This is a genomic window from Streptomyces sp. NBC_00503 (assembly GCF_036346895.1).
Lineage (GTDB): Bacteria > Actinomycetota > Actinomycetes > Streptomycetales > Streptomycetaceae > Streptomyces.
The window spans coordinates 1,422,817-1,537,843 of sequence record NZ_CP107855.1 but is presented as its reverse complement, the minus strand read 5'-3'; the positions used below and the strand labels follow the sequence as shown (position 1 = coordinate 1,537,843).

The following is a 115,027-nucleotide window of genomic DNA, read 5'->3' as shown; positions in this document are numbered from 1 at the left end:
GCGCGGGACGGTTGGACAGGGAGATACGACAAGGTGGCAGCACCGAAGAAGGGCCGGCGGCCCACGGGGGCTCAGGGGAGGCCGGGGCGTTCCCTGGCCATCATCCTGATCGCGATGGTGGCGCTCACCGCGGGGATGTTCCTCACGAAGCAGACGACGCCGCGACTCGGCATCGACCTCGCCGGCGGTACGAGCATCACGCTCAAGGCCAAGAGCGAGCCCGGCAAGCCGGACGCGATCAACGAGACCAACATGAACACGGCGGTCGGCATCATCGAGCGCCGTGTCAACGGTCTCGGCGTGTCGGAGGCCGAGGTTCAGACTCAGGGCACCGACCACATCATCGTGAACATCCCCAAGGGGACGAACGAGCAGCAGGCGCGCGAGCAGGTCGGTACCACCGCCCAGCTGTACTTCCGCCCTGTCCTGGCGATGGCGGACGGTGCCCCGATCACCCCCGAGGCCAACGCGAGCGGCTCCCCGAGCCCCTCCGCCAGCGGTTCCGGCTCTCCGTCCGCAGGTGCGCCCACCCCGTCGTCCAGCGCCACTTCCCAGGGCCGTGCGCTCAGTGAGGCCCTCAAGGCCCCGAACGCCCCCTCGCCCTCGCCCTCGGCGAGCGCTTCGAAGAAGGCAGACGACAAGGCCACCACCCCGCCGGCTTCCCCCTCGGCGAGCACGCCGCCGAGCGCCGACCAGGCCGCCGCCGCGGACCTGCAGGCGAAGTTCGCCGCGCTGGACTGCAGCAACGAGACGCAGCGCGCCGCGGTCGGCAAGAACGTCAAGCCCGAGGACCCGACGCTCGCCTGTGGCAAGCGCGGCAACGCCTGGGGCAAGTGGGTACTCGGCCCGGCGCAGGTCAACGGCCAGGACGTGAAGGACGCCAAGGGCGTCATCGACCCGCAGCGCGGCATGTGGATCGTCACGATGCAGTTCACCGACAAGGGCGCCGACAAGTTCGCCAAGATCACCGGTGAGCTGGCCGCCAAGCAGTCCCCGCAGAACCAGTTCGCGATCGTGCTCGACGGCGAGGTCATCTCCGACCCGTCCGTCAGCCAGGCGCTGACCGGCGGCAACGCCGAGATCTCCGGCGGCTTCACCCAGCAGTCGGCGATGGACCTGGGCAACATGCTCTCGTACGGCGCCCTGCCGCTGTCCTTCCAGGAGGACAGCGTCACCACCGTCACCGCCGCGCTCGGTGGCGAGCAGCTGAAGGCCGGCCTCATCGCCGGTGCCATCGGCCTCGCGCTCGTCGTGATCTACCTGCTGGCGTACTACCGGGGCCTGGCGTTCATCGCCATCATCAGCCTCCTGGTCTCCGGCATCCTGACCTACACGATCATGGCGCTGCTCGGAAAGGGCATCGGCTTCGCGCTGAACCTGCCCGCCGTCTGCGGTGCGATCGTCGCGATCGGTATCACCGCGGACTCGTTCATCGTGTACTTCGAACGCATCCGGGACGAGATCCGCGAGGGCCGCACCCTGCGTCCGGCCGTCGAGCGCGCCTGGCCGCGGGCCCGGCGCACCATCCTGGTCTCCGACTTCGTGTCGTTCCTGGCCGCCGCGGTGCTGTTCATCGTGACCGTCGGCAAGGTGCAGGGCTTCGCCTTCACCCTGGGTCTGACGACCCTGCTCGACGTGGTCGTGGTGTTCCTCTTCACCAAGCCCGTCATGACGCTGCTGGCCCGCACGAAGTTCTTCTCCAGCGGCCACCCGTGGTCCGGACTGGACCCGAAGCGACTGGGCGCGAAGCCGCCGCTGCGACGTTCGCGTCGTACGGGCTCCGGCGCGCCCACCGCGAACCTCGAAGCTCCCGTCGACGCAAAGGAGGCGTGAGAGATGTCGAAGCTCGGAGATCTCGGCGCCAAGCTGTACCGAGGTGAGGTCGGCTACGACTTCGTCGGCAAGCGCTTCGTCTGGTACGGCGTTTCCATCCTGATCACGATCACGGCGATCGTGGCCCTGGCCGTCTCTGGCCTCAACATGGGCATCGAGTTCAAGGGCGGGGCCGTCTTCACGACCCCGAAGACCTCGCTCTCGGAGGCCCAGACCCGCACCGCCGCGCAGAAGGCCTCCGGCCACGAGGCGACCGTCCAGAAGCTCGGCACCGGCGGCATGCGCATCCAGATCTCTGAACTGGACACCGCCGCCGCCGCCGACGTGAAGACCAAGCTGGCGACCGACCTCAAGGTCGAAGCCGGTCAGATCAACGCGGACCTGGTCGGCCCGTCCTGGGGCGAGCAGATCGCCAACAAGGCCTGGACCGGCCTCGGCATCTTCATGGTCCTCGTGGTGATCTACCTCGCCATCGCCTTCGAGTGGCGGATGGCGGTCGCGGCGCTCATCGCGCTGATCCACGACCTCACGATCACGGTCGGCGTGTACGCGCTGGTCGGCTTCGAGGTCACCCCGGGTACGGTCATCGGTCTGCTGACCATCCTCGGTTACTCCCTCTACGACACCGTCGTCGTCTTCGACGGTCTCAAGGAGGGCTCGAAGGACATCACCAAGCAGACCCGCTGGACGTACAGCGAGGTTGCCAACCGCAGCATCAACGGCACCCTGGTCCGCTCGATCAACACCACCGTCGTGGCGCTGCTCCCCGTCGGGGCGCTGCTCTTCATCGGCGGCGGCATCCTCGACGCCGGCATGCTCAACGACATCTCGCTGTCGCTGTTCGTCGGCCTCGCGGCCGGTGCCTACTCGTCGATCTTCATCGCGACCCCGCTGGTCGTGGACCTGAAGGAGCGCGAGCCGGCGATGAAGGCCCTGACCAAGCGGGTGCTCGCCAAGCGGGCGGCCGCGGCGGCCAAGGGCGAATCGGTCGAGGACGACTCCGAGACCGATGAGGCGCCGCAGGTCGTGGCGCAGGGCCGGTCCGGACGGCGCCGGTGACCGCGGAAATCTCCACCGAGGTACGGGACCTGCTGCTCAGCCGGATCACGGACGTGGCGGACTACCCGAAGCCGGGGGTGATGTTCAAGGACATCACCCCGCTGCTGGCCGACCCGAAGGCGTTCGCCGCCCTGACGGACGCGCTGGTGGAACTGGCCGCGAAGTACGGGGCGACGAAGATCGTCGGACTGGAGGCGCGGGGGTTCATCCTGGCGGCTCCGGTCGCCGTGCAGGCCGGCATCGGCTTCGTCCCGGTGCGCAAGGCCGGAAAGCTGCCCGGGGCGACGCTCCTGCAGTCCTACGACCTGGAGTACGGCTCGGCGGAGATCGAGATCCACGCCGAGGCGCTGTGCGCCGAGGACCGGGTCATGGTCATCGACGACGTGCTCGCCACCGGTGGCACCGCCGCCGCTTCGCTGGAGCTGATCCGGCGGGCCGGGGCGGAGGTCGCCGGGGTGGCGGTCCTGATGGAGCTGTCGTTCCTGCCGGGCCGTGAGCGGCTGCTCGCGGCGCTGGGCGATGCTCCGCTCGACGCGCTGATCGTGGTCTGACGACGCTGTCTGCGAAGCGGGCGTGCACCGGGAATCCCGGTGCACGCCCGCTTCGGCGTGTGCGGGCCGCTGCGGTCGCGGTGGACTCGGGGAACGGCGGGACGCAACCCTCGCTACGATGGGTTGTCCGGACCGGAACACGGGCACCGGATCCTCCCCCACACTCCGTGCGGGGGGACCCCCTGAGGAGCGCTCTTGCCAGACGAGGTCCAGCCAATCTCCGCCGCGCAGCCCGACCCGTCGGCCGAGCCGGCCGCCGCGGGCTCCGCCACGCCCCCGCCGGCCGCCCCGGCCCCCGCGCCGCCGGTCAAGCCCGTGCCCGCGAAGTCGGCCGGGTCCTCCAACCGGGTGCGCGCACGGCTGGCCCGCCTCGGCGTCCAGCGTTCCAACCCGTACAACCCGGTCCTGGAACCGCTGCTCCGCATAGTCCGCAGCAACGACCCGAAGATCGAGACGGCCACGCTGCGCCAGATCGAGCAGGCCTACCAGGTCGCCGAGCGCTGGCACCGGGGTCAGAAGCGCAAGAGCGGCGACCCGTACATCACGCACCCGCTCGCGGTGACGACCATCCTGGCCGAGCTGGGCATGGACCCGGCCACGCTGATGGCCGGGCTGCTGCACGACACCGTCGAGGACACCGAGTACGGGCTGGAGGACCTGCGGCGCGAGTTCGGCGACGCGGTGGCCCTGCTCGTCGACGGGGTCACCAAGCTCGACCGGGTCAAGTTCGGCGAGGCCGCGCAGGCCGAGACCGTGCGCAAGATGGTCGTCGCCATGGCCAAGGACCCGCGCGTCCTGGTCATCAAGCTCGCGGACCGCCTGCACAACATGCGGACCATGCGCTACCTCAAGCGGGAGAAGCAGGAGAAGAAGGCCCGCGAGACCCTCGAGATCTATGCCCCGCTGGCACACCGCCTGGGCATGAACACGATCAAGTGGGAGCTGGAGGACCTCGCCTTCGCGATCCTCTACCCCAAGATGTACGACGAGATCGTGCGGCTGGTGGCCGAAAGGGCACCCAAGCGGGACGAGTACCTCACCGTCGTCACCGACGAGGTGATGGCCGACCTGCGGGCCGCCCGAATCAAGGCCACCGTCACCGGACGCCCCAAGCACTACTACAGCGTCTACCAGAAGATGATCGTGCGGGGCCGCGACTTCGCCGAGATCTACGACCTGGTCGGCATCCGCGTCCTCGTGGACACGGTGCGGGACTGCTACGCCGCCCTCGGTACGGTGCACGCGCGATGGAATCCGGTCCCCGGCCGGTTCAAGGACTACATCGCGATGCCCAAGTTCAACATGTACCAGTCGCTGCACACCACGGTCATCGGCCCCAGCGGCAAGCCGGTCGAGCTCCAGATCCGCACCTTCGACATGCACCGCCGCGCCGAGTACGGCATCGCCGCGCACTGGAAGTACAAGCAGCAGACCGTCGCGGGTACGTCCAAGGTACGGACCGACGTGCCCCAGGCCGCCAAGGGCAGCGCGGGCCACGACACGGTCAACGACATGGCCTGGCTGCGCCAGCTGCTGGACTGGCAGAAGGAGACCGAGGACCCGAGCGAGTTCCTCGACTCGCTGCGCTTCGACCTCTCGCGCAACGAGGTCTTCGTCTTCACGCCCAAGGGCGACGTCATCGCGCTGCCGGCCGGCGCCACCTCCGTGGACTTCGCGTACGCCGTCCACACCGAGGTGGGCCACCGCACCATAGGAGCGCGGGTCAACGGGCGGCTCGTGCCGCTCGAATCGACCCTGGACAACGGCGACCTGGTCGAGGTCTTCACCTCCAAGGCCGAGGGCGCCGGCCCGTCGCGCGACTGGCTGGGCTTCGTCAAGTCCCCCAGGGCCCGCAACAAGATCCGCGCCTGGTTCTCCAAGGAGCGGCGCGACGAGGCGATCGAGCACGGCAAGGACGCCATCGCGCGGGCCATGCGCAAGCAGAACCTGCCGATCCAGCGCATCCTGACCGGCGACTCGCTGGTCACCCTCGCGCACGAGATGCGCTACCCCGACATCTCCTCGCTCTACGCGGCGATCGGCGAGGGCCACGTGGCCGCGCAGGGCGTCGTACAGAAGCTGGTGCAGGCCCTCGGCGGCGAGGACGCGGCCAACGAGGACATCGAGGAGAGCATCGCCCCGGTCCAGGGGCGCAGCAAGCGGCGGAAGAACGCGGACCCCGGCGTGGTCGTCAAGGGCGTCGACGACGTGTGGGTCAAGCTGGCCCGCTGCTGCACGCCGGTGCCCGGCGACCCGATCGTCGGGTTCGTCACCCGGGGCAGTGGCGTATCGGTCCACCGCAAGGACTGCGTCAACGTCGACTCCCTGTCCCAGCAGCCCGAGCGGATGCTGGAGGTCGAGTGGGCCCCCACCCAGTCCTCCGTCTTCCTGGTCGCCATCCAGGTCGAGGCGCTGGACCGGTCCCGGCTGCTGTCGGACGTCACCCGGGTCCTGTCGGACCAGCACGTGAACATCCTCTCGGCGGCCGTCCAGACCTCCCGCGACCGGGTGGCCACCTCCCGGTTCACCTTCGAGATGGGCGACCCGAAGCACCTGGGACACGTCCTGAAGGCCGTTCGGGGTGTGGAGGGCGTCTACGACGTCTACCGTGTGACATCGGCAAGAAGGCCCTGACCGGGCATCCGGCCGAGCCGACCGGCAGACCGGTCGGCCGGGTCGCCCGGCACCGATGCCACCCGGGGGAGACCAGTGGCAGCAGGCAACGACGTGTTCCCCGCGAAGCTCGCCCAGCGCTACCAGCCGCTCCGGGTGCTGGGCCGCGGCGGGATGGGCGTGGTGTTCGAGGCTGAGGACACCACGCTGCGCCGCCGGGTCGCGGTGAAGGTCCTGTCGGCCTCCGCCAAGAACCTGTCGCGCGAGATGCAGCGCCGGTTCGTCTCCGAGGCCATCGCACTGGCACGCATCAGCCACCCGGGGGTCGTGGGCATCTACGACTCCGGGGTGGACTCCGGCAGCGGTACGCCGTACCTGGTGATGGAGATGCTCGACGGGGCCGACCTCTTCGTCCTCGGGGCGGGCGTCCCCTTCGCCGTCCCGGCGGCCTGCTGGATCGCCGTCGAAATGCTCGGGGCCCTGGAAGCGGCCCATACGAGCGGGGTCCTGCACCGCGATGTGAAGCCGGGCAACGTCCGCGTCACCCCGGACGGCAAAGTGGTGCTCTACGATTTCGGCCTCGCCCTGGTCGCCGAGGAGCGGCGGATCACCGCGACCGGCTCCGACATCATCGGCACGGCCCAGTACATGGCCCCGGAGCGGGTCCGCAGGCTTCCCTCGTCGGGTGCCACCGACCTGTACGGCGTGGGGGTCTGCCTGCACTTCATGCTGACCGGGAGACCGCCGTTCGGCGAGGAGACCGTGGACGTCGGGGCGCTGGTGCTCAAAGCCGCCGAGGGCGTCTCCCGGATTCGCGAGAAGGGGCTCGGCCTCCCCGATGAGCTCGCGGCGGCCGTGGACGCGCTCTGCGCCCCGGACTACCGGGAGCGGCCGGACAGTGCGGCGTCCGCCGCCGCCCTGCTGCGGCCCTGGGCGGGCGGAGGCGGGAGCCAGGTCCTCCAGCGGGTCACCGGCTACCTGGCGCGGCCCGTGCCGCGCGCCCAGCGCCGCCGGCCCCCGGCGGCGCACATTTTCGCCGAAGCCGAGCGGACGTCCTTCAGGGGCCCCGTGGCCGACCCGAACCCGGCGGCCTTACCCGGACCGTCCCCCGTGCCGCGCGGCGACGAGCACCGGGTGGAACCGGAGTACGACTGGTGGCACGGCGACGAGGGGCGCGGCCGCGGCGACGAGGGGCACAGGGACGAGGGGCACAGGGACGAGGGGCGCGGCCACGACGACGGCCGGGGCGTCGCGCGCGCGGCGGCGCCCGCCCCCGCCCCCGCCCCCTTCCCGTATCCCCAGAGCCCCGCCCCCTTCCCGTATCCCCAGATCCCCGCCACGCCCCCCGCCGTACCCCCCGGCGCACCCACCGTCGAGTCGACCGTCGTGCCGGCCCCCGCGTCCTCCGTCGCGCCCACCGTCGAAGCGGTCGTGGCCGTCGTTGCGGAGGCACCGAACCCGCTCGCGCTGAGCGAGATCACCCGCCGCCTCGTCCACGGCCGGATGACCGAGCACGCCGCAGTGCAGCGCCAGCGCGAGGCCGTCGGGCTCGTGATGCGCGGAAAGCCCCAGGAGGCCTCCCAACTCCTGGACGGTGTCCTGCAGTTCTGCCAGGAAACGCTGGGTCCGGGCCACCCGACCATCCTCGCCTGCCAGTTCTGGCAGGCTGTGTGCCTGGCCCGGACGGGCCAGTCCGCACGGGCGCTGCAACTGTTCGCCCGGGTACGCGAACACCAGGGACAGGGGAGGACCGGAGCAGGATGACCGACTTCGCATTACGGGTGGACCCGAGCGGCGCGTGGGAGGACCCGGAGGCCGAACTGCGCTCGCTCCAGCGGTGGCTGGCCGCGGACGAGAGCCTGGGCCGCGGATTGTCCGTACGCCTGGGGAGCGCCCCTGGCGGGGACTCCGCCACCGCCGGGGAACCGGTCCCGGGGACGCTCATGGGCTCCGGGTTCGACCTGCTCCAACTGGCCGTCGGCAGCAGCCTGTCCGGCGCCTCCCTGGTCTTCTCCGTGCTCCAGTGGCAGGTCTCGCGCCGGACGCCACCCACCCTCGTCCTGAGCAGGGACGGGTACGAGATCCGGCTCACCGGGGACGCCGCCGCCGACCCGGAGGCGGTGCGCCGGATCGTCGCCGCGCTGGACCCCGTGCAACCCGCAGCCCCGTCCCGGGGTGACGGGGGCAGCCGGGGATGACGGGGCTGCCCGACCCGGCGGCCTCCCGGGCCGTCCTCATCGGCACCGCCGGATACCGGTACCTGGCCGGACTGCCGACCGTCGAGGCCAATGTCAGGGACCTCGCGGCCGAGCTGTGCGACGCCACGGTCTGGGGGCTGCCCGAGCCGCACTGCACGAGCGTCCTGGACCCGGAGCACCCCGCCGACCTCCTCGACGCCGTGCACCGGGCGGGGGACGAGGCCACCGACACCCTCCTCGTCTACTTCGCCGGCCACGGCATGCGCGACACCGAAACCGACGACCTCTACCTCGCGCTCCACGGCTCCCAGCAGAACGTCGGCTACACGGCCGTCGGCTACCAGCACCTGCGCTCCGCCCTGCGCGACTCGCAAGCCCAGCGCAAGGTGGTCCTGCTCGACTGCTGCTTCAGCGGCCGGGCGGCCCGCATGCTCGCGGGCGAGGAGGACGCCCTCGCCGAACAGGCCGCCGTCGAAGGCGCCTACGTCCTGACGGCCTCCCCGCGCGACCGGGCGGCCCTGGCCCCCGACGGAGAGCGGCACACCGCCTTCACCGGGGAACTGCTGAGGATCCTGCGCGACGGCATCCCGGACGGACCCGAGCTGATCGACCTGGACACCCTCTGCCGCACGATGGAAGCCCGGCTGCGCAGCAAGAACCGGCCGCTCCCGCAGCGTGCCACGGAGGGCGGGGTGGGCCGGCTGAAACTCGTACGCAACCGCGCGCTCGGCCTCCGGGACGTCGACGTCCTGGAGGCGGACGTCCGCGCGGCCATGGCGGGCGCGGGCATCGTCCTGGCCCGCTCGCTGCGGGCGGCCGGGCGCAGCGGGGACGCCCTGCCGATCCTGCGCCTCACCCTCCAGGAACGTGCCCCCGGCGGGGAGGGCGACCTGCTCGCCGTCCAGCTGGAACTGTCGGAGGTGCTGTCCGAGACCGGCCGGACCCGCGAGGCGATCGAGGTGCTGGAGCAGGCGTTCGCGCAGGTCCACCGCTTCTACGGGCCCGAGGCCGTACAGGTGTGCCGGCGGCTCGCCGCGCTGCTCCAGGAGTCCGGCAACCACATAGAGGCCTGCGCGGTACTGGAACACGCGCTGGACCTGCTCCAGGACGGCAGCCGCGCCCTGGCCTGACCCCGCCGGACGACGTGAAGGGCCCCGGTACTGAAACCAGTACCGGGGCCCTTCACGTGTGCGGGGTGGCCGGAATCAGCCGCCGAACTCCTCGAGACCCTTCAGCGCCTGGTCCAGCAGGGCCTGGCGGCCCTCCAGTTCCCGGGCCAGCTTGTCGGCCTTGGAGTTGTTGCCCTGCGCGCGGGCCGCGTCGATCTGACCGCGGAGCTTGTCGACCGCCGCCTGGAGCTGACCCGTCAGGCCGGCCGCACGGGCCCGCGCCTCCGGGTTCGTACGGCGCCACTCGCCTTCCTCGGTCTCCTGGATGGCCCGCTCGACGGCGTGCATCCGGCCCTCGACCTTGGGACGCGCGTCCCGCGGTACGTGGCCGATGGCCTCCCAGCGCTCGTTCAGCGAGCGGAACGCGGCACGGGCCGCCTTCAGGTCGGTGATCGGGACGAGCTTCTCGGCCTCGTCGGCCAGCTCCTCCTTGAGCTTCAGGTTCTCGACCTGCTCGGCGTCGCGCTCGGCGAAGACCTCGCTGCGCGCCGCGAAGAACACGTCCTGGGCGCCGCGGAAACGGTTCCACAGGTCGTCCTCGGACTCGCGCTGCGCGCGCCCCGCGGCCTTCCAGCTCTCCATCAGCTCGCGGTAGCGGGCCGCGGTCGGACCCCAGTCGGCCGACTTCGAGAGCGCCTCGGCCTCGGCGACCAGCTTCTCCTTGACCTTGCGGGCGTCCTCGCGCTGCGCGTCGAGCGAGGCGAAGTGCGCCTTGCGGCGCTTGGAGAAGGCGGAGCGGGCGTGCGAGAAGCGGTGCCACAGCTCGTCGTCCGACTTGCGGTCGAGGCGGGGGAGACCCTTCCAGATGTCCACCAGCGCCCGGAGCCGCTCGCCCGCGCTGCGCCACTGGTCGCTCTGCGCCAGCTGCTCGGCCTCGGCGACCAGCGCGTCCTTGGCCGTACGGGCCTCGTCCGTCTGCTTGGCCTTCTGGACCTTCCGCTCCTCGCGCCGCGAGTCCACGGTCGACACCAGCTTGTCCAGCCGGCCGCGCAGCGCTTCGAGGTCGCCCACGGCGTGGTGCTCGTCCACCTGCGTGCGCAGGTGCTCGATGGCTGTCTGGGCGTCCTTGGAGGACAGATCGGTGGTCCGCACTCGTCGTTCGAGGAGGCCGATCTCGACCACCAGGCCCTCGTACTTGCGCTCGAAGTAGGCCAAGGCCTCCTCCGGGGTGCCCGCCTGCCACGATCCGACGACCTTCTCGCCATCGGCAGTACGCACGTACACGGTGCCGGTCTCGTCGACTCGGCCCCACGGGTCGCTGCTCACAGCGCCTCCTCCACCTGATGCCTTGCGAGGGGTTCACCCCCTGGGCATCGTCCACAGTTTCCTGGGGCGGGCCGCGCCCGCCCTGCACAACGCCAACATAGGCGACCGCCGGGCCGGCTGTCCGCATCCAGCACGACGGAATATCGGCGTGCGGGTGCGGTGCCGGCCGGGCCCGGTCCGCCCGGTCCCCGTCAGTTCTGGGTGACCGTGCCCTTCTCGATGGTCACGGGGGTCTTGGGCGCGCCGTCCGCGCCGCCGTCGGCCGTACCGGCCTTGGCCACCTCTTCGAGCACCTTCAGACCGGCCGCGTCGATCTTGCCGAAGGGGGTGTACGAGGGGGCCAGCGGGCTGTCCTTGTAGACCAGGAAGAACTGGCTGCCGCCCGAGCCGGGCTGACCGGTGTTGGCCATCGCCACGGTGCCGGCCGGGTAGACCACCTGGCCCTGGTCGTTGGCCTTGCCCAGCGAGTCGAGGTTCTCGTCCGCGATGGTGTAGCCGGGGCCGCCCATGCCGGTGCCCTGGGGGTCGCCGCACTGCAGGACGAAGATGCCGTTCGTCGTCAGGCGGTGGCACTTGGTGTTGTCGAAGAAGTTCTTGTCGGCGAGCGACTTGAACGAGTTGACCGTCTGCGGGGTCTTCGCCGCGTCCATCTCGAACTTGACGTCGCCCGCGCTCGTCTTCAGGTCGAAGGTGTACTTCGCCTTGGCGTCGATCGCCATCGCCGGCGAGGGGGACTGCTTCGGAGTCGGCGAGGCCGACGGGTTCGCGGCCGGATCGGCCGCCTCGTTCTTCTTGTCCTTGTCGAAGACGCCGCCGACCACGAGGCCGACCAGCGTGGCTACGACCACGGCCACCGCCGCCCCGACCACGGCCAGGCGCTGGCGCGTCTTGCGCCGCGCGTCGGCACGCCGCTTCTGCTGGCGTTCGTACTTCTCCCTGGCGAGCTGGCGCCGCCGCTGATCGCTCGTGACCACGGGGTCGTCTCCTTGTGCGTATCTGGTACCACTGTCCGGGCTGGGTTAGGCCGTACCGTATATGGGTTCGCTGTGTAATGAGCGGCGCCGGTAGGCTCTGAGCAGCGACCTTCCGACCTTCGGCGGCCGCCGAAGCTCCCGCCGGACGACGATTTGAGGGACGAACGTGCTGATTGCCGGGTTCCCCGCCGGGGCCTGGGGGACCAACTGTTACGTGGTCGCCCCCGCCGCCGGTGAGGAGTGCGTCATCATCGACCCCGGCCACCAGGCCACCCGGGGCGTCGAGGAGACGCTGAAGAAGCATCGGCTCAAGCCCGTCGCGGTCGTCCTGACCCACGGCCACATCGATCATGTGGCCTCCGTGGTCCCGGTGTGCGGAGCACACGACGTACCGGCCTGGATCCACCCCGCGGACCGCTTCATGATGAGCGACCCGGAGAAGGCCCTGGGCCGCTCCCTGGGAGCGCAGCTCATGGGCGAGCTCACGGTGGGGGAGCCCTCCGAGGTCAAGGAGCTCACCGACGGCGCGAAGCTCGCCCTGGCGGGCATGGAGCTCACCGTGTCGCACGCCCCCGGCCATACACCGGGGTCGGTGACCTTCGGGACGCCCGAGGCCGCGGACATCCCTCCGCTGCTGTTCTCGGGCGACCTGCTCTTCGCCGGCTCCATCGGACGCACCGACTTCCCCGGCGGCAGCCACGCCGACATGCTCGAGTCGCTGGCCCGCGTGTGCCTGCCGCTCGACGACTCGACCGTGGTGCTGCCCGGACACAACGAGCACACGACCATTGGCCGTGAGCGCGCCACCAACCCGTACCTGCGGCAGGTGGCCGCCGGCCTGGGAGACGGTTTCACGTCTCCACGACGAGGAATGTGACGAGAGTTTCGTGGCTACTTTTCAGGCCCCCAAGGGCACGTACGACCTGATCCCGCCGGTCTCCGTGAAGTACCTGGCGGTACGCGAGGCCATCTCGGCCCCGCTGCGCAACTCCGGCTACGGCTACATCGAGACCCCCGGCTTCGAGGACGTGGGTCTCTTCGCCCGCGGTGTCGGCGAGTCCACCGACATCGTCTCCAAGGAGATGTACGCCTTCGAGACCAAGGGCGGTGACCAGCTGGCCCTGCGTCCCGAGGGCACGGCCTCCGTACTGCGCGCGGCGCTGGAGGCGAGCCTGCACAAGAAGGGAAACCTGCCGGTCAAGCTCTGGTACTCGGGCTCGTACTACCGTTACGAGAAGCCGCAGAAGGGGCGCTACCGCCACTTCTCGCAGGTCGGCGCCGAGGCGATCGGAGCCGAGGACCCGGCGCTGGACGCCGAGCTGATCATCCTGGCCGACCAGGCGTACCGCTCGCTTGGCCTGCGCAACTTCCGGATCCTGCTGAACTCGCTGGGCGACAAGGAGTGCCGCCCGGTGTACCGGGAAGCGCTCCAGGCCTTCCTGAGCGGACTGGACCTCGACGAGGAGACCGTCCGCCGGGCCGAGATCAACCCGCTCCGCGTCCTCGACGACAAGCGGACCGACGTACAGAAGCAGCTGGTCGGTGCCCCGATGCTGCGCGACTACCTCTGCGACGCCTGCAAGGCCTACCACGAGGAGGTCCGGGCGCTGGTGACGGCGGCCGGGGTCGTCTTCGAGGACGACGAGAAGCTGGTGCGCGGCCTGGACTACTACACGCGGACCACCTTCGAGTTCGTCCACGACGGTCTGGGCTCGCAGTCCGCGGTCGGCGGCGGCGGCCGCTACGACGGCCTGTCCGAGATGATCGGCGGACCGGCACTGCCTTCGGTCGGCTGGGCGCTCGGCGTGGACCGTACGGTGCTGGCGCTCGAAGCCGAGGGCATCGAGCTGGACATCCCGGCCGCGACCTCCGTCTTCGCGGTGGCGCTGGGCGGGGCGAAGCCGGTGCTGTTCGGTCTGGTGACCGAGCTCCGGCGGGCCGGTGTGGCGGCGGACATGTCCTACGGGGGCAAGGGCCTCAAGGGTGCGATGAAGGACGCGAACCGCAGCGGGGCGCGGTTCGCGGTGGTCGCGGGTGACCGCGACCTCGAAGAGGGCGTGGTCCAGCTGAAGGACATGGAGTCCGGGGAGCAGAGCCCGGTCGCCGTGGCCGATCTCGTGGACACGGTCCGCGCGAAGCTGGCCTGACGGTCGCTGCCGCCGGTGGGGGCGGGTGCGGGGGAGCCGCTGCGCGGAGCTCTCCCCGCCCCGCCCCTTCGCCGTTTCCCGGGGCTCCGCCCCGGACCCCGCGCCTCAAACGCCGGCGGGGCTGGAATTGCTACAGCAGGCCGTGCCGCATGGCCGTCGTCACCGCCGCCGTGCGGTCCGTGACCTCCAGCTTCGCGAAGACCCGCAGCAGGTGGGTCTTCACCGTGGACTCCGCTACGAACAGCTGCCGCCCGATCTCCGCGTTCGTCGCGCCCCCGGCGACCAGCCGTAGCACCGACACCTCGCGCTCCGACAGCCGCGGCAGCGACGGGCGGGTGCGCAGGCGGTCCACCAGGCGGCCGGCCACCGAGGGGGCCAGGACCGTTTCGCCGCGCACCGCAGCCCGCACCGCGTCCGCCAGTTCCGCCCGGGCCATGTCCTTCAGCAAGTAGCCCGCGGCCCCCGCCTCCACCGCCCGCAGGATGTCCCGGTCGTCCTCGTACGTGGTCAGGACCACCACTCGTACCGCCAGCCCGGCCGCGGTGATCCTCGCGATGGACTCGACGCCGTCGCCGCCCGGCATCCGCAGGTCCATCAGGATCAGGTCCAGGCCGGGGAGCAGCCGCGCGGCCAGGGCCTCCGCCTGGGGGCCGTTCGAGGCCTCCCCGACGACCTCCAGGTCCGGCTCCGCGCTGAGCATGCCGCGCAGGCCCTCCCGTACCACCGGGTGGTCGTCGGCCAGCAGGATGCGGATCATGTCGTACGGCTCCTCAGCGGATCGGGAGTGTCACGGTGACGGTGGTGCCGGCGTGCACCGCGCTGATGATCGAGGCCGTGCCGCCCGCCTCCGCGGCGCGGGCGCGCAGTCCGCGAAGGCCGTAGCCCGTGGCGGGGGCCGTCGGGTCGAAGCCGCGTCCGGTGTCCTCGACCGTGACGGTCAGTTCGGCGTCACCGTAGGCCAGGGAGAGCGAGCAGCGGGCCCCGGGACCGGCGTGCTTCGCGGCGTTGGCCAGGGATTCCTGGCAGGACCGCAGGGCCACCACCTCCAGCGCCGCCGCCAGCGGCCGGACCTCCCCGGTCACCGAGACGGCCGCGGGCGGGTCCTGCCGGGCCGCGAGGCGGCGTACGGCGTCCGGCAGGGAGCCCGCGTCCAGGTCGGCGGGGGCGCCGCCCGAGACCAGGGAGCGGGCCTCGGCCAGGTTCTGCCGGGCGGTGGCGGCCATCAGCTCCAGGTGCCGGCGGGCCTGTTCCGGGTCCGTTTCCAGCTCCGACTGCACGGCCTGGACCAGCATCAGCAGACTCGTGAAGCCCTGGGCGAGGGTGTCGTGGATCTCGCGGGACATGCGTTCCCTTTCGGCATGGGCGCCCTGGGCGGCGGACAGCCGGGCCACCTCCTCCCGGCTGGCGTCGAGTTCGGCGATCAGTGAGGCCCGCTCCTGGCTCTGCTGGATGATCCGGGTGATCCAGGCGCCGATGAAGGCGGAGAAGACGAAGGTGACGGACGAGCCGAGGGCGCTGACGAACACGTCGTGGCCGGGGGGCCGCCACAGCAGCGCCCAGCCGGCCACCGGCGCCAGGGCGACCAGGGCCACGGCGGCCACCGCCCGGCGCAGCGGCAGCAGCATGAAGCAGGGCGGAACGAGTGCGAAGGTGGCCAGCCGGGCCTCGCCGACGAGGACGGAGGCCGGGAGGAACAGCGCCAGGTTCCCTGCCAGGTAGCGCAGCGACTCCCGGAGCCGGGCGTCGGGCTCCAGCAGGAGCAGCGGGCGCCCGACCCACACGTACCAGGGGGCGAGCGGCACGAGGAGGGCGGCGGAGAGCATCCGGTAGCCGGCCGCCGGGAACCCGGCCCCCAGCACGAAGGTCATGGTGGCGACCCACACCACCCCGAAGTAGAGGTCCCACGGCCCGAACGCGCGGTCCCAGACGTGGGCCTCGCGCGCTCCGGCCGCCCCCGTGAAACCGCTCAGCCGTCGCGGTTGCTCTTCCATTTGAAGGTCAGCAGGCACAGGACCAATCCTCCGACGACCCAGGCCCCGAGGACCAGGGCGACCTTTCCGTACTCCCAGCTGCCCGCCTGTTCCAGCACGGCCGCGGACTCCGGCAGGAACACCCCGCGCAGACCCTGGCACATCCACTTCAGCGGGAACAGCGCACCGATGTTCAGCAGCCAGTCGGGGATCTGGCCGATCGGGATGTAGACGCCGGAGATGAACTGGAGGACGAGGAAGGGCAGGACGACCACCGAGCTCGCGCTCTTGCCGGACTTGGGCAGGCTGCTGATCGCGATGCCGAGCAGCGCGCAGCCGGCCAGGCCGAGGACGAAGATCCAGGCGAAGGTGAGCCATTTCGTGGCGGAGGACGGCAGGTCCAGGCCGAAGAGCGTGGCGCCGACGAGCAGCAGGATCACGGTCTCGGCGAGTCCGGTGACCAGCACCATCCAGACCTTGCCGAGGAAGTACGCGGCCGGCGGCATCGGGGTGCCGCGCAGCCGGCGCAGCACCTTCTCGTCGCGTTCGACGGCGATGGAGATGCCGAGCGACTGGAAGCTGGTGGACATGATGCCGGCGGCGACCATGCCCGCCGCGTAGAGCTGGGAGGCGGTGATCCCGGTGCCCTCCACGGTGCCGCTGAAGATCGAGGCGAAGAGGGTGAGGAAGACGATGGGGAAGGCGAAGGTGAAGATCACCGAGTCGCGCTGGCGGGCGAACTGCTTGATCTCCAGGGCCCCGCGGCTCAGGCCCAGGGCCCACGCGCCGGGCAGGGCCGCGGCGGCCTCGGTGACATCGGTGACGTCGGTGCTCATCGGGCTTCCTCCTGCTGCCGCTCGGTCGCGGGTACGAGCTGTCCGGTGAGGCGCAGGTACACGTCCTCCAGGGTGGGACGGCCGATCTTCAGACCCGGGATCTCGCCGTCGAAGCGGGTCATGAGCTCGGCGACGGTACGGGTGGGGGTCTCGGTGGAGACGCTGCGCGGGGTGCCGTCGGCCTCGGTCCACTCGACGGTGGCCCCGGTGCCGAAGCGGGAGCGCAGCCCGGCCGGGTCGCCCTCGGCGACGACCTTGCCGTTGGCGATGACGGCGAGACGGTCGGCGAGGGCCTCGGCCTCCTCCAGGTAGTGCGTGGTGAGCACGATGGTGGTGCCCTCGGCGGAGAGCAGCCGGATCAGGTCCCAGAACTGCCGCCGTGCCGCCGGGTCGAAGCCGGTGGTCGGCTCGTCGAGGAGCAGCAGCTCGGGGTTGCCGATGACGCCGAGCGCCACGTCGAGCCGGCGCCGCTGGCCGCCCGAGAGCGCCTTCACCCGCTCCTCGCGCTTGTGCTCCAGGCCGACCAGGGCGATGACCCCGGCAGGGTCGCGCGGGGCCGGGTAGTAGCGGGCGAAGTGCTCGACCGTCTCCCGTACCGTCAGTTCGGCGGGCGCCGACTCGTCCTGCCAGACGATTCCGACGCGCGAGCGCCAGGCCCGCCCCGCCACGGCCGGGTCCGCGCCGAGCACGCTGACCTCGCCGCCGTCCCGCCGACGGTGGCCCTGGAGTATCTCCACCGTGGTGCTCTTGCCGGCGCCGTTGGGCCCCAGGAGTCCGAAGACCTCGCCCTGCCGGATCGTCAGATCAAGTCCGTCCACCGCGGTGACCTCGCCGTACTGTTTGCGAAGCCCCCGCACCTGCACCGCGTTTCGTGTCATGTCTCAAATGGTGTGGCGGAACACGCCAGACCGGTCCCCCCGTGCGTACTTCCTTATGTCCACCGAACGGTGGACAGCGGACCGGTACGGCACAATGGCCGGTGCTTGTGGACCTTGACGATGTGGAGCGGGCGGTATGACGACACGAGGTAAGGACGCGGACGCCGCTCCGCGGACGGCCGTCGGCGGCAGCCGGGCCCTGGCCCTGCTGCTGGTGATCACCGGAGCCGCGGGCCTGCTCGCCGCCTGGGTCATCACGATCGACAAGTTCAAGCTGCTGGAGGACCCGAACTTCACGCCGGGCTGCAGCCTCAACCCGATCGTGTCCTGCGGCAACATCATGAAGAGCGACCAGGCGTCCGTCTTCGGGTTCCCGAACCCGATGCTGGGGCTGGTCGCCTACGGCATGGTCGTCTGCGTGGGCATGAGCCTGCTCGCCCGCGCCCGCTTCCCTCGCTGGTACTGGCTGACCCTGAACGCCGGAATGCTCTTCGGCGTCGGCTTCTGCACCTGGCTGATGTACCAGTCGCTGTACAACATCAACTCGCTGTGCCTGTGGTGCTGCCTGGCCTGGGTCGCCACCATCGTCATGTTCTGGTACGTCACCTCGCACAACGTCCGCAACCGCATGCTGGGGGCCCCCGGCTGGCTGCGCGCCTTCTTCGACGAGTTCACGTGGGTGCTGCCCGTCCTGCACATCGGGATCATCGGAATGCTGATCCTGACCCGCTGGTGGGACTTCTGGACCTCCTGAGCGGGGGCGGCCCTGTCAGCGGGCTCGCATAGGCTTCCGGTGTGGAACCAGATCTCTTCACCGCAGCCGCCGAGGACCGCCAGGCGAAGGACCCCTCCAGTTCTCCGCTCGCCGTCCGGATGCGCCCGCGCACCCTGGACGAGGTCGTCGGCCAGCAGCACCTGCTCAAGCCCGGCTCCCCGCTGCGGCGGCTCGTCGGCGAGGGGGACGGGGGTCCGGCCGGGGCTTCCTCGGTGATCCTGTGGGGTCCGCCGGGGATCGGGAAGACCACCCTCGCCTACGTGGTGAGCCAGGCGACCAAGAAGCGGTTCGTGGAGCTGTCCGCGATCACGGCGGGCGTCAAGGAGGTCCGGGCGGTCATCGAGGGCGCCAAGCGGGCGGCCGGCGGATACGGCAAGGACACCGTCCTCTTCCTCGACGAGATCCACCGCTTCAGCAAGGCGCAGCAGGACTCGCTGCTGCCGGCCGTGGAGAACCGCTGGGTCACGCTGATCGCGGCGACCACGGAGAACCCGTACTTCTCGATCATCTCCCCGCTGCTGTCGCGCTCCCTGCTGCTCACGCTGGAACCGCTGACGGACGACGACCTGCGCGCGCTGATGCACCGGGCGCTGACGGAGGAGCGGGGCCTGGGCGGCGCGGTGACGCTGCCCGAGGACGCCGAGGCGCACCTGCTGCGGATCGCCGGCGGCGACGCGCGGCGCGCGCTGACGGCGCTGGAGGCGGGCGCGGGCTCGGCGATCGCCAAGGGCGAGCCAGAGATCACCCTCCAGACGATGGAGGAGGCCGTCGACCGGGCGGCGGTCAGGTACGACCGGGACGGCGACCAGCACTACGACGTGGCGAGCGCGCTGATCAAGTCGATCCGGGGCTCGGACGTGGACGCGGCGCTGCACTATCTGGCACGGATGATCGAGGCGGGGGAGGACCCGCGGTTCATCGCGCGCCGGCTGATGATCTCGGCGAGCGAGGACATCGGGCTCGCGGATCCCACGGCCCTGCCCCTCGCGGTGGCGGCGGCCCAGGCGGTGGCGATGATCGGCTTCCCGGAGGCCTCGCTGACCCTGTCGCACGTGACGATCGCGCTGGCACTGGCCCCGAAGTCGAACACGGCGACGACGGCGATCGGCGCCGCGCTGGCGGACGTGAAGGCCGGGCTGGCCGGGACCGTGCCCGCGCACCTGAGGGACGGGCACTACAAGGGGGCGGCGAAGCTGGGCCACGCGGTGGGGTACGTGTACCCGCACGACGTGCCCGGCGCGATCGCGGCGCAGCAGTACGCGCCGGACGAGATCCACGGCAAGCGGTACTACGAGCCGACCCGGTACGGGGCCGAAGCCCGCTACGCGGACGTGGTGGAAAAGGTCCGCGAGCGGCTGCGGGGCGGCGGGTCCTGACCGGCTCCGCGCAGCGGCGTCGTGTCGGCCTCGCGGGGCGAGGCGGCCCGGCCTAGGCTCCGGGCATGGGACGCCGGGCTTCGCTCATCGCCATGACGGCAGTACTGCTGCTCAGCGGGTGCCACCACGGGGACGCCGAGACGGCTCACGCCAGCGCCGCGGCGCTCCTCGCGGAGGCACCGCTCGCCAGTGCCGGGTTCCCCCCGACCGCGGCCACCGCCAGGACGCAGCTGGCGAAGCTCACCGTCGAGTGGGGCAAGAACTGGGAGACGTACAAGCGGGAGAACTTCGGCAGGTACTGGTCCGACGAGACGGACGCCGTCGGCGGGCGCAACGGGTGCGACACCCGGGACGACGTACTGCGAAGGGACCTCAGCGAGCTGCGGGAGGGCGACCGGAACCCCTGTGTGGTCGTGTCCGGGACGCTGCACGACCCGTACACGGGCAAGGAGCTCCCCTATTACTACCGGCGCGCCTCGCAGATCCAGACCGACCACGTCGTCGCCCTCGGTGCCGCCTGGCGCGCGGGTGCGTACGCCTGGACCCCGGAGCGCAGGCTGGCGTACGCCAACGACCTCGACGTGCTGCTCGCCGTGGACAAGCAGACCAACTACGAGAAGAGCAGCAAGACCGCCGACAAGTGGAAGCCGCCGGTCAAGAGCTACTGGTGCGAGTACGCGCGGCGCTACACGGGGATCAAGGCGAAGTACGGGCTGTCGGTGACCCCGCCGGAGAAGGAAGCGCTGCGGGAGATGCTGGGCACCTGTCCGGAGTAGGGACCGCTAGGCGAAGAGGGTGCGCATCGCCCGGCGCAGTCCGCAGACGTCGCCGACCGGCTCGGGGAAGTCGAAGCGGGCGTCGAAGGCGGTGGTCCCGCGGGTGAAGCGCACCCGCAGTCCGAGGCGGTCCAGTGCGAGGGGGACCGCCTTGAGGTCCGCTTCCTCGCCCCGCGCGCCGAGCAGCGCGCACAGCTCGCCCATCCGGTCGCCGTGCGAGGCGGCCAGGTGCTGGAGGATCTCCGCCTCGTGGGCCGTCATGGGGTCCGGCTCGGCCGCGGCCAGCAGCTCGGGGTCCACGTGCTCGGCGCCCCACAGGTCGTCCACCGAGATCTCGCCGACCTCCAGGCGCAGCAGCATCCACGCGGGCCGGCCGCCGTCGTGAAATGAACCAGTGGACGGGTCGAGCGAATCGGACATTCCGAGGAGTTCCCCGACCGGGTGACGCTCGGCCATCAGCGCCGCGCAGGCCGCCCGGTCGGCGGCGTCGCGCACCGGGGTGAGCCACCCGGCGAGCCACGCGCGGCCTCGGATACGATGGGGCACGGACACCGGCGCCACATCCGTGATCTCGATCACGGCGGTGAGGTCGTCGTCCTGGGCGTGAGCGGCTGCCCTGGCAGCCGCGGATTCCCCTGATACCAGGAGAATCACGTCCCCGTCCGGGGTGACGGTCCTTGCGGCCGGCACCCCTGTTCCGAGCTCTCCTTGGTCCAAAGCACCTGGGAGCGTGAGGGATACTGAGGCGTTGGACTCTACGAGGGTTCGTACGCGTTCGGCTCCGGTGAGCTGCCGAACGCCTTCCCTGGGACGCGGCTGACCCTGCCAATCGTCGTCGAAAGCAGATCCTGTTTCGTTTGGATCTGAACTTCGATGCGCACTGGGCAGGGGGATCCCATGTGGTCGAGACATTACGTCCTCCTCGCTAAGGTAAGCCTCACCTAACTTACATGGAGGTAGGTTCCACGTGAACCAGAAGCGACCCAAGGTCAAGAAGTCGCGTGCCCTCGGCATTGCGCTGACCCCGAAGGCCGTCAAGTACTTCGAGGCCCGCCCCTACCCGCCGGGCGAGCACGGCCGTGGCCGCAAGCAGAACTCGGACTACAAGGTTCGTCTGCTGGAGAAGCAGCGTCTGCGCGCTCAGTACGACATCTCTGAGCGTCAGATGGCCCGCGCGTACGACCGCGCCAAGAAGGCCGAAGGCAAGACGGGCGAGGCGCTGGTCGTCGAGCTCGAGCGTCGCCTCGACGCCCTGGTCCTGCGTTCGGGCATCGCCCGCACCATCTACCAGAGCCGTCAGATGGTCGTTCACGGCCACATCGAGGTCAACGGCGACAAGGTCGACAAGCCGTCGTTCCGCGTCCGTCCGGACGACGTCATCACGGTGCGCGAGCGCAGCCGCGAGAAGGTTCCGTTCCAGGTTGCCCGTGAGGGTGGCTACGCAGGCGAGGGCGAGACCCCCCGTTACCTGCAGGTCAACCTGAAGGCCCTGGCCTTCCGCCTGGACCGCGACCCGAACCGCAAGGAAATCCCGGTCATCTGCGACGAGCAGCTCGTCGTCGAGTACTACGCCCGCTGATCTCGTACCAGCGGACGTAGCCTCACAGGCTGGTCAGCCCGCCGGTTCCCCCTTGGGGGAGCCGGCGGGTTTCCTGCTTCTCGGGAACCCCGTCGCAGCCCCGTCCGTCGTACGGGGCCTCGGCAGCGGGGCCGCGCTCCTCGGCGCGGGCGCCGGCTCCGGCTCCGGCCCCCGCAGGGCCCGCTCCACCAGCGCGTCCACCGACAGGGTCCCCCCGTGCCGGGCGCAGGACGCGTACCGCTCCGTGCCCAGCAGCTCGCCCGCCCGCTCCTGGCACATCAGGCGCGGGGCGTTGAAGTACCCCGAGCCGAAGAGCTGCATCCCCACCCCGTCCCACATCGGCTCGGCCGCGCCCTGGAGCACGGCCGCCTCCGCCGGATGCCCCTCGGCGACCGTGACCAGTGCCAGCAGCTCCACCGCCAGCACCAGCCCGACCAGGTCCCGGAAGGTGTGGTTGATCGCCACGCACTCGCTCAGCAGCCGCCGTGCCCCGGCCGGGTCGCCCGAGTCCAGGGCCGCGTAGGCCAGGACGTACAGGGCGTAGGCCTTCGTCCAGCGCTCCCCGCGCTCCTCGCAGATGTCCCGGACCTCCTCGCACAGCGCGAGCGCGCCCGCCGGCTCCCCCTGGAAGGCCAGCGTCATCGCCAGCTCCACCTGGCACATCAGTACGTTGCTGTTCAGCTCCCCGGCCTCCCGGTAGCGCTCCAGCGCCCCGCCCAGCAGCTCCCGGGCCCGGGCCATGTCGTCCGAGATCAGCGCCAGGCAGCCCAGCCGGTGCACCGCGTACGCCGCCGCCACCGGGTTCCCGCTCTGCGCGGCCCCGTCCCGGCACTCGTACAGGGCGCTCATCGAGGCCACCGCGTCGCCCTGCAGCGCCGCCACGTACCCGAGCACCCACAGGGCCTTCAGCCGCGAGCTCTCGTACTCCCGGTCCCGGTCCGGGTCCGCAGGGCCTGCCGGGCCCAGCCCGAGCTCCAGGCTCAGGTCCAGCCCGAGGTCCAGACCCGAGAGGTCGAGGCCGTGCCCGGGGCCGCCCTCCAGGGTCCGGTCCAGCCAGTGGCGGCCCTCGGCGAGCCGGCCGCAGCCCGCCCAGTAGAACCAGAGGGTGCCCGCCAGGTACTGGCCGAGGTGGATCTCCTCCGGCTCGTCCAGGCAGCACTCCAGGGCGAGCCGCAGGTTCGCCAGCTCCGCCTCCACCAGCGCGGCCACTTCCTGCTGGCGCGGGCTGAACCAGTCCAGCTCGCACCAGGTCGCCAGACCCATGTACCAGTCCCGGTGCCTGCGCCGCAGCCGGGTGGCGTCGCCCAGCGACTCCAGCCAGCCCGCCCCGTAGATCCGTACGGTCTCCAGCATCCGGTAGCGCACCCCGGCCGCCGTCTCCTCCCGGACCAGCAGGGACTGCCCCAGCAGCTCCCCGACCAGGTCCAGCACCGAATCCACCGGCAGGTCCGGGCCCGCGCACACGTACTCGGCGGCGTCCAGGTCGAACTGCCCGGCGAAGACCGACAGCCGGGCCCACAGCAGCCGCTCCCCGGCCGTGCACAGCTCGTGGCTCCAGCCGATCGCCGTCCGCAGCGCCCGGTGGCGGGGCAGCGCCCCGCGCCCGCCGCCCGTCAGCAGGCCGAAGCGGTCCTCCAGCCGGGACAGCACCTGGGCGGGGGACAGCGTGCGCAGCCGGCCCGCCGCCAGTTCCAGGGCCAGGGGCAGGCCGTCGAGGCGGACGCACAGCTCGGCCAGCACCGCCCGGTCGGCCTCCGTCGGGGCGAAGCCGGGGTCGGCCGCCACGGCCCGCTCGGTCAGCAGGGCCAGCGCCTCGTCGGGGGCCAGCGGGGCCAGCGGCCAGGACAGCTCCCCGTCGAGGGTCAGCGGGCGCCGGCCGGCCGCCAGCACCCGCAGGCCGGGGGAGCGGCGCAGCAGTTCCCGTACCAGGGCCGCGGTCTCGTCGACCAGCTGCTCGAAGCCGTCCAGGACCAGCAGCAGCCGCCGCTCGGCCAGGTGTTCGGCGAGCACGGTGCGCAGCGGCCGGGTGGTGTGGTCGGTCAGGCCCAGCGACTCCGCGATGGTCAGCTCCAGCAGCGCGGGATCCCGTACGCAGGCCAGCTCGGCCAGCCACACGCCGTCGCAGTAGCGTTCCTGCGCCGGGTCGGCCGGATGGGCGGGGTCCGCCGGATCGGCCTGCCCCGCCTGCGCCGCCGCCCTGGCCGCGGCCAGCACCAGCCGGGTCTTGCCGACACCGCCCGCGCCGGTCACCGTGACCAGCCGCGAGGAATCCAGCAGTCGCCCCAGCTCGGAGAGTTCGACACCCCGCCCGACAAAGCCGCTCAGGTCCGAGGGAAGATTGCCCGGCGTCCTGTGTCCAAGGGGTCTGTGTCGCATGGGACACGGAGGGTACTCGTCCGCATGCTCTGGGTACAAGGCGGGGCCGGGCCGCCGGGCCGCGTCCGGGAATTGCGGTACTGCGGCGGATCTCCGGCGCGATAGGGTCGGAGGACGACTTTTTCGCTTAGTGATCAATGTGTAGAGAGCGGTGTGACGTGTCCGGTGGAGAGGTGGCCGGGATCCTCGTGGCCGTCTTCTGGGCCATTCTGGTCTCCTTCCTCGCCGTGGTGCTGGTGAGGCTGGCCCAGGTGCTCAAGGCGACCACGAAGCTCGTGGCCGACGTGACCGACGAGGCCGTCCCGCTGCTCGCGGACGCCTCCACCACCGTCCGCTCCGCCCGCACCCAGCTGGACCGGGTCGACGCCATCGCGAGCGACGTCCAGGAAGTCACCTCCAACGCCTCCGCGCTGTCCTCCACCGTCGCGTCCACCTTCGGCGGCCCGCTCGTGAAGGTCGCGGCCTTCGGCTACGGCGTCCGCAAGGCGCTGGGCAAGGGCGGCGCGGCCGGAGCCGGCTCCGAGGACGTGCCGCGCAGGACCGCGCGACGTACCGTGATCGTTGGCCGTACGGTGCCGTCGCCCCGGCGCCGGAAGCAGAAGGGCTGAGACCTCCGATGTTCCGCCGAGCCTTCTGGTTCACCGCCGGCGCAGCCGCCGGCGTGTGGGCCACCACCAAGGTCAACCGGCAGCTCAAGAAGCTGACCCCGGAGAGCCTCGCCGCGCAGGCCGCCGACAAGGCGGTCGAAGCGGGGCACCGCCTCAAGGACTTCGCCCTCGACGTCAAGGCGGGAATGTCGCAGCGCGAGGACGAGCTGAACGACGCACTGGGACTCCACCAGGATCCCGACCGGCCCGACAACGTCACCGCCCTTCCCGGGCCGCGGCGGCTGCGGGCCATCGAGCACGGCCAGACCAATACGTTTACGTACAACCGGAATGAGGACCACTGATGGAGTCGGCTGAAATTCGCCGCCGCTGGCTGAGCTTCTTCGAGGAGCGCGGTCACACCGTTGTCCCTTCGGCGTCGCTCATCGCGGACGACCCGACTCTGCTGCTGGTCAACGCGGGCATGGTCCCCTTCAAGCCGTACTTCCTGGGTGAGGTCAAGCCGCCCGGGTCGACGCTCACCAGCGTGCAGAAGTGCGTCCGTACGCCGGACATCGAAGAGGTCGGCAAGACCACCCGCCACGGCACGTTCTTCCAGATGTGCGGCAACTTCTCCTTCGGCGAGTACTTCAAGGAAGGCGCCATCAAGTACGCCTGGGAGCTGCTCACCAGCTCCGTGGCGGACGGTGGCTACGGCCTGGAGCCCGAGAAGCTCTGGATCACGGTCTACCTCGACGACGACGAGGCCGAGACCATCTGGCGCGACGTCGTGGGCGTGCCCTCCGAGCGCATCCAGCGCCTGGGCAAGAAGGACAACTTCTGGTCCATGGGCGTCCCGGGTCCCTGCGGCCCCTGCTCCGAGATCAACTACGACCGCGGCCCGGAGTTCGGCGTCGAGGGCGGCCCCGCCGTCAACGACGAGCGCTACGTGGAGATCTGGAACCTGGTCTTCATGCAGTACGAGCGCGGCGCCGGCGACGGGAAGGAAGACTTCCCGATCCTCGGCGACCTGCCGTCGAAGAACATCGACACCGGTCTCGGCCTCGAGCGCCTCGCCATGATCCTGCAGGGCGTACAGAACATGTACGAGACCGACACCCTGCGCGTGGTCATGGAGAAGGCCACCGAGCTGACCGGCGTGCAGTACGGCGCCGCCCAGGGCACGGACGTCTCGATGCGCGTGGTCGCCGACCACATCCGCACCTCCGTCATGCTCATCGGCGACGGGGTCACCCCCGGCAACGAGGGCCGCGGCTACGTGCTGCGCCGCATCATGCGCCGCGCGATCCGCAACATGCGTCTCATGGGCGCCACCGGCCCCGTGGTCCAGGAACTCGTCGACGTCGTGATCAACACGATGGGGCAGCAGTACCCGGAGCTCGTGACCGACCGCAAGCGCATCGAGACCGTCGCGCTCGCCGAAGAGGCCGCCTTCGTGAAGGCCCTGCGCGGCGGCACGAACATCCTCGACACCGCCATCACCGAGACCAAGGCCACCGGTGGCTCGGTCCTGGCCGGCGACAAGGCGTTCCTGCTCCACGACACCTGGGGCTTCCCGATCGACCTGACCCTGGAGATGGCCGCCGAACAGGGCCTCTCCGTGGACCAGGACGGCTTCCGCCGCCTGATGCAGGAGCAGAAGGACAAGGCCAAGGCCGACGCCAAGGCCAAGAAGACCGGTCACGCGGACATGTCCGCCTACCGGGAGATCGCCGACGGCTCCGGCGCCACCGAGTTCACCGGCTACGCCACCAACCAGGGCGAGTCCACCATCGTCGGCCTCCTGGTCAACGGCGTCTCCTCGCCCGCCGCCTCCGAGGGCGACGAGGTCGAGGTCGTCCTCGACCGCACCCCCTTCTACGCCGAGGGCGGCGGCCAGCTCGCCGACCAGGGCCGCATCAAGCTCGACTCCGGCGCGATCATCGAGATCCGCGACGTCCAGCAGCCGGTCCCCGGCGTCTCCGTGCACAAGGGCTCCGTCCAGGTCGGAGAGGTGACCGTGGGCGCTTCCGCCTACGCCGCCATCGACGTGAACCGCCGCCGGGCCATCGCCCGCGCCCACTCGGCCACGCACCTCACCCACCAGGCGCTGCGCGACGCGCTCGGCCCCACGGCCGCCCAGGCCGGCTCCGAGAACTCGCCCGGCCGCTTCCGCTTCGACTTCGGCTCCCCGAACGCCGTCCCCGGCTCGGTCCTCACCGACGTGGAGCAGAAGATCAACGACGTGCTCTCCCGCGAGCTCGACGTCACCGCCGAGATCCTGAGCATCGACGAGGCGAAGAAGCAGGGCGCCATCGCCGAATTCGGCGAGAAGTACGGCGAGCGCGTGCGCGTCGTCACCATCGGCGACTTCTCCAAGGAGCTGTGCGGCGGCACCCACGTGGCGAACACCAGCCAGCTCGGCCTGGTGAAGCTGCTCGGCGAGTCCTCCATCGGCTCCGGCGTGCGCCGCGTCGAAGCCCTCGTCGGCGTGGACGCGTACAACTTCCTCGCCAAGGAGCACACGGTCGTCGCCCAGCTCCAGGAGCTGGTCAAGGGCCGTCCGGAGGAGCTGCCGGAGAAGATCGCCTCCATGCTCGGCAAGCTGAAGGACGCCGAGAAGGAGATCGAGAAGTTCCGCGCGGAGAAGGTCCTCCAGGCCGCCGCCGGCCTCGCCGCCGGCGCCCAGGACGTCCGCGGCGTGGCCGTGGTCACCGGCCAGGTGCCGGACGGCACCGGCGCCGACGACCTGCGCAAGCTGGTCCTCGACGTCCGCGGCCGCATCCAGGGCGACCGCCCGGCCGTCGTGGCCCTGTTCACCACCGCCAACGACCGTCCGCTGACCGTCATCGCCACCAACGAGGCGGCCCGCGAGCGCGGCCTCAAGGCCGGCGACCTGGTCCGCACGGCCGCCAAGACCCTCGGTGGTGGCGGCGGCGGCAAGCCCGACGTGGCCCAGGGCGGCGGCCAGAACCCGGCCGCCATCGGCGACGCCATCGCGGCCGTCGAGCGACTGGTGGGGGAGACCGCCTGATGACGCTGCGCCGCGGCCGCCGACTGGCCATCGATGTCGGGGACGCCCGGATCGGGGTCGCCTCGTGCGACCCTGACGGGGTGTTGGCCACACCGGTGGAAACCGTCCCGGGCCGGGACATTCCCTTCGCCCACCGGCGGCTGCGGCAGCTCGTCGAGGAGTACGACCCCATCGAGGTGGTGGTCGGCCTGCCCCGCTCGCTCAGCGGGCGGGAGGGGCCGGCGGCCGCCAAGTGCCGGGCCTTCGCCATGGAACTCGCCAAGGGCATCAAGCCCGTGACGGTGCGCCTGGTCGACGAGCGGATGACCACTGTCACCGCGGCCGCGGGCCTGCGGGCCTCGGGGCGCAATGCGAAGAAGGGCCGCTCGGTCATCGACCAGGCGGCCGCGGTGGTGATCCTCCAGAACGCTCTGGAGACCGAACGGGTATCAGGTAATCCGCCCGGTGAGTGCGTCGAAGTGGTTGTCTGATCGCGATACGGTAACGTTCCGCGCGAAGTGGCGGCATTCGAACAGCCGTCGCCCACCAGCAGAGGCGGAACAGGGTGCCGCGGCGGAAAGCGCCGCGGCCAACGCCCCGCGGCGCGCTAGGGGATCGATGACTGAGTATGGCGGGGGCCCCAACCCCCAACCGTGGCACCCCGATGATCCCCTTTACGGGGACCAGGGGTGGACCGGGCATGCGGCCCAGCAGGGCCAGCCGCCCTACGTCGACGACCAGCAGCAGCAGCCCCAGCACCCCCACTACGTGCAGCAGCAGCCGCAGCACCCCCAGTACGTGCAGCAGCAGCACCCGGGCCAGTACCAGCAGGCTCCGTACCAGCAGGCTCCGTACCCACAGGCCCAGCAGGCTCCGCAGCACCAACAACCCCAGCAGCACCAGCAGCAGCCCCAGTACGTCCAGCAGGTTCCGCACCCGCAGCAGCACGCGCCCCAGCAGCACCAGGAGACGTACGGGGGCCAGATCTGGGACACCGGCCAGGCCCAGTACGTGGGCGTGGCCCAGGCCGCCGACCCGTACGCGGGGGCGGACCCGTACGCCCAGCAGCAGGCGGGCGGTTACCCCGGCGAGACCCCCGACCTCTACGGCACCCCCGACGCCTACCCGCCGCCGCGCCCCCCGGGCCGCCGGCACCTGGAGCCCGAGGCCCAGTGGCAGGACGAGGACGTCAAGACCGACGAGGCCGACGAGGCCGATGACTCCTTCCTCGGCGGCGGCGGACGCGACGGGGACGACGACGGGGACGACGGCAACTCCGGCGGCGGCCGCCGCTCGGGCCGTTCCGGCGGCAAGCCGAAGAAGCGCAGCGGCATGGCCTGCCTCATCGCGGCCGTGGTCATCGTGGGCGTGCTCGGCGGTGGCGGCTACTACGGCTACACCTACCTCAAGGGCAAGTTCGGCGCGGCCGAGGACTTCGCGGGCTCCGGCACGGACGAGACCGTGGACGTGGAGATCCCCAAGGGTGCCGGCCTGGGCCAGATGGGCCGGATCCTCAAGGACAAGGGCGTGGTCGCGAGCGCCCAGGCCTTCGTGAACGCGGCCAACGCCGACCCCAAGGGCAAGTCGATCCAGCCGGGCATCTATCCGCTCAAGAAGAAGATGTCGGCGGCTTCCGTGGTCGCGTTGATGACGGACCCGACCAAGCTCCGGGTGATCACCGTCACCGAGGGCATGCGCAACGCGACGGTCTACAAGGCGATCGACGAGAAGCTCAACAAGCCCGCGGGCACCACCGAAGGCATCGCCAAGAGCGAGGTCAAGAACCTCGGCCTGCCTGCCTGGGCGAACAACGACCCGAAGATCATGGACCCGCTCGAGGGCTTCCTGTACCCGATGCGGTACGACCTGACCAACGCCAGCACCCCCGAGTCCCTCCTCAAGCAGATGGTCAAGAACGCGACCGACAAGTACACGGAGCTCGGGGTCGAGGGCAAGGCCAAGAGCCTGGGCCTGCAGAACCCGCTCCAGGTCATCACGGTCGCCAGCCTCGTCAACGCCGAGGGCAAGAACCACGACGACTTCCGGAAGATGTCGGAGGTGGTCTACAACCGCCTCAAGAAGACCAACGACGTCACCAACCAGAAGATCGAGTTCGACTCGACGTACAACTACATCAAGAACCAGAGCGAGATCAACTTCAATCTCAAGGAAGCCCAGGCCTTCGACCACCCGTACAACACGCACCACGTCAAGGGACTGCCCCCGGGCCCCATCGGGAACCCGAGTGCGGACGCGGTGAGCGCTACGCTCGACCCGGACCACGGCGGCTGGATGTTCTTCGTGTCGGTCGACGGCAACAAGACGACCTTCACCAAAACCTACGAGGAACACCTCAAGCTCGTCGCCGAGTTCCAGGAACGGCAGAAGCAGAAGAACGGCGGGTAGCAGGACATGTCACGGATACGGGCCGCGGTGCTGGGTTCTCCCATCGAGCACTCCCTCTCACCGGTGCTGCACCGCGCCGCGTACCGGGAGCTCGGCCTCGACGACTGGTCGTACGACCGCTTCGAAGTCGACGAGGCCGCGCTCCCGGAGTTCATCGCGGGACTCGGCCCCGAGTGGGCCGGGCTGTCGCTGACCATGCCGCTCAAGCGGGCGGTCATCCCGCTGCTCGACGGCATCAGCGACACCGCCGCCTCCGTCGAGGCGGTCAACACGGTCGTCTTCACCGAGGACGGCCGCCGGGTCGGCGACAACACCGACATCCCCGGGCTGCTGTCCGCCCTGCGCGAGCAGGGCGTGGAGAAGGTGGAGTCGGCGGCCGTCCTCGGCGCGGGCGCCACCGCCTCCTCGGCGCTGGCCGCGCTCGCGCGGATCTGCACCGGCGAGGTCACCGCGTACGTACGCTCCGCGGCCCGGGCCGCGGAGATGCGGGAGTGGGGCGAGCGGCTCGGCGTGGACGTGCGGACGGCCGACTGGGCGGACGCCGCGCAGGCGCTGAGCGCGCCGCTGGTCATCGCGACCACCCCGGCCGGCTCCACGGACGCCCTGGCCGCCGCCGTGCCCGCCCGGCCCGGCACGCTCTTCGACGTCCTCTACGACCCCTGGCCGACCGCCCTCGCGGCGGCCTGGTCCGGTCACGGGGGCAAGCTCCTCGGCGGCCTGGACCTGCTGGTCCACCAGGCCGTGCTCCAGGTCGAGCAGATGACGGGACGCCCCGACGTCCCGCTGGAGGCCCTGAGGGCCGCCGGAGAGCGGGCGCTCGCCGCGCGTTAGGCTCCTTACCTGCCACAACGGGGTTGAGGGGGGTACGTGGACGGGATCGTCACGGGTCAGGTGCTGGCGTCGAAGTGGGACGCCGTGTACGGGGTGGGGGTCTTCCTTCGCGTCCTGTTCGGCACGCTGCCCGCCTGGGCGAAGTGGATCATCTCCGGGCTGCTCGGCGCCACGGCCCTCTGGGAGGGCTGCCGGTGGTGGTACCGGCGCCGGGAAGCCGTCCGATAGCTGGACCGAGGGGGGTTTCGCGGCCCGGACATGGGAGGATCAAGGGTGAAGGCGGGTCCGGGCCGCGCACCCGATCGCGCCATCGCTGGATCAGGCGCGAGCATGAGGAGCATCGTTGAGCAGGTTGCGTTGGCTGACGGCCGGAGAATCGCACGGCCCGGCGCTGGTGGCGACGCTGGAGGGTCTTCCCGCCGGCGTCCCGGTCACCACAGAGCTGGTGGCCGAACACCTGGCCCGGCGTCGGCTCGGCTACGGCCGAGGCGCCCGGATGAAGTTCGAGCAGGACGAGATCACCTTCCTCGGCGGTGTTCGCCACGGGCTCTCGCAGGGTTCGCCGGTCGCCGTCATGATCGGCAACACCGAGTGGCCCAAGTGGGAGACCGTCATGTCGGCCGACCCGGTCGACCCCTCGCTGCTCAAGGAGACCGGCCGCAACGCGGCGCTGACCCGTCCCCGCCCCGGCCACGCCGACCTGGCGGGCATGCAGAAGTACGGCTTCTCCGAGGCCCGGCCGATCCTGGAGCGCGCCAGCGCCCGTGAGACCGCCGCCCGTGTGGCCCTCGGTGCCATCGCGCGCTCCTTCATCAAGGAGGTCGCTGGCATCGAGATCGTCTCCCACGTGGTGGAGCTGGCCTCCGCCAAGGCCCCGTACGGGGTCTACCCGACCCCCGCCGACGTCGAGAAGCTCGACGCCGACCCGGTGCGCTGCCTCGATGCCGACGCGTCGAAGCAGATGGTCGCGGAGATCGACCAGGCCCACAAGGACGGCGACACCCTCGGCGGTGTCGTCGAGGTCCTCGCCTACGGCGTGCCCGTCGGCCTCGGCTCGCACGTGCACTGGGACCGCCGCCTCGACGCGCGCCTCGCGGCCGCGCTCATGGGCATCCAGGCCATCAAGGGCGTCGAGGTCGGCGACGGCTTCGACCTGGCCCGCGTGCCCGGCTCGCAGGCGCACGACGAGATCGTCTCCACCCCCGAGGGCCTGAGGCGCACCACGGGCCGCTCCGGCGGTACCGAGGGCGGTCTGACCACCGGTGAGCTGCTGCGCGTCCGCGCCGCCATGAAGCCGATCGCCACCGTGCCCAAGGCCCTGGCGACCGTGGACGTGGCCACCGGCGAGGCCACCGTCGCGCACCACCAGCGCTCCGACGTCTGTGCCGTGCCCGCCGCGGGCATCGTCGCCGAGGCCATGGTCGCCCTGGTGCTGGCCGACGCCGTCGTGGAGAAGTTCGGTGGCGACTCCGTCCCCGAGACCCGCCGCAACGTCCAGTCGTACCTCGACAACCTCCAGATCCGGTGACGGGCACCCCCGCAACCCCCGCGACCGGACCCCTGGTCGTTCTCGTCGGGCCCATGGGGTCCGGCAAGTCCACGGTGGGCGAACTGCTCGCGGAGCGGCTCGGAGTCTCCTACCGGGACACCGACGCCGACATCGTGGCGGCGCAGGGCCGGGAGATCTCCGACATCTTCATCGACGAGGGCGAGCCGCACTTCCGTGAACTGGAGCGGGAGGCGGTCTCCGCCGCCCTCGCCGGGCACGACGGAGTGCTCGCCCTCGGCGGCGGCGCCATCCTCGACGACACGACGAGGGAGCTGCTGGCCGGCCGGCCCGTGGCCTATCTCTCGCTCGAGGTCGAGGAAGCCGTCCGGCGCGTGGGCCTCGGAGCCGCGCGCCCGCTCCTCGCCGTCAACCCGCGCCGCAAGTGGCGCGAGCTGATGGAGGCCCGGAGCCCCCTGTACACCGAAGTCGCGCGCGTCGTGGTGGCCACCGACGACCGCACCCCCGAAGAGGTCGCCGACGCGGTCCTCGACGCTCTGGAGTTGAAGAACGCATGACAGACCAGGTGACGCGGATCCAGGTCGGCGCCAGCGCCGGGCACGACGCGTACGAGGTACTGGTCGGCAGCCAGCTGCTCGGCGAGCTGGGCTCCCTGATCGGTACCAAGGCCCAGCGGGTCGCCGTCATCCACCCGGAGGCCCTCGCGGCCACCGGTGAGGCGCTGCGCGACGACCTCGCCGCACAGGGCTACGAGGCCGTCGCCATCCAGGTTCCCAACGCCGAAGAGGCCAAGACGGTCGAGGTGGCGGCGTACTGCTGGAAGGCCCTCGGGCAGTCCGGCTTCACGCGCACCGACGTCATCGTCGGGGTCGGCGGGGGATCCACGACCGACCTCGCGGGCTTCGTCGCGGCCTCCTGGCTGCGCGGCGTGCGCTGGATCGCCGTACCGACCACCATCCTGGCCATGGTGGACGCGGCCGTCGGCGGCAAGACCGGCATCAACACGGCCGAGGGCAAGAACCTCGTCGGCGTCTTCCACCCGCCGGTCGGCGTGCTCTGCGACCTGGCGGCACTGGAATCGCTGCCGGTCAACGACTACGTCAGCGGTCTCGCCGAGGTCATCAAGGCCGGATTCATCTCCGACCCGGTGATCCTCGACCTGATCGAGTCGGACCCCGAGGGCGCGCGCACGCCCGCCGGCCCGCACACGGCCGAGCTGATCTGCCGCTCCGTCCAGGTCAAGGCGGACGTGGTCTCCGCCGACCTCAAGGAGACCGGGCTGCGGGAGATCCTGAACTACGGGCACACCCTCGCGCACGCCATCGAGAAGAACGAGCGCTACAAGTGGCGCCACGGCGCGGCCGTTTCGGTCGGCATGGTCTTCGCGTCCGAGCTGGGCCGGCTCGCCGGCCGCCTCGACGACGTGACGGCCGACCGGCACCGGGCGATCCTCGCCTCGGTGGGGCTGCCGCTGACCTACCGGGGCGACCAGTGGCCCAAGCTGCTGGAGACCATGAAGCTCGACAAGAAGTCCCGCGGCGACCTGCTGCGCTTCATCGTCCTGGACGGGCTGGCCAAGCCGACCGTTCTGGAGGGCCCGGACCCGGCCGTCCTGATGGCCGCGTTCGGCGAAGTGGCGGCCTGATCCGCCCGACGGCGTGACCGCGTGACCTTCCGGGCCTCCCGGGTCATATAACGTTCTCGCATCAGTCAGGGCGGAACGGGACGGAGTGGCAGCGGATGCAGCACGGAGTGGGGGGCGGGGGCTGGGAGCCGCCGGGGGGTCAGCACCCGGCGGCGCCGTCGCGGCCGCCGGTACCCCCGGGACCGGGCTGGCCCGTGCCGCCCGTGCCCGTGGCACCGGCGCGGATGCCGATGCCCGTGCAGGGGGTGCCGGAGGGGTCCACCGGGCACATTCCGCTCCCGCCCGCCGTCCCGGGCACGGGCGGCGCCACCCTCGCGGTCCTGCTCATCGGCCCCGCGGGCGCCGGCAAGACCACGGTGGCCCGCCACTGGGCGGGCACCCGGCCGGTCCCCACCGCGCACATCAGCCTGGACGACGTACGGGAATGGGTGTGCTCGGGGTTCGCGGACCCGCAGGCCGGCTGGAACGACCACTCCGAGGCCCAGTACCGCCTGGCCCGCCGCACCTGCGGGTTCGCGGCCCGCAACTTCCTGGCCAACGGCATCTCGTGCATCCTCGACGACGCCGTCTTCCCGGACCGCCCGGTGGTGGGCCTCGGCGGCTGGAAGCGCCACGTGGGGCCCGCGCTGCTGCCGGTGGTGCTGCTGCCCGGCCTGGAGATAGTCCTGGAGCGCAACGCCGCCCGCTCCGGAAACCGGCGGCTCTCGGACGAGGAAGTCGCCCGCATCCACGGGCGCATGGCGGGCTGGTACGGCTCCGGGCTGCCCATCATCGACAACTCCCACCTGGACATCGAGGGCACCGCCCGCGCCCTGGACGAGACCCTGGCCCGCGCCATCTCGGCTCCGGCCTACTGAGCCGGATCCCGGCTCCGCACCGGGCCCGCCCCCGTACGGTCGCGCTCACCAGGCCGGATGCGCGTGGCGCTCGTAGGCTCGGAAACATGTCAGACGTGTACGCGGCCCGCCGGGGCCTGCTTCGCGACCGCTGTGCGGCCGCCGGGAACGCCGCCGCACTCATCACGCGTCCGGCGAACGTGCGCTACCTCTCCGGGGCGTCACCGCTGGGCGCCGTCCTGCTGCTCGGACCGGGCGGCGAGGACATGCTGTTCTGCGCCGGAGCGCCGACCGGTGAGGCGGACGAAGGAAGACTGGACGAGAACCTGCCGGTCTCCGTGCTGGCGGGTCCGGGCGCGGATCCCGCCGTCGCCGCCGCCGACCTGGCCGCCTCCGGGCGGGCCGAATCCCTGGCCGTGGAGGAGCACCACCTCACGGTCGGCCGGCACCGCGCCCTGGGCTCCGTGGCGCCGGGGCTGCGCCTGTCCGATCTGGGGACCGCCGTTGAACAGCAGCGCCTCGTCAAGGACGAGGAGGAGATCGCCTGTCTGCGGATCGCCGCCGAGATCGCCGACCAGGCCCTCGGTGAACTGCTGGAATCGATCCTGGTGGGCCGCACCGAGCGGCACCTCGCCCTGGAGCTGGAGCGCCGCCTCGTGGACCACGGGGCCGACGGTCCGGCCTTCCCGACCTCCGTCGGCACCGGCCCGCACTCCGGCCGCTCCCGCCACCGCCCCTCCGACCGCCGGGTGGAGGAGGGGGACTTCCTTTCGGTCTGCCTGGGCGCCAACTACCGGGGCTACCGCTGCGAGATCGGCCGTACCTTCGTGATCGGCACCACCCCCGCGGACTGGCAGATCGAGCTGTACGACCTGGTCTTCGCCGCGCAGCGGGCCGGGCGGGAGGCGCTGAGGCCGGGGGCCGCGTACCGAGATGTGGATCACGCGGCCCGCTCCGTACTCGACTCCGCAGGTCATGGCGAGGCCCTCGCGGCGTGGATGGGACACGGAGTCGGCCTCGAAATCGACGAGGACCCGCAGCTTGCACCTACGGCCATGGGTAAACTGGACGCTTGCGTGCCGGTCACCGTCGAACCGGGGGTTCACCTCCCCGGCCGGGGAGGTGTCCGGATCGATGACACGCTCGTCGTGCGCCCCGAGGCGGACGGCGGTCCCGAGCTACTCACCATTACGACCAAGGAGCTGCTCGCGCTCTAGTCCGCCCCGGCGGACTGTGCGCGCACCCGTGGTCTTCCAGTGCAGGAGATTCCCAAACCGTGGCTTCCACGAACGACCTCAAGAACGGCATGGTGCTCAAGCTCGACGGTGGCCAGCTCTGGTCCGTCGTCGAGTTCCAGCACGTCAAGCCCGGCAAGGGCCCGGCCTTCGTGCGCACCAAGCTCAAGCACGTGCTCTCCGGCAAGGTCGTCGACAAGACGTTCAACGCCGGCACGAAGGTCGAGACGGCCACCATCGACCGCCGTGACATGCAGTTCTCGTACATGGACGGCGAGTACTTCGTCTTCATGGACATGAACACCTTCGACCAGCTGATGGTCGACCGCAAGGTCGTCGGCGACGCCGCCAACTTCCTGATCGAGGGCTTCACCGCCTCCGTTGCCCAGAACGAGGGCGCGGTGCTCTACGTCGAGCTGCCGACCTCCGTCGAGCTGGTCATCGAGCACACCGACCCGGGTGTCCAGGGCGACCGCTCCACCGGTGGTACCAAGCCCGCGAAGCTGGAAACCGGTTACGAGATGCAGGTCCCGCTCTTCGTCAACACCGGCGAAAAGGTCAAGGTCGACACCCGCAACGGCGACTACCTCGGCCGGGTGAACAGCTAACCGTGGCTGCCCGGAGCAACGCGCGCAAGCGCGCTTTCCAGATCCTGTTCGAGGCCGACCAGCGCGGGGTCTCCGTGCGCGAGGTCCTCGCGGACTGGATCCGCCACTCGCGGTCGGACACCGACCGCCAGCCCGCGGTGAACGAGTTCACCATGGAACTCGTCGAGGGGTACGCCGACAAGGTGAACCGCATCGACGATCTGATCGCCACCTACGCCGTGGACTGGGACCTCGACCGCATGCCGGTCGTGGACCGGAACATCGTGCGTCTCGGTGCCTACGAGCTGATCTGGGTGGATGGCACCCCGGACGCCGTGGCCATCGACGAGGCCGTCCAGCTGGCCAAGGAGTTCTCCACGGACGAGTCGCCCTCGTTCGTGAACGGGCTCCTCGGCCGCTTCAAGGACCTCAAGCCGAACCTGCGCCGCAGCGAGAGCTGATACGCGCGCCGGACAGGCGACAACGGCAGGGCCCGCAGCGCACGCGCGCTGCGGGCCCTGCCGTTTCTCCGGTCGGCGGTACGAAAAAACCGACGGTACGAAAAAACCGGCGGGTGCCGGGGGCCTCTCGGCTCCCCGGCACCCGCCGGTAACGTTTCTGCTGGGCCTGGGCCCGGTACTACTGGCGGACTAGATGTCCTCGTGCGCCACCGCGCGACGCGCGTCCGCGTCCAGCACGCCCCAGCTGATCAGCTGTTCGGTCAGGACCGAGGGGGACTGGTCGTAGATGACGGCGAGGGTGCGCAGGTCGTCCTGGCGGATCGAGAGCACCTTGCCGTTGTAGTCGCCGCGCTGGCTCTGGATGGTCGCCGCGTAACGCTGCAGCGGGCCGGCCTTCTCTGCGGGTACGTGGGCCAGGCGCTCCAGGTCGAGGCGCAGCTTCGGCGGCGGCTCGGCCGCTCCGCCGGGGGTCGTGCCCGGCAGCAGCTCCTGCACCGGCACCCCGTAGAAGTCCGCCAGCTCGGCAAGGCGCTGGACGGTCACGGCGCGGTCCCCGCGCTCGTAAGAACCGACCACCACGGCCTTCCACCGGCCCTGGGACTTCTCCTCGACACCATGGAGGGAAAGGCCCTGCTGGGTGCGGATGGCGCGGAGCTTGGCCCCGAGCTGTTTGGCGTATTCGCTGGACATAACGCTCCCGGACGCTGTGACAAGAGTGCGGCTCCGCCGCGCGGCTGGTAACTCACTGTGAGGTTACGCAGCGTTACTTGGATGCGTCAAGCCGAATGGTCACCAACGCCCACTTAAGAGGGGTCCTGGGCTGCCCCGATGCGAGATCGCGGGAATCCCCCTGGTACCTTGGGAGGCGTACATCAGACGTCCTTTAAGGTCCGTCCCGTGAGGCGGAGAAGGAGGTCCTTTTCATGGACACCCAGCACGATCCCGCATTCGATTCCGATGTCATGCGTCCCGTTCTCGACGCGCAGGACATCGCACGGGTCCTGACCCGTATCGCCCACGAGATCGTCGAACGCGCCAAGGGCGCCGACGACGTGGTGCTGCTCGGCATTCCCACCCGCGGTGTGTACCTGGCCCGCCGGCTGGCGGCCAAGCTCGAAGAGATCACCGGTGCCAAGATCCCGGTCGGTTCCCTCGACATCACCATGTACCGCGACGACCTGCGGATGAAGCCGGCCCGTGCGATCGGCCGGACCGAGATCCCCGGCGACGACATCGACGGCCGCCTGGTCGTCCTCGTCGACGACGTCCTCTTCTCCGGACGCACCATCCGCGCCGCCCTCGACGCCCTCGGCGACCTCGGCCGCCCCCGCGCAGTGCAGCTCGCGGTCCTCGTCGACCGCGGCCACCGCGAGCTGCCGATCCGCGCCGACTACGTCGGCAAGAACCTCCCCACGTCGCTGCGGGAGAACGTGTCGGTCCAGCTCCAGGAGGAGGACGGCCGGGACGCCGTACTGCTCGGCCAGCGGACCGCCCGGACATCGGGCGGGCAGTAGCCCCTACGAGCGCCGGACCCCTGGGGTCCGCGCCCGGGCCCGCCCTGCCCGCACCCCGGCCTGCCAGCCGGACCCGTCTGCCCTCCCCACAGCTCTGATCACACCGACGTACGGAGTACCCGGATGAAGCGCCACCTCATCTCGGCCGCCGACCTCACCCGCGACGACGCCGTCCTCATCCTCGACACCGCCGAGGAGATGGCCCGCGTCGCGGACCGGCCGATAAAGAAACTGCCCACCCTGCGCGGCCGCACCATCTGCAACCTCTTCTTCGAGGACTCGACCCGCACCCGGATCTCCTTCGAAGCCGCCGAGAAGCGCCTGTCCGCCGACGTCATCAACTTCGCGGCCAAGGGCTCCAGCGTCTCCAAGGGCGAGTCCCTCAAGGACACCGCCCAGACCCTGGAGGCCATGGGCGTCGACGCCGTGGTCATCCGGCACCACGCCTCCGGCGCCCCCTACCGGCTCGCGACCTCCGGCTGGATCGACGCCCCCGTCATCAACGCCGGTGACGGCACCCACGAGCACCCCACCCAGGCCCTGCTCGACGCCTTCACCATGCGCCGCAGGCTCGTCGGCAAGGACGCCGGGCTCGGCAAGGACCTCAACGGCCGCCGGATCACCATCGTCGGCGACATCCTGCACAGCCGCGTGGCCCGCTCCAACGTCCACCTGCTGCACACCCTCGGCGCCGAGGTCACCCTGGTCGCCCCGCCCACCCTCGTGCCCGTCGGCGTCGAGGCCTGGCCGTGCGAGATCTCGTACAGCCTGGACGCTGTACTGCCGAAGTCCGACGCCGTCATGATGCTGCGGGTGCAGCGCGAGCGGATGAACGCGGCCTTCTTCCCGACCGAGCGCGAGTACTCCCGCCGCTACGGCCTGGACGGCGCCCGGATGGCGCGGATGCCCGAGCACGCCGTCGTCATGCACCCCGGCCCGATGGTCCGCGGCATGGAGATCACCGCCGAGGTGGCCGACTCCGACCGGTGCACGGTCGTCGAGCAGGTCGCCAACGGGGTCTCGATCCGCATGGCCGTCCTGTACCTGCTGCTCGGAGGCTCCGAGCCCGCCGTCTCCACCAGCACCCCCGCCGCCGCCCGTACCGAGGAGAAGAAGTAACCATGAGCAAGATCCTTATTCGTGGCGCGAAGGTGCTCGGCGGCGAGGCGCAGGACGTCCTGATCGACGGCGAGACCATCGCCGAGGTGGGTCAGAACCTCTCCTCGGACGGCGCCACCGTCATCGAGGCCGAGGGCAAGATCCTCCTCCCGGGCCTCGTCGACCTCCACACCCACCTGCGCGAGCCCGGCCGCGAGGACTCCGAGACCGTCCTCACCGGCACCCGCGCCGCCGCCTCCGGCGGCTACACCGCCGTCTTCGCGATGGCCAACACCTTCCCCGTCGCCGACACCGCCGGCGTCGTCGAGCAGGTGTGGCGCCTGGGCAAGGAATCCGGCTACTGCGACGTGCAGCCCATCGGCGCCGTCACCGTCGGCCTGGAGGGCAAGCAGCTCTCCGAGCTGGGCGCCATGCACGAGTCCGCCGCCCGCGTCACCGTCTTCTCCGACGACGGCAAGTGCGTGGACGACGCCGTGATCATGCGCCGCGCCCTGGAGTACGTGAAGGCCTTCGGCGGAGTCGTCGCTCAGCACGCCCAGGAGCCCCGCCTCACCGAGGGCGCCCAGATGAACGAGGGCGTCGTCTCCGCCGAGCTGGGCCTGGGCGGCTGGCCCGCCGTCGCCGAGGAGTCGATCATCGCCCGCGACGTGCTCCTCGCCGAGCACGTCGGTTCCCGGGTGCACATCTGCCACCTCTCCACCGCCGGCTCCGTCGAGATCGTCCGCTGGGCCAAGTCCCGCGGCATCGACGTCACCGCCGAGGTCACCCCGCACCACCTGCTCCTCACCGACGAGCTCGTGCGCTCGTACAACCCCGTCTACAAGGTCAACCCGCCGCTGCGCACCGAGCGCGACGTGCTGGCCCTGCGCGAGGCGCTCGCCGACGGCACGATCGACATCGTCGCCACCGACCACGCCCCGCACCCGCACGAGGACAAGGACTGCGAGTGGGCCGCCGCCGCCATGGGCATGGTGGGCCTGGAGACCGCGCTCGCCGTCGTCCAGCAGACGATGGTGGAGACCGGACTGCTCGACTGGGCGGGCGTCGCCGAGCGGATGTCCTTCGCCCCGGCCCGCATCGGCGGCCTCCCGAATCACGGACGCCCCGTCTCGGCAGGTGAACCCGCGAACCTGACCTTGGTCGATACCTCGTACCGTGGTGTCGTGGACCCCGCACACTTCGCCTCCCGCAGCCGCAACACGCCTTACGAGGGCCGTGAGCTGCCGGGTCGCGTCACTCACACCTTCCTGCGGGGCCGGGCAACGGTCGTGGACGGGACGCTGGCGTGACACCTGCAGTAATCCAACTGGCCGCCGAGGCAGCCGAACGGCAGTCGGCGGAGGTGACGGACTGGGGCGCCCGCATCGCGTGGGTGCTCGGTCTGCTCGTCTTCATCGCGTTCGTGTACTGGCTGATGCGGCAGGGCTGGAAATGGCGCGGCACCCTGCAGAGCGATCTGCCGGAGCTGCCCGCCGCCCCCGGCGGTCTCCCCGAGCACCGGCTGGCCCTGACCGGCCGGTACCACGGGTCCACCACCGCCGGGCAGTGGCTCGACCGGATCGTCGCCCACGGTCTGGGCATCCGCAGCCGGGTCGAGCTCACGCTCACCGACGCGGGGCTCGACGTGGTCCGTCCGGGTGCCACCGACTTCTTCGTACCGGCCGCGCAACTGCGCGGCGCCCGCCTCGACAAGGGAATCGCGGGCAAGGTACTCACCGAGGGCGGTCTCCTCGTCGTCACATGGGCGCACGGCGACAGGCTGATCGACTCCGGATTCCGCTCCGACCGCGCGGCGGAACACGCCGCCTGGGTCGAGGCGGTCAACGCGATGAACATGACGGAACACCCACTCACAACGACGGAAGGCGCCGAACGATGACGACCTCCACCAGGGGAGCAGCCAAAGCTCCCGCCGTACTCGTCCTGGAGGACGGCCGCATCTTCCGCGGCCGCGCCTACGGCGCTGTGGGGGAGACCTTCGGCGAGGCCGTGTTCTCCACCGGCATGACCGGCTACCAGGAGACCCTCACCGACCCGTCGTACCACCGGCAGGTCGTCGTGATGACCGCCCCGCACGTGGGCAACACCGGCGTCAACGACGAGGACCCCGAGTCCTCCCGCATCTGGGTCGCCGGATACGTCGTACGCGACCCCGCGCGGGTCCCCTCCAACTGGCGCTCGCGGCGCTCGCTGGACGAGGAGCTCGTCAAGCAGGGCGTCGTCGGGATCTCCGGCATCGACACCCGGGCGCTCACCCGCCACCTTCGCGAGCGCGGCGCCATGCGCGTCGGCATCTTCTCCGGCGAGACGGTGGCCGACGACGCGACGCTGCTGGCCCGCGTCCTGGAAGCCCCGCAGATGAAGGGCGCGAACCTCTCCGCCGAGGTCGCCACCAAGGAGACGTACGTCGTCCCCGCCATCGGTGAGAAGAAGTTCACCGTGGCCGCCGTGGACCTCGGCATCAAGGGCATGACCCCGCACCGGATGGCCGAGCGCGGCATCGAGGTCCACGTCCTGCCCGCCACCGCCACCGCCGAGGACGTGTACGCGGTCAACCCGGACGGCGTGTTCTTCTCCAACGGCCCGGGCGACCCGGCCACCGCCGACCACGCGGTCTCCGTCATGCAGGACGTCCTCGCCCGCAAGACCCCGCTCTTCGGCATCTGCTTCGGCAACCAGATCCTGGGCCGCGCGCTCGGCTTCGGCACCTACAAGCTGAAGTACGGCCACCGCGGCATCAACCAGCCGGTGCAGGACCGCACCACCGGCAAGGTCGAGATCACCGCGCACAACCACGGCTTCGCCGTGGACGCGCCCCTCGACAAGGTCTCGGACACCGCCTACGGGCGCGCCGAGGTCTCCCACGTCTGCCTGAACGACAACGTCGTGGAAGGCCTCCAGCTGCTCGACCAGCCGGCCTTCTCCGTCCAGTACCACCCCGAGGCGGCTGCCGGCCCGCACGACGCCGCGTACCTCTTCGACCGCTTCGTAAATCTGATGGAGGCCGAGCGTGCCTAAGCGCACCGATATCCAGTCCGTCCTGGTCATCGGCTCCGGCCCGATCGTCATCGGACAGGCCGCCGAGTTCGACTACTCCGGCACCCAGGCCTGCCGGATCCTCAAGGCCGAGGGCCTGCGGGTCATCCTGGTGAACTCCAACCCCGCCACGATCATGACCGACCCGGAGATCGCCGACGCCACGTACGTCGAGCCGATCACCCCCGAGTTCGTCGAGAAGATCATCGCGAAGGAGCGCCCCGACGCGCTGCTCCCGACCCTCGGCGGCCAGACCGCGCTCAACACCGCCATCTCCATGCACGAGCAGGGTGTGCTGGAGAAGTACGGCGTCGAGCTGATCGGCGCCAACGTCGAGGCCATCAACAAGGGCGAGGACCGCGAGCTCTTCAAGGGCGTGGTCGAGGCCGTCAAGGCGAAGATCGGCTACGGCGAGTCCGCCCGCTCCGTCATCTGCCACACGATGGACGACATCATGAAGGGCGTCGACACCCTCGGCGGCTACCCCGTCGTCGTGCGCCCCTCCTTCACCATGGGCGGCGCCGGATCCGGCTTCGCCCACGACGAGGAAGAGCTGCGCCGCATCGCCGGCCAGGGCCTCATGCTCTCCCCGACCACCGAGGTGCTCCTGGAGGAGTCCATCCTCGGCTGGAAGGAGTACGAGCTGGAGCTGATGCGCGACACCAAGGACAACGTCGTCGTCGTCTGCTCCATCGAGAACTTCGACCCGATGGGCGTCCACACCGGCGACTCCATCACCGTCGCCCCGGCGATGACGCTCACCGACCGCGAGTACCAGCGGCTGCGCGACATCGGCATCGCGATCATCCGCGAGGTCGGCGTCGACACCGGCGGCTGCAACATCCAGTTCGCGATCGACCCGACCGACGGCCGGATCATCGTCATCGAGATGAACCCGCGCGTCTCGCGCTCCTCGGCGCTCGCCTCGAAGGCCACCGGCTTCCCGATCGCCAAGATCGCCGCCAAGCTGGCCATCGGCTACACGCTCGACGAGGTCCCCAACGACATCACCGAGAAGACGCCGGCCTCCTTCGAGCCGTCCCTCGACTACGTCGTCGTCAAGGCCCCGCGCTTCGCGTTCGAGAAGTTCCCGCTCGCCGACGCCACCCTCACCACCACCATGAAGTCGGTGGGCGAGGCCATGGCCATCGGCCGCAACTTCACCGAAGCCCTCCAGAAGGCCCTGCGCTCCCTGGAGAAGAAGGGCTCGCAGTTCACCTTCGTCGGCCCCGCCGGCGACAAGGACGAGCTGCTCGCCACCGCGGTCCGCCCGACCGACGGCCGCATCAACACCGTCATGCAGGCCATCCGCGCCGGCGCCACCCAGGAAGAGGTCTTCGAGTCCACGAAGATCGACCCCTGGTTCGTCGACCAGCTCTTCCTCATCAAGGAGATCGCGGACGAGCTGGCCGCCGCGGACAAGCTCCACCCCGAGCTGCTCGCCGAGGCCAAGCGCCACGGCTTCTCCGACGCCCAGATCGCCGAGATCCGCGGCCTGCGCGAGGACGTCGTCCGCGAGGTCCGCCACGCGCTCGGCGTGCGCCCGGTGTACAAGACGGTCGACACCTGCGCCGCCGAGTTCGCCGCGAAGACCCCGTACTTCTACTCCTCGTACGACGAGGAGTCCGAGGTCGCGCCCCGCGAGAAGCCCGCGGTGATCATCCTGGGCTCCGGCCCGAACCGCATCGGCCAGGGCATCGAGTTCGACTACTCCTGCGTCCACGCCTCCTTCGCGCTCAGCGACGCCGGCTACGAGACCGTGATGGTCAACTGCAACCCGGAGACCGTCTCCACGGACTACGACACCTCCGACCGCCTGTACTTCGAGCCGCTGACGCTCGAAGACGTGCTGGAGATCGTCCACGCCGAGTCCCTCGCCGGCCCCATCGCCGGTGTCATCGTCCAGCTCGGCGGCCAGACCCCCCTGGGTCTCGCGCAGGCCCTGAAGGACAACGGCGTCCCCGTCGTCGGCACCCCGCCGGAGGCCATCCACGCCGCCGAGGACCGCGGAGCCTTCGGCCAGGTCCTCGCCGACGCCGGCCTGCCCGCCCCCAAGCACGGCACCGCCACCACCTTCGCGGGCGCCAAGGCCATCGCCGACGAGATCGGCTACCCCGTCCTCGTACGCCCCTCGTACGTGCTCGGCGGCCGCGGCATGGAGATCGTCTACGACGAGGACCGGCTGTCCTCGTACATCGCCGAATCCACCGAGATCTCCCCGACCCGCCCCGTGCTGGTCGACCGCTTCCTCGACGACGCGATCGAGATCGACGTCGACGCCCTCTACGACGGCACCGAGCTCTACCTCGGCGGCGTCATGGAGCACATCGAGGAAGCCGGCATCCACTCCGGCGACTCGGCCTGCGCCCTGCCCCCGATCACCCTGGGCGGCTACGACATCAAGCGCCTGCGCGCCTCCACCGAGGCGATCGCCAAGGGCGTCGGCGTCCGCGGCCTGATCAACATCCAGTTCGCGATGGCGGGTGACATCCTCTACGTCCTGGAGGCCAACCCGCGCGCCTCCCGGACCGTCCCCTTCACCTCGAAGGCGACCGCGGTCCCGCTCGCCAAGGCCGCCGCGCGCATCTCGCTCGGCACCACCATCGCCGAGCTCCGCGAAGAGGGCATGCTCCCCAAGAACGGCGACGGCGGCACCCTGCCGCTCGACGCGCCGATCTCCGTCAAGGAGGCCGTCATGCCGTGGTCGCGCTTCCGCGACATCCACGGCCGCGGCGTCGACACGGTCCTGGGCCCGGAGATGCGCTCCACCGGCGAGGTCATGGGCATCGACTCGGTCTTCGGCACGGCGTACGCCAAGTCGCAGGCCGGCGCCTACGGCCCGCTGCCCACCAAGGGCCGTTGCTTCATCTCGGTCGCCAACCGCGACAAGCGCTCGATGATCTTCCCGGCACGCGAGCTCGTCGCCCACGGCTTCGAGCTGATGGCGACCTCGGGCACCGCGGAGGTGCTGCGCCGCAACGGCATCAACGCCACCGTCGTGCGCAAGCTCAGCGAGGGCGAGGGCCCGAACGGCGAGAAGACCGTCGTCCAGCTCATCCACGACGGTCACATCGACCTGATCATCAACACCCCGTACGGGACCGGCGGCCGCCTCGACGGCTACGAGATCCGTACGGCCGCCGTGGCGCGCGGCGTCCCGTGCCTCACCACGGTCCAGGCGCTCGCCGCGGCCGTCCAGGGCATCGACGCGCTCAACCGCGGCGACGTGGGCGTCCGCTCGCTCCAGGAGCACGCGGAGCACCTGATCGCGGCCCGCGACTAGGTCCCCGCCAGGACCCACAGCCCGTACGGCCCGTAGAGGGGAGGGGGACACCGTCAAGCGCGATGCGCGACGGTCGTCCCCCTCTTCATGAGCTTCATGAGCGCACAAGGGAACCCCACGACGATGTACAAGCTCTTCTTCAACCTGGTCTTCAAGCGCATGGACCCGGAGCAGGCCCACTACATGGCCTTCCGCTGGATCCGCCTCGCGGCCCGCACGCCGGTGCTCCGCACCTTCGTGGCCGCCTCCCTGGCCCCGCGCTACGAGGCCCTGCGCACCGAGGCCCTGGGCCTGCGGATGCACGGCCCCTTCGGGCTCGCGGCCGGCTTCGACAAGAACGCCGTCGCCATCGACGGGATGTCGATGCTCGGCTTCGACCACATCGAGATCGGCACGGTCACGGCCGAGCCCCAGCCCGGCAACCCGAAGAAGCGGCTGTTCCGGCTGGTCCCGGACCGCGCGCTGATCAACCGGATGGGCTTCAACAACGAGGGCTCGGCGGCCGTCGCCGAGCGCCTGGCCGCCCGCAACCCGGTCTTCAGGACGATCGTCGGCGTCAACATCGGCAAGACCAAGGTGGTCCCGGAGGAAGAGGCCGTCGCGGACTACGTGGCCTCCACCGAGCGCCTGGCCCGCCACGCGGACTACCTGGTCGTCAACGTCTCCTCCCCGAACACCCCGGGCCTGCGCAACCTCCAGGCCACCGAATCCCTGCGGCCGCTGCTGAGCGCCGTACGGGAGGCCGCGGACCGCGTGGTGACCGACCGCCGGGTCCCGCTCCTGGTCAAGATCGCACCGGACCTCGCGGACGAAGACGTGGACGCGGTCGCCGACCTGGCCCTGGAACTGGGGCTGGACGGCATCATCGCCACCAACACCACGATCGCCCGCGAGGGCCTGGGCCTGAAATCCTCCCCGTCCCTGATCAAGGAGACCGGCGGGCTGTCCGGCGCCCCGGTCAAGGAGCGCTCGCTGGAGGTCCTGCGCCGGCTGTACGCCCGCGTGGGCGACCGCCTGGTGCTCGTGGGCGTCGGCGGCATCGAGAACGCCGAGGACGCCTGGCAGCGGATCCTGGCGGGCGCCAGCCTGATCCAGGGCTACAGCGCCTTCATCTACGAGGGCCCCTTCTACGCCCGCGCCATCCACAAGGGCCTGGCCGCGCGCCTGGCCGCCAGCCCGTACGCGACGCTCGCCGAAGCCGTGGGCGCCGAAACCCGAAAGGCCGCGCTGTGACCTCTGCCCCTGTGATCCCGTTCGGTACGCGCCTGCGCGAGGCGATGGACACCCGCGGCCCGCTGTGCGTCGGCATCGATCCGCACGCGGCGCTGCTGGCTTCCTGGGGCCTGGACGACGACATCGCGGGCCTGGAGAAGTTCTCCCGCACCGTGGTCGAGGCGCTGGCCGACTCGGTGGCCGTCTTCAAGCCGCAGGCCGCCTTCTTCGAGCGGTTCGGCTCGCGCGGCATCGCAGTCCTGGAGCAGACGGTCGCGGACGCCCGGTCGGCGGGCGCGCTGGTGGTCATGGACGCCAAGCGCGGCGACATCGGCTCGACGATGGCCGCCTACGCCGAGACCTTCCTCTCCCCGTCCTCGCCCCTCTTCTCCGACGCGCTGACGGTCTCCCCGTACCTGGGCTACGGCTCGCTGGCTCCGGCGGTCGAACTCGCCCGTGCCTCGGGCGCCGGCCTGTTCGTCCTGGCCCTGACCTCCAACCCGGAGGGCGCGGAGGTCCAGCGGGCGGTGCGTGCGGACGGCCGGACGATCGGCGCGACGATGCTCGCCCACCTGGCGGCGGAGAACGCGGGCGCCTCCCCGATGGGCTCCTTCGGAGCGGTGGTCGGCGCGACCCTGGGGGACCTGTCCTCCTTCGACCTGGAGATCAACGGGCCCCTGCTGGCCCCCGGCATCGGCGCGCAGGGCGCGACGGCGGCGGACCTCCCGGCGGTCTTCGGCGCGGCCGTGCGCAACGTCGTCCCGAACGTGTCCCGGGGCGTCCTGAAGCACGGCCCGGACGCGGCTGCCCTGCGTGCCTCGGCGCACGCCTTCGCGGAGGAGATCCGCGCAGCCGTGGCGTAGCCGCCCTGGGGCTCCGCCCCAGACCCCGCGCCTCAAACGCCGGCGGGGCTGGATATTGCCGCTGCGCGGCATCTTCCAGCCTGCCCGGCGTTTGAGGGCCGGGTCCGGGCAGAGCCCGGCTGGGGGTCCCCCCGGACGGAGTCTGGGGGATGGTGGAAGGGCGGGTAGGGGACGGCTCCGCGCAGCGGCAAGGGCGTACGGCCCGCAGGGTCGGGGCTTCGGACCGGTGCCTCCGCAGGGCCGCGCGGGCGACGATGGGGCAGGGGGTTACGCCCCCTACCCCGGACGGAGCGCCCCGCGTGCCTCCCGTACAGACCACCGCCACCATCCGGCGGATCACGCCCGTCGGCGCCTACCACCACCTGGTCCTCGACGCCCCCGGCGTCACCGGCGTACGCCCCGGCCACTTCGGCGCCCTGGCGATCGGCGGCCGCGACTCCGCCACACTCCTCCGCCGCGCCTTCTCCATCCACCGCACCGACCCCGCCAAAGGCACCGTCGAGTTCGTCTTCGCCGAAGCCGGCCGGGGGACCAGGGCGCTGGCCGCGCACCGGCCCGGGGACACCGTCGACCTGATCGCCCCCCTCGGCACGCCCTTCCCGCTTCCCGCCGGCCCCGTTTCCGCGGTTCTGGTCGCCGGGGGCTACGGCAGCGCCCCGATGTTCGGCCTCGCCGAGGAGATCCGCGCCCGCGGCGGCCGGGTGGCCTTCGTGCTCGGCGCCGCCACCGAGGACCGGTTGTTCGGGGTCGAGCGGGCCGAGGCCCTCGCCGAGCACGTGTACGTGGTCACCGACGACGGGTCGGCCGGGCGCAGGGGCCGGGTCACGGACCCGCTGCGCGAGGCCATCACGGCGATCGGGGCCACCGAGGTCCACTCCTGCGGCCCGATGGGCATGCTCCGGGCCGTCACGGAGATCGCCACCGCCGCCGGAGCGGCCAGTCACACCGCCGTCGAGGAGGTGATGGCCTGCGGGATCGGGATCTGCATGAGCTGCGTCCTGCCCGTCACCGGCTCCGACGGCGTGACCCGTTTCCTTCGCTCCTGCACATCCGGACCCGTTTTCGACGGCTCCGCCGTCCGCTGGGAGCAGGTCGCAACCCTGCCGCCCGATCTCGAGGGCGCCGGTGCGATGACCCCGAAGGAGGCCCGGCGATGAGCGCCGTCCCGATGCCCGTCCCGATGCCCCCGGTGGAGCCGCTGCGGCCCGAGGACGTCGACATGTCGGCACCCCTGGGTGCCCACGTCACCCTTCCGAACCCCGTCTCCACCGCCTCCGGCTGCGCCGGCTACGGCCGGGAGCTGCACCGTTTCACCCCCCTCGGCGAGCTCGGCACCATCACCACCAAGACCGTGATGCCCTACGTCCGCTCCGGCCGCCCCACTCCCAGGACGGCGGAGACCCCCAGCGGGATGCTGAACTCCATCGGTCTCCAGGGCTCCGGCATCGACCACTTCGTCGAGCAGGAGCTGCCCTGGCTGGCCGAGCACGGGGCCCGCGTCCTGGTGTCGGTCGCGGGGGAGCACCCGGAGGAGTTCGCGGCGGCCGCGGCCCGGCTGACCGGGCAGCCCGGCGTGGTCGGCATCGAGGCCAACATCTCCTGCCCCAACGTCGCCTCCCGCGGGCTCGTCTTCGCCTGTGACGCGGATGCCTCCTTCGAGGTGGTCGAGGCGGTCCGGGCGGCCGCCGATCCGGCGCTGCCCGTCTACGCCAAGCTGACCCCCGACGTGACGCGCATCACGGACATCGCGGCCGCGTGTACGGAAGCGGGCGCCGACGGGCTCTCGATGATCAACACCGTCCTCGGGACGGCCATCGACACCGAGACGATGCGCCCGGCCCTCGCGGGGGTCACCGGAGGCCTCTCAGGGCCCGCGATCCGGCCCGTCGCCGTGCGCTGCGTCTTCCAGGTCCACGGGGCGATGCTGGCCGGCGGCGTGCGGCGGGTCCCCATCCTCGGCATGGGCGGGATCGCCTCCGGCCGGGACGCGCTCGAATTCGTCCTCGCCGGTGCCTCCGGAGTGGCGGTCGGGACGGCGCTCTTCAACGATCCGTCGTCGCCGATGCGGATCCGCGACGACCTGCGTTCGGCACTCGCGGTACGCGGAATCGGAGCGTTCGAGGACGCTGTCGGGCGCGCTCATCGCACTGTCTGACGAAAATCGAACGTCTTTCACCGGACAAAACCGGGGTAGTTTGTCCGTGATGTACGGTTCAGTGGAGGCTGACCAGGACTTTTCGTCCGTTCTCGCTGACTGGAGCGGTCATGGCCGCTAGTCTCCGACCAGAGTGAACGAGCAGCGATCGAGCACCACCGCTGTTCGGGAACTCGCCTGGTGTGATGCCTTCCGGCATTCCACCGGTCCGTATCCGACAGTTCGACATCCGAGGTGACGTAGGCGTGGCTCTTCCGCCCCTTACCCCTGAACAGCGCGCAGCAGCGCTCGAAAAGGCCGCCGCGGCTCGCCGGGAGCGGGCCGAGGTGAAGAATCGACTCAAGCACTCCGGCGCCTCCCTCCAGGACGTGATCAAGACGGGCCAGGAGAATGACGTCATCGGCAAGATGAAGGTCTCCGCACTTCTGGAGTCCCTGCCTGGCGTGGGCAAGGTGCGCGCCAAGCAGATCATGGAGCGTCTTGGCATCTCCGAGTCCCGGCGTGTCCGAGGTCTCGGTTCCAACCAGATCGCCTCTCTGGAGCGTGAGTTCGGCACCCCCGCCGGCTGACGCGTCGCCTGAAGTTCTCCCGGCGTTCTCAGGCAGTCCCGAGAAGCTGGATAATCGCTCTATGGCAGCAGAGGTTCGTCCGCGGCTGACCGTGCTCTCCGGCCCTTCGGGGGTCGGCAAGAGCACGGTCGTCGCGCATATGCGCAAGGTTCACCCCGAGGTATGGCTCTCGGTGTCGGCCACCACCCGCAAGCCGCGGCCCGGTGAGCGACACGGAGTCCACTACTTCTTCGTCAACGACGACGAGTTCGACAAGCTGATCGCCAATGGCGAGCTGCTGGAGTGGGCCGAGTTCGCGGGCAACCGCTACGGCACACCGCGCGGCGCAGTACTGGAACGCCTGGAGAACGGCGAGCCGGTCCTGCTGGAGATCGATCTCCAGGGCGCACGGCTCGTGCGCGAGTCCATGTCCGAGGCACAGCTGGTCTTCCTGGCTCCTCCGAGCTGGGACGAGCTGGTCCGTCGGCTCACCGGCCGGGGCACCGAATCGCCGGAGGTGGTCGAGCGCCGTCTCGGCGCCGCCAAGATCGAACTGGCTGCCGAATCCGAGTTCGACACCACCCTGGTCAACACCTCGGTCGAGGACGTGGCGCGCGAGCTGCTAACGTTGATGAATGTCGTTTGATCGCTGATTGATGTTCTGTCGATCAGTGTTTGATTTTTCACCCATCTTCGGAAGGTAGAGCGTGTCCTCTTCCATTACTGCGCCCGAGGGCATCATCAACCCGCCGATCGACGAGCTGCTCGAGGCCACGGACTCGAAGTACAGCCTCGTGATCTACGCGGCCAAGCGTGCCCGTCAGATCAACGCGTACTACTCTCAGCTCGGCGAGGGCCTGCTTGAGTACGTCGGCCCGCTGGTGGACACCCACGTCCACGAGAAGCCGCTTTCGATCGCGCTGCGCGAGATCAACGCGGGTCTGCTGACCGCCGAGGCCATCGAGGCCCCGCCGCAGTAGGCACGTTTTTCTTTCACCACAGGCCCGGCAGACCATCTGCCGGGCCTGTGGTGTGTCATAGGTGTCATAGGTGTCGCAGGTGTCATGGGTATGCGTACGGGGATCAGTCGAAGGGGCGTGTGTGGTGGCGGGTAAGCCGAAGGTCGTACTCGGAGTCAGCGGCGGGATCGCCGCGTACAAGGCCTGCGAGCTGCTGCGCCGGCTGACCGAGTCGGGGCACGACGTGCGCGTGGTGCCGACAGCGGCGTCGCTGAACTTCATCGGCGAGGCCACCTGGGCCGCCCTCTCCGGGAACCCGGCCTCCACCGAGGTCTGGGAATCCGTCCACGAGGTGCCGCACGTGCGCATCGGACAGTCCGCCGACCTCGTCGTCGTGGCCCCGGCCACCGCCGACATGCTGGCCAAGGCCGCCCACGGGCTCGCCGACGACCTGCTCACCAACACCCTGCTCACCGCACGCTGTCCGGTGGTGTTCGCACCCGCGATGCACACCGAGATGTGGGAGCACCCGGCCACCCAGGAGAACGTGGCCACGCTGCGCCGTCGCGGCGCCGTGGTCATCGAGCCCGCGGTCGGACGGCTGACCGGCAAGGACACCGGCAAGGGGCGGCTGCCCGACCCCGAGGAGATCTTCGAGGTCTGCCGGGGCGTCCTGCGGCGCGGTCCGGCCGGTGCGGCCGGGCCCGACCTGGCCGGCCGCCACGTGGTGATCAGCGCGGGCGGCACCCGCGAGCCGCTGGACCCGGTCCGCTTCCTCGGCAACCGCTCCTCCGGCAAGCAGGGCTACGCGCTGGCCCGTACCGCCGTCGCGCGCGGGGCCAGGGTCACCCTGGTCTCCGCCAATGCCGCGCTGGCCGATCCGGCCGGGGTGGACCTCGTACGCGTCGGTACCGCCCTGCAGATGCGCGAGGCCGTGCTCAAGGCGGCCGCCGATGCCGACGCCGTGGTGATGGCCGCGGCCGTGGCCGACTTCCGGCCGTCCCAGTACGCGGGCGGGAAGATCAAGAAGAAGGACGGGCAGGAGCCCGAACCGGTCTTCCTGGTGCGCAATCCAGACATCCTCGCCGAGGTTTCCGCGGACCGGGCCAGAGAAGGCCAGGTCGTTGTCGGGTTTGCCGCGGAGACGGACGACGTACTGGCCAACGGGCGCGCCAAACTCCTGCGCAAGGGGTGCGATCTGCTCGTCGTGAACGAGGTCGGAGAGTCGAAGACCTTCGGTTCCGAGGAGAACGAGGCGGTCGTCCTGGCCTCCGACGGCACCGAGACGGCTGTGCCCCATGGTCCGAAAGAAGTACTCGCAGAAGTGATTTGGGATCAAGTCGCACTGCGCCTGTTGCCCCGGCGCGCCTGAGCGTCGGCCCTTCTCGGGGGCACCTCCGTGCGTAAGAATGGAGTGCCGCAGGTCATCCGCCCTCCCACAGGGCGAGACGGGTGGTCCTAAGTACGGTGGCGACCGATAAACTGCATCCGGAACGTGATCGGGCGCAGCCCCCGGTGTGGTTCCGCCAATAGATTCAGCCAGCAGCCGCTGCAACCCCAGGGAGCGTTGTGTCCCGTCGCCTTTTCACCTCGGAGTCTGTGACCGAGGGTCACCCCGACAAGATCGCTGACCAGATCAGCGACACCATCCTCGACGCGCTCCTCACCGAGGACCCGACCTCGCGCGTCGCCGTGGAGACCCTCATCACCACCGGTCTCGTCCACATCGCCGGCGAGGTGACGACGAAGGCGTACGCGCCGATCGCCCAGCTCGTCCGCGACAAGATCCTCGAGATCGGCTACGACTCCTCGAAGAAGGGCTTCGACGGCGCCTCCTGTGGCGTGTCGGTGTCCATCGGCGCGCAGTCCCCGGACATCGCGCAGGGCGTGGACACCGCGTACGAGAAGCGGGTCGAGGGCGACGAGGACGAGCTCGACAAGCAGGGTGCCGGCGACCAGGGCCTGATGTTCGGCTACGCGTGCGACGAGACCCCCGAGCTCATGCCGCTGCCGATCCACATCGCGCACCGCCTCTCCAAGCGGCTGTCCGAGGTCCGCAAGAACGGGACCATCCCGTACCTGCGCCCCGACGGCAAGACCCAGGTCACCATCGAGTACGACGGCGACAAGGCCGTCCGCCTCGACACCGTCGTCGTCTCCTCGCAGCACGCCGCGGACATCGACCTGGACTCGCTGCTCGCCCCGGACATCCGCGAGTTCGTCGTGGAGTACGTGCTGGCGCAGCTCGTCGAGGACGGCATCAAGCTCGACACCGAGGGCTACCGCCTCCTGGTGAACCCGACCGGGCGCTTCGAGATCGGCGGCCCGATGGGCGACGCCGGTCTGACCGGCCGCAAGATCATCATCGACACCTACGGCGGCATGGCCCGCCACGGCGGCGGCGCCTTCTCGGGCAAGGACCCGTCCAAGGTCGACCGCTCCGCCGCGTACGCCATGCGCTGGGTCGCCAAGAACGTCGTCGCCGCGGGCCTCGCCTCGCGCTGCGAGGTCCAGGTCGCCTACGCGATCGGCAAGGCCGAGCCCGTCGGTCTCTTCGTCGAGACCTTCGGCACCCACAAGGTGGACGTGCAGAAGATCGAGGACGCGATCGGCCAGGTCTTCGACCTGCGTCCGGCCGCGATCATCCGCGACCTCGACCTGCTGCGCCCGATCTACGCCCAGACCGCCGCGTACGGCCACTTCGGCCGCGAGCTGCCGGACTTCACCTGGGAGCGCACCGACCGCGTCGACGCCCTGCGCGCCGCCGCCGGTCTGTAAGACCTCGTAGGACCTGCAAGACCCGTAGACCCGCTGTACGCAAGGCCCCGGACCCCTGTGGTGGTCCGGGGCCTTCCGCGTCCCCGCCGGGCGCCGCCGTTGTCGGTGGCGTTTGGTAAGAATGCGGGTGTGAGCAGCACCAATGACGCGGACGGGTACAGCGGGCCGGGTGGCCCGCCGGAGCAGCTCGCGCTGATCCGGGAGACGATCGCCGAGGCGAAGGCCAAGGCGCCCAAGGCCAAGCCGCGGACCTGGCGCGGGGCCTCCGTCGCCGAGGAGCTGCCCGTCGCCCGGGTCCTGGTGAACAAGGGCGTGCTCCACCTCGACCGGCTCTTCGACTACGCGGTGCCCGCCGAGCTCTCCGAGTCCGCCCAGCCGGGCGTCCGGGTCCGGGTGCGCTTCGGTGCGGGCTCCCACCGGGTGCACGGCGGCCGCCGCGAGGGCGGCGGGCTCATCGACGGGTTCATCGTCGAGCGGCGCGCCGAGTCCGACTACAACGGCGCGCTCGCCGCCCTCGCCCAGGTGGTCTCCTCCGAGGTCGTCCTGGGCCCCCGGATGCTCGCGCTCGCCCGCGCCGTCGCCGACCGGTACGCCGGCAGCCTCGCCGACGTGCTCCAGCTCGCGCTGCCCGCGCGCAGCGCCCGCGCCGAAGCCAAACCGTCCCCCGAGCCGCTGCCCCCGCCCTCCGCGCCCGAACCCGCCGGCTGGGAGCGGTACGGGGCCGGCCCCGGCTTCCTGCGGGCCCTGGCCGCGGGCTCCGCCCCGCGCGCCGTGTGGACCGCCCTGCCCGGCCCCGGCTGGGCCGACGAGCTGGCCCGCGCCATGGCCGCCACCCTCGCCTCCGGCCGCGGCGCCCTCGCCGTGGTCCCCGACGGACGCACCGCCGCCCGCGTCGACGCCGCCCTGACCGCCCTCCTCGGCGAGGGACGGCACGCGCTGCTGACCGCCGAGTCGGGGCCCGAGAAGCGCTACCGCCAGTGGCTCGCCGTCAGCCGGGGCTCGGTGCGGGCCGTCGTCGGCACCCGGGCCGCCATGTTCGCGCCCGTACGGGACCTCGGGCTCGTCGCCGTCTGGGACGACGGGGACTCCAGCCACAGCGACGACCACGCCCCCTTCCCGCACGTCCGGGAGGTACTGGAGCTGCGCGCGGTCACCGACGGCTGCGCCTTCCTCGTGGGCAGCACCAGCTGCACCGTGGAGGCCGCCCAGCTCGTCGAGTCCGGCTGGGCCCGGCCGCTGGTGGCCGACCGCGAGACCGTACGCACGTACGCGCCCCGCATCCGCACCGTCGGCGACGAACTGCTGGCCCGGGACGGGGCGGCGCGGGCCGCGCGGCTGCCGAGCCTGGCGTGGGAGACCGTACGGGAGGGCCTCAAGACGGGGCCCGTGCTGGTCCAGGTGCCCCGGCGCGGCTACGTGCCCCGGCTGGCCTGCGAGCGGTGCCGCACCCCGGCCCGCTGCACGGTGTGCGCGGGACCGCTGGAGGCCCCCGACGAGCGGGACCTGCACTGCGGCTGGTGCGGGCGCCAGGAGACCTCCTGGCACTGCGAGGAGTGCGGCTCGTTCCGGCTGCGGGCCCAGGTGGTCGGCGCCCGGCGCACCGCCGAGGAACTGGGGCGGGCCTTCCCGGCCGTGCCCGTACGGACCTCCGGGCGCGACCACATCCTCGACGAGGTCCCGGACCGGCCCGCACTGGTGGTGTGCACGCCCGGCGCCGAACCGGTCGCCGCGGGCGCCGGGTACGCGGCCGCGCTGCTGCTCGACGGCTGGGCCATGCTCACCCGGCCCGACCTGAGGGCGAGCGAGGAGGCGCTGCGGCGCTGGATCGCCGCGGCCTCGCTGGTACGGGGGGACGGGCAGGTCGTGGTGGTCGCCGAGCCGACGCTGCGGCCGGTCCAGGCGCTCGTGCGGTGGGACCCCGTCGGACACGCCGTGCGGGAGCTCGCGGAGCGGGCCCAGCTGGGCTTCCCGCCGGTCTCGCGGATGGCGGCGGTGGCGGCGGGCAGCGCGGAAGCCGTCGAAGCCTTTCTGGCGGGGGCGGCGCTGCCGCCCGACGCGGAGGTCCTGGGCCCGGTACCGCTGCCTGGGCGGCGGGGGGAGGCCGCGCCGGGGGAGCGGGCGCTGGTGCGGGTGCCGCCGGGCAGCGGGGCGGCGTTGGCTGCGGCGCTGAAATCGGCGCAGGCCGCGCGGCTGGCCCGGGGGGCGGCTGTCTCGGAGGCGGTCCGGATCCGGATCGACCCGCCGGATATCGGGTAGGGCGGGCGGGCGGGCCTGGCGGGGCGGGTCTGGCGGGGTGGGTGGGCCCTGCGGGGGCTGTCCCCTACCCGCCCTTCCACCATCCCCCAGACTCCGTCCGGGGGGACCCCCAGCCGGGCTCTGCCCGGACCCGGTCCTCAAACGCCGGACGGGCTGGAATGTTCCGCGCAGCGGCGATGTGCCGCGTAGCGGCAATATCCAGCCCCGCCGGCGTTTGAGGCGCGGGGTCTGGGGCGGAGCCCCAGAAACGGACGCCCCCGGCGGGGCGACCGGGTGGGTCGTCCCGCCGGGGGCGGTGGCCGTCGGGGGTCGGCGTCCCGGCGGCGCGGGGGCCGGGAGGTCAGCCGTTGCGGGGACCCGGGAAGGCGCCGGTACGGGCGGACGCGGTAGCGTCCTCGCGCGCCGGCTGCGGCGGGACCGAGCGGGCCGCCGGGATCGTGGGCAGCGGGCCCAGGGTGCGGGTGGTCGTGCCCTCGGCCAGCGGCTCGCGCTCGCGCTCGACGGACTCGGAGCTCTGCGCCCGCCGGGCACCGTAGCGCCGGTGCACGGCCTGCTTGGTGACGCCGAGCGCCGAGCCCACCGCGTCCCACGAGAAGCCGAGCGAGCGGTCGAAGTCCACCGCGGCGGTGACCAGCGTCTCTACGCTGTCCCGCAGTTCCTGTGCGAGGCGGACGGTGGGCGCGGGCGCGCGGCCGTAGACGACGAAGCCCGTGGAGGGGCCCGAGCGGCGCGGGCGGTACACGTTGCCGAGCTGGGCGGTGAGGGTACGCAGAGCATCCACCTGCCGGCGAACCCGCTCGATGTCCCGCACCAGGAGGTGCAAGCTGGCCCGTGCTTGGGCGTCGTGGGTGGCGTGGTCGGCCATGAAGAAGCCTCTCGAACCGGTGCTGAAGAGCGGATCGGGCCGCAGACACCGTTCTGTTTCGCGGCCCGTTTCGGTCAATCTCTCTTGACCAACGCGCTACCCGGCGGCCAGGTCACGCTATGGGGGCGTGTCGGCATATGCGAGGAGCGCGCGTGTGTGCGTACGCCCCCTCGCGGGGCCCCGTGAGCGGGGGCGCCGTGCAGGTGGGACGGTGGGCGCGCAGACCATAGACTGGTGCGCTGCTGACAGCCGAGATAGCGAGGTAGACCCCAGTGAAGCTCGTCTTCGCAGGCACCCCCGAGGTCGCCGTGCCCGCCCTGGACGCCTTGATCGCCTCCGGGCGACACGAGGTCGCCGCCGTCGTCACCCGGCCCGACGCACCGGCCGGCCGCGGCCGCCGCCTCGTCGCCAGCCCCGTCGCCGAGCGCGCCGAGGAAGCCGGCATCGAGGTCCTCAAGCCCGCCCGGCCGCGCGACCCCGACTTCCAGGCCCGGTTGCGGGAGATCGGGCCCGACTGCTGCCCGGTCGTCGCGTACGGCGCGCTGATCCCCAAGAGCGCCCTGGACATCCCGAAGCACGGCTGGGTCAACCTGCACTTCTCCCTGTTGCCGGCCTGGCGCGGTGCCGCGCCGGTCCAGCAGTCGATCATGGCGGGGGACCAGGTCACCGGTGCCTCCACCTTCCGGATCGAGGAGGGGCTGGACACCGGCCCCGTCTTCGGGATCCTCACCGAGGAGATCCGGCCCACCGACACCAGCGGCGACCTCCTGACCCGCCTCGCGTTCGCGGGCTCCGGGCTGCTGGTCGCCACCATGGACGGCATCGAGGACGGCACCCTGCGGGCCGTGGAGCAGCCCGCCGACGGGATCTCGCTCGCGCCGAAGATCACCGTCGAGGACGCCCGGGTCGACTGGACGGCGCCCGCGATGCGCGCCGACCGGCTGGTGCGCGGCTGCACCCCGGCGCCGGGCGCGTGGACGGTCTTCCGCGGGGAGCGGCTCAAGCTGATCTCCCTCGGCCTCGTCACGGACCGGACGGACCTGAAGCCGGGGGACCTGGCCGTGGGCAAGAACAACGTCCACGTCGGCACCGGCTCGCACGCCGTGGAACTGCTGTGGGTGCAGCCCCAGGGCAAGAAGCCGATGAAGGCCGCCGACTGGGCGCGCGGGGTGCGGATCGCTCCCGGCGAGCGGCTGGGCGGGTCCGACGTAGGCTGATTTGCGCAATCGTTCCTTCGTTTCATCCCCGAAGCCTCATCCCCGAAGCTTCATCCTCAAAGCGTTACGTAACCCCGGAGCACCTTTCACGTGAGCGAACAGCCTCCTCGCCGACCGGCCGCCACCAAGGCCAACGGCAAGCCCGCCAAGCCCTACCGCCGGCCACAGAAGGACCCCGTCCGGATGCTGGCCTTCGAGGTGCTGCGGGCGGTGGACGAGCGCGACGCGTACGCGAACCTCGTGCTGCCGCCGCTGCTGAAGAAGGCCCGCAAGGACGAGACCTTCCAGGCGCGGGACGCGGCGCTGGCCACCGAGCTGGTCTACGGGACGCTGCGCCGCCAGGGCACGTACGACGCGGTCATCAAGGCCTGCATCGACCGGCCGCTGCGCGAGGTGGACCCGCCGGTCCTGGACGTGCTCTCGCTCGGCGCGCACCAGCTGCTCGGCACCCGCATCCCCACGCACGCGGCGGTGTCCGCGAGCGTGGAGCTGGCGCGGGTGGTGCTCGGCGACGGGCGCGCGAAGTTCGTGAACGCGGTGCTCCGCAAGATCGCCGCGCACGACCTGGAGGGCTGGCTGGAGAAGGTGGCGCCGCCCTACGAGGACGACGCCGAGGAGCACCTCGCGGTCTACCACTCGCACCCCAGGTGGGTGGTCACCGCGCTGTGGGACTCGCTGGGCGGCGGGCGGGCCGGCATCGAGGACCTGCTGGAGGCCGACAATGAGCGGCCCGAGGTCACGCTGGTGGCACGCCCCGGGCGGTCCACCCAGGAGGAGCTGATGGAGGCCGTCGGCGAGGACTCGGCGCTGCCGGGCCGCTGGTCCCCGTACGCGGTCCGGATGGCCGAGGGCGGCGAGCCCGGCGCGCTGGAGGCCGTGCGCGAGGGCCGCGCCGGTGTCCAGGACGAGGGCAGCCAGCTGGTGGCGATGGCCCTGGCGGCCGTCCCGGTCGAGGGCCGCGACGAGCGGTGGCTCGACGGCTGCGCGGGCCCCGGCGGCAAGGCGGCCCTGCTGGCGGCGCTGGCCGCGCAGCGCGGGGCGTTCCTGCTGGCCTCCGAGAAGCAGCCGCACCGGGCCCGGCTCGTCGAGCGGGCGCTGGCGGGCAACCCCGGCCCGTACCAGGTCATCACGGCCGACGGAACGCGCCCGCCGTGGCTGCCGGGCTCCTTCGACCGGGTCCTGATGGACGTCCCCTGCTCCGGCCTGGGCGCGCTGCGCCGCCGCCCGGAGGCGCGGTGGCGGCGCCGGCCGGAGGACCTGGAGAGCTTCGCGCCGCTCCAGCGCGGCCTGCTGCGCGAGGCCCTGTCGGCGGTCCGCGTGGGCGGGGTCGTGGGCTACGCGACCTGCTCGCCGCACCTGGCCGAGACCCGGGTGGTCGTGGAGGACGTACTGAAGGGGCGCGGGGCGGGCATGTCCCCGGTGTCCGCGGAACTGATCGACGCGCGGCCGTACATGCAGGAGGTGCCGGCGCTGGGCGACGGCCCGGACGTACAGCTCTGGCCGCACCTGCACGGGACGGACGCGATGTACCTGGCGTTGATCAGGCGCACCGCGTAGCGGCCGGGAGGGGTGGGGGCCGCGGGGCCGCCGGGGCAGGCCCGGTTCCCGCGCTCCCGCCTACTTCCGGGGTAGTGGCCGGAAGCCGTCTGCGGCATGGCACGCTTGGGGCATGGCCGTTCAGATCAATCCCAGCATCTTGTCCGCCGACTTCGCCCGGCTCGCCGAGGAGGCGAAGGCCGTCCAGGGGGCCGACTGGCTGCATGTCGACGTCATGGACAACCACTTCGTCCCGAACCTCACGCTCGGCATGCCGATCGTGGAGTCGCTGAGCCGTGCCACGGACATTCCGCTGGACCTGCACCTGATGATCGAGGACCCCGACCGGTGGGCCCCCCAGTACATCGAGGCCGGCGCCGGTTCCGTGACCTTCCACGCCGAGGCCGCGGCCGCGCCGGTGCGGCTCGCGCGGGAGATCCGGGCCAAGGGGGCACGGGCGTCCATGGCGCTCAAGCCCGCGACGCCGATCGAGCAGTACGAGGACATCCTTCCCGAGCTCGACATGGTGCTGATCATGACCGTCGAGCCCGGCTTCGGCGGGCAGCCGTTTCTGGACATCATGCTGCCCAAGATCCGCCGCACCCGCGAGCTGATCTCCAAGCACGGCCTGGAGGTGTGGCTCCAGGTCGACGGCGGGGTCTCGGCCTCGACCATCGAGCGGTGCGCGGAGGCCGGCGCGGACGTGTTCGTCGCGGGCAGCGCGGTCTACGGAGCGGTCGACCCGGCGGCCGCCGTACGCACGCTGCGTGAGCAGGCGGGCGTGGCGATCGCCGCGGCGCCCTGGGCTTGCGACCACTGAGACAAGGCTTGGTGAACAGCTCGGTGAACGGGAGCTGTCCAGGCTGATCAACGGCCGTCGGATCTGACAGGATGAACGGCGAGTCGAGAGTGTGAACAGCAGTGAGGAGAACGCGGTGTCTGCAATGTCGGCGGGACGGTCAGCCCTGCGGATGGGACCCGCGGAGCTGGTGCAGGCGGCGGCCATGGCGCGCCGCTTCTACCTGGAGGGGAAGTCCAAGATCCAGATCGCCGAGGAGTTCGGCGTGAGCCGCTTCAAGGTGGCCCGGGTCCTGGAGACCGCTCTGGAGCGCGACCTCGTACGCATCGAGATCCGGGTGCCGGCCGAGCTGGACGCGGAGCGCTCCGACGCGCTGCGCGCACGGTACGGGCTGCGGCACGCGGTCGTGGTCGAGTCCCCGGCCGATGCCACCGAGGACGCCCCGGACCCGGAGAACCTGGGCGCCGTGGCCGCCGATCTGCTGGGCGAGCTCGTCAACGAGGGCGATGTACTGGGCCTCGCGTGGGGGCGCTCCACCATCCACATGGCCGCCTCCCTGCACCGGCTGCCCCCCTGCACCGTCGTCCAGCTGACCGGCGTGTACGACGCCGGGACGGCCGAGCGCGGGTCCGTGGAGGCCGTGCGCAGGGCCGCGCAGGTCTCGGGCGGGGACGCGCACCCCATCTACGCCCCGATGCTGCTGCCGGACCCGGCCACCGCGGCCGCCCTGCGCAACCAGACGGGGATCGCGCGCGCCTTCGAGTACTTCGACAAGGTCACCGTCGCCGCCGTCTCGATCGGTTCCTGGGAGCCGGGGATCTCGACCGTCCACGACATGCTGAGCGACGAGGAGCGGGCGCACTACGCCTCGCTGGGGGTGGCCGCCGAGATGTCGGCCCACCTGTTCGACTCGGAAGGCCGCCGGGTCGGCCGGGACCTCGGAGAGCGCTGCATCACCGTGGAGGCCGACCGGCTGCGCCGGATCCCCGAGGTGGTGGCCATCGCCGGCGGGCTGCGCAAGGCCTCCGCGATCGGTGCGGTGCTGCGGTCGGGACTGGTGACCAGCCTGGTTACCGACACCGCTGTGGCGGATTACTTGCTCACGGAATCGCAGCCCGGTCTGCGTCCCGCGTTGGAGCGGGCCGACCCCGACGAGTGACCCTCGACGAACGTTCGGCCGGATTGGTCCGATTGTTCGGATGAATGGCGGCCAAACCCGGGCGCGAGATGTTCGCTGATGCGGATGGTGCCGTAATCGATATCCGAACGGCGGACCGTTCGACCGCCTGCTGGGCGCATACTGGGTGCAATGACTAAGTCCGCAGTACCTCGCCGTCATCTGCCGTCCAGCCCGTTCAAGGCCCCTGTGGAAGCGCCGCTCCGGCACTTCAGCGTCGGCGACCGGGTTACTCACGACGAGCACGGCCTCGGCCGTGTCGTCGCAGTAGAGGAGGGGATCGCTGTCCTCGTCGAATTCGGGCCCGAGGTCCGGAAACGAATCCTGAGTCCCTACACCAAGATGGCCGCTCTCTGAAGCCAGCTCGGAAGCCAGCTCGCGATTCGCGGGAGAATCGGATATTTGGCACGATCGGTGCATGATCTTTCGGAACGTGCCCCGATCGTTGCTGCGTGTGCTGGGAGCTGTGCTCCTCTGCGCGGCACTGGTCGGTGCGGTGGGCTGCAGCGGGAAGAATCCCGCGCCTACCGCCGCCGCCAGTACGAGTGCCAGTAGCGGTGCCCGGAGCAGTGCAGGCCCCGGCACCGGTGTGGAAGCGGTCCCGAGTGGTTCCGCCGCGCCGACCGCCGCGCCCGGATGGGCGAAGGGGATGGCGACGGTACGGGCTGCCGCGCTGCCGCAGCAGGCCCGTGACGTGCTCGCGCTGATCGACAAGGGCGGGCCGTACCAGTACCGGCAGGACGGCACGGTCTTCGGGAACTTCGAGAAGGCCCTGCCCCAGAAGAAGCGTGGCTACTACCACGAGTTCACCGTGAAGACCCCCGGTGAGCGAGATCGCGGGGCCCGGCGGATCGTGACCGGTGAGGGCGGGGAGTTCTTCTACACGGACGACCACTACAAGACCTTCAAGGCGGTTCTCCGATGACCCCGGACCCCCAGCAGCCCCTGGCCCCCGCCGTCGCCGCCGCCGAGGAGGCGGGGTGGGCGGTGCTGAGGCTGGACCTGGACGGGGTGCGGAGCAAGGCCGAGCTCATGCGGCGGTGCGGCGAGGCGCTGGCCCTGCCGGAGTGGTTCGGCGGGAACTGGGACGCACTGGCGGACTGCCTGATCGATCTGTCCTGGCTGCCGGGGGCGCCGGGGCGACTGCTGGCCGTGACCTCGTGGGGCGGGTACGCGCAGGCCCGGCCGGGGGACTGGGCGACCTTCGAGGACGTCCTGGAACAGGCCGTGGACTTCTGGCGGGACTCGACCGAGGGCGCGCTGACCGTACTGCTGGCCGCGCCCGAGCCCAGGCCCCGGCCGAAGCCGGGTCCGCCGAAGCCGGGTCCGCACCAGCGGTGAGACACGGACGCCGAAACGCGTGGGGCAGGGGCTGAGCCCCTGCCCCACGCGTTCCACGGTGCGGTCAGCCCTTCGGGATCCAGGGTGGTGTCTGCCCCCAGGACCAGACCGGGATGTCGGCCGCGTTCACGGGCGGCGGATTGGGGCCCGAGTAGATCAGGGCCATCCGGGTGCCCCACTCGATGTAGTACGCGAACACCGCGCGGAACTCCGGGTCGGTGGGCAGCCCCACCTCGTCGGCCGTGTCCATCAGCAGGTCCACCCAGCGGCGGCGCTGCCGTTCGGTGATCGCGCGGCCCAGGTGCTTGGTGGCCATGTGCTGGTGGCCGCCGTGGGCCGCGGTGTACTCCTTCGGGCCGCCGAAGACCTCCGACAGCCAGACCGCGACGTGCTGGGGGTGCTCCGAGTCCATGCCGGCGAAGACCGGGGCCAGGATCTCGTCCCGCAGGGCGTGGGCGTAGAAGACGTCCGTGAGGCGGTTCATCGCCTCTTCCCCGCCCATCCACTCGTAGATGGTGGGCGTGGTGCCGGGTGTGGTGCTCATGAGGGGTCGGCGGCCTTTCCGGGCCCGGCGACCTCGGTGACGAGGTAGTGCTGCATTTCCTCGATGGCCGTCACGTACGGGCGGATCGCGCTGAAGAAGGCCGGGAAGTGCTCGCCCTTGCGGAATCCGTTGAGGTGGGCGTCGACCGAGGTCCAGCGGATGCGCAGGATGTAGTGCTCCCGGTCGTTCTCCTCCTCGCAGCGCGCCAGTTCGTAGTCGATGCACTCCGGCGAGGCCGCCAGGGCCTCGGCCGCCTTGACGTACGCGCTCTCGAAGGCGGGCTGGTCGTCCAATGCGATCCGGTAGCGGATGTATTCGACGGTGGTGGTCATGGTGCGTGCCTCTCCCTGGGGTCGGGCGTTGATCGCCGCTGGTCTGGTGCCCGGTCAGCGTGGCGTGATCATGCGCGGATGCGGAGCCGTTTGCGCGTTATGGCGCAGACTTCTGGGAGTCGGTGACGTCCGGGCCCTCGGCGCGGACCTGCTGGACCCGGGCCAGGGACTCGCGGAGCTCGGTGAGCCAGGGGTCGGTGTTGCGGCCGACCAGGCGGACGCACCAGGCCAGGGCGTCGGCGCGGCTGCGGGCGACCCCGCCCGCGACCAGGGTGTCGAGCACCTGGCGTTCGGACTGGCGCAGCCGGGTCATCACCGGGACCGCGAGGTGGGTGAAGACCGTCTTGTCCTCGCCCGACTGGACGGCCCAGGCGACCTTGCGGCGGTAGAGCTCCTCCGCCTCCCGGGCCACTTCGATGCGCTGTTCGCGGGTGCGTTCGCGGAAGGCCGCGACGGATTCGGCCGCGGGGATGGCGCCGAGGACGGTGATCTCCTCCCGGTCCACCGTGACCGAGAGGAGGGACTCGTAGATGTCCACCGGCAGGCGCTCGGCGAACCAGGCGCGAAGCTGTTCGTTCTGCTCGGATGTAATCATGTAATCAACGGTGCGTCCGGTCCCGGCTTGATCGCAAGGGCGCCGGGGCCCTGTTCGCTCTCAGCCCATCGAGCGGTAGCGGTGGATCAGCGAGACCGCCATGGCTCCCTCGCCGACGCCCGAGGCGACCCGCTTGACCGAGTGGGCCCGTACGTCTCCCGCCGAGAAGACCCCGGGCACGCTCGTCTCGAGGGGGTACGGGGCGCGCTCCAGGCTCCATTCCTCCGGGAGCTCGCCGCCGTTGGAGATGAGGTCGGAGCCGGTGAGGACGAAGCCGAACTCGTCGCGCTCCACCACCCCGGCCAGCCAGTCGGTGTGCGGGCGGGCGCCGATGAAGGTGAACATGAAGCGCGCCGGGATCTCCCTGTCCTCGCCGGTGTCCGCGTCGTGCAGGGTCAGGCGTTCGAGGTGGTCCTCGCCGTCGAGGCGCACGACCGTGGTGCGGACCTTCACCTCGATGTTCGGGGTGCGCCCGATCTCGTCGATCAGGTACCGGGACATGCTCGCGTCCAGGGACCCGGCGCGCACCAGGATCGTCACCCGGGCCGCGTACTTCGCGAAGTGCACCGCCGCCTGGCCGGCCGAGTTGGCGCCGCCCACGATGAACACGTGCTGCGAGATGCACGCCGAGCTCTCCGTGGTCGCCGCCCCGTAGTACAGCCCGGCGCCCTCGAACCGGTCGGCGCCGGGGGCGTCCAGGCGGTTGTACGAGACCCCGGTCGCCAGGAGCACCGTCTCGGCGCTGATCTCCGTACCGTCCGCCAGGGTCAGGATCTTCGCCGGGTCGTCCCGCGTCAGCGAGACCACCTCCACCGGGTGCAGGATCTCGGCGCCGAACCGGGCCGCCTGGATGGTGGCGCGGCGGGTCAGGTCGCCGCCGGAGAGGCCGGAGGGGAAGCCGAGGTAGTTCTCGATCAGGCTGGAGGTGCCGGCCTGGCCGCCCGGGGCGCGGGAGTCCAGCATCAGGGTGGACAGGCCCTCGGACGCCGAGTACACGCCGGCCGCGAGGCCCGCCGGGCCCGCCCCGACGATCACGCACTCGTAGTGCGGGCGGGAGGCGGTGGTGGCCAGGCCCAGGCGCTGGGCGAGCTGGGTGTCGCTCGGCGCGGAGAGCACCGAGCCGTCGGGGAAGCGGACCAGCGGGAGCGCCGCGTCGGCCTGGGCGGCGGCGATCACGGTGAGCGCCTCGGGGTCCCGCTCGACGTTGAGGAAGCGGAACGGCTGGCCGTTGCGGGTGAAGAAGTCCCGGACGGCGTGGGTCCCGGGGGAGACCAGGTGGCCCGCGACGATGATCCCGTCGTACGCGGGGCGGTAGGTGGCCAGCCAGTCGGACAGGAGGTCGTCCAGGACGGGGAAGAGCCGCTCGTGCGGCGGGTCCCACGGCTTGAGCAGGTAGTAGTCCAGGCGGACCCGGTTGATGGCGGTGATGGCCGCGTCCGTCTCGGCGTACGCCGTCAGCAGGACCCGGCGGGCGTCCGGGAAGCGGGAGACGGCTTCGAGGAGGAACTCGACGCCGGTCACGTCGGGCATCCGCTGGTCCACGAGGAAGAGGGCCGGGTCGTGGCCGCGTTCGTCGAGGGAGTCCAGGATCTTGAGGGCGTCGGCGGCCGAGGAGGCGCCGAGGACCCGGTAGCGGTCGCCGTACGCGCTGCGCAGGTCCCGGCGGACGGCGCGCAGCACCTGCGGGTCGTCGTCCACGGCCAGGATGACGGGCTTGCGGTTCTCCGCGCGCTCGGCGGCGGCCGCGGCCGCGGGGGCCGTGGTGGTCGGGGCCGTGGTCGCAGGGGCCGTGGTCGCCGGGGCCCCCGCGGTCGGAGCCGCGGTGGCGTTCTCCGGGGCCGCGTTCACGCCGCGTCCAGCATGAGCTTGTCGGCGTAGCACCAGGCCCAGTCCTCGCCGGGCTCGTGGGAGGCCGCGATGGGGTGCGCGGTGGTCCCGTAGTGCCGGGTGGCGTGACGGTTCTTCGAGGAATCGCAGCACCCGACGTGCCCGCAGCTCAGGCACATCCGCAGGTGTACCCAGCTGTCCCCGGAGACGAGGCACTCCTCGCAGCCCTCGGTGCCGGGCTTCACCGGACGTATCTGATCGATGTGTGTGCACAGCAGATCCACCGTCATCGTCCCCGTCCCTCTCTCGCGCTCTCACGCTCTCGCGCTTCGCGCCCGTGATTGCAGTGCGCCCGTGATTCACGGCGCGTCCAGACCATAGGGCGGAGGCCCCGCGGGGGTTCAGGGATTCGGCCGAAGTCAGGTAGTCCGGAAGCTACTTCATGACATCGTCGGACGACTTCCTGAGGTGCCCCCATGACCTGGGCCACTACCTCACGAAGTCGCACACCGGCGCTTTGACGAGAACCCCCGACGCGGCCAGTGTGGGGGACGCCAACGACAACAGGCGGCGCCTGGAGGAATCCGTGAGCAGAAAGATTCTGGTCATTGTCTCCGAACACGGTTACTGGGCCGAAGAACTGATCGGCCCCGTATCGAAGTTCGACGAGCAGGGCTATGAAGTCGTATTCGCCACGCCGACCGGAAAGCGTGCGCACGCGCTTCCGCCGAGCCTCGACGCGAACTACATCGATCCTCCACTGGGACGCTCGGTCACCACCGAGGAGAACGCCCGGCTGGGCCGGGAGTTCGAGCAGTCGAGCCGGCTCGACTCCCCCCTCGACATCGAAGCGTGGGCGCCCGAGCGCCCGTACACGAGCGACGAGGGATATCTGCGCAAGCTGGAGCAGTACCACCGCGATCTGGACAAGCTCCAGGCCGACATCGCGGGTTACGACGCGATCCTCATCGTCGGGGGCAGCGGACCCATCGCCGACCTCGCCAACAACGAGCGCGTGCACGCCCTGATCCTGGCGTTCAAGAACGCCGGCAAGGTCGTCGCGGCCGAGTGCTACGGGGTCGCCTGCCTGGCCTTCGCCCGCGACTGGGGCGACCGCCGCAGCATCATCTGGGGCAAGCACGTGACCGGCCACTGCAAGGAGTACGACTACAAGGACGGCACCGGATTCCTCGGTACCGACTTCAACATGGGTCCGCCGCCCTATCCGCTGGAGTACATCCTGCGCGATGCGACCGGGCCGCGCGGGGCCTATCACGGGAATTTCGGCCACCCGCTCTCGGTGATCGTCGACTTCCCGTTCGTGACCGGCCGTTCCACCCCCGATTCATATCTGACGGGGCAGAAGATCGTGGAAACCCTGGAAGACGGTCTCACCCGGTACGGCTGGTAATCGGCGAAGCGTCCCGGCAACGCAGCGGAAAAAGAGGGGGAGTTCGATGAGTTCCGGAGCCACTCCCGGACGGGAAAGGCTGATCGACCAGTTCAAAGCGGACGGCCTGAACATCATGTTCGGAAATCCGGGGACGGTGGAACAGGGATTCCTCGACGCGGTCGACGCGGCGGAGGACTTCCAGTACGTGCTCGCCCTCCAGGAGACCGTGGCCGCCGGCATCGCCGACGGCTACGCACGGGCCACCGGCGGCGCGGCCCTCCTCCAGCTCCACTCCGGGGTGGGGCTGGGCAACGGGATCGGCATGCTCTACCAGTCGCTGCGCGGCCACACCCCGCTCGTGGTGATCGCCGGCGACGCCGGAGTGCGCTACGACGCCATGGACGCGCAAATGGCCTCGGACCTGGTGGCCATGGCGAAGCCGGTGACCAAGTACGCGACCCGGGTCACCGACCGGCACTCGGTGCTGCGCACCATCCGCCGGGCGGTGAAGATCGCCCTGACCCCGCCGCGCGGCCCGGTGTTCGTGGCGCTGCCGATGGACGTGCTGGACGAGCTGAACTCCGAGCCCGTGCTGCCCGCCACGACGGTGCTCACGGACGTGGCGCCCTCGCCGGCCTCGGTGGGGCGGGCGGCCGCACTGCTCGCCTCCGCCGAGCGGCCCGTCGTCCTCGTCGGCGACGGAATCTCCCTGTCCGGGGCGCAGCGCGAACTCGTCGCCGTCGCCGAGCTGCTGGGCGCCGACGTGTACGAGGTCGACTCCTCCGAGGTGAACATCGCGGCCTCGCACCCGCTGCGCCGCGGCCAGACGGGCCACATGTTCGGCCCGCACAGCAAGGAGCTGATCGGGGAAGCGGACGGGGTGCTGATCGTGGGCACCTACGTCTTCCCCGAGGTGTTCCCCGAGCTGGAGAGCCCCTTCCGGGCGGGCGCGAAGGTCGTGCACATCGACCTGAACGCCTACGAGATCGCCAAGAACCACCCGGTGGACCTGGGTATCGCCGCCGATCCGCGCCGGGCGCTGAGCGCGCTGGCCGGCGTACTGGAGCACCTGCTCACCCCCCGGCAACGGGCGGCGGCCGCCGGGCGGCTGGACGCGCGGATCCGGGAACGGGCCCGCGCGGGACTCCTCGCGGGATCCGAGGCGGACGGTACGCCGATGGCCGTCTTCCTGCGGACCCTGGCCGAGCGCACCGGCGGGGACCTGATCGTCTTCGACGAGGCGCTGACCACCTCCCCGCTGGTCACCCGGTACCTGCCGCCGGAGCGGCCGGGGGACTACCACCTCACCCGGGGCGGCTCGCTCGGGGTGGGCTTCCCGGGGGCGGTCGGAGCCAAGCTCGCCCGCCCGGACCGGCTCGTCGTCGGCTTCGCGGGCGACGGCGGGTCGATGTACACCTACCAGGCGCTGTGGACCGCGGCCCGGCACGGCATCGAGGCCAAGTTCGTGGTCTGCAACAACCGCAAGTACCGGCTGCTGGACGACAACATCGCCCAGTACTGGCGGGAGCGGGAGATCCCCGAGCACGGGTTCCCGGGCTCCTTCGACCTCTCCCGGCCCGAGATCGACTTCGCGGGGCTGGCCCGGTCGCTCGGTGCGGGCGGGATGCGGGTGGAGAAGCCGGACGAGGCGGTCGCCGCCGTGGGCCGGATGCTCGCCCACCCCGGACCGTTCCTGGTCGACGTACAGATCTGAACAGCTGAACAGCCCCTACGGATCCGAACACCACCACGGACAGAAGGAGACCGCATGCCCGCCGAGCGGCTGACCGAGGACGCGATCCGCGCCTTCGCCGACAACTGGTACGTGGCCCTGGACCAGCACGTCGCACCGGACCAGGTGCTCGCCCTGATCACCGAGGACCTGGAGTTCAAGGTCCCCGAGGACACCTTCCTCGGCCACCAGGGCTTCGGCCGCTGGTACGAGGCGGTCACCCACCGCTTCTTCGACGAGGTGCACACGGTCACCAAGGTGGAGCCCGTCATCCAGGGGGACCGGGCGATCGTCCGGGTCCTCGTCAACTGGCAGGCCAAGATCTGGGACCCGCCCGCCGCCCGCAGCCGGTGGCTCGGCTTCGACGCCGACCAGACCTGGACGGTGGTCGCCGGCCCCGACGGGCCGCTGATCCAGCAGTACACCGTCAACGAGCTGGCGCCCATGCCCGGTTCCGCCTCCCTCTGACCGCCTGACCGCCCGCGCGCCCGACGCAGCGCAGCCGAAGGAGAAGCGACGATGACCGAAGTGACACGGGAGCGGGTCGAGGCGGCGTACCGCGCCCTCGGTTCCGGCGACCGGGCCAGGATCCTGGAGTACTACGCGGAGGACCTGCGCTGGCAGGTCCCCGGCAACCACCCGCTGGCCGGCTGGTACGAGAGCCTGGACGCCTTCCTGGAACTGATGGGCCAGACCCACAAGCTCACCGGGGGCACCTTCCGCATGGAGCTGGAGGCGGTCCTCGTCGGCGAGGACTGCAGCGCGGACGTCTGCCGCAACGTCGCCCTGCGCGGCGGCGCCGACGAGTCGAGCAGCTCCCCGTACGAGCGGATGGACTACCGGGTCTTCCATTTCATGCGCTGGCGGGACGGCCGGATCGTGGAGGGCCACGACGGCCTGTTCGGCGACTCGGCCACGGCCTTCAGCCAGTTCTGGGCGCCCTTCGCGCCGGACGGAACCCGCAGGGACCAGTAGGGGGTTGGCCTGTTCCTCTCCCTATGGGGAGAGGAATCCGACCCTCGCGGGTGGGGGTTCCTGCTTCACCACGGATTGCCCGGACCGAGAGGAGGACTCCCGTTGAGGTCTTACATCCGCTCCACAGGCAGTAGCCGCCAGCCCGGCGGCCAGAAGATTCACTGCTGCGTTCTCGTCCCGGTCATGGGTCGTCCCGCACTCGTCGCAAGTCCACTCGCGGACGCTCAGGTCCATCTTGTCGGTGATGCTCCCGCAGACAGAGCACAGGCGTGTGCTGGGGAACCACCGGTCCATGGTGATCAGCTGACGTCCGTACCAGGCGGCCTTGTACTCCAGCATGGTCCGCAGTTCACGCCATGCTGCATCCGTGATCGCGCGGGCGAGGCAGTGGTTCCCCAGCATGTTGCGGACGGTGAGCTCCTCGATCACGAGCGTTTGGTTTTCGCGCACGAGTCGAGTCGTCAGTTTGTGCAGGTGATCCTTGCGGCGGTCGGCGATTTGGGCATGGATCCTCGCCACGCGGGTTCGGGCCTTGGCCCGGTTGTTGCTGCCTTTTTCCTTCCGGGACAGCATCCGCTCGGCGCGTGCCAAGCGTTCCCGGTCCTTCCGTTCGTGCCTGGGGTTGGCGACCTTCTCCCCGGTGGAAAGGGTGACCAGTGCCGTCAGCCCGACGTCGATGCCCACGGTGTTCGTCGTGGCGGGCAAGGGCATGGGGGTGTCCTCGCACAGCAGGGATACGAACCATCGGCCAGCGCTGTCACGGGACACAGTGACCGTCGATGGCTCCGCCCCATTCGGGATGGGGCGGGACCACACGATGTCCAGTGGCTCGGCCAACTTCGCAAGGGTGAGTCGCCGTTCGGTATAGCAAAAAGCGCTGCGCGTGTACTCGGCGCTGGCGCGGGACTTCCGCTTCGACTTGAAGCGGGGGTACTGAGCCCGCTTCCCCCAGAAGCCGGTAAAGGCTGCCTGCAGATGCCGCAGCGCCTGCTGGAGCGGAACCGAAGACACCTCGGCCAGGTAGGCCAGCTCCTCGGTCTTCTTCCAAGCCGTGAGCATCGCCGAGGTCTGCGGATAGCTCACCCGTTCCCCATTAACCGTCCACGTGTCGGTGCGGGCCGTGAGGGCGAGGTTGTAGACCTTCCGCACGCAACCGAAGGTCCGCGACAGCTCCGCGGCCTGCATGTCGGTCGGGTAGAAGCGGTACTTGAACGCCCGCTTCACGGAGGAATTCCGCATGCCCTGAACGCTATGGGCGGTCATGATCCCAGCACAAGTCCAGGTCAGAGCATCACGCAACGGAATTTCACGGATGCACTGCTCCGGGCCGAGGAGGCGTCTTCCTTCCTTGGCCATGTCCGGGGGTTTCCACGCAAGAAGATTGGGATGAGCGCGATGGATTCACGAACGATCCTCACTAAGTACTACGAGTACGCCAACTCCGGTGACTGGGACCGGTGGTGCGACCTCTTCGCCGAGGACCAGGTCATGGACGAGCAGCTGGCCGGCCACATCGAGGGCCTGGAGCTGCTGCGGTCGATGATGAAGGGCATGGGCACGATGTACCGGGTCTTCCGGAACGAGCCCGTGCACTTCCTCGTCGACGGGGAGAAGGCCGCGGCCGTCTCCCACCTGACCGCGGTCACCCCCGAGGGGAAGAACATCGAGGCCGAGGTCATGAACTTCTTCCGGATCGTGGACGGAAAGATCGCCTACATGGCGAACTTCCACGACACCGTTCCCTTCCAGGTGCTCGGCCAGGGCTGAGGGGGCGCGCGATGGCCGTAGACGAGTACGACGAGTACGACTACATCGTGGTGGGATCCGGCACCGCGGGCAGTGTCCTGGCCAGCCGCCTCTCCGAGGACCCGGACGTCACCGTCCTGGTCCTGGAGGCCGGCGCGGGCCGCATCCCGCCCGAGGTGGACGACCCGTCCTCCTGGTACAAGCTGCTCGGCGGGCCCGTGGACTGGGGTTACACCAGCGTCCCGCAGCCCGGCCTCGACGGCCGCCGCACGTACGAGCCGCGCGGCAAGGCCCCCGGGGGCAGCAGCAACCTCTACATCATGATGCACATCCGGGGCCACGCCTCGGACTTCGACAACTGGGCCTACCAGGGCGCGGCCGGCTGGGCCTACGAGGACGTGCTGCCCTACTTCGCCCTGCTGGAGGGCCAGGAGGACGCCACCGCCGCCACCACCGGCACCCGGGGACCCCAGCGGATCACCAACGCCGGTCGGCACGGCCCCAATCCGGTCTCCCGCGCCTTCATCGACGCCGCCGTCGAGCTCGGCCACGAGGAGATCGCGGACTTCAACACCGACGGCCCGCGGCGCGGGCTCTTCGGCACCGGCTGGCACCACATCGACGTGGCCGAAGGCCGCCGCCAGGGCGTCCTCGCCTCCTACCTGGAGCCGGCCCTGGACCGCTCGAACCTGACCCTGCGCACCAGCGCGCAGAGCACCCGGCTGCTCTTCGACGGCGACACCTGCACGGGGGTCGAGTACGTACAGCTGGCGGCTCCCGCGCAGATTCCGGGGCGGACGGTGCGCGACAGCCACAGCACGCCGGCCGGGCCCGGGCTGCACACCGTACGGGCCCGCCGGGAGGTGATCGTGGCCGCCGGGGCGATTGAATCGCCGAAGCTGCTGCTGCTCTCCGGGATCGGGCATCCCGGGCAGCTGGGCGAGCACGGGATCCGCACGGTCGCGGCGCTGCCCGGGGTCGGCGAGAACTTCCACAACCACGTGCTGACCGGGCTGATGGCCGAGGTCAACCAGGAACTCCCGCCGCCCGCACAGAACTTGTCGGAGAGCGCGCTGTTCCTCTCGTCCCGGCCCGGGCTGCCCGCACCGGACCTGCAGATCGCCTTCGTACACGTGCCGTTCGACGTGATCGTCGGCCGGGACCACCCCGACACGGTGTCCATCCTGCCGGGTGTCGTACGCCCGGTCTCGCGCGGCTGGATCAAGCTGGCGAGCGCCGATCCGCTGGCCCACCCGCTGATCAACCCGAACTACCTGGGCGACCGCTGGGACCTGGAGCGGATGGTGCAGGGGGTCAAGCTCGCCCGGGAGATCTTCGCGACCTCCGCCTTCTCGCCCTGGTACAAGCAGGAGCTGCAGCCCGGACCCGGCTACGTCTCCGACGAGGACCTGCGCACCTTCGTGAAGCAGAAGTCGGAGAGCTACCACCACCAGGCGGGCTCCTGCCGCATGGGCATCGACGACCTCGCGGTCGTCGACCCCGAACTGCGGGTGCACGGCGTACGGAACCTGCGGGTGGTGGACGCGAGCGTGATGCCGGCCGTCCCGTCGGGCAACTGCCACACCGCCATCGCCATGATCGCCGAACGCGCCGCGGACCTGATCCGCGGCCTGGACAGGGGGGTTCGCGGTGCCTGAAGCCGTACTGCGCGAGGGCGCGCTCTCCGGGACCCGGATCGCGGTCCTGGTCGAGAGCGACTTCTACGAGCCGGAGATCTTCTACTACAGCCGCCGCTTCGCCGAGGAGGGCGCCGAGGTCGACTTCCTGACCCGGCTGTGGGGCAACGACTCCATCACCTTCTCCGGGCACGAGTACCGGGCGCCGTTCACCGCCGAGAAGTCCCTGGAGGGGCTGAGCGACGAGGACCTGCGCCGGTACGCGGCGATCATCGTGCCCTCGGGCATGGTGGCGGACCGGCTGCGCTACACCGAGGACGTGGACGTACTGGCCCCGGCGACGGAGCTGCTGCGCCGGGCCTTCGAGGAGCCGACGGTCCTCAAGGGGATCATCTGCCACGGCATGTGGCTGGCCGCCTCGATCCCGGACAAGGTGCGCGGCCGCAAGGTCGTCTGCCACAACAACCTCATCGGCGACGTCCGCAACATGGGCGCCGAGTACGTGGACGAGGACGTGGTGGTCGACGGCGACCTGGTCACCGGCCGCACCGGCGCCCACCACCACCTGTTCGCCCGCCGGATCATCGAGCTGATCGCGGCCGGGCGGGGCCGGAGGGCCGGCTGATGGGGCCGGGCGCAACCGGCAGCGCGACCGGGCCGATGCGCTGGTCGCACGTGGGTCTGAACTGCGTGGACCAGAAGACCACCGAGGAGTTCTACACCCGGCACTTCGGATTCTCCCGGGCCCGGGTGGTCGACCTGGGGGAGTCTCGCATCGTCTTCCTGCGCCAGGGCGAGGTGTACCTGGAGCTCTTCGCGGCCGGCACCGACCCGGCCCGCGCGGCGCACGAGGACGGGCCGCAGGCCCCGGGGCGGATGCGCCACCTGGCCTTCCAGACCGACAGCGTGGACGCGTTCCTGGCGCAGCTGGGCGACGCGGCCGAAGTGACCCTGGGGCCACTGGACTTCGACGACTTCATCTGCGGGTGGCGGACCGTGTGGGTCCGCGATCCCGACGGGGTGATCGTCGAGGTCAGCCAGGGGTTCGAGGACGAAAGCTCCCACGACAAGGACGGTGTATGACATGGCGGATGCCGTGAGCTTCTCCTTCTCCGACACGATCGCCGGTTACGTCGGACGCTTCGACTCGGAGTCCCGGCTGCTGCGCCTGAAGACCTCCGACGGCCGTGAGTTCGAGGTCTCGCTGGCCGGCGACCCCAGCGCCGAGCTGGTCCGCAACCTGGACGAGCCGTACATCGACGCCTCCGGGCACATCGACGAGATGCTCTCGCCGGGCCGGTTCCTCTACGTCTACGGGGTCCACTACCCCGAGCACGGCGGCCGCTTCGAGGCCAAGCGCCTGGTGTTCCTGGGCCGCGGGGCCGAGGACTACCGTTTCGAGGAGCCCAGCTGGTGGATCAAGCAGATCGAATCGCTGGCCGACTTCTACAAGCGGGCGCAGTTCGGCGACGGGCCGGTGGACTTCACCGAGTACCGCACCGAGATCCGCCTCGGCGGCGACAAGACCGCCAGTCATGTCCAGGAGACCGACACGATCTCCCGGCTGGTCTACGGCATGGCCTCGGCCTACCTGCTGACCGGCAAGGACGAGTACCTGGAGGTCGCCGAGCGCGGCACCGAGTACCTGCGCAAGCACATGCGGGTCGTGGACAGCGAGGAGGACGTGGTCTTCTGGTACCACGGCATCAGCGTCGACGGGGACAGCGAACGCAAGCTGTTCACCTCGGAGTTCTCCGACGACTACGACGCGATCCCGATGTACGAGCAGATCTACGCGCTGGCCGGGCCGATCCAGACCTACCGGGTCACCGGTGACATCCGGATCAAGAACGACGCGGACGCCACCATCCGGCTGTTCGACAAGTTCTTCAAGGACCCGGAGCAGGGCGGCTACTACTCGCACATCGACCCGATCCTCTTCAGCGCCGACCACGAGTCCCTCGGGGAGAACGCGGAGCGCAAGAACTGGAACTCGGTCGGCGACCACGCGCCCGCGTACCTGATCAACCTGTACCTGGCGACCGGCGAGCAGCGCTACGCCGACTTCCTCGAGTACACCTTCGACACGATCGCGGACAAGTTCCCGGACTACAAGAACAGCCCCTTCGTCCAGGAGCGCTTCTTCCGCGACTGGTCGCACGACACCGCGCACAGCTGGCAGCAGAACCGCGCGGTCGTCGGCCACAACCTGAAGATCGCCTGGAACCTGATGCGGATGAACTCGCTGAAGGCCAAGCCGGCCTACGAGCAGCTCGCCCGCAAGATCGGCGAGATCATGCCGGCCGTCGGCAGCGACGTACAGCGCGGCGGCTGGTACGACGTGGTCGAGCGGGTCAAGGAGGGCGACCAGGAGACGTATCGTTTCGCCTGGCACGACCGCAAGGCCTGGTGGCAGCAGGAGCAGGCGATCCTCGCCTACCTCATCCTGAACGGCACCGTCGGCGGGGACGAGTTCCTGCGCGAGGCCCGGCAGGCGCAGTCCTTCTACAACACCTTCTTCCTCGACCACGACGAGGGCGCCGTCTACTTCAACGTGCTCGCCAGCGGTACCCCGTACCTGCTCGGCACGGAACGGCTCAAGGGCAGCCACTCGATGTCCATGTACCACTCGGCGGAGCTCTGCTACCTCTCCGCCGTCTACAACAACCTGCTGGTCAACGGCCGGGAGATGGACTTCCACTTCCAGCCCGACCCGACGAACCTCCCCGACCGCGTGCTGCGCGTCTCGCCCGACCTGCTCCCCGCCGGCTCGGTGCGGATCGCGTCCGTGGAGATCGACGAGAAGCCGTACGAGGAGTTCGACGCGGACGAGCTGACCGTCCACCTGCCCGACGTACAGGGCCGGGTCAAGGTCAAGGTCCGGCTGCGGCCGACCGCCCAATAGCGCTCAACGGGGGCGCCCCACTCAGAGGGGAAAGCAATGACCCTGAACGTGAAGGAACGCCGCAACAAGACGGGCACCGTGCTCGTCGCCACCGGCGAGATCAACAGCGAGACCTCCGGATCGCTGCTGCAGACCCTGCTGCCGCTGGTCCGCGAGGGCAAGCCGCTGCGCATCGACCTGACGGCCGTCACCTACGTCTCCAGCGCCGGGCTGCGCACCCTGCTCGTGGTCTACCGCGAGGCCCAGCACGCCGGGGTCGCCGTCACCCTCTACGGGGTGAGCGAGGAAGTCCGGTTCGTCATGTCGGCCACCGGGTTCCTCGACTTCTTCTCCGCCGGAGAAGCCGAGGCGGCCGCCGCCAAGGCCGCCGCCAAGGCCGCGGCCAAGACCACCACCCAGGCGCGGGCCGCGCGATGACCGAGCCGGCTTCCGAACAGGTGCTGCGCGTGGACGCGTACCCGACCCACGAGGTGGGCGGGTACCGCGTCCGGGCCGGCAAGCCCTTCCCCTTCGGGGCCAACGTGGTCCCCGGCGGGGTCAGTTTCTCCGTCTTCTCCGACCAGGCCACCTCCATGACCCTGGTCATCTACAAGCGCGGAGAGCCCGAACCGACGGCCGAACTGGAGTTCCCCCAGGAATTCCGCACCGGCAGCGTCTTCGCCATGACGGTCTTCGGCCTCGACCACGAGAACATCGAGTACGGGTACCGGGCCGACGGGCCCTACGACCCCGTCACCGGCCACCGCTTCGACGCCCGCCAAATCCTCTCCGACCCCTACGCCCGGCTGATCGCCGGCCGCGACGTCTGGGGCGTGGAACCGGACCGCAGCCGCGGCTACCAGTACCGCTCCCGCGTCTGCCTCCAGGACTTCGACTGGGGCGACGACACCCCGCTGGGCATCCCCGCCGAGGACCTCGTCGTCTACGAGACCCACGTACGCGGCTTCACCCGGCACCCCTCCTCGCGCGTCACCGCCCCCGGCACCTTCGCCGGGCTGCGCGAGAAGATCCCGTACCTCAAGGAGCTCGGGGTCAACTGCATAGAGCTGCTGCCGGTGTTCGAGTTCGACGAGAGCGACAACCCGCGCTCCAACCCGGAGACCGGCGAGAAGCTCTTCGACTACTGGGGCTACAACACCGTCTCCTTCTTCGCGCCCAAGGCCGGCTACGCGGCCACCGGACGCTACGGCATGCAGGGCGACGAGTTCCGGACCCTGATCAAGGACCTGCACGCGGCCGGCATCGAAGTCATCCTCGACGTCGTCTTCAACCACACAGCCGAGGGCAACGAGCAGGGCCCCACCATCTCCTTCAAGGGGCTCGACAACGCCACGTACTACATGCTCACGCCCGAGGGGTACTACTTCAACTTCAGCGGCACCGGCAACACCGTCAACTGCAACCACCCCGTCGTGCGCAACTACGTGCTCGACTGCCTGCGCCACTGGGTCGCCGACTACCACGTGGACGGCTTCCGCTTCGACCTCGCGGCCATCCTCGGCCGTGACCTGGACGGCACCCCGCTGCACAACCCGCCGCTACTGGAACTGCTCGCCTACGACCCCGTCCTGCGGCACACCAAGCTCATCGCCGAGGCCTGGGACGCGGGCGGCCTCTACGAGGTCGGCAACTTCCCGGCGTACGGCCGCTGGGCGGAGTGGAACGGCAAGTACCGCGACACCGTACGCAGCTTCCTCAAGGGCGACCCCGGGATCACCGGCGACCTCGCCACCCGGATCGCCGGCTCGCCCGACCTGTACTCCAGCCGCGGCACCTCGGCGTCGGTCAACTTCCTGACCGCGCACGACGGCTTCAGCCTGGCCGACCTGGTCTCCTACAACGACAAGCACAACGAGGCCAACGGCGAGGGCAACAACGACGGCGGCAACGACAACGCCAGCTGGAACTGCGGGGTCGAGGGCCCGACCGACGATCCCGAGGTCAACGCGCTGCGCACCCGCCAGATGAAGAACGCCATGGCCATCCTGCTCACCAGCCAGGGCGTGCCGATGCTGCTGTCCGGCGACGAGGTGGCACGCACCCAGCAGGGCAACAACAACACGTACTGCCAGGACAACGAACTGTCCTGGTTCGACTGGGACCAGGTCGACGAGAACTCCGAACTGCTCCGGTTCACACGGGAGATGATCGCCTTCCGCAAGCACCACCGCGAGCTGCGCTCCACCGCCCACCCCACCGGGCAGCTGAGGGACAGCCTGGGGCTGCCCGACATCAGCTGGCACGGGGAGCGGGCCTGGCAGCCCGACTGGTCGCCGGAGAGCCGGCTGCTGGCGGTGGCCCGCTGCGGAACCGGGGACGACGACGTGGTGTACGTGGCCATGAACTCCCACTGGGAGGCGCACGACCTGGAACTGCCCGCCCTGCCGGGCGGCCGCAGCTGGCACCTCTTCGCGGACACCGGGGCCGAGGCCCCGTACGACATCCGCACCCCCGGCGGCGAACTCGAACTGGAGAACGCCGGCAAGTACCTGATCGGTCCGCGCGCGGTCGTGATCCTCGTCGGCCGCACGCCCGACGCCGAGCTCTAGGGGGTGTCTGGCGGATCAGGGCCGGGCCCGGGTCGCCAGACACCCCCCAACCCACCGCACCGAAGGAGCCTCACATGCCGCTTTCCGTGTCCCTGAGCATCGAGGGCGACACCACCGTGATCGAGCTGGCCGGCGAACTGGACGCCAAGACCGCGCCGGACTTCCACCAGACCATCGAGAAGGCCGCCGGGCACGGCACCAGCACCGTCGAGATCCGGATGGCCGGCGTCGGCTACATGGCCAGTGCCGGACTGCGCTCCCTGGTCTTCGCCCAGCAGAAGGTCGCCGACCACGTCACCATCAAGGTGGTTGGCGCCATCGAGCCCGTCTCCCGGACCATCCGGACGGCCGGACTCGACCGCAGCATCGTGCTCTCCGACGACTGAGCCGATGGATGAGGCGGTCAAAACGGCGGGGACCTCCGCCGAGCTCGAAGTGCCCGCCACACTGGGGGCGTTGGGCGACATCGCCGCGCTCGTCCTGCGGCTGGCCGCACGGGCGGGCCTGGACAAGGGCGCCGCGTACCGGATCCGGCTGGCCGTGGACGAGCTGGCCACGAACACCGTGATGCACGGGTACCGGGGCGGCGACGGACGGATCACCGTCCGCGGCCGCTCCGGGCCGGGCCGGGTCCAGATCTCCATAGAGGACTCGGCGCCGGCCTTCGACCCCTCCCGGGGGCGGCTGCCACCCGATCCGGGGACCGCCCCGGAGCGGCGCCGGATCGGCGGGCTCGGCATCCACCTGGCGCTGACCAGCGTGGACGAGTTCGGCTACGTACGCAGGGACGGCCGCAACATCAGCACGCTGACAGTGATGGCTGAGGGGACGGACCCATGCCCTCCACGACCGTGATCATCCTCGATCAGTACCCGCCACCGCCCACCGAACTGCTCGACGCGCTCGGCGAGATGGGCGCGGACCTGGTCCGGCGCACCCTGCCCGAACTGCTGGCCGGGCCACTGGACGAACTGCCCGAAGCCGATGTGCTGCTCGTCCCCGCCGAGGCGGACGGGGAGTCGGTGCGAACGGCCGTGCGCAGACTGCGTCGCTGGGCCGGCGCCCCCATCGTGGTCGTCTGGACCGTGACGGGGTTCGCCGCCCTGGAGGAACACGTCCGGCTCGGCCACGACTACCTCGTACCGCCCTTCCTGCCCTCCCTCGTCGGGGCCCGGCTGCACAGCTGCTCGGAGCGCGCCGGACTCGGCCGCACCCTGCGCGAGGCCGACGCCCGCGCCGAACTCATGGGCTACGAGAAGGAACTGGAGATCGGCCGCGAGATCCAGGCCGGCTTCCTGCCCGAATCGCTGCCGGTCCCCGAAGGCTGGGAGATCGACGTGTGCTTCCGGCCCGCCCGGCAGGTCGCCGGGGACTTCTACGACGTCTTCGAGCTCTCCCGCGGCCGCCGGCTCGCCTTCGTCGTCGCCGACGTCTGCGACAAGGGGGTCGGCGCCGCGCTCTTCATGGCGCTCATCCGCTCCCTGCTGCGGCACACCGCCGAGAACAGCGGGCTCCAGCACCTGGTGGCCGCCGGCCGCACCGGCAACAGCCGGCGCATCCCGGTCGTCGGCGCCACCCCGCTGCTCAACGCCGTCACCGCCACCAACGGCTACCTCACCCGCAACCACCTGCGGCAGGGCTACTTCGCCACGCTCTTCTTCGGAGTGCTCGACCCGCTCACCGGATCCCTGGTCTACATCAACGGCGGCCACAACCCGCCGCTGCTGCTGGCCGCCGACGGCGCCGAACCGCTCGCCCTGGAGGTCACGGGCCCCGCCGTCGGGGTGCTGCCGGACTGTGTGTACACACTCGGCTACGCCCAGTTGAACCCGGGCGACACCCTCTTCGTGTTCACCGACGGAGTGCCCGAGGCGCGCTGCCCCAGGGGCAGCTTCCTCGGCGACGAGCGGATGCTGGAGCTGCTCGCCGGCCCCCCGGTGAGCGGCAGGGAGGTGGTCGACCGGATGGACACGGCCGTACGCGAACACACCGGAACAGCCGAACAGCACGACGACGTCACCATGCTGGCCCTGCACCGGCCACGCGCGGCGCGGGGGCCGCACGCGGACGGTGCCGGCCGCCAGGTCGTGGCCTGATGACCCAGATCATCGTGGTCCACTCGTACCGCGGTGGCACCGGGAAGTCCTCGGTGCTGGCGAACCTGGCCCTGCTCATCGCGGGCGGGGGGCGCCGGGTGGGGGTGATCGACACGGACATCCAGTCGCCCACCATGGACCTGCTCTTCCGGCTCGACCCCGGCCCCTCGCTGGCCGACTACCTGCTGGGGCGCTGCGAGATCGAAGCCGCCGCCCAGGAGGCGGTACCCGGGCTCTACGTCGTACCGGCCCGGACCGGGACGGCCGCGCTGCGCGAGCTCATGACCACCGGCTACGACGTCGGGCTGCTCCCCGAGGGCTTCGACCGACTGGCCGTCCACCACGACCTCGACGTCCTGTTCCTGGACACCCACGCCGGGCTCAACAACGAGTCGGTCACCGCGATGGCGAGCGCCGACGTACTGATGATCATGGCGCGGGCCGACCCGATCGACCTCCTCGGCGTCGAGGAGACCATTGCCCTGACCGGCAGGCTCGCCTGCCGCCGGACCCTGGTGATGAGCATGGCGCCCGAGGGCATCGACCGGGAGGCCGCCCGGCGGCGGGCCGAGGAGGTCTACTGCACCCCCCTGGCCGGAATCCTGCCCTATGTGCCGGAAATGGCCGCGCTCTACGGTGAACGCATATTCGTCGAAGCCCATCCCGACCATCCCCTGGTCGGTGAATTCCGCACCATCATCTCGGCGTTGGACGCACGTGACGAAGTATCGCGGGCCTGACGTCAGCCCCTTACGCCCCTAGCGGAGGGCGTGTTGAATCGGCAGCGAATCCGGCAGTGAATCAAGCAGCATCCAGTGCATCCGGCACACGCAGACAAGGAGAAGAGTCATGAAGATTCTCGTCGTCATGACGGCCAAGGCCACGCTTCATCTGCTGGACGGGGAACAGCACCCCTCGGGATTCTGGGCCGAGGAATTCGCCGTGCCCTTTTCCCTCTTCAAGGCCGCCGGCCACACCGTGGACGTGGCGACGATCGCGGGCCGGGTCCCCACCGTCGACCAGACCAGCATCGACCCGCAGTTCCTGCGGTGGGTGCGCCCGGAGGGCTCGCCGGACGAGGACGCCGCCAACGCGGCCGAGTACGTCCGGGTCATCGAGGACGCCCCGCAGCTGAGAAGCCCGATCGCCCTGGAAGGCCTGGGCGAGAAGGACATCGCGGACTACGACGGCATCTACATCAGCGGCGGGCACGGAGCCATCGGTGACCTGCCCAAGTCCGACGAGCTCGCGCAGATCCTGCGCTGGGCCATCGCCCAGGACAAGCCGCTCGCCACCGTCTGCCACGGCCACACCTCACTGCTCGCGCTGCGCGACGGCGAGGGCAGGTGGCCCTTCGAGGGCTACCGGATGACGGCCTTCTCGCACAGCGAGGAGCTGGTCACCAACATGGCGGGGCGCCTCCCGCTGATCCTGGAAGTCGAACTCACCCGGCTCGGCGCCCGCTACGAGAAGGCCGAAGCGATCTGGGACTCGCACGTGGTCGTGGACCGCAGGCTCACCACCGGCCAGAACCCGTACTCCTCCAGGGCCCTGGCCGAAACGTTCCTGACACAGCTCGCGCAGGGCTAGCCGGACCGCCCTGCCCCCGTACCCCGACACCGGAAGGCAGCCCCCAGTCATGACCAAGCGCGTGATCGGCGACCGGCCCCTGGCCAACCCCGGGAAACTGTTCATCGGCGGCAAGTGGGTCTCGGCCCAGGACGACCGTACCGAACCGGACATCAGCCCCGTGGACGGCACGGAGATCGTACCGGTGGCCCAGGCGGCCGCCGCCGACGCGGACGCGGCCGTCGCCGCGGCCCGCCGGGCGTACGAGGAAGGTCCCTGGAGCAGACTCTCCGCACAGGAGCGCGCGCTGCGGCTGAACCGGGTCGGGGAGCTCATCGAGCGCGACCTGGAGGAGATCGCCCTGCTGGAGACGGTGGACATGGGCAAGCCGTTCGCCTTCTCCTCCACGGTCGACGCTCCCATGGCCGCCCAGCTCATGCACTACTACGCCGGCGCCGTGACCAGGGTGGACGGATCCTCCCGGGCCCCGGCCGGCGGGCAGCTCGCCTACACCCTGCGCGAGCCGGTGGGCGTGGTGTGCGCCATCACCCCCTTCAACTTCCCGCTGCTGCTGTCCATGACGAAGATCGCCCCGGCCCTCGCGGCCGGGAACACGGTCGTCCACAAGCCCTCGCCCGCCACCCCGCTGACCGCCCTGAAGATCGCCGAGCTGTTCCAGGAGGCGGAGATCCCGGACGGGGTGCTCAACGTCATCACCGGTCCGGGCGTGGAACTGGGAGAGACCCTCACCGACCACCCGGGCATCGACAAGATCGCCTTCACCGGCTCCACCGCGGTCGGCCAGTCGATCATCCGCAAGTCGGCCGGCACCCTGAAGAAGGTGACGATGGAGCTCGGCGGCAAGTCCGCCAACATCATCTTCGCCGACGCCGACCTCGACGCCGCCGAGGAACTGGCCTTCTTCGGCATCTACTACAACAAGGGCGAGATCTGCACGGCCGGCTCCCGGCTGCTGCTCCAGCGCCCCATCCACGACGAGATGGTCGAACGGCTCGTCACCCGGGCCGCCGCCCTCAAGCCCGGCGACCCGCGCGATCCGGCGACCCTCTTCGGACCGCTCGCCCACCGGGGCCAGTTCGACAAGGTCAGCTCGTACATCGAGGTCGGGGAGAAGGAAGGCGCCGTCCTGCGCACCGGCGGCACCGGCTGGACCCCCGAAGGGGCCTCGACCGATCTGTCGGCGGGCCTGTACTTCCTGCCGACCGTGTTCACCGGCGTGGACAACGGCATGCGGATCGCCCAGGAGGAGATCTTCGGCCCGGTCCTGTCGATCATCCCCTTCGACACCGAGGCCGACGCCGTGCGCATCGCCAACGACAGCGCCTACGGACTCGCCGCCGGGGTCCACACCAAGGACCTGCGCCGCGCCCACCGGGTCGCCTCGCAGATCAAGGCCGGGACCGTCTGGGTCAATTGCTACAACCAGTACGACCCCTCCGTGCCCTACGGCGGCTACAAGGCCTCCGGGTACGGGCGCGAGTGCGGCCCCGAATCCCTCGAGAGCTACACCCAGACCAAGTCGGTCTGGATCGGCATGGACTGACACCGGGTTCCGTCCCGGACCCGGATCTACCTGAGGAGTCTTCATGCGGATCGGCGTCATCGGTACCGGGCGGATCGGATCGACCCTGGCCAGGATCCTGGTGGCCGCGGACCACGAGGTGGTGCTCGCCAACGCCCGGGGGCCGCGGAGCCTCGCACCCCTGGTGGCCGAACTGGGCCCCGCGGCCTCGGCGGCGCACCCCGCCGAGGCCGCGGTCCGCGCCGAGGTCCTGGTGCTGATGGTGCCCTTCGACAGCGTCCAGGGGCTGCTGCCGCAGGAGTCCGTGCGCGACACCGTGCTGGTCGACGCCACCAACGCGTTCAACGGGCCCGGTGCGCCCCGGGATCTGGGCGGGCGGGGCTCCAGCGAACTCGTCGCCGACTGGTATCCCGGCGTACGGCTCGTGAAATCCCTGAACACCATGCATTTCGAGACACTCGCCGTCGCCGGCACCTCCCAGGGCCCGCGTCTGGCCCATTTCACGGCGGGCGACGACGGGAAAGCGAAGGAAATCGTCGCGGGAATCATCGCGGATCTCGGATTCGCCCCCGTCGACACCGGCCCGCTGCACTCCGGAGGAATTCTCCAACAGCCCGGCGGGCCCCTCTTCAACCGGCCGCTCACGGAAGCGCAGGCGCTGGCATGGACCTCTCACTGAACGTGAACGGAAGACCCGAGCAGTTCTCGGCGGAGCCGAACGAACTGCTCGTCGAACGGCTCCGCGACGGCCTGGGACTGACCGGCACCAAGGTCGGCTGCGACACCGGCCAGTGCGGCTCCTGCGTCGTCCGGCTCGACGGCCGCTCCGTCAAGAGCTGCCTCATCCTCACCGTGTCGGCCGCCGGCTCCGAGGTGGCCACCATCGAGGGAGTCACCACCCCGGGCGGTGAACTCAGCGGCCTCCAGGAGGCCCTGCGCCAGGAGCACGGCACCCAGTGCGGCTTCTGCACCCCCGGCATGGTCATGGCCCTCGGTGAACTCGTCGAGAACACCGCCGCCGACCCCGAACCGCCCACCGAGCCCGAGATCCGCGAATGGCTCACCGGGAACCTGTGCCGCTGCACCGGCTACCACAGCGTCGTACGGGGAGTGCAGCGCGCCTGCTCCGCGGCCCGCGCCCAGGAAACCGCGGAGCCGGCCACCGCCGCCACCGCCACCGCGTCCGGACAGGAGGGGTCGGGGAGATGACCGCAGTAACGGGGGAGACCCCCCTCCAGGGCAACGGACTGCTCGGGCAGCCGCTGGACAGCCGCGAGGACCCGCAGCTGCTGCGCGGCGAAGCCACGTACGTGGGCGACATCAACCTGCCGGGCACCGCCCACATGGCGATCCTCGGCAGCCCGGTGGCCCACGCGAAGATCCTCTCCATCGAGACCAAGGCCGCCGAGCAGCTGCCCGGCGTGCTCAAGGTGGCCACCGCAGCCGATTTCACCGACGTGATGCCGCTGCCGTGCATCTGGATACCCGGCGGGGTCGAGAGCCACTTCCCGCCCCACCCCTACGGACTTCCCGGCGCCCGCCCGGTGCTGACCGGCGACGCCGTGCGCCACGTCGGCGACCCCATCGCCGTGGTCGTTGCCGAGACCCCGCGCCAGGCCGCCGCCGCACTGGCCGCGATCTCCGTCGAGTACGAGCCGCTGCCCGTGGTGACCCGGGCCGACGAGGCCCTCGCCGAAGGCGCGCCCCAGCTGCACGAGGCCGTCCCTGGCAACCTGAACGCGTACTGGACCTGCGGGGACAAGGACCGCACCGACGCGGCCATCGCCGCGGCCGAGGTCACCGTCGAGCTGGACCTGGTCAACCAGCGCACCATCAACAGCCCCATCGAGCCGCGCGGCGCGGTCGGCGACTACAACGCCGTCACCGGCGAGTACACCCTCTACGCCTCCACCCAGGGGCCGCACAACCACCGCTTCCTGCTCTCCGCGCTGGTCCTCGGCATCCCCTTCAACAAGCTCCGCGTGATCGCCCCGACCGTGGGCGGCAGCTTCGGCACCAAGGGGTACCTGTACCCCGACATGGCGCTGGTCCTGCTGCTCTCCAAGGCGCTGGGCAGGCCCGTGAAGTGGGTGGACACCCGTACCGGGCTGATGAACTCCACCGTCCAGGGCCGCGACCACCGCCAGCACGTCACCCTGGCGGGCACCCGGGAGGGCCGGATCACCGCCGTGCGGGCCACCAGCTACGCCAACCTCGGCGCGTACCCCTCCACGATCGGCCCCGGCGTGGCCACCGCCCTGATGGGCCGCTCCATCAGCGGCATGTACGAGATCGACGCCGCCTTCTGCGAGGTCTACGCCGCCTTCACCAACACCGTCTCGCTCGGCGCCCAGCGCGGCAGCGGACGCGCGGAGGCCGCGTTCCTGATGGAACGGCTCGTCGACCGGTACGCCTCCGAGATCGGCATGGACCCGGCGGCCGTACGCCGCAAGAACCTGGTGCCCAAGGAGAAGTTCCCGTACGACAACGGCCTCGGCTGGACCTACGACTCCGGGGACTACCAGCTCAACTTCGACCGGGCCATCGAGCTCTCCGGCTACGCCGACATGCCCGCCCGCAAGACCGAGGCCCGCGCCCGCGGCAAACGGCTCGGCGTCGGCATCGCCTCCTACGTCGCGATCTGCGGGGTCGGCCCCTCCACCCGGATGTCCAAGGAGGGCATGCTGGGCGGTACGTGGGAGAGCGCCAACATCCGCGTCCACCCGACCGGCGAGGTCACCGTCACCGTCGGCTCCGCCTCCACCGGCCAGAGCCACGGCACGGTCTTCGCGCAGGTCGCCGCCGACGAGCTCGGCATCGACCCCGAGCAGGTCCAGGTGTTCGAGGGGGACACGCAGAAGGCCCCGTACGGCCAGGGCACTTACGGCTCGCGCTCCTACAGTATGGCCGCGCCCGCCGTCGCCCTCACCGCCCGGAAGATCAAGAGCAAGCTGATCAAGGCCGGAGCCGTGTTCCTCGGCCTCCCCGAGGACAAGGTCGTCTACGAGGGCGGCAAGGTCCACGAAGAGGGCAACGAGGAGAACGCCAAGACCTTCGCCGAACTGGCGATGGCCATGTGGTACGGCTGGGGACTGCCCCCCGAGATCGAACCGGCCCTCGACGAGACCACCCACTTCGACCCGCCGGACTTCAACTACCCCTTCGGTACGCACGTGGCGGTCGTCGAGATCGACGAACTGACCGGCGAGACCGAGGTGGTGGCCTACACCGCGGTCGACGACGCCGGCAACATCGGCAACCCCAAGGTGGTGCTCGGCCAGATCGAGGGCTCCATCGTGCACGGCCTCGGCCAGGCCCTGATGGAGGCCGCCGAGTACGACGGGAACGGGCTCCTGATCAGCCGCGACCTGGGCCACTACGCCCTGCCGCGCGCCATCGACGCACCCTTCTTCTCCCTCGACAAGACCACCACCCCCTCCCCGCACAACCCGCTCGGCGCCAAGGGCGCCGGCGAGATCGCCACCGTCCCGCCCGCCGCGGCCGTGGTCAACGCCGTCGTCGACGCCCTGTCCGACCTCGGCGTCCAGCACATCGACATGCCGCTCACCCCCGAGAAGGTCTGGCGCCGCCTGAGAGGGGAATCCCAGTGATCCTCACCGAGTTCGAATACGTCCGCCCGGTCGGCCTGGACGAGGCCCTGGCCCTGCTGGCGGGACAGCCCGGAGCCCGGGTGCTCGCCGGCGGACAGAGCCTGCTGCCCGGCCTGCGCACCGGCGAGGAGCGCGCCGCCCTGCTCGTCGACGTACGCCGCCTGGAGGAGCTCCGGGGCATCGAGGAGACAGCGCAGGGGATCCGGATCGGGGCGCTCACCACCCTCGCGGAGATCGCCGCCCACCCGCTGCTGCTGTCCCGGGCCCCCGAGATCGCGGCCGCGGCCCGCGCCAACGGCGACCCCCAGGTCCGCAACCTGGGCACCGCGGGCGGGAACCTCGCCGCCGGAGGCCGCGCCACCGACCTGCCGGTCGCGGCCATCGCCGCAGGGGCCACCGTCGAACTGGCCGGCCCCGGCGGGCTCACGACCGTCACCGCCGAGGAGCTCGCCGCCTCCGGGGTCCCGGCGGGCACCCTCGTCACCGCCCTGCTGGTGCCCGCCGCCGGACGGGCCGCAGCCTTCACGAAGACCGCCGACCGGGCGACCCGCTACCCGGTGTGCGCCACCGCCGTACGGATCACCCCCGACGGGCCGCGCATCGCGGTCACCGGGGCCACCGCCCGCCCGCTGCGGCTGCGCGGGGTCGAAGACCGGCTGCGCGGGGGCCCGTACACCACGGACGCCGTGCTCGCGGCCTTCCGGGCCGAACCCCGGGAGCTGTTCGTCCCCGGGCGCGGCACCTCGGCCGAATACCTCGGCCACCTGGCGGGGGTGCTCACCGCCCGCGCGCTCGCGAGGGCGGCGCAGGCACCCGCCTGACCGACCACCACGGGGGAGTTGAAGCAGTGGAACCGCGCCCACCGACCACACGGTCCGAACGGACCGCGCCGACCGCGACCACCACGGGGGTCACCTTGCACCCAGCCGCCCACACGGCCAGTGCGCCCAGAGGCTCCGGCTTCTGGGTGGTGGGCGCGGTCCTCGTCCTGCTGATGCTCTCCTCCTCCGTCCCCTCCGCCCTCTACGTGCTCTACCAGCAGAAGTGGGGCCTGTCCTCCGGCGTGATCACGGTGGTCTTCGCCCTCTACGCCGTCACCGTGCTCGCCGGGCTCCTGCTGTTCGGGTCGCTGTCCGACACCCTCGGCCGGCGGCCCGTACTCGGCGCCGGACTGGTCCTCGCCATCATCTCCATGGGCCTCTTCGCCGGAGCCCGGGGACTCGGACTGCTGCTCGCCGCCCGCGCCGTACAAGGACTCGCGGTGGGCCTCGCCACCGGAGCCATGGGCGCCGCCCTGCTGGAACTCACTCCGCGCTCCCGGCCCGCGCTCGGCGCCCAGGTCAACAGCGCCGGACCCACCATCGGCATCGGCCTCGGCGGGATCGGCGCCGGGCTCCTGGTCCAGTACGCGCCCGCACCGACCGTACTGACCTACCTGCTGCTCGTCGGGGCCTTCGCCGTCACCCTGGTCGGCGTCGTGCGGATGCGGGAGAGCGCCCCGGACCGGAGCCGCGGCCGCCTGCGGATCGCGCCGCACCGGATCCGGATCCCCGCCGCCGCGCGCGGACGCTTCGCCGTGCTCATCCTGACCATCGTCGCCGTCTGGTCGGTCGGCGGGTTCTACCTCTCGCTCGGCCCGCACCTGGCCCTCTCCCTGCTCCGGTCCACCAACTACCTGGCCGGCGGAGCCACCGTGGCGCTCCTCGCGGGCGCCGCCACCGTCGCCCAGCTGCTCCTCGGCCGCACCGAGGCCCTGCGCACCGCCGTCATCGGCCTGCTCGGCCTGCTCGGAGGCCTGGCCCTGGTGCTCCTCGGACTCGGACTCGGCTCGGCCACCGTGTTCCTGGTGGCCACCGCCGTCCTCGGGGCCGGCTGGGGCGCCGCCTTCCTCGGCTCCTTCCGGGCACTGAGCGCCCTCGCCGAACCGGCCCACCGCGGCGAACTGACCGCCGCCGTCTACGTCTTCGCGTACCTCGCGATGAGCGTGCCGGCGGTCCTCGCCGGGCTGTTCACCAACATCCACGGCCTGCAACGGACTTCGGTCGGCTTCATGGCGGCCGTCGCCGCGGTGTGCGCACTGGCCCTGTTCGCCACCCTGCGGCTGGCCGCCCGCACCCGGTCCGAGGGGAGCACGGCATGAACACCACCGCACTGCGGGCGGCCCTGCACGGGCTGGAGATCTTCTCGGGACTCACCGGGGAGCAGCTGGACTGGCTGGTCTCGGTCTCCGAACCCCGGGTGCTCGCCGACGGGGAGGTCCTCTTCCGGGACGGGGAGGAGGCGACCGGCTTCCACGTCCTGCTCTCCGGCGGGCTCGTGGTGACCAAGGTCGTCGACGGCCGGGAGGAGGTCCTGACCCGGCACTCCACCGAGGAGGAGAGCGCCGCCGCCGACGACCACGACGGCAAACCCGCCGCGGCCCACCGCTTCACCGGCGAACTGCCGCTGCTCACGGACGGGGCCTACGTGGCCACGGCCGCCGCGAGCGGACCGGCCACCACCGTGGTCGCGTACCCGAAGCCGGTCTTCTTCGAGATGCTGACCCGCTGCCACGGGGTGGCCGCCGTTCTGATCCCCGTGCTGGCCTGGCGCATCAAGTCCTCCGAGGTCCAGGCCCGCAAACGGGCCACCGTCGAGGCCCTGGGAACCCTCGCCGCGGGCCTCGCGCACGAGCTGAACAACCCGGCCGCCGCCGTCGCCCGCGCCGCGCAGGAGCTGGCGCCCGCCCTGGAGCAGCTGACCCGGACCGCCCAGGCCTGGGGATCGGCCGCCACGGGCGCGGAACGCTCCGTATTCGACCGGCTCGCCGAGGAGTTGGACAAGGTGGCGCCGCCGGTGGTCTCCGATCCGCTGGCCCAGGCGGACGCCGAGGAGGAGATCGCCGACTGGGCCGAGGAGGCGGGCGCCGAGCGTCCCGGACTGCTCGGCTCGGGGGTCAGCGACCTAGGGCTGGAGCTGGGCTGGCTGCTGGAACGGCTGGAGGGGGTCGGCGAGCCGGCCCTGCCCGCCGCCCTGGACCACCTCGCGGCGCTCCTGGAGATCCGCTCGCTCGCCGCCGAGCTGCGGGCGGCCGGTCCGCGGATCTCCCAGCTGGTGTCGGCCACCCGGGATTACGCCAATCTCGACCGGGCCCCCGAACAGCGCTTCGCGGTGACCGACGGACTGGAGAACACGCTGGTCGTCCTGCGTGCCAAGCTCGCCGGAATCACCATCGTGCGTGCGTACGAACCGGATCTGCCCGAACTGACGGGCTATCCGAGTGAGTTGAACCAGGTGTGGACCAACCTGGTCGACAACGCCTCGGCGGCCATGGAGGGCGCCGGCACGCTCACCCTGCGCGCCCGGATCGAGGGCGTCTGCATGGTCGTGGAGATCGCCGACACGGGCTCGGGAATCCCGGAGGAATCCCTGCCGAGGATCTTCGAACCCTTCTACACCACCAAGGACGTGGGCAAGGGCACGGGCCTGGGGCTGCACCTCAGCTACCGCATCGTGACCCAGCGCCACCACGGTTCGATCACGGCCCACTCACGTCCGGGGGAGACCCGGATGACCGTCCGGCTGCCGCTCTCCGGCACCGACCCGGGCTGCGCACCGCCGACCGGGTCACCCGCCCCAGTTGAACGAATGGAGTCGACATGACCAAGTACGACATCGCCACGCTGCACCCGGTGTTCGTCCGCCAGATGGAGGCGCTGGCCGCGCTGGACATCGAGGCGGTGATGAAGAACTACACCGAGGACGCCGTGCTGTTGCGCTTCGAGGGCGTCTCGGTCGGCATCGAAGCGGTGCGCGAGACCTTCACCGGCTACCTGACGGTCAAGCCCACCCTCGTGGAGCTGCAGGAATACGTCGAGACCGACGACACGATCTTCTACCGGGCGATCATGAATTTGAACGGCCAACCGGAGCATGCGTTCGGGACACTCGTGGTCCGCGATGGCCGGATCTGGCGGCAGACGGCTGGGTTCGGCGGCTGACGTCCGATATCTGGGTAGCGTGTGCGGGGAGGGCGGGGCAGAGTCCTCCCCGTGCGCGTGGGATCGTGTGCGCGGTGCGGCCGAAGGGGAGGTCATGGAACAGGAAACAAACAGGGTCGAGGCATTCAGTGACGGCGTATTCGCCATCGTGGTCACGATCCTGGTGCTGGAATTGAAGGTTCCGGAGGGGCAGGGCAGCGAGCTCTGGCACGGGCTGCTGGAACAGTGGCCGCACTACGCGGCGTACGTCGTGAGTTTCCTGATCATCGGCGTCATGTGGGTCAACCACCACACCATCTTCAGTCACCTCAAGCGCGTCGACCGGCCCCTGTTGTTCCTGAATCTCCTGGTGCTGATGGTGGTATCGGTGATTCCATATACCACCAACATCCTCGCCGAACACCTCATGGACGGGGATTCGGCCAACGTGGCGGCCGTTCTCTACAGCGGCTGGACCGTGGTCTACGCCCTCGCCTTCCTTGCTTTCTGGTGGTACGTCACTCAGGTCGGGCATCTTTTCCATGAAACGGTGGACAAAGAAGGCGCGCGGGCAACCCGGTTGAGATTCGGACTTGGCGCGATCGCTTACCCCTTGACCGTCGTCCTGTCCTTCTTCTCCGCTCCGCTCACTCTCGTCGCACACTTCCTGATCGCGCTCTACTATGCGGCGAACCAGATCCCCATCCCCCTCGTGGTAGAGGAAGAGCGGCTCGAATCTGCCAGCGACCTCAGGAAGTAGCCGCCGGGGCCTACGGCCGTTCTCCACGGTCAAGTAGGGTATTGGATCTAGCTGGTCGCGGGGGAGGCCCAGATGGCTCGCGTAGTCCTGCCGGAGGAATCCACCAGGGAAATCTCCGAATTGATCGACGTATTGATCTCGCTTTTCTTCGAATCGTTACCCCGGCGGGACCAGCGAAACTGGGCCCGCGTATATCTGAACGGCCTCGTGCGGACCAGCGGAAAGAAAACAATCCGTAACATCGCCGGAACAGGGGCCAGTTCCGTCGAGCAGAGCCTCCAGCAGTTCATCAGCAAATCCCCGTGGGACTGGACCCCCGTCCGCCGCTCCCTCGCCCAGCACCTCGAACGCACCGCCCAGCGCCCGCTGGCCTGGGTGGTCCGGCCGATGGTCATCGAGAAGGCCGGCGACCGCTCGGTCGGCGTCGGCCGGCAGTTCGTCCCGCAGCTCGGCCGCACCGCCAACTGCCAGCAGGCCAGCGGGATCTGGCTCGCATCCAGCGAAGCCGGATTCCCCGTCGAATGGACCCTCACCCTCCCCGGTCCATGGACGGCCGAACTCCTGCGCCGCCGCCGGGCCGGCATCCCCGACACGGCACGCTCGCTCACCCCCGCCCAGGACGCCGTACACGCGGTCCAGCGGATGGCCGCCAGCTGGCAACTCCAGCGCAGGCCCGTGGTGATGGAGGTGTCCAACACCGAACTCCCGCAGTGCATCGAATCCTTCGCACTCCAGGACATCCCCTTCGTGTTCAAGGTGGACGGCACCCTGCCCGTCTCCTTCGGCGGCGCCGGCCGGCACAAACCCGGGCCGCACACCGCGCCCGCCCGCGAACTCATCGACTCCCTGCGCTCCCAGCGCCGCGTCGTCGAATGGACCCGCCACGGCCGCGCCGAGGGAGCGGTGACCCTGCTGACCTCGGCCGCCATCTTCGCCACCCCCGGCGAGGACCGGCTCGTGCCCGCGGCGCCCACTCCGCTGCTGCTGGTCGGCGCCTGGACCGAAGCGGCCCTGCTGCCCTCGGAGTTCTGGATCACCAACATCGGGGACCGGCCGCTCGCGCAGCTGTTCCTGCTCGCCAAGCTCACCGACCGGGTCGCGCTGGACTTCACCGAGGTGTGCGAACCCGCCGGCATCCGGGACTTCGAAGGCCGCTCCTTCCGGGGCTGGCACCACCACGCCACCCTCGCCAGCGTCGCCCACGCCGCGATGCTGCTGGGCCGGCGCGGACGGGACCCCGAGCCGTACCCCGGCCCGGCCCGGTCCGCAGCCACCGCGCGCCCCGCCGCCCGCGTGGCCGCGCCCCCGGTGCTGCCGCCGAGACCGGTCGTCCCGGGGCAGAGCTCCCGCCGCGAATACATCCGCTGATGCTCGACATCGCCGCGGAGCTACGCGCGTGGTACGCCTCCGACCGGGACTTCGCCGTGGCCACCGTGGTCGCCGTCAGCGGCAGCGCGCCCCGCGGACCCGGCGCCTCACTGGCCGTCGACGACCGGGGCACCGCGCTGGGGTCCCTCTCCGGAGGCTGTGTGGAGTCGGCCGCCCACGAGATGTGCCTGGAGGCGATCGCCTCCGGCGAAGGCGGCGTGCACCGCTTCGGATACAGCGACGACGACGCCTTCGCGGTCGGGCTGACCTGCGGGGGGATCCTCGACGTCCTGATCACCCCGGTCCGCCGGAACGACCCCGTGCGGCCCGTCATCGGCGCGGTGCTCGACGCCGCCGGCTGCGGGTCCCGCAGCGCCCTGGGCCGGGTGGTCTGCGGCCCGCCCGAGCAGCTGGGCCGGGCGCTGGCCGTGCACGCCGACGGCTCCTACGAGGGCTGCCTGGGCGGGAGCGCCGAGCTGGACGAGGCCGCCGCCGCGCGGGTGGGGGCCCTGCTCGCGGCCGGGCGCACCGGCACCGCCGAGCTGGGCACGGCCGGCGGGCTGTGCGGGCAGCCGCTGACCCTGCTGGTCGAGTCGGCCGCCGAACCGCCCCGGCTGCTCGTCTACGGGGCCATCGACTTCGCCGCCGCCCTCGCCCGGATCGGGGCCTTCCTGGGCCACCGGGTCACGGTGTGCGACGCCCGGCCGGTCTTCGTGACGGCCGCCCGGTTCCCCGAGGCCGACGAGGTCGTCGTGGACTGGCCGCACCGGCACCTGGCGGCGGAGTGGGAGGCGGGCCGGCTGGATGCCCGTACGGCGGTGTGCGTTCTTACGCACGACGCCAAGTTCGACATCCCGCTGCTCACGCTCGCCCTGCGGCTGCCGCTCGGGTACGTGGGGGCGATGGGCTCGCGGCGCACCCACACGGAGCGGACCGAGCGGCTGCGGGCCGAGGGGCTGACGGCGGCCGCGCTGGCCAGGCTGCGCTCGCCCATCGGCCTGGACCTCGGCGGGGGGACCCCCGAGGAGACGGCCCTGGCCATCGCCGCCGAGTTCACGGCGGTCCGGTACGGCAGAGAAGGAACGATTCTCCCCCTGGCGCGGCGCCGGGGCCCGGTCCACCGGCCCGCACAGCCCCCGCCCGGCCGCCCAGCGGCACTCGTCCAGACAGCCGCCGCCGTCCACGGAGGGACCGAAGTCCCGTAGGAAGCGACCATCCGGATCAAAATGTCCTGGACGATCGCCCCGGGCGGTGTGAACACCAGGACGTGGGAGAATGAAGTACGTGCGTTCCTCGGCTGCCCTGTCGGGGTTACCTCCGATCGACTGGGATGTTCAGCACGTGCGTTTCCTCAATGACCTGAAGCCGCCGTACGACCTGACGTACGACGATGTATTCATGGTGCCGAGCCGCTCCGCGGTCGGCTCCCGTCAGAGCGTCGACCTCTCCGCGCCCGATGGCACCGGCACCACCATTCCGCTGGTCGTGGCCAACATGACCGCCATCGCCGGACGCCGGATGGCCGAGACGGTCGCCCGCCGCGGCGGCATCGTCGTCATCCCGCAGGACATCCCGATCGAGGTCGTCACCGACGTCATCTCCTGGGTGAAGACGCGCCACCTCGTGCTCGACACCCCGATCACGCTGGCGCCCACCCAGACCGTCGCCGACGCGCTGTCCCTGCTGCCCAAGCGGGCCCACGGCGCCGGCGTCGTCGTCGACGCCGACGGCCGCCCGGTCGGTGTCGTCACCGACCACGACCTGACCGGCGTGGACCGCTTCACGCAGCTCTCCGAGGTCATGTCCAAGGAGCTCCTGCTCCTCGACGCCGACATCGACCCCCGCGAGGCCTTCAACAGGCTCGACGCCGGCCACCGCAAGCTGGCCCCCGCCGTCGACAAGGACGGCAGGCTCGTCGGCATCCTCACCCGCAAGGCCGCGCTGCGCGCGACCCTGTACACCCCCGCCACCGACGCCAACGGCAAGCTGCGCATCGCCGCCGCCGTGGGCATCAACGGCGACTTCGTCGCCAAGGCCAAGCAGCTGCTCGACGCGGGCGTGGACACGCTCGTCATCGACACCGCGCACGGCCACCAGGAATCCATGATCAGCGCGATCAAGGCCGTCCGGGCGCTCGACCCGCAGGTCCCGATCGTCGCCGGCAACATCGTGGCCGCCGAGGGCGTCAAGGACCTGATCGACGCCGGCGCCGACATCATCAAGGTCGGTGTGGGCCCCGGCGCCATGTGCACCACCCGCATGATGACCGGCGTGGGCCGCCCGCAGTTCTCCGCGGTGCTGGAGTGCGCGGCCGAGGCCAAGAAGCACGGCAAGCACGTGTGGGCCGACGGCGGCGTCCGCCACCCGCGCGACGTGGCGATGGCGCTGGCCGCCGGTGCCTCGAACGTCATGATCGGCTCCTGGTTCGCCGGTACCTACGAGTCCCCGGGCGACCTGCAGCAGTCGGCCGACGGCCGCCTGTACAAGGAGTCCTTCGGTATGGCCTCGGCGCGCGCGGTGCAGAACCGCACGTCCGAGGAGTCCGCGTACGACCGTGCGCGCAAGGGACTCTTCGAGGAGGGCATCTCCACCTCCCGGATGTTCCTGGACCCGGCCCGTCCGGGCGTCGAGGACCTGATCGACTCGATCATCGCGGGCGTCCGCTCCTCCTGCACCTACGCCGGTGCCGCCTCCCTCGCGGAGTTCGAGGAGAAGGCCGTCGTCGGCATCCAGTCCGCGGCGGGCTACGCCGAGGGCAAGCCGCTGCACGCCAGCTGGAGCTAGTACCTCCCACCGCGGCCCCGCCCCCGTCCACCACGACGGGCGCGGGGCCGCGGTCGTTTCCGGCGGAGCCGGGGCGGCGGTCACCCTGCGCGGAAGACCGTTCGGCGACGCGGAGGGACCGGTCGGCGCCCGGCGCCGGGTGGCGGATGACTCCGCCGCGTGACCGGCGGGACACTCACGGCATCCCGACCCGGAAGGGATCGCCATGCCCGCCACCACCGCAACCCGTCGCCGCACCGACGCCCATGCCCTGGCCCGGCTCCAGCGCGACCACGGCAAGGCGCTCTACGGTTTCCTCCTCGGCCTGAGCTTCGGCGACCGCCACCGCGCCGAGGACCTCCTCCAGGAGACCCTGTTCCGCGCCTGGACCCATCCCGAGGCCCTGGAGAGCGGGGCCCACGCCTCCGTGCGGCCCTGGCTGTACACCGTCGGCCGGCGCGTGGCCATCGACGCCCGCAGGGCCCGGCTGTCGCGGCCCGTGGAGATCGGGCCCGACGTGCTGGAGCAGTCGCCCGCCGACGAGGACCGCACCGAGAGATCCGTCGCCGTCCTCGACGTCCGCGAAGCCCTGCGCTCGCTCAGCCCCGACCACCGGGCCGTACTCGTCCAGATCTACTTCCACGGGGCCAGCGTCTGCGAGGCCGCCGAAGCGCTCGGGGTGCCCGCCGGAACCGTCAAGTCCCGTACGCACTACGCCCTGCGGGCCCTGCGCGACCTCCTGCCCGGCTACGGGCAGGGCCCCGTCCGCATCGCCGGCTGAGCCCCGACCATGACCGAAGGGGGTCACCGGCGGTGTGCCGGTGACCCCCTTCAGCTGGCCCGCAGGAGAGTGTCTACTCGTCCAGGAGGTCGAACAAGCCTTCCCAGCGGCTCACGATCCGGTCGGTCGAGTAGCGCTGGATGTTCTCGCGGGCAGCCTCGCCCATACGGTCCCGCAGCTCCTTGTCCGCCAGCAACTTCCCGAGCTGACGGGCCAGTTCGGCGGTGTTGCCGGGTGTCGCGAGCAGTCCGTCCTCGCCGTCGGTGATGATCTCCCGGACTCCGGGAGCGACATCGAAGGCGACACACGGCACGGCAGTGGCCATGGCCTCCATGGGAGCGAGAGGGAAACCCTCGCCACGGGAACTCAGGACGAACACGGAACCGTCGCGCAGGGCCCCCGGGACGTCGCTGGTACGGCCCATCCACTCCACGGAGGACTCGATGCCCAGCGCCGCGCTCTGCTTGTGCAGCGCCTCCTGCTCCTCGCCCGCGCCGTAGATGCGCAGCGTCCAGTCCTGGTGGTGCGGCGCCACCTGGGCCCAGGCGTCGAGGAGCAGGTCGACGCCCTTCTCCTCGTGCAGACGGCCGATGCTCACCACCGTCTTGGACGCGCGCGCGGACGGCTCGTCCGGGAAGAACGGCAGGGGGTTGGGCATGAAGCCGACGTTGTCGAACCGCTGGCGGATCCAGAGGTCCGCGTCCTCGCGCGTCAGGGTGAGCATGCGGTCCACGTCCTTGTAGAACCGCTGCACGCGCTGGAAGCGGGAAGAGCCGCGGCAGGTCTCGAAGGACTCGTGGCTCATGCCGATCACGGTGAGGCCGGCGGTGTCGGCGAGCGCCACCCATTCCATGGCCCACACCTGCGTGACGATGACGATCCCACCGGGGCGGGCGGCCCGGAACAGCGCCGTGAGCTTCGCGGCCTGCTCGCGCATGCCGGCGTCACGGGCGGCATTGCGGCGCTGGTCGGCGAGGTTCAGCCTGCCCTTGAGCCCGCGCAGGGGCTTGGGGCTCGGCGGGTGGACGTCGTAGAGCGTGGTGGTCCGGTAGGGCAGGTCGTCGCCGAGTTCCTGGCTGCGCCCCTCGGGCGCCGGCGTGATGCCCAGGACGTGCACCTGATGGCCCCGTCCGCTGAAGAGGCGGGCCATCTGGTGGGTCCAGCTGGTGATGCCTCCCAGCTCGTTCACGCTGTTGGAGACGAAGAATATGTCCCGGGTCGTGGCTGCGGTCTGCTGGGTCATTAACGCCTCCAGTGCGCGAAGAACTGATCGATGATGCTCCGGCTGGCAGTGCCCTGGTCGTACTCGCCGAACCGCGCGCCGAACTGCTCCCGCTTCGACGCGTATTCGGATGCCTGGGCGTCCAGAGACCTCACCGCCTCGTGGAACTCCTCCGCGGTGTTGAACACCGGACCGGGCGCCTCCTCCAGCAGGTCGAAGTAGGTGCCGCGGTCCTGGTGGACGTACTCCTCGTAGTCGTACGTGAAGAAGAGCATCGGCCGGTCGAGCAGGGCGTAGTCGAACATCACGGAGGAGTAGTCCGTGATCATCGCGTCCGCGAGGCCCAGCAGCGGCGTCACGTCGTGGTGCGCGGAGACGTCGATGACCCGGCCGCGCACGGTGGGCGGCAGCACCACGTGGTTGAGGTAGTGCGCCCGCACGAGGAGCACGTAACGGTCACCGAACTCGTCGGCGAAGCGCTCCACGTCGAAGGGGAGCTCGAAGTGGGAGAGCCGGCCCCCCGCGTTGCGGAAGGTGGGGGCGTAGAGCAGGACCTTCTTGTCGGCGGGGATGCCCAACTCGGCCGCGAGCGGGCCCCGCTCGCGTGCTCCGCCGTCCGCCTCGTGCTGACGGGCCTGCGCCAGCGCGTCGTTGCGCGGATAGCCCACCCGCAGCAGGGACTTCTCCGGCAGCCGGAAGGCCTTGGCCAGGGTCTGCACGTCGTGTTCGGACCGGATCAGGAAGCGGTCGAAGCGGTCCAGGCCGTCCTGCTGCTCCTGCTGGCGGGCGCGCGTGGCGGCCTTGAGCTCGGGCAGGTCGAAGCCCATGCGCTTGAGCGCCGAGCCGTGCCAGGTCTGGATGTAGGTGGTCTCGGGACGCTTCGTCAGCTTGAGCGGGAAGCTCTGGTTGTCCACCCAGAACTCGGCCTGGGCGAGCGCCTTGAGGTAGGGCAGCGACCAGGCGCGCACCAGGGTGGCGTCCTTGGGGAAGCCCTTCGGGGAACCGCGGTAGGACCAGATCGCTTCGAACTCGAGGCCCTGGCGCCGCATTTCCTCGTAGATGGCGCGCGGGCTGTCGCTGTACTGCCGGCCGATCATGCTTTCGAAGACGACCGTGCGCTTCTTGATGGGCAGGCGGCTGAAGACCTCGTGGTACAGGCGGAGCTTCGTCTCGGCGGAAGTGAGGTTCTTGCGCACCGACTTGGCCTTGCGGTACCCCGACTTGGCCAGGGCCCCGGGCTTGCCGCGCACGCCGCGCTCGATCAGTTCGAGGACGCGCTCGTTCGTGTGGTTCTCGGTGACGAGGCGGAAGGCCAGGTGCCCCTTGGCGGAGGCGTGGGGCTCGAGGTGGTCGGCCACCATGCGGGTCAGCCGGGGGCGCACCGGCAGCACGCCGCCGGACAGGTCGATGTCGCCCACGGTGAGCCGTGTCGTCGTGCGGGAGCCGTTCACGTCCAGGGTCAGGCGCACGTCCCAGACGGTGTCGATGATCCCCAGGGGACGCAGGTCCTTGGTGAGGTCCGCCTCCGTCTCCCAGTAGACCGACTCGCCGTCGTGCCGGACGATGCGCACGGGGAAGGCGAAGGACTGCAGGCTGCGGCGCCGGGCGCTGAACAGCAGCTCGCCCTCCAGCCGGGCACCGGCCGGAATCACGCCGAGGGGATTGGTGATGCGGCCGGTCATGTGGATCTGGTTGCCCTCGGCAGCGAGGTGGGTGACTTCGTTGCGCAGGAACATCTGGGCGACCGGCTTCTGGTGGTAACCGAGGTTGGTCACGTCCAGGACCCCGCGGGCGAAGTCGTCGTCGAGGTACTCGTCGCACCAGTAGATCCGGCCCTCGCTCTCGGCCAGGGGGGAGGAGATCTTGTCGCGGTTGGTGAGGCTGTCGACCGCCGGGATCAGCCGCTCCCAGTCGCCCTGGCTGAGGAGGTAGGCGCAGATGGCCTGGATGGGCAGGACCTTCTCGTAGGCCTCCGGAGCGATGCCCTTGAGGTACTCCTGCGAGTGCTTGGCGAACTCCAGCCGGTAGGCCTCGTCGCGGAACGGCAGGTCCCGCAGGTGCAGCACCAGGTCGTGCTTGAGGAACTTGACGTCCTTCGCCAGCTTGAGCTCGGTCAGCCCGTGCTCTTCCAGCAGTGCGTCGATGCGGCGGTGGATCTCCAGCCGGTGGATGTAGTTGGCCATCTCGTGCCGGCTGTTGGTCACCGACTTCTCGGCGGCCTGTTCGTGAACGTGCCAGAAATAGACCTGGTTGGGGATCAGCGTGATGCGCTTGGCCGCCAGATACGCATCGGCGATGAACATCAGGTCCTCGTAGAGCATCCCCTTCGGGAAGCGGAGGTCGTTCTCGAGGAGGAAGTCACGGCGATAGCACTTGTTCGTCGACAGGGTGTCCCATACGAACAGGTCGGGCATCTCGGTGACGGATTCCAGCGTGCGCGTGGCCGAGTAGATCCACGAGTACCACTCGTCGCGCTTCTGGTTCCGGGTGTCCTTGTGCAGTCGGACGCACAGTCCGGACACGATGTCGGACTGGGTCTCCTCCGCCGACTCGAAGAGGTTCCTGCACGCGTTGCGCTCCAGGACGTCGTCGCTGTCGAGGAACATGACGTAGCGGCCCGTGGCGTGCGCAATGCCGACGTTGCGAGGCTCGCCGCCGGCGCCGCTGTTCTCCGGGAGCTGGAAGGCACGGACCTTTCCGGGGTGCGCTGCGGCCAGCTCCTGGGCTACCTCGAACGAGCGGTCGGGACTGCAGTCATCAACGATCACGACCTCAACGCTCTGCAGCGTCTGCTCCAGTACGGACTGGACCGCAGCCGGCAGCCGGTCGGCATCGTTAAACACGATCACGACCACGGATATGTCCGGCACAGCAACCTCAACCTTCTCCTCGACGGCATTGCCTTCAAACGTATCTCCCCATCAGTCACACAATGGTCACAGGAGGGGGTGTCGCTGGCTGGCGATGCGCGATTGCATTTCTGGGTAAGTCGGTTCGTTAGGGAAACGTGATGGGACAGCCGATCTTCCGGCCGGTCCCGGCGGCGTGCACGTCGATCTTCGTGGAGCCCGTTCCGTCCGGCCCACGGCAACGCCCGCCGCACCACGCACGTACTTCCGCCGCCCCACCGCGCTCTCCGGCGCGCGGACGGCGTCCACACCGTTCCCTGCCCGACCCGGCTTCTGGAGGACGGGCGCCTACTCGTCCCGGGCGTCCGCGGACGCGTACTCGCCCGGCCCCGCGTAGGCGTGGCAGTCAGGGCGGTGCGCCATGGAGTCGAAGTAGTCCACACCGCACGCGCAGTCCGGCGGGTCGGTGAGGTACGTGTCCTTGGTGTACAAGGTGATCTCCTACTGGCGGGGGTGTTGTCGGGGCCTGATGTCTTCAGGCCCCGACGACAGGAACCTCTGGGCGTGGCCAGCGGTCCGCGCTCAGCGGCGGTGGATCCGGTCGATGTCGTACCACTTCGAGACGCAGGCGGAGACCCAGTCGCGCTGGTAGTTCTTGGTGTAGAAGGGCTCGGCGAGGTTTCCGATGTAGAGGGGCTTGTAGCCGACGTCGGTGGTGCCCTGCCGGGCTTCCTTCTCGATCCGGGCGTTCTGGGCGTCCCAGGCCACCGATCGGGTGACGGTGGTGGTGGTCAGCGTCTGGACGGCGGGGACGAGAGCGGCCATCGAGGCCAGCGCGAAGGCGCCTGTGGCGATGACGGCGACGGGTGCGTACCTGGTGGTGGTCGCCCGGCTCGCGAGGTGGCGGCCGGCCCACTGGCCGAGCAGGGCTCCGTAGGCGCAGAGGGCCAGCACCATGGGGACGAGGTAGTTGGTCCAGGTCCGGGCGTAGGTCCAGCCGGTGGGGCCGTAGCCGCTGCGCAGGCCTGCGGCGACGGCGAAGGAGCCGAGGACGACGACGAGTGCGGGGAGGAGCCACAGGGCGATGCGGGTCAGTCGCGGGACGGTGTGGTCCAGTGCTCGCCGGCCGGTGGTGGTGCGCAGGCCGATGGCGAGGCCGATGAGGATGCCTGCGGCGGCGGCTCCGAGGTAGGCCCACTGGCCGGTGACGGAGTCCCACATGAGGAGCCAGTCGTGGGTGGTGGCGCGCAGGCCCTTGCGGGTGAGGAGGGATTCCTTGGAGGGGTTCTGGGCGCGGCGCCAGCGGGCTCCGGGGGAGGTGTAGAGGAGGAGCAGGCCGCTGAGGAGTCCCAGGCACCAGGTCAGGCACCAGGTGAAGGGGCGCCAGGTGGTGGCGAGCCGGAACCGGGGGATGGCCAGGAGTCCGGCGCCTGCGCCGAGAAGTCCGGTGACGAGGGTGAACGGCTCGCTCAGGGTGCCGAGCGCGGCAGCGATGAGGAACGTCGCCACGAACCCGGCGGTGCGCAGGGGGCCGCTGGGCCGGCGGACGGTCCAGATCCCGAGCAGGAGCGTCCACACCCCGATGATGCTGGGAATGGTGTGGGAGATCGTGGCGGGGGCCCACAGCAGCGCCTGGTAGTTGCGGGTTCCGGCGAAGTAGAGGAGGGCCTGGAGGATCAGGGCGGTGGCGGTGAGGAGGAGCAGGCGGGGCTTTGCTCCGAGGAACCGCATGAACTGGGCGCCGAGGAGGACCAGGCCGAGGGTGAAGGTGACGGCGATGACGGTCGGCAGGATCTTGGTGCCGATGAGTCCGTCGCCGTAGATGACACCGCTCAGGAAGGCGTTGGCGACGCGGCCGTTCTGGGTCATGTAGAAGTCGGAGGTGATGCCGAAGACGCCCATGTCACGGGATTTCCAGGCGGCGCACCAGTCGTCCGAGGTCGGTCGCACGTAGAGCCCGAGGAAGCATCCGACGGCGACCAGCGCCCCGGACACGGTCACGAGGATCCCGGCAGTGCCGAGCATGAACCCGCGGCCGAACGCCCGCCGGTCACTGCCCCGGACCGCTGCGGGGGAAGTTCCGGAGGAATCCGCCCCCGGGTCCTGCTCCCCCTCGAACCCGCGCTCGGCTTCGTCTTCCCCTATCCCCTGGGGCACGTCAGTCCTCATTCACCAAATCCTTCACAGCGGCGCCGGTCGGGCCGTCGGCCGATCGCGCCTGCCGTCGAGGTCAGCGCAGGGGTGGGCCCGGTCGCATCAACGTGCACGGTGCGCGCCCACCGGCATCCGGAGGTCGCGCGGGACCGTATGAGCCTCTGTACACACCATGGAACTTACTCCATGTGAGTGAGCGAGACCCCATTGGGCCCTTCGGCCACAGGGCCGCGGGCCCGTCCTGGCAGACGCTGAGAGCCCCGTCCGCGAGGGGTGCAGATGGGTGTAAAACGACGCCGAGGCCCGGTCAGCGCCGGGGGAAGCGGCCGGGCGGGGTCGAGCTGTGTACGCCCGCGCGGTACTTCGGGATCCGTACGGTGATCTTCATGCCCGCGCCCACCCCGGTCTCGATGACGAGACCGTGGTCGTCCCCGTAGACCTGGCGCAGCCGATCGTCCACATTGGGCAGCCCGATGCCGGAGGACGAGCCGGAGTGCTCCCCGGCCAGGATGCGGCGCAGCAGGGCCGGATCCATCCCGACGCCGTTGTCCTCGATGGTGATCAGCGCCTCCGCGCCCGCGTCCCGGGCGGCGATGGTGATTCGGCACTCCTCGGTGGAGTCCTCCAGCCCGTGCTTGACCGCGTTCTCCACCAGCGGCTGCAGGCACAGGAACGGCAGCGCCACCGGCAGTACCTCCGGAGCCACCTGCAAGGTCAGCTTGAGCCGCTCCCCGAACCGGGCCCCGGCCAGCGCCAGGTACTGCTCTATGGAGCGCAGCTCCTCGGCCAGCGTGGTGAAGTCACCGTGCCGGCGGAAGGAGTAGCGGGTGAAGTCGGCGAACTCCAGCAGCAGGTCCCGGGCCCGCTCCGGATCGGTGCGCACGAACGAGGCGATCGCGGCGAGGGAGTTGAAGATGAAGTGCGGGGAGATCTGTGCGCGCAGCGCCCTGATCTCCGCCTCCATCAAGCGGGTCCGCGAGCGGTCCAGCTCGGACAGCTCCAACTGTACGGAGACCCAGCGCGCGAGCTCGGTCGCGGCCCGCACCAGCACCGCCGACTCCCGGGACCCGTAGGCCACCAGCGCGCCCAGCATCCCGTCCTCGCCGGTCAGCGGGGCCACCACCACCCACTTCAGCGGGCAGTCGGGGCGCTCGCACTCGGTCCGCACGCTCTGGCTGCGCCCCGATTCCAGCATCTGGGCGACCCGGGCCATCGCGCGGCGCTCGTGGTGGTCGGCGCCCGGACCGTCCCAGGCCAGGACGTGTGCGCGGTCGGTCAGGCACAGGGCCTCGGTGCCGAGCAGCGAGCGCAGGCGTTTGGCGGCCTTGCGGGCGGCGTCCTCGGTGAGGCCGGCGCGCAGCGGGGGAGCGGCGAGCGAGGCGGTGTGCAGGGTGTGGAAGGTGGCCCGTTCGACGGGGGTGCCGAGGTCGAGGCCGAAGGCGCGTTCGCCGCGCCGGGCGTGCCACCGGCCGCCGGCCCAGCCGAGCCCCAGGAGCACGACGGCCCCGGCCGCGGCCAACACCGAGAGCAGTGCTCCGCTCATGGAGCACCGCCCCCGCCCGAGAGCACCGTCCCGCTCATGGAGCACCGCCCTTGGCGCCGGTCCGGGGGCCGTCCGCCGCACGGGCCGGGGGCTCGCCCGCCACGGCCTCCGGCAGGTGCAGCCGGGCCAGCGTCGCCGCCGTCCCCGCCGGGATCCGCCCGCGCGTGCCCAAGGACACCACCACCATCGTCAGGAATCCGAGCGGCACCGACCACACCGCCGGCCACGCCAGCAGCGTGTTCGGCCAGCCCGCCGGAGCCAGGCCCGCCCGGGTCGCCAGCACCGCGCTCAGCGCCGCACCGCCCCCCGTCAGCAGACCGGCCACCGCCCCGGGCGGGGTCAGCCCGCGCCACCAGATCCCCAGCACCAGCAGCGGACAGAACGAGGACGCCGACACCGCGAAGGCCAGCCCCACCGCGTCCGCCACCGGCACGTCCGTCGCCGCCACGCTCCCGCCCAGCGGCACCAGGATCGCCACCAGCACCGCCACCCGGAAGCTCCCCACCCCGCGCCACGGCAGCACGTCCTGGTGCAGCACCCCGGCCACCGCCATGGTCAGCCCCGAAGCCGTCGACAGGAACGCCGCGAAGGCGCCCCCGGCCAGCAGCGCCCCCAGCAGTTCCCCCAGCGTCCCGCCCACCATCCGGGCCGGCAGCACCAGCACCGCGGCGTCCGTCTCACCGGTCAGGGCCAGCTCGGGGGCGTAGATCCGGCCCAGCGCCCCGTAGACCGGGGGCAGCAGGTAGAACGCGCCGACCAGCCCCAGCACCACCAGCGTGGTCCGCCGGGCCGCCCGCCCGTTCGGGCTCGTGTAGAAGCGGACCGCCACGTGCGGCAGCCCCATGGTCCCGAGGAAAGTGGCCAGAATCAGCCCGTACGTCGCGTACAGCCGCAGCTCCGGCCGGGCCCCGGAGAGCGGCTCCGACCAGCTGGACACGGCGGGCCCGGTGTCCGCCCGGGTCCCGGGCACGGGGGAGTCCGGGTCGAACACCAGCTGCGCGTGGGCCCGTACGGAATGGCTCCCGGCGGTCAGGGTCACCGACTCGCCCGCGTACGGGCGCCCGTCCACCTGCCCGGTCACCTTCACCGTCAGCGGCGCGTCCAGGGACAGCCGGACGTCCTGGGCCAGGGTCACGGAGGTGTGGGCGCGGAAGGCCGCCGGGGCGTCGAAGGAGGCGCGCGGCGCGCCGTCGCCCACCCAGGCCGCCAGCAGGAAGAACACCGGCACGAGCAGCGCGGTCAGCTTCAGCCAGTACTGGAAGGCCTGCACGAAGGTGATGCTGCGCATCCCGCCGGCCGCCACCGCCGCCGTCACCACACAGGCGACGACCACCCCGCCGACCCAGTGCGGGGCCCCCGTCAGGATCTCCAGGGTCAGGCCCGCGCCCTGGAGCTGCGGCAGCAGGTACAGCCAGCCGACCCCGAGCACGAACAGCACCGCGATCCGGCGCACCGCCTGCGATTCGAGGCGGGCCTCCGCGAAGTCGGGCAGCGTGTACGCGCCCGAGCGGCGCAGCGGGGCCGCGACCAGGACGAGCAGCACCAGATAGCCGGCGGTGTAGCCCACCGGGTACCAGAGCATCTGCGGACCCTGGAGCAGCACCAGGCCGGCGACACCGAGGAAGGAGGCGGCGGAGAGGTACTCGCCGCTGATGGCCGCCGCGTTGAGGCGGGGGCCGACCGTGCGCGAAGCCACGTAGAAGTCGGAGGTGGTCCGGGATATCCGCAGGCCCAGCGCGCCGAGCAGCACCGTGACCAGGACGACGACGGCGACCGCGGTCAGCGCGTACGTCTGGTTCACCGGACTTCTCCCAGGATGCTCCGGGCTTCAGCTTGGGGAGGAATGGGTCCTGCCGTCGTAGGTACGGAGCGCCGGAGTTGGTTCGGGACTTCGGGAAGTCCCGCGCCAAGGCTTTGAAGGACGTCAAGGCCCGGTTGCCGGTGCGGCAGCGGGCGGGGATGCCCGGGTACAAGAAGAAGCACGCGGCTGACCCGAGCCTGAATTACACCCGGCGCGGTTTCCGGATCATGGACGGCCGTCTGCATCTGGCGGGCGGCATCGTCCTGACCGTGGTGTGGCCCCGCGATCTCCCGGCGGACCCGTCGTCGGTGCGGGTCCACCGCGACAGTCTCGGCCACTGGTACGCATCCTTCGTCGTGGCCACCAAGCCCCAGCCACTCCCGGAGACGGGTGCGGTGATCGGGATCGACTGGGGTGTGAGGGAGACCGCGACGACCACCAGCGACGCCCATGACCTCCCGCATGCCGGGCACGGGCGGAAGGCCGCCGTCGGGCTCGCCCGCTATCAGCGGATGACGGCCCGCCGGAAACCGGCGAAGGGCAAGCCCGGTTCGCGGCGCTACCGGGCGGCGAAGAAGCTGACGGCGAGGCTGTACAAGAAGGTGGCCCGGCAGCGGCAGGACACCGCCCGTAAGTGGGCGAAGTCCGTGATCCGTGACCACGATGCTCTCGCGGTGGAGGACTTCCGGCCGCGTTTCCTGGCCAAGTCGACCATGGCCCGCAAGACGGCCGACGCGGCGATCGGTGTGGTCAAGCGTGAGCTGATCGCCATGGCGCGCAAGCACGGTCGCATCGTGCACCTTGTCCATCCCGCGCACACCACCATGGACTGCGGGCAGTGCGGAGCGAGAACCAAGCACGCACTACCTCTCTCGGAACGTACCTACACCTGCACCGTGTGCGGAGTCGTGTCCTCCAGGGACAAGAACTCCGCCCGCGTGATGCTGGTCCGGGCTGGTCTCAACCCGGCTGGTGCCGATCGTGTAAGAGCTGACGGACCGCAGGTCCACAGCCGACGTGAGCCAGGAATCCCCGCCCTCTAAGGCGGGGAGGATTCAAGGGAGTCTACGCATGCCCGCGGACCCGGCGACAGGCCGTCCCCGGCCCAGTCCGTCTCTTCCGGATCTTGCGGACTGACCGGCAGGATCCGGAAGAGACGGCCTAGCGGCCGGATGGCGTCAGAGCGCGGGATCGCGGTGTTCCGCGCAGTCCCGCAGGGCGATTTCCAGCTCCACGTACGATTCCTCCGCGCGCCGGAAGGCCAGCGTCAGCGCCGCCTCGGCCCGGGGCGGCACCTGCCCGCGGGCCCCCTCGCGGGACTCGTACAGTACGTCGGCCCAGCGCGCGGCCGCGCTGCGCAGGCGGGCCAGGAGGGCCTCGGCCTCGGCGGGTCCGGCCGGCCGGGTGCGGGGCAGTCCGGTCAGCGCGTCGAGCAGCGCCTGGATTTCGGACATGTGCCTCCTCCCGGGGCCGAAGATCCACGATACGCGCGGCCGGTCGTCGCGTCGGGCCGTCGGGCCGCCGCTGCGGCCGACGGCTCCGGCGGATCGCCGTACGCCCCTCCCGGTGCGACGAACGGCTCGCCCGCGCGCCGGACGGTCGGGCGCCGGGCGCTCCGGCGCCGGGCGGGCCGCGCGCCGTCCGGCCCGGCGGCTGCCCGGCGGCTCCCCGTCGGCTCTTCGCCGTCCGCCCGGTCGCCCGTCCGGCGCGTTCAGCCCATCGCCTGGCGCATCAGGAGGTCCCGCAGTTCCCGTGTGTGCCGTCGGCTCACCTGGAGTTCGGCCGATCCGACGCGGACGGTGGTGGTGCCCGCGTCCAGCCGGAGTTCGTCTATGCGGCCGAGCGCCACCAGGTGGCGGCGGTGGATCCGGACGAACCCGCGCGCGGCCCACCGCTCCTCCAGCGTGGCCAGCGGGATCCGCACGAGGTGGCTGCCCTCGTCGGTGTGCAGCCGGGCGTAGTCGCCCTGGGCCTCCACGTACGCGATGTCGGCGATCGCCACGAAACGGGTGACGCCGCCCAGCTCGACGGCGATCTGGTCGGGGGCGCGGTCCGCGCCGGCCCCGGCGGAGACCTCGGCAAGGGCGCGGCGCGGGACCGGTACGGGGGCCATCGCCCCGGGCACGGGACCGGCCCCGGTCGGCGGGGCCGCCGGTCCGCCCGGAGCCGGCGGCTCCGTGGTCCGCCCGGACTGCGCGCAGGCCCGCCGCACCGCCTCGGCCAGCCGCTCCGGCCGGACCGGCTTGAGCACGTAGTCCACGGCCTTGAGGTCGAAGGCCTGTACGGCGAACCCCTCGTGGGCGGTGACGAACACGATCAGCGGCGGCCGCGCGAACCCGGCCAGCAGCCGGGCGATGTCCAGCCCGGTCAGCCCCGCCATGTGGATGTCGAGGAAGACCACGTCGATGCCGTCGGGCCCGTCCGGGCCGCTCTCCAGCGCACGCGTGATCCGGCGGAGCGCCTCGGTCGCGTCCGAGGCGCCCTCGGCGCTGCGCACCCGGGGGTCGGAGCGCAGGAGGTAGAGGAGCTCTTCGAGCAGGGGCTTCTCGTCGTCGACGGCCAGTACGCGCAGCATGCGAGCGAGTCTAGATTCCGCTTCGCCGGGGCGAAACGGTGCGCGGCCCCCGCCCGGGGGGAGAGGGGCGGGGGCCGCGCGGTCAGGTGGCCTTCCGGCGTGGTGCGGGCCGGGAACAGGCGTGGTGCGGGTGGGGCGGGCGGGGCGCCGGCGGCCGGAGGCCGGAGGCAGCGCTCCGGAGCCGGGGCGCCGGCGGGGCCGGCGCGCTGCTACTGGCCGGTGATGAGCTTGCCGTCGGGGGCCACCGCGTACCAGGTGCCGCCGACGCCCTGGCCGTTGATGTCGCCGGCCTTCTTGTCACCGGTGAAGGTGTAGACGGGCCAGCAGTTCACCGTCTGCTGCTTCTTGCCGTCCGGGCGGTCCAGCACGAGGTAGTTCTTCTCGATGATGCCCTTGGCGTTGGCCTGGTCCACCGGGGGCACGACCGGCCACTTGGCCACGCAGTCGCCCTCGCACTTGGAGACCATCGGCCACGCGGTGTCCGGCTTGAACCGGTAGACGGTCATTCCGTTGCCGTCGACGATGTGGTCGCCGAGCTTGGGGTCCTTGGCCACGGTCAGCGCGCCCGCGGCCCCGGCCGCGCCGGGGGCCGGGGCCGCCGCCTTCGCCGCCTTCTTGCCGTCGGGCGCCGCCGCGAACCAGGTGCCGCCGACGCCCTGCCCCTTGGTGTCGCCCGCCTTGGTGTCCTTGCTGAACCGGTACACGGGCCAGCCCGCCACCGTCAGCTGCTTGCTGCCGTCGCTGCGGACCACCTCGCCCAGCAGCGCCGGGTCCTGGCCCGCGGCGGCGGTGGCGTCACCGGCCGCCACCACCGGCCAGGTCTTCGCGCAGTCCCCGTCGCAGTTGGACTTGGAGGGCTTCGCGGTGTCCTTGTCGAAGCGGTACAGGGTGAAGCCCGCGCTGTCGGCCAGGACCGAGCCGAGCTGCTCGTTCGCCGCGATGGCCAGCTGCCCGGCGGGCTTGGCGGATCCGGCCGCGGCCGGATCCGTGCCCCCGGATCCGTAGCCGTCGCCGTAGCCGTCGCCCGAGGCGGAGTTCTGGGCGGGGGCGGCCGCACCGGCCGGCTTGGTGGTGTCGGCCGCCTTGTCGTCCCCGCCGCAGGCGGTCGCGGTGAGTGCGACGACGACCGCCACGGCCGCCAGGGTGGTTCCGCGCTTGATGCCCATCTTGATCTCTCCCACATGTGTGTCCTACGACCGCCTCCGCTCCCGCGCCCTTTCGGAGCGGTCGCGTCGGCAACTGTGTGCAGGACACGCCTCGTTGGAGCAGTTCTGTTCAATCCGTCCGATGTGGGCTGTTTCACTCACCCCGCGTCGAACCCGGCCCGCCGCATGGCCGTGGCCACAGCGAGGCCGAGCGTGCGGTGCCCGGCGTCGTTCGGGTGCAGGCCGTCCGCCAGGTGCTCGGGGCCCAGCAGGTCCCGGCCCGGCAGCAGGGCGAGCCGGTCGTCCCCGGCGGCGATCCGGTCCCGGGTGGCCCGCTCCATCGCATCGCGCAGGGCGCCCAGGGTGGCGCCCAGCCTGTTCGGGGTGCGCTCCGCGTCGGGGCGCAGCACCGGGGAGAGGAGGAGCAGCGGTGTCCGGGGGTGGCCCTGGCGGACCAGGTCGAGGAACACGCGGGTGGTTTCGTACAGGAGCGGGACCGAAAAGGGCACGCGGGACCAGCAGTTGGTGCCGAAGGCCAGGGTGATGACGTCGGCGGGGAGGTCGGCGAGCTGCTCGGCGGTGGCCAGCTCCCCGCGCGCGGCGCCCGCGTAGCCGAGGTTGACGGTGTCCCAGCCGAGCGCCCGGCCCGCGACCGCCGGCCAGCCGTGCGCGGGCCGGGTGGACCACCAGCCCTCGGTGATGGAGTCGCCGTGCACCACCCAGCGCGGAGCTGGCGGCGCCGGGCTCACCCCGCCGCCGATCCCGCGCACGCCGAGGATCAGCGGGGACTGCGTCTCGGGCGGATGGATGATGAACGGGCCCGGTCCGCCCGGCAGTTCGATGCGTACGACGGCCTCCGCGGCCGGTTCGGTGTACAGCTCCCGGACCACCCCGTGCCGGTCCCAGAGGGCGAAGCCGTGGGCGAGGTCGTGCAGCGCGTCGGTGGGGCCGGGCACGGTCGCCCGGTAGCGGATCTCCACCGCCTGCGCCCCCTGCGCGGTGAACTCCAGGCGCACCCCTATGGGCAGGGTGGCCCGCTCGCCGGTGTCCCAGGGCAGCCGCATGGTGTCGGAGGGGTCGGCGCGCACGGGACGGCCCTTGTCCAGCCAGGCCACCCCGCGCAGGAAGGGCCCCGGGTCCAGCCAGTGGTCCGTGCCGGTCGCCTGGGCGGGGACCCGGGCCCCTGCCTGTGCCCCGATGTCCTCTCCGATGTTCTTTCCGGCGTCCTCTCCGGCGTCTCTTCCGGCGTTCTCGGTTCTCCACGTGCTCATCGCTCGCCTCCGATCGTCGGGTAGGGGAACTTCACGCCGACGCCGCCGTCGACCACCAGGGTCTGTCCCGTGATGTACGAGGACTGCGGCGAGGCCAGGAAGTACAGCGCGGCCGCGATGTCCGCGGGCTCGGCGACCCGTCCCAGCGGGGCGTTCTCCGCGTTGAGCCGTCGCCCCTCCGCGCCCAGCAGGGCCGCGACCCGCGGTGTCCAGACCACCCCCGGTGCCACCGCGTTGATCCGTACCCCGCGCGGTCCCAGTTCGACCGCCGCGGAGCGCACCAGTGACATCAGCCCGGCCTTCGCGGCCCCGTACGCGGCGTGCAGCGGGGCGCCGGTGAGCCCGGAGACGGAGGAGACGAAGACGAGCGGGCCGCCGCCGGCCGCCGCGAGGGCTTCGCCGCCGTACTGGACGGTCAGCCAGGCGTGCCGCAGCACCAGGTCGAACTGCCACTCCCAGCCCGCGTCGTCCAGTTCGGGCAGCGCGGCGTACCGGGCCATGCCGACGATGTCGACCACCCCGCCGAGCGGGTGGCCGCCGAGCAGCTCCGGCGCCTTCGCGAAGAGCTCCCGTACGCGGTCGCGCCGGGTGACGTCGGCGGTGTACGGGATCCCTCCGGTCTCGGCGGCCACCGCCCGGGCCCGCTCCGCGTCCACGTCCACGCACAGCACCCGGGCCCCGCCGGCGGCCAGGGCGTGCGCGGTCTGGCGGCCGATGCCGTTGCCCGCGCCGAGCAGGACCATCCCGCGGCCGTCGAGGCGGCGGCCCGCCACGTAGTCGGGGACGGGGGAAGTGTCGGGGACGGAGGAAGTGTCGGGGGCTTCGGGGCCTCCGGGGGTCTCAGTGGCCGCCCGCGGGGGTCCGGCGCTCACGCCGAGGCCTTGCGGGGCTCGTAGCGGGCCAGCTCCGGGATGACTTCCCTGCCCAGGATCTCCAGGGTCCGCAGGATCTCCCGGTGCTCCAGGTATCCCCACTGGACGTAGCAGATGAGCTGGTCGACGCCGAGGTCCGCGTACCGCTTGGCCTTCGCGACGATCGTCTCCGCGTCCCCGATGAGGATCATGTCGCCGTCGCTGAACTCCCGTACGGGCACGTTCCCTTCGAGGATCGGCGTGAGCAGCGGGAAGGTCTGCTCCCGCTCCTCGGGGCTCAGGTGGGGCAGTTCCCACTCCAGGGTGAACCGTGCGAGGTTCGAGTACCACCAGGCGACCGATTCCCACACCCGGGCGTCCGGTCCGGTGTGCGGCCCGGTCGCGTGGACGAGGGTGTAGGCGGCGACCCGGTCCGTGGTGACGTCGGTGAGCGGGCGCGGGGCGGCGGCGGCCGTCCGGTACGCGGCCACCTGCCGGGCCATCGCCTCCAGCGGCTGCATGATCGAGAAGGAGAGCAGTCCGAGCCCGTGCGCGCCCGCGACCTCCGCCGAGCCGGGGGAGGTGGCCGCCATCCAGGCGGGAGGGTGCGGATCCTGCACCGGCTTGGGGGTGACCATGCGGCGCGGGAAGCGGAAGCGCTCGGATTCGTAGGCGAAGTACTCCTCGCGCCACATTCCGGTCACGATCTCGATGGCCTCGCGCCAGTCGTCGCGGGACTTCTCCCGGTCCACCCCGAAGGCCGTCTGCTCCATGGGCGTGGAGCGGCCG

At 71.1% G+C, this 115,027-nt stretch carries 107 protein-coding genes and 1 pseudogene (1 of these 108 cut by a window edge); 80 read left to right on the top strand and 28 right to left on the bottom strand.

Going from position 1 to position 115,027, the window contains the following annotated elements:
- Positions 1-33 precede the first annotated feature (33 nt).
- The 7 genes from secD to OG490_RS07125 all read left to right on the top strand — a co-directional run bounded on the left by secD (position 34) and on the right by OG490_RS07125 (position 9,384).
- On the top strand, positions 34-1,833 hold the full coding sequence (gene secD / locus OG490_RS07155) for a protein translocase subunit SecD (RefSeq protein WP_330295440.1): 1,800 nt from the start codon (positions 34-36) through the stop codon (positions 1,831-1,833).
- Between the two features lie 3 nt (positions 1,834-1,836).
- Positions 1,837-2,892 (top strand): protein translocase subunit SecF, encoded by a 1,056-nt coding sequence (gene secF / locus OG490_RS07150; RefSeq protein ID WP_330295439.1) that lies wholly within the window; start codon positions 1,837-1,839, stop codon positions 2,890-2,892.
- Positions 2,889-3,443, top strand: coding sequence for an adenine phosphoribosyltransferase (locus OG490_RS07145; protein WP_330295438.1), 555 nt, complete (start codon positions 2,889-2,891; stop codon positions 3,441-3,443). The genes secF and OG490_RS07145 overlap by 4 nt, the downstream gene beginning before the upstream one ends.
- 315 nt (positions 3,444-3,758) lie before the next feature.
- Positions 3,759-6,077: a RelA/SpoT family protein gene (locus tag OG490_RS07140; RefSeq protein ID WP_443065934.1), complete on the top strand. Its 2,319-nt coding sequence runs from the start codon at positions 3,759-3,761 to the stop codon at positions 6,075-6,077.
- Positions 6,078-6,152: 75 nt separating this feature from the next.
- Positions 6,153-7,820, top strand: coding sequence for a serine/threonine-protein kinase (locus tag OG490_RS07135; protein ID WP_330295436.1), 1,668 nt, complete (start codon positions 6,153-6,155; stop codon positions 7,818-7,820).
- Positions 7,817-8,254 carry an effector-associated constant component EACC1 gene (locus OG490_RS07130; RefSeq protein WP_330295435.1) on the top strand — a complete coding sequence of 146 codons (438 nt, stop codon included), beginning with the start codon at positions 7,817-7,819 and terminating at the stop codon, positions 8,252-8,254. The genes OG490_RS07135 and OG490_RS07130 overlap by 4 nt, the downstream gene beginning before the upstream one ends.
- Positions 8,251-9,384 carry a caspase, EACC1-associated type gene (locus OG490_RS07125; protein WP_330295434.1) on the top strand — a complete coding sequence of 378 codons (1,134 nt, stop codon included), beginning with the start codon at positions 8,251-8,253 and terminating at the stop codon, positions 9,382-9,384. Before OG490_RS07130 ends, OG490_RS07125 begins: the two co-directional genes overlap by 4 nt.
- A 75-nt stretch (positions 9,385-9,459) precedes the next feature.
- Here OG490_RS07125 and OG490_RS07120 read toward each other — a convergent pair whose 3' ends face one another.
- Positions 9,460-10,689: a DUF349 domain-containing protein gene (locus OG490_RS07120; RefSeq protein WP_330295433.1), complete on the bottom strand. Its 1,230-nt coding sequence runs from the start codon at positions 10,687-10,689 to the stop codon at positions 9,460-9,462.
- Between the two features lie 191 nt (positions 10,690-10,880).
- The gene (locus OG490_RS07115; protein WP_330295432.1) at positions 10,881-11,663 is read right to left on the bottom strand and encodes a peptidylprolyl isomerase; all 783 of its coding nucleotides are present in this window, start codon (positions 11,661-11,663) and stop codon (positions 10,881-10,883) included.
- 166 nt (positions 11,664-11,829) lie between these two features.
- Between OG490_RS07115 and OG490_RS07110 the strand changes: the two genes are divergently transcribed.
- Positions 11,830-12,540, top strand: coding sequence for an MBL fold metallo-hydrolase (locus OG490_RS07110; protein WP_330295431.1), 711 nt, complete (start codon positions 11,830-11,832; stop codon positions 12,538-12,540).
- A 10-nt stretch (positions 12,541-12,550) separates the two neighbouring features.
- Positions 12,551-13,810: a histidine--tRNA ligase gene (gene hisS, locus OG490_RS07105; RefSeq protein ID WP_330295430.1), complete on the top strand. Its 1,260-nt coding sequence runs from the start codon at positions 12,551-12,553 to the stop codon at positions 13,808-13,810.
- Between the two features lie 130 nt (positions 13,811-13,940).
- Here the strand turns inward: hisS and OG490_RS07100 are convergent, their stop codons facing one another.
- The 4 genes from OG490_RS07100 to OG490_RS07085 are packed head-to-tail and all read right to left on the bottom strand — an operon-like array spanning position 13,941 to position 17,494.
- Positions 13,941-14,567: a response regulator transcription factor gene (locus tag OG490_RS07100; RefSeq protein WP_330295429.1), complete on the bottom strand. Its 627-nt coding sequence runs from the start codon at positions 14,565-14,567 to the stop codon at positions 13,941-13,943.
- A 13-nt stretch (positions 14,568-14,580) separates the two neighbouring features.
- A complete protein-coding gene (locus tag OG490_RS07095; RefSeq protein WP_330295428.1) occupies positions 14,581-15,801 on the bottom strand; it encodes a sensor histidine kinase in 1,221 nt (406 codons plus the stop codon).
- A complete protein-coding gene (locus tag OG490_RS07090) occupies positions 15,777-16,616 on the bottom strand; it encodes an ABC transporter permease (protein WP_330295427.1) in 840 nt (279 codons plus the stop codon). Before OG490_RS07090 ends, OG490_RS07095 begins: the two co-directional genes overlap by 25 nt.
- Entirely contained in the window at positions 16,613-17,494 is an 882-nt protein-coding gene (locus OG490_RS07085) for an ABC transporter ATP-binding protein (protein ID WP_330295426.1), read from the bottom strand. The genes OG490_RS07090 and OG490_RS07085 overlap by 4 nt, the downstream gene beginning before the upstream one ends.
- 136 nt (positions 17,495-17,630) lie before the next feature.
- On the opposite strand from OG490_RS07085, the gene OG490_RS07080 reads away from it, so the two are divergent.
- From OG490_RS07080 to OG490_RS07070, 3 genes are all read left to right on the top strand, one after another.
- Positions 17,631-18,248, top strand: coding sequence for a vitamin K epoxide reductase family protein (locus OG490_RS07080; RefSeq protein WP_330295425.1), 618 nt, complete (start codon positions 17,631-17,633; stop codon positions 18,246-18,248).
- 41 nt (positions 18,249-18,289) lie between these two features.
- On the top strand, positions 18,290-19,645 hold the full coding sequence (locus tag OG490_RS07075; protein WP_330295424.1) for a replication-associated recombination protein A: 1,356 nt from the start codon (positions 18,290-18,292) through the stop codon (positions 19,643-19,645).
- A gap of 65 nt (positions 19,646-19,710) precedes the next feature.
- The gene (locus OG490_RS07070) at positions 19,711-20,421 is read left to right on the top strand and encodes an HNH endonuclease family protein (protein ID WP_330295423.1); all 711 of its coding nucleotides are present in this window, start codon (positions 19,711-19,713) and stop codon (positions 20,419-20,421) included.
- A gap of 6 nt (positions 20,422-20,427) precedes the next feature.
- On the opposite strand, the gene OG490_RS07065 is transcribed toward OG490_RS07070, so the two are convergent.
- Positions 20,428-21,111, bottom strand: coding sequence for a DUF2470 domain-containing protein (locus OG490_RS07065; protein WP_330295422.1), 684 nt, complete (start codon positions 21,109-21,111; stop codon positions 20,428-20,430).
- Positions 21,112-21,388: 277 nt separating this feature from the next.
- On the opposite strand from OG490_RS07065, the gene rpsD reads away from it, so the two are divergent.
- Positions 21,389-22,000: a 30S ribosomal protein S4 gene (gene rpsD / locus OG490_RS07060; RefSeq protein ID WP_112446798.1), complete on the top strand. Its 612-nt coding sequence runs from the start codon at positions 21,389-21,391 to the stop codon at positions 21,998-22,000.
- Between the two features lie 33 nt (positions 22,001-22,033).
- On the opposite strand, the gene OG490_RS07055 is transcribed toward rpsD, so the two are convergent.
- Positions 22,034-24,376: an ATP-binding protein gene (locus OG490_RS07055; protein WP_330295421.1), complete on the bottom strand. Its 2,343-nt coding sequence runs from the start codon at positions 24,374-24,376 to the stop codon at positions 22,034-22,036.
- A gap of 158 nt (positions 24,377-24,534) precedes the next feature.
- Between OG490_RS07055 and OG490_RS07050 the strand changes: the two genes are divergently transcribed.
- From OG490_RS07050 to nusB, 14 genes are all read left to right on the top strand, one after another.
- Complete coding sequence (locus OG490_RS07050) at positions 24,535-24,984, top strand: DUF948 domain-containing protein (protein WP_330295420.1); 450 nt, start codon at positions 24,535-24,537, stop codon at positions 24,982-24,984.
- 8 nt (positions 24,985-24,992) lie between these two features.
- Positions 24,993-25,328, top strand: coding sequence for a DUF6167 family protein (locus tag OG490_RS07045; RefSeq protein ID WP_330295419.1), 336 nt, complete (start codon positions 24,993-24,995; stop codon positions 25,326-25,328).
- Positions 25,328-27,997 (top strand): alanine--tRNA ligase, encoded by a 2,670-nt coding sequence (gene alaS / locus OG490_RS07040; protein WP_330295418.1) that lies wholly within the window; start codon positions 25,328-25,330, stop codon positions 27,995-27,997. The genes OG490_RS07045 and alaS overlap by 1 nt, the downstream gene beginning before the upstream one ends.
- Entirely contained in the window at positions 27,997-28,467 is a 471-nt protein-coding gene (gene ruvX / locus OG490_RS07035) for a Holliday junction resolvase RuvX (RefSeq protein ID WP_330295417.1), read from the top strand. The genes alaS and ruvX overlap by 1 nt, the downstream gene beginning before the upstream one ends.
- A gap of 127 nt (positions 28,468-28,594) precedes the next feature.
- Positions 28,595-30,382 carry an endolytic transglycosylase MltG gene (gene mltG / locus OG490_RS07030; protein ID WP_330295416.1) on the top strand — a complete coding sequence of 596 codons (1,788 nt, stop codon included), beginning with the start codon at positions 28,595-28,597 and terminating at the stop codon, positions 30,380-30,382.
- Between the two features lie 6 nt (positions 30,383-30,388).
- Positions 30,389-31,213, top strand: coding sequence for a shikimate dehydrogenase (locus OG490_RS07025; RefSeq protein WP_330295415.1), 825 nt, complete (start codon positions 30,389-30,391; stop codon positions 31,211-31,213).
- 36 nt (positions 31,214-31,249) lie between these two features.
- Positions 31,250-31,441, top strand: a complete 192-nt coding sequence (locus tag OG490_RS07020) for a hypothetical protein (RefSeq protein WP_330295414.1) — start codon at positions 31,250-31,252, stop codon at positions 31,439-31,441.
- Between the two features lie 115 nt (positions 31,442-31,556).
- On the top strand, positions 31,557-32,741 hold the full coding sequence (gene aroC / locus OG490_RS07015; RefSeq protein WP_330295413.1) for a chorismate synthase: 1,185 nt from the start codon (positions 31,557-31,559) through the stop codon (positions 32,739-32,741).
- A 53-nt stretch (positions 32,742-32,794) separates the two neighbouring features.
- On the top strand, positions 32,795-33,277 hold the full coding sequence (locus OG490_RS07010) for a shikimate kinase (RefSeq protein ID WP_330295412.1): 483 nt from the start codon (positions 32,795-32,797) through the stop codon (positions 33,275-33,277).
- Entirely contained in the window at positions 33,274-34,365 is a 1,092-nt protein-coding gene (gene aroB, locus OG490_RS07005; protein ID WP_330295411.1) for a 3-dehydroquinate synthase, read from the top strand. The genes OG490_RS07010 and aroB overlap by 4 nt, the downstream gene beginning before the upstream one ends.
- A gap of 95 nt (positions 34,366-34,460) precedes the next feature.
- Positions 34,461-35,222 (top strand): AAA family ATPase, encoded by a 762-nt coding sequence (locus tag OG490_RS07000; RefSeq protein ID WP_330295410.1) that lies wholly within the window; start codon positions 34,461-34,463, stop codon positions 35,220-35,222.
- A gap of 86 nt (positions 35,223-35,308) precedes the next feature.
- Positions 35,309-36,418 carry an aminopeptidase P family protein gene (locus OG490_RS06995; protein ID WP_330295409.1) on the top strand — a complete coding sequence of 370 codons (1,110 nt, stop codon included), beginning with the start codon at positions 35,309-35,311 and terminating at the stop codon, positions 36,416-36,418.
- A gap of 59 nt (positions 36,419-36,477) precedes the next feature.
- A complete protein-coding gene (gene efp / locus OG490_RS06990; RefSeq protein WP_330295408.1) occupies positions 36,478-37,044 on the top strand; it encodes an elongation factor P in 567 nt (188 codons plus the stop codon).
- 2 nt (positions 37,045-37,046) lie between these two features.
- On the top strand, positions 37,047-37,484 hold the full coding sequence (nusB, locus tag OG490_RS06985) for a transcription antitermination factor NusB (protein ID WP_330295407.1): 438 nt from the start codon (positions 37,047-37,049) through the stop codon (positions 37,482-37,484).
- Between the two features lie 189 nt (positions 37,485-37,673).
- Here the strand turns inward: nusB and bldD are convergent, their stop codons facing one another.
- Complete coding sequence (gene bldD / locus OG490_RS06980; RefSeq protein ID WP_069929708.1) at positions 37,674-38,174, bottom strand: transcriptional regulator BldD; 501 nt, start codon at positions 38,172-38,174, stop codon at positions 37,674-37,676.
- 233 nt (positions 38,175-38,407) lie between these two features.
- Between bldD and pyrR the strand changes: the two genes are divergently transcribed.
- The 16 genes from pyrR (at position 38,408) to OG490_RS06900 (ending at position 57,207) form a co-directional block, all read left to right on the top strand.
- On the top strand, positions 38,408-38,998 hold the full coding sequence (gene pyrR / locus OG490_RS06975; RefSeq protein WP_330295406.1) for a bifunctional pyr operon transcriptional regulator/uracil phosphoribosyltransferase PyrR: 591 nt from the start codon (positions 38,408-38,410) through the stop codon (positions 38,996-38,998).
- A 123-nt stretch (positions 38,999-39,121) separates the two neighbouring features.
- Positions 39,122-40,117 (top strand): aspartate carbamoyltransferase catalytic subunit, encoded by a 996-nt coding sequence (locus OG490_RS06970; RefSeq protein WP_330295405.1) that lies wholly within the window; start codon positions 39,122-39,124, stop codon positions 40,115-40,117.
- A gap of 2 nt (positions 40,118-40,119) precedes the next feature.
- Complete coding sequence (locus tag OG490_RS06965) at positions 40,120-41,406, top strand: dihydroorotase (RefSeq protein WP_330295404.1); 1,287 nt, start codon at positions 40,120-40,122, stop codon at positions 41,404-41,406.
- Positions 41,403-41,996, top strand: a complete 594-nt coding sequence (locus tag OG490_RS06960) for a PH-like domain-containing protein (protein ID WP_330295403.1) — start codon at positions 41,403-41,405, stop codon at positions 41,994-41,996. Before OG490_RS06965 ends, OG490_RS06960 begins: the two co-directional genes overlap by 4 nt.
- A complete protein-coding gene (gene carA, locus OG490_RS06955; RefSeq protein WP_330295402.1) occupies positions 41,993-43,135 on the top strand; it encodes a glutamine-hydrolyzing carbamoyl-phosphate synthase small subunit in 1,143 nt (380 codons plus the stop codon). Before OG490_RS06960 ends, carA begins: the two co-directional genes overlap by 4 nt.
- A complete protein-coding gene (gene carB / locus OG490_RS06950) occupies positions 43,128-46,436 on the top strand; it encodes a carbamoyl-phosphate synthase large subunit (protein WP_330295401.1) in 3,309 nt (1,102 codons plus the stop codon). Before carA ends, carB begins: the two co-directional genes overlap by 8 nt.
- A gap of 123 nt (positions 46,437-46,559) precedes the next feature.
- Positions 46,560-47,669, top strand: coding sequence for a quinone-dependent dihydroorotate dehydrogenase (locus tag OG490_RS06945; RefSeq protein WP_330300813.1), 1,110 nt, complete (start codon positions 46,560-46,562; stop codon positions 47,667-47,669).
- Positions 47,666-48,511, top strand: a complete 846-nt coding sequence (pyrF, locus tag OG490_RS06940; protein ID WP_330295400.1) for an orotidine-5'-phosphate decarboxylase — start codon at positions 47,666-47,668, stop codon at positions 48,509-48,511. Before OG490_RS06945 ends, pyrF begins: the two co-directional genes overlap by 4 nt.
- Positions 48,512-48,810: 299 nt before the next feature.
- Positions 48,811-49,668 (top strand): dihydroorotate dehydrogenase electron transfer subunit, encoded by an 858-nt coding sequence (locus OG490_RS06935; protein ID WP_330295399.1) that lies wholly within the window; start codon positions 48,811-48,813, stop codon positions 49,666-49,668.
- Positions 49,665-50,666 carry a dihydroorotate dehydrogenase gene (locus OG490_RS06930; protein WP_330295398.1) on the top strand — a complete coding sequence of 334 codons (1,002 nt, stop codon included), beginning with the start codon at positions 49,665-49,667 and terminating at the stop codon, positions 50,664-50,666. The genes OG490_RS06935 and OG490_RS06930 overlap by 4 nt, the downstream gene beginning before the upstream one ends.
- 245 nt (positions 50,667-50,911) lie before the next feature.
- Positions 50,912-51,235, top strand: a complete 324-nt coding sequence (locus OG490_RS06925; protein WP_112452485.1) for an integration host factor — start codon at positions 50,912-50,914, stop codon at positions 51,233-51,235.
- 61 nt (positions 51,236-51,296) lie between these two features.
- Positions 51,297-51,860, top strand: a complete 564-nt coding sequence (gmk, locus tag OG490_RS06920) for a guanylate kinase (protein WP_330295397.1) — start codon at positions 51,297-51,299, stop codon at positions 51,858-51,860.
- 61 nt (positions 51,861-51,921) lie between these two features.
- Positions 51,922-52,194, top strand: coding sequence for a DNA-directed RNA polymerase subunit omega (rpoZ, locus tag OG490_RS06915; RefSeq protein WP_330295396.1), 273 nt, complete (start codon positions 51,922-51,924; stop codon positions 52,192-52,194).
- A 124-nt stretch (positions 52,195-52,318) separates the two neighbouring features.
- Complete coding sequence (gene coaBC, locus OG490_RS06910) at positions 52,319-53,545, top strand: bifunctional phosphopantothenoylcysteine decarboxylase/phosphopantothenate--cysteine ligase CoaBC (protein WP_330295395.1); 1,227 nt, start codon at positions 52,319-52,321, stop codon at positions 53,543-53,545.
- A gap of 197 nt (positions 53,546-53,742) precedes the next feature.
- Positions 53,743-54,951, top strand: a complete 1,209-nt coding sequence (metK, locus tag OG490_RS06905; protein ID WP_330295394.1) for a methionine adenosyltransferase — start codon at positions 53,743-53,745, stop codon at positions 54,949-54,951.
- 129 nt (positions 54,952-55,080) lie between these two features.
- Positions 55,081-57,207: a primosomal protein N' gene (locus OG490_RS06900; protein WP_330295393.1), complete on the top strand. Its 2,127-nt coding sequence runs from the start codon at positions 55,081-55,083 to the stop codon at positions 57,205-57,207.
- Between the two features lie 340 nt (positions 57,208-57,547).
- On the opposite strand, the gene OG490_RS06895 is transcribed toward OG490_RS06900, so the two are convergent.
- Positions 57,548-58,072 carry a hypothetical protein gene (locus OG490_RS06895; protein ID WP_330295392.1) on the bottom strand — a complete coding sequence of 175 codons (525 nt, stop codon included), beginning with the start codon at positions 58,070-58,072 and terminating at the stop codon, positions 57,548-57,550.
- A 272-nt stretch (positions 58,073-58,344) separates the two neighbouring features.
- Here OG490_RS06895 and fmt point away from each other — a divergent pair, with 272 nt between their 5' ends.
- The 7 genes from fmt to OG490_RS06860 all read left to right on the top strand — a co-directional run bounded on the left by fmt (position 58,345) and on the right by OG490_RS06860 (position 64,142).
- Complete coding sequence (gene fmt, locus OG490_RS06890; RefSeq protein ID WP_330295391.1) at positions 58,345-59,289, top strand: methionyl-tRNA formyltransferase; 945 nt, start codon at positions 58,345-58,347, stop codon at positions 59,287-59,289.
- Between the two features lie 90 nt (positions 59,290-59,379).
- Positions 59,380-60,846, top strand: coding sequence for an RsmB/NOP family class I SAM-dependent RNA methyltransferase (locus OG490_RS06885; RefSeq protein ID WP_330295390.1), 1,467 nt, complete (start codon positions 59,380-59,382; stop codon positions 60,844-60,846).
- A 112-nt stretch (positions 60,847-60,958) separates the two neighbouring features.
- Positions 60,959-61,645 carry a ribulose-phosphate 3-epimerase gene (gene rpe / locus OG490_RS06880; protein ID WP_330295389.1) on the top strand — a complete coding sequence of 229 codons (687 nt, stop codon included), beginning with the start codon at positions 60,959-60,961 and terminating at the stop codon, positions 61,643-61,645.
- A gap of 124 nt (positions 61,646-61,769) precedes the next feature.
- On the top strand, positions 61,770-62,783 hold the full coding sequence (locus OG490_RS06875; RefSeq protein WP_330300812.1) for a sugar-binding transcriptional regulator: 1,014 nt from the start codon (positions 61,770-61,772) through the stop codon (positions 62,781-62,783).
- Positions 62,784-62,933: 150 nt separating this feature from the next.
- Complete coding sequence (locus tag OG490_RS06870; protein ID WP_112452447.1) at positions 62,934-63,158, top strand: hypothetical protein; 225 nt, start codon at positions 62,934-62,936, stop codon at positions 63,156-63,158.
- 292 nt (positions 63,159-63,450) lie between these two features.
- A complete protein-coding gene (locus OG490_RS39145; RefSeq protein WP_443065764.1) occupies positions 63,451-63,726 on the top strand; it encodes a ribonuclease domain-containing protein in 276 nt (91 codons plus the stop codon).
- Positions 63,723-64,142, top strand: coding sequence for a barstar family protein (locus OG490_RS06860; RefSeq protein WP_330295387.1), 420 nt, complete (start codon positions 63,723-63,725; stop codon positions 64,140-64,142). Before OG490_RS39145 ends, OG490_RS06860 begins: the two co-directional genes overlap by 4 nt.
- Positions 64,143-64,206: 64 nt before the next feature.
- Here the strand turns inward: OG490_RS06860 and OG490_RS06855 are convergent, their stop codons facing one another.
- From OG490_RS06855 to OG490_RS06835, 5 genes are all read right to left on the bottom strand, one after another.
- Positions 64,207-64,686 carry a group II truncated hemoglobin gene (locus OG490_RS06855; protein WP_330295386.1) on the bottom strand — a complete coding sequence of 160 codons (480 nt, stop codon included), beginning with the start codon at positions 64,684-64,686 and terminating at the stop codon, positions 64,207-64,209.
- Entirely contained in the window at positions 64,683-65,018 is a 336-nt protein-coding gene (locus OG490_RS06850; RefSeq protein WP_330295385.1) for a putative quinol monooxygenase, read from the bottom strand. Before OG490_RS06850 ends, OG490_RS06855 begins: the two co-directional genes overlap by 4 nt.
- A 97-nt stretch (positions 65,019-65,115) precedes the next feature.
- Positions 65,116-65,613 (bottom strand): hypothetical protein, encoded by a 498-nt coding sequence (locus OG490_RS06845; protein WP_330295384.1) that lies wholly within the window; start codon positions 65,611-65,613, stop codon positions 65,116-65,118.
- Between the two features lie 60 nt (positions 65,614-65,673).
- Entirely contained in the window at positions 65,674-67,317 is a 1,644-nt protein-coding gene (locus tag OG490_RS06840; protein WP_330300811.1) for an FAD-dependent oxidoreductase, read from the bottom strand.
- Between the two features lie 140 nt (positions 67,318-67,457).
- Entirely contained in the window at positions 67,458-67,730 is a 273-nt protein-coding gene (locus OG490_RS06835) for a UBP-type zinc finger domain-containing protein (protein WP_330295383.1), read from the bottom strand.
- 296 nt (positions 67,731-68,026) lie between these two features.
- Here OG490_RS06835 and OG490_RS06830 point away from each other — a divergent pair, with 296 nt between their 5' ends.
- From OG490_RS06830 to OG490_RS06815, 4 genes are read left to right on the top strand one after another with little or no spacing between them, the layout of a single operon-like run.
- Positions 68,027-68,851, top strand: coding sequence for a type 1 glutamine amidotransferase domain-containing protein (locus tag OG490_RS06830; protein ID WP_330295382.1), 825 nt, complete (start codon positions 68,027-68,029; stop codon positions 68,849-68,851).
- A gap of 46 nt (positions 68,852-68,897) precedes the next feature.
- A complete protein-coding gene (locus OG490_RS06825; protein ID WP_330295381.1) occupies positions 68,898-70,547 on the top strand; it encodes a thiamine pyrophosphate-binding protein in 1,650 nt (549 codons plus the stop codon).
- 54 nt (positions 70,548-70,601) lie between these two features.
- Positions 70,602-71,033 carry a nuclear transport factor 2 family protein gene (locus OG490_RS06820; protein ID WP_330295380.1) on the top strand — a complete coding sequence of 144 codons (432 nt, stop codon included), beginning with the start codon at positions 70,602-70,604 and terminating at the stop codon, positions 71,031-71,033.
- Positions 71,034-71,084: 51 nt separating this feature from the next.
- Positions 71,085-71,540, top strand: a complete 456-nt coding sequence (locus OG490_RS06815; RefSeq protein WP_330295379.1) for a nuclear transport factor 2 family protein — start codon at positions 71,085-71,087, stop codon at positions 71,538-71,540.
- A 21-nt stretch (positions 71,541-71,561) separates the two neighbouring features.
- On the opposite strand, the gene OG490_RS06810 is transcribed toward OG490_RS06815, so the two are convergent.
- Positions 71,562-72,779 (bottom strand): RNA-guided endonuclease InsQ/TnpB family protein, encoded by a 1,218-nt coding sequence (locus OG490_RS06810; RefSeq protein ID WP_330300810.1) that lies wholly within the window; start codon positions 72,777-72,779, stop codon positions 71,562-71,564.
- A 147-nt stretch (positions 72,780-72,926) separates the two neighbouring features.
- Here OG490_RS06810 and OG490_RS06805 point away from each other — a divergent pair, with 147 nt between their 5' ends.
- The 25 genes from OG490_RS06805 (at position 72,927) to OG490_RS06685 (ending at position 98,827) form a co-directional block, all read left to right on the top strand.
- On the top strand, positions 72,927-73,307 hold the full coding sequence (locus OG490_RS06805; RefSeq protein ID WP_330295378.1) for a nuclear transport factor 2 family protein: 381 nt from the start codon (positions 72,927-72,929) through the stop codon (positions 73,305-73,307).
- An 11-nt stretch (positions 73,308-73,318) separates the two neighbouring features.
- Positions 73,319-74,944, top strand: coding sequence for a GMC family oxidoreductase (locus OG490_RS06800; protein WP_330295377.1), 1,626 nt, complete (start codon positions 73,319-73,321; stop codon positions 74,942-74,944).
- Positions 74,937-75,548 (top strand): DJ-1/PfpI family protein, encoded by a 612-nt coding sequence (locus OG490_RS06795; protein WP_330295376.1) that lies wholly within the window; start codon positions 74,937-74,939, stop codon positions 75,546-75,548. The genes OG490_RS06800 and OG490_RS06795 overlap by 8 nt, the downstream gene beginning before the upstream one ends.
- Positions 75,548-76,006, top strand: a complete 459-nt coding sequence (locus OG490_RS06790) for a VOC family protein (RefSeq protein WP_330295375.1) — start codon at positions 75,548-75,550, stop codon at positions 76,004-76,006. The genes OG490_RS06795 and OG490_RS06790 overlap by 1 nt, the downstream gene beginning before the upstream one ends.
- A 1-nt stretch (position 76,007) precedes the next feature.
- Entirely contained in the window at positions 76,008-77,828 is a 1,821-nt protein-coding gene (locus OG490_RS06785) for an AGE family epimerase/isomerase (protein WP_330295374.1), read from the top strand.
- A 36-nt stretch (positions 77,829-77,864) separates the two neighbouring features.
- Entirely contained in the window at positions 77,865-78,245 is a 381-nt protein-coding gene (locus OG490_RS06780) for an STAS domain-containing protein (protein ID WP_330295373.1), read from the top strand.
- Positions 78,242-80,377, top strand: coding sequence for a glycogen debranching protein GlgX (gene glgX / locus OG490_RS06775; protein ID WP_330295372.1), 2,136 nt, complete (start codon positions 78,242-78,244; stop codon positions 80,375-80,377). The genes OG490_RS06780 and glgX overlap by 4 nt, the downstream gene beginning before the upstream one ends.
- A gap of 74 nt (positions 80,378-80,451) precedes the next feature.
- Positions 80,452-80,763 carry an STAS domain-containing protein gene (locus OG490_RS06770; RefSeq protein ID WP_330295371.1) on the top strand — a complete coding sequence of 104 codons (312 nt, stop codon included), beginning with the start codon at positions 80,452-80,454 and terminating at the stop codon, positions 80,761-80,763.
- 4 nt (positions 80,764-80,767) lie between these two features.
- Complete coding sequence (locus OG490_RS06765) at positions 80,768-81,232, top strand: ATP-binding protein (protein ID WP_330295370.1); 465 nt, start codon at positions 80,768-80,770, stop codon at positions 81,230-81,232.
- A complete protein-coding gene (locus OG490_RS06760) occupies positions 81,214-82,473 on the top strand; it encodes a PP2C family protein-serine/threonine phosphatase (protein ID WP_330295369.1) in 1,260 nt (419 codons plus the stop codon). Before OG490_RS06765 ends, OG490_RS06760 begins: the two co-directional genes overlap by 19 nt.
- Positions 82,473-83,213 (top strand): MinD/ParA family ATP-binding protein, encoded by a 741-nt coding sequence (locus OG490_RS06755; RefSeq protein WP_330295368.1) that lies wholly within the window; start codon positions 82,473-82,475, stop codon positions 83,211-83,213. Before OG490_RS06760 ends, OG490_RS06755 begins: the two co-directional genes overlap by 1 nt.
- Positions 83,214-83,322: 109 nt before the next feature.
- Positions 83,323-84,063 (top strand): type 1 glutamine amidotransferase domain-containing protein, encoded by a 741-nt coding sequence (locus tag OG490_RS06750; RefSeq protein ID WP_330295367.1) that lies wholly within the window; start codon positions 83,323-83,325, stop codon positions 84,061-84,063.
- A gap of 49 nt (positions 84,064-84,112) precedes the next feature.
- A complete protein-coding gene (locus OG490_RS06745) occupies positions 84,113-85,606 on the top strand; it encodes an aldehyde dehydrogenase family protein (protein WP_330295366.1) in 1,494 nt (497 codons plus the stop codon).
- A gap of 43 nt (positions 85,607-85,649) precedes the next feature.
- A complete protein-coding gene (locus OG490_RS06740; protein ID WP_330295365.1) occupies positions 85,650-86,264 on the top strand; it encodes an NADPH-dependent F420 reductase in 615 nt (204 codons plus the stop codon).
- A complete protein-coding gene (locus OG490_RS06735) occupies positions 86,249-86,794 on the top strand; it encodes a (2Fe-2S)-binding protein (protein ID WP_330295364.1) in 546 nt (181 codons plus the stop codon). Before OG490_RS06740 ends, OG490_RS06735 begins: the two co-directional genes overlap by 16 nt.
- The gene (locus tag OG490_RS06730) at positions 86,791-89,196 is read left to right on the top strand and encodes a xanthine dehydrogenase family protein molybdopterin-binding subunit (protein ID WP_330295363.1); all 2,406 of its coding nucleotides are present in this window, start codon (positions 86,791-86,793) and stop codon (positions 89,194-89,196) included. Before OG490_RS06735 ends, OG490_RS06730 begins: the two co-directional genes overlap by 4 nt.
- On the top strand, positions 89,193-90,017 hold the full coding sequence (locus tag OG490_RS06725) for an FAD binding domain-containing protein (protein WP_330295362.1): 825 nt from the start codon (positions 89,193-89,195) through the stop codon (positions 90,015-90,017). Before OG490_RS06730 ends, OG490_RS06725 begins: the two co-directional genes overlap by 4 nt.
- Positions 90,018-90,112: 95 nt before the next feature.
- Positions 90,113-91,336 (top strand): MFS transporter, encoded by a 1,224-nt coding sequence (locus tag OG490_RS06720; protein ID WP_330295361.1) that lies wholly within the window; start codon positions 90,113-90,115, stop codon positions 91,334-91,336.
- On the top strand, positions 91,333-92,838 hold the full coding sequence (locus tag OG490_RS06715) for an ATP-binding protein (RefSeq protein WP_330295360.1): 1,506 nt from the start codon (positions 91,333-91,335) through the stop codon (positions 92,836-92,838). The genes OG490_RS06720 and OG490_RS06715 overlap by 4 nt, the downstream gene beginning before the upstream one ends.
- Positions 92,835-93,176 carry a nuclear transport factor 2 family protein gene (locus tag OG490_RS06710; protein ID WP_330295359.1) on the top strand — a complete coding sequence of 114 codons (342 nt, stop codon included), beginning with the start codon at positions 92,835-92,837 and terminating at the stop codon, positions 93,174-93,176. Before OG490_RS06715 ends, OG490_RS06710 begins: the two co-directional genes overlap by 4 nt.
- A gap of 94 nt (positions 93,177-93,270) precedes the next feature.
- Positions 93,271-93,915, top strand: a complete 645-nt coding sequence (locus tag OG490_RS06705) for a TMEM175 family protein (RefSeq protein WP_330295358.1) — start codon at positions 93,271-93,273, stop codon at positions 93,913-93,915.
- Positions 93,916-93,987: 72 nt separating this feature from the next.
- Complete coding sequence (locus OG490_RS06700; protein WP_330295357.1) at positions 93,988-95,283, top strand: IS701 family transposase; 1,296 nt, start codon at positions 93,988-93,990, stop codon at positions 95,281-95,283.
- Positions 95,283-96,488 carry an XdhC family protein gene (locus tag OG490_RS06695; protein ID WP_330295356.1) on the top strand — a complete coding sequence of 402 codons (1,206 nt, stop codon included), beginning with the start codon at positions 95,283-95,285 and terminating at the stop codon, positions 96,486-96,488. Before OG490_RS06700 ends, OG490_RS06695 begins: the two co-directional genes overlap by 1 nt.
- A gap of 70 nt (positions 96,489-96,558) precedes the next feature.
- Positions 96,559-98,067, top strand: coding sequence for a GuaB1 family IMP dehydrogenase-related protein (locus OG490_RS06690; RefSeq protein ID WP_330295355.1), 1,509 nt, complete (start codon positions 96,559-96,561; stop codon positions 98,065-98,067).
- A 205-nt stretch (positions 98,068-98,272) separates the two neighbouring features.
- The gene (locus OG490_RS06685) at positions 98,273-98,827 is read left to right on the top strand and encodes a sigma-70 family RNA polymerase sigma factor (protein WP_330295354.1); all 555 of its coding nucleotides are present in this window, start codon (positions 98,273-98,275) and stop codon (positions 98,825-98,827) included.
- Positions 98,828-98,900: 73 nt separating this feature from the next.
- Here the strand turns inward: OG490_RS06685 and OG490_RS06680 are convergent, their stop codons facing one another.
- From OG490_RS06680 to OG490_RS06655, 6 genes are all read right to left on the bottom strand, one after another.
- On the bottom strand, positions 98,901-100,070 hold the full coding sequence (locus OG490_RS06680) for a glycosyltransferase (RefSeq protein ID WP_330295353.1): 1,170 nt from the start codon (positions 100,068-100,070) through the stop codon (positions 98,901-98,903).
- Positions 100,070-102,919, bottom strand: a complete 2,850-nt coding sequence (locus OG490_RS06675) for a bifunctional glycosyltransferase/CDP-glycerol:glycerophosphate glycerophosphotransferase (protein ID WP_330295352.1) — start codon at positions 102,917-102,919, stop codon at positions 100,070-100,072. The genes OG490_RS06680 and OG490_RS06675 overlap by 1 nt, the downstream gene beginning before the upstream one ends.
- Positions 102,920-103,246: 327 nt before the next feature.
- Complete coding sequence (locus tag OG490_RS06670; RefSeq protein WP_330295351.1) at positions 103,247-103,390, bottom strand: hypothetical protein; 144 nt, start codon at positions 103,388-103,390, stop codon at positions 103,247-103,249.
- A gap of 90 nt (positions 103,391-103,480) precedes the next feature.
- Positions 103,481-105,067 carry a DUF6056 family protein gene (locus tag OG490_RS06665; protein WP_330295350.1) on the bottom strand — a complete coding sequence of 529 codons (1,587 nt, stop codon included), beginning with the start codon at positions 105,065-105,067 and terminating at the stop codon, positions 103,481-103,483.
- Between the two features lie 292 nt (positions 105,068-105,359).
- On the bottom strand, positions 105,360-106,595 hold the full coding sequence (locus OG490_RS06660; RefSeq protein WP_330295349.1) for a histidine kinase: 1,236 nt from the start codon (positions 106,593-106,595) through the stop codon (positions 105,360-105,362).
- A gap of 34 nt (positions 106,596-106,629) precedes the next feature.
- Positions 106,630-108,396: a sodium/solute symporter gene (locus OG490_RS06655; RefSeq protein ID WP_330295348.1), complete on the bottom strand. Its 1,767-nt coding sequence runs from the start codon at positions 108,394-108,396 to the stop codon at positions 106,630-106,632.
- 74 nt (positions 108,397-108,470) lie between these two features.
- Between OG490_RS06655 and OG490_RS06650 the strand changes: the two are divergent.
- Positions 108,471-109,439: pseudogene (locus OG490_RS06650) on the top strand (RNA-guided endonuclease InsQ/TnpB family protein); the annotation flags it as partial.
- Between the two features lie 135 nt (positions 109,440-109,574).
- Here the strand turns inward: OG490_RS06650 and OG490_RS06645 are convergent.
- The 6 genes from OG490_RS06645 to OG490_RS06620 form a co-directional block, all read right to left on the bottom strand.
- The gene (locus OG490_RS06645) at positions 109,575-109,850 is read right to left on the bottom strand and encodes a hypothetical protein (RefSeq protein WP_330295347.1); all 276 of its coding nucleotides are present in this window, start codon (positions 109,848-109,850) and stop codon (positions 109,575-109,577) included.
- A 257-nt stretch (positions 109,851-110,107) separates the two neighbouring features.
- Positions 110,108-110,971 (bottom strand): LytR/AlgR family response regulator transcription factor, encoded by an 864-nt coding sequence (locus tag OG490_RS06640; RefSeq protein WP_330295346.1) that lies wholly within the window; start codon positions 110,969-110,971, stop codon positions 110,108-110,110.
- Between the two features lie 209 nt (positions 110,972-111,180).
- Positions 111,181-112,137, bottom strand: a complete 957-nt coding sequence (locus tag OG490_RS06635) for an SCO0930 family lipoprotein (protein WP_330300809.1) — start codon at positions 112,135-112,137, stop codon at positions 111,181-111,183.
- Between the two features lie 137 nt (positions 112,138-112,274).
- Entirely contained in the window at positions 112,275-113,387 is a 1,113-nt protein-coding gene (locus OG490_RS06630) for a GDSL-type esterase/lipase family protein (protein ID WP_330295345.1), read from the bottom strand.
- A complete protein-coding gene (locus OG490_RS06625; RefSeq protein ID WP_330295344.1) occupies positions 113,384-114,259 on the bottom strand; it encodes an SDR family NAD(P)-dependent oxidoreductase in 876 nt (291 codons plus the stop codon). The genes OG490_RS06630 and OG490_RS06625 overlap by 4 nt, the downstream gene beginning before the upstream one ends.
- Positions 114,256-115,027, bottom strand: partial view of an LLM class flavin-dependent oxidoreductase gene (locus OG490_RS06620; protein WP_330295343.1) — the 3' portion only. Its footprint extends 353 nt past the window's final position; only the last 772 of its 1,125 coding nucleotides appear in the window; the start codon falls outside the window, past its right edge; it ends in the stop codon at positions 114,256-114,258. Before OG490_RS06620 ends, OG490_RS06625 begins: the two co-directional genes overlap by 4 nt.

Bases quoted from the DNA above. Each gene is read 5' to 3' on its own strand.
- secF (WP_330295439.1), top strand. From the start codon at position 1,837: ATGTCGAAGCTCGGAGATCTCGGCGCCAAGCTGTACCGAGGTGAGGTC.
- OG490_RS07130 (WP_330295435.1), top strand. From the start codon at position 7,817: ATGACCGACTTCGCATTACGGGTGGACCCGAGCGGCGCGTGGGAGGAC.
- OG490_RS07125 (WP_330295434.1), top strand. From the start codon at position 8,251: ATGACGGGGCTGCCCGACCCGGCGGCCTCCCGGGCCGTCCTCATCGGC.
- OG490_RS07100 (WP_330295429.1), bottom strand. From the start codon at position 14,567: ATGATCCGCATCCTGCTGGCCGACGACCACCCGGTGGTACGGGAGGGC.
- OG490_RS07095 (WP_330295428.1), bottom strand. From the start codon at position 15,801: ATGGAAGAGCAACCGCGACGGCTGAGCGGTTTCACGGGGGCGGCCGGA.
- OG490_RS07090 (WP_330295427.1), bottom strand. From the start codon at position 16,616: ATGAGCACCGACGTCACCGATGTCACCGAGGCCGCCGCGGCCCTGCCC.
- OG490_RS07085 (WP_330295426.1), bottom strand. From the start codon at position 17,494: ATGACACGAAACGCGGTGCAGGTGCGGGGGCTTCGCAAACAGTACGGC.
- OG490_RS07080 (WP_330295425.1), top strand. From the start codon at position 17,631: ATGACGACACGAGGTAAGGACGCGGACGCCGCTCCGCGGACGGCCGTC.
- OG490_RS07070 (WP_330295423.1), top strand. From the start codon at position 19,711: ATGGGACGCCGGGCTTCGCTCATCGCCATGACGGCAGTACTGCTGCTC.
- OG490_RS07055 (WP_330295421.1), bottom strand. From the start codon at position 24,376: ATGCGACACAGACCCCTTGGACACAGGACGCCGGGCAATCTTCCCTCG.
- OG490_RS07045 (WP_330295419.1), top strand. From the start codon at position 24,993: ATGTTCCGCCGAGCCTTCTGGTTCACCGCCGGCGCAGCCGCCGGCGTG.
- alaS (WP_330295418.1), top strand. From the start codon at position 25,328: ATGGAGTCGGCTGAAATTCGCCGCCGCTGGCTGAGCTTCTTCGAGGAG.
- ruvX (WP_330295417.1), top strand. From the start codon at position 27,997: ATGACGCTGCGCCGCGGCCGCCGACTGGCCATCGATGTCGGGGACGCC.
- mltG (WP_330295416.1), top strand. From the start codon at position 28,595: ATGACTGAGTATGGCGGGGGCCCCAACCCCCAACCGTGGCACCCCGAT.
- OG490_RS07025 (WP_330295415.1), top strand. From the start codon at position 30,389: ATGTCACGGATACGGGCCGCGGTGCTGGGTTCTCCCATCGAGCACTCC.
- OG490_RS07010 (WP_330295412.1), top strand. From the start codon at position 32,795: ATGGGGTCCGGCAAGTCCACGGTGGGCGAACTGCTCGCGGAGCGGCTC.
- aroB (WP_330295411.1), top strand. From the start codon at position 33,274: ATGACAGACCAGGTGACGCGGATCCAGGTCGGCGCCAGCGCCGGGCAC.
- OG490_RS07000 (WP_330295410.1), top strand. From the start codon at position 34,461: ATGCAGCACGGAGTGGGGGGCGGGGGCTGGGAGCCGCCGGGGGGTCAG.
- OG490_RS06995 (WP_330295409.1), top strand. From the start codon at position 35,309: ATGTCAGACGTGTACGCGGCCCGCCGGGGCCTGCTTCGCGACCGCTGT.
- bldD (WP_069929708.1), bottom strand. From the start codon at position 38,174: ATGTCCAGCGAATACGCCAAACAGCTCGGGGCCAAGCTCCGCGCCATC.
- pyrR (WP_330295406.1), top strand. From the start codon at position 38,408: ATGGACACCCAGCACGATCCCGCATTCGATTCCGATGTCATGCGTCCC.
- OG490_RS06970 (WP_330295405.1), top strand. From the start codon at position 39,122: ATGAAGCGCCACCTCATCTCGGCCGCCGACCTCACCCGCGACGACGCC.
- OG490_RS06965 (WP_330295404.1), top strand. From the start codon at position 40,120: ATGAGCAAGATCCTTATTCGTGGCGCGAAGGTGCTCGGCGGCGAGGCG.
- carA (WP_330295402.1), top strand. From the start codon at position 41,993: ATGACGACCTCCACCAGGGGAGCAGCCAAAGCTCCCGCCGTACTCGTC.
- OG490_RS06945 (WP_330300813.1), top strand. From the start codon at position 46,560: ATGTACAAGCTCTTCTTCAACCTGGTCTTCAAGCGCATGGACCCGGAG.
- OG490_RS06930 (WP_330295398.1), top strand. From the start codon at position 49,665: ATGAGCGCCGTCCCGATGCCCGTCCCGATGCCCCCGGTGGAGCCGCTG.
- gmk (WP_330295397.1), top strand. From the start codon at position 51,297: ATGGCAGCAGAGGTTCGTCCGCGGCTGACCGTGCTCTCCGGCCCTTCG.
- OG490_RS06895 (WP_330295392.1), bottom strand. From the start codon at position 58,072: ATGGCCGACCACGCCACCCACGACGCCCAAGCACGGGCCAGCTTGCAC.
- rpe (WP_330295389.1), top strand. From the start codon at position 60,959: ATGGCCGTTCAGATCAATCCCAGCATCTTGTCCGCCGACTTCGCCCGG.
- OG490_RS06875 (WP_330300812.1), top strand. From the start codon at position 61,770: ATGTCGGCGGGACGGTCAGCCCTGCGGATGGGACCCGCGGAGCTGGTG.
- OG490_RS06870 (WP_112452447.1), top strand. From the start codon at position 62,934: ATGACTAAGTCCGCAGTACCTCGCCGTCATCTGCCGTCCAGCCCGTTC.
- OG490_RS39145 (WP_443065764.1), top strand. From the start codon at position 63,451: ATGGCGACGGTACGGGCTGCCGCGCTGCCGCAGCAGGCCCGTGACGTG.
- OG490_RS06860 (WP_330295387.1), top strand. From the start codon at position 63,723: ATGACCCCGGACCCCCAGCAGCCCCTGGCCCCCGCCGTCGCCGCCGCC.
- OG490_RS06855 (WP_330295386.1), bottom strand. From the start codon at position 64,686: ATGAGCACCACACCCGGCACCACGCCCACCATCTACGAGTGGATGGGC.
- OG490_RS06850 (WP_330295385.1), bottom strand. From the start codon at position 65,018: ATGACCACCACCGTCGAATACATCCGCTACCGGATCGCATTGGACGAC.
- OG490_RS06845 (WP_330295384.1), bottom strand. From the start codon at position 65,613: ATGATTACATCCGAGCAGAACGAACAGCTTCGCGCCTGGTTCGCCGAG.
- OG490_RS06835 (WP_330295383.1), bottom strand. From the start codon at position 67,730: ATGACGGTGGATCTGCTGTGCACACACATCGATCAGATACGTCCGGTG.
- OG490_RS06825 (WP_330295381.1), top strand. From the start codon at position 68,898: ATGAGTTCCGGAGCCACTCCCGGACGGGAAAGGCTGATCGACCAGTTC.
- OG490_RS06820 (WP_330295380.1), top strand. From the start codon at position 70,602: ATGCCCGCCGAGCGGCTGACCGAGGACGCGATCCGCGCCTTCGCCGAC.
- OG490_RS06815 (WP_330295379.1), top strand. From the start codon at position 71,085: ATGACCGAAGTGACACGGGAGCGGGTCGAGGCGGCGTACCGCGCCCTC.
- OG490_RS06810 (WP_330300810.1), bottom strand. From the start codon at position 72,779: ATGCGGAATTCCTCCGTGAAGCGGGCGTTCAAGTACCGCTTCTACCCG.
- OG490_RS06805 (WP_330295378.1), top strand. From the start codon at position 72,927: ATGAGCGCGATGGATTCACGAACGATCCTCACTAAGTACTACGAGTAC.
- OG490_RS06800 (WP_330295377.1), top strand. From the start codon at position 73,319: ATGGCCGTAGACGAGTACGACGAGTACGACTACATCGTGGTGGGATCC.
- OG490_RS06790 (WP_330295375.1), top strand. From the start codon at position 75,548: ATGGGGCCGGGCGCAACCGGCAGCGCGACCGGGCCGATGCGCTGGTCG.
- OG490_RS06785 (WP_330295374.1), top strand. From the start codon at position 76,008: ATGGCGGATGCCGTGAGCTTCTCCTTCTCCGACACGATCGCCGGTTAC.
- OG490_RS06780 (WP_330295373.1), top strand. From the start codon at position 77,865: ATGACCCTGAACGTGAAGGAACGCCGCAACAAGACGGGCACCGTGCTC.
- glgX (WP_330295372.1), top strand. From the start codon at position 78,242: ATGACCGAGCCGGCTTCCGAACAGGTGCTGCGCGTGGACGCGTACCCG.
- OG490_RS06770 (WP_330295371.1), top strand. From the start codon at position 80,452: ATGCCGCTTTCCGTGTCCCTGAGCATCGAGGGCGACACCACCGTGATC.
- OG490_RS06765 (WP_330295370.1), top strand. From the start codon at position 80,768: ATGGATGAGGCGGTCAAAACGGCGGGGACCTCCGCCGAGCTCGAAGTG.
- OG490_RS06760 (WP_330295369.1), top strand. From the start codon at position 81,214: ATGCCCTCCACGACCGTGATCATCCTCGATCAGTACCCGCCACCGCCC.
- OG490_RS06755 (WP_330295368.1), top strand. From the start codon at position 82,473: ATGACCCAGATCATCGTGGTCCACTCGTACCGCGGTGGCACCGGGAAG.
- OG490_RS06750 (WP_330295367.1), top strand. From the start codon at position 83,323: ATGAAGATTCTCGTCGTCATGACGGCCAAGGCCACGCTTCATCTGCTG.
- OG490_RS06745 (WP_330295366.1), top strand. From the start codon at position 84,113: ATGACCAAGCGCGTGATCGGCGACCGGCCCCTGGCCAACCCCGGGAAA.
- OG490_RS06740 (WP_330295365.1), top strand. From the start codon at position 85,650: ATGCGGATCGGCGTCATCGGTACCGGGCGGATCGGATCGACCCTGGCC.
- OG490_RS06735 (WP_330295364.1), top strand. From the start codon at position 86,249: ATGGACCTCTCACTGAACGTGAACGGAAGACCCGAGCAGTTCTCGGCG.
- OG490_RS06730 (WP_330295363.1), top strand. From the start codon at position 86,791: ATGACCGCAGTAACGGGGGAGACCCCCCTCCAGGGCAACGGACTGCTC.
- OG490_RS06715 (WP_330295360.1), top strand. From the start codon at position 91,333: ATGAACACCACCGCACTGCGGGCGGCCCTGCACGGGCTGGAGATCTTC.
- OG490_RS06710 (WP_330295359.1), top strand. From the start codon at position 92,835: ATGACCAAGTACGACATCGCCACGCTGCACCCGGTGTTCGTCCGCCAG.
- OG490_RS06705 (WP_330295358.1), top strand. From the start codon at position 93,271: ATGGAACAGGAAACAAACAGGGTCGAGGCATTCAGTGACGGCGTATTC.
- OG490_RS06700 (WP_330295357.1), top strand. From the start codon at position 93,988: ATGGCTCGCGTAGTCCTGCCGGAGGAATCCACCAGGGAAATCTCCGAA.
- OG490_RS06695 (WP_330295356.1), top strand. From the start codon at position 95,283: ATGCTCGACATCGCCGCGGAGCTACGCGCGTGGTACGCCTCCGACCGG.
- OG490_RS06690 (WP_330295355.1), top strand. From the start codon at position 96,559: ATGAAGTACGTGCGTTCCTCGGCTGCCCTGTCGGGGTTACCTCCGATC.
- OG490_RS06685 (WP_330295354.1), top strand. From the start codon at position 98,273: ATGCCCGCCACCACCGCAACCCGTCGCCGCACCGACGCCCATGCCCTG.
- OG490_RS06680 (WP_330295353.1), bottom strand. From the start codon at position 100,070: ATGACCCAGCAGACCGCAGCCACGACCCGGGACATATTCTTCGTCTCC.
- OG490_RS06665 (WP_330295350.1), bottom strand. From the start codon at position 105,067: ATGAGGACTGACGTGCCCCAGGGGATAGGGGAAGACGAAGCCGAGCGC.
- OG490_RS06660 (WP_330295349.1), bottom strand. From the start codon at position 106,595: ATGAGCGGAGCACTGCTCTCGGTGTTGGCCGCGGCCGGGGCCGTCGTG.
- OG490_RS06645 (WP_330295347.1), bottom strand. From the start codon at position 109,850: ATGTCCGAAATCCAGGCGCTGCTCGACGCGCTGACCGGACTGCCCCGC.
- OG490_RS06640 (WP_330295346.1), bottom strand. From the start codon at position 110,971: ATGCTGCGCGTACTGGCCGTCGACGACGAGAAGCCCCTGCTCGAAGAG.
- OG490_RS06635 (WP_330300809.1), bottom strand. From the start codon at position 112,137: ATGGGCATCAAGCGCGGAACCACCCTGGCGGCCGTGGCGGTCGTCGTC.
- OG490_RS06630 (WP_330295345.1), bottom strand. From the start codon at position 113,387: ATGAGCACGTGGAGAACCGAGAACGCCGGAAGAGACGCCGGAGAGGAC.